We start from the raw sequence: 115,343 nt of genomic DNA, 5'->3' as shown, positions 1-115,343 counted from the left end.
GCACCGTGGACAGCCGGTGCGAGATGAGGATCACGGACGCGTCGCCCCGGTGGGCGGCGAGCCGGTCGAACACGTCGCGCTCGGTGCGCACGTCCAAATGGGCGGTCGGCTCGTCGAGCACGAGCAGGCGGGCGCCCGTGCGCACCGCGTAGAGGGCGCGGGCCAGGGCCACCTGCTGCCACTGGCCGCCGGACAGGTCGACGCCGCCCGTGCGGGTGCGGGCCAGCGGCGTGTGCCACCCGTCCGGCAGCCGCGACACCACCTCGTCGAGCCCGGCGTCGCGGGCCGCGCCCGCGACCGCGGCCAGGTCGGGTGCGACGGCCGCGTTGCCGAGTGCCACGTTCTCGGCCGCCGGCAGGTAATAGCGCACGAAGTCCTGGAACACCACGGACAGCCGCCCGCGCCACGCGGCCGGGCCCAGGTCGGCGATGTCGACCCCGTCGGCGGTGATCCGCCCGGCGGTCGGCTCGTACAGCCCGGCCAGCAGCTTGATCAGTGTTGATTTGCCGGCGCCGTTGGCCCCCACGACCGCGAGCAGCTCCCCCGGCCGCACCTCAAGGTCCAGATCATCGAGTACGCGCTGACCGCTGCCCGGATACGTGAACCCGACGCCGTCGAAGCGCACGAGCGGCGGGCCGCTGCCGGGCGTACAAGAGGGATTGTGTTCGCGGTGCGGCGCTTGGCCGAGTTCGTCGCGCAGGCGGTCGAACGCCCGCAGGCACGTGGTCGCGTTGATCGTGGCGGTGGGCGAATCGGCGAAGGCGTCGAAGAGGCCGGCGCCCGCGACCAGGGCGGCCGCCGCGACCGCGACCGGCGCGCCGCCCCGCGCCGCGTCCACCGCGACGACGAGGTAGACGACGCCCAGTGGGACGAGGACGAGCAGGAACTGGCGCCACTGGCGCGCGAGGATGCGCCGGTTCACCGGCCAGAGCGGATCGTAGGCCGCGCGCAGGTGGCCGTCGATGCGCTCCAGCGCCCAGTCGCCGAGCCCGAAGATCCGCACCTCCTTGCCCTCGGCGGGCGACACCAGCGCGTCGGACCAGACGTCGGCGCGCATGCTGGGCAGGGGCACGTGGCGCCAGACGCGCCGGCGCTGCCGGCCCTCGTCCCAGCGCAACTGGTGGACCACGACGGCCGCCGCGAGCAGTAGTGGGACGGCCCACCAGGCGTACGCGGCGAGGACCACGCCCGCCCCGGCCAGGGCCAGCGCCCGGCCGATCAGGTCGAGTTGGGCGAGCGCGCCCGCGCCGGGCGTGCCGTCCATGAAGCTCTCCGGATCGGCGCGGGCGGTGCGGATGAGCGCCTGGACGTCGGGGCGCTCCAGCGCGCCGATCGTGTCGCTGCCGGCGGCGAGCCGGGACAGCTCGGCCCGGTGCCGGCCGTCGACGCGTGCCGCGGCCAGGTAACCCAGCGGCTGGCGGGCGGCCGCCACGGCGTGCCCGGTGAGCACCGCCAACGCGTAGGCGGCCAGTGGCGCGACCGCCGACCCGCCGGTGACGAGGCGGTCGATGAGCCAGCCGACCGCGACGGCGGCGCTGGCCGGGACGGCGGCGCCGAGCACGGTAAGGACGATCAGCCCGGCCAGCAGGCCGGGGCCGACCCAGGTCAGTCTGAGCAGCAGCTCGGCGCGGTCACGCGCGAACGCGGACACGGCGGCGCCAGGCACCGTACGTGAGGACATTGCGAAACTCCCTGGTGACGTCCACTCGGGACGGTCATGACGAATCGCACGACCGGCGGCGCGGGTCGTGGGCGCGAGTCACCAGGGATCAGTACATGTAGGCATGTTCACGCGTCCGCCGCGGCACGGCAAGGCATTTACGGCGTGTGGTCGACCTGTGAAGGTAGCGGGCAGGTCGTGTGCGGGCGGCCCGTCGGGCGGGCCGGCGGCCCTACGGTCGAGGGTGTGCTGACAGTTGACGTGCTCGTGGTGGGGGCCGGCCTGGCCGGGTTGGAGACCGCCAGGCTGCTCGCGGCGCGCGATCTTCGCGTCCTCGTGGTGGACCGGCGGCGGACGTTGACGACCGGCATCCGAACGACCGGGATCTTCGTGCGGCGCACCCTTGAGGACTTCGACCTGCCCGGGCACCTGCTCGGTCCGGGCGTGCGCGACGTGGTGCTGTACCCGCCCTCGCGGCGCTCCCCGATCCGGCTCACCAGCGACCGCGACGAGTACCGGGTGGCCGACATGGCGGGCGTGTACGAGCACGCGCGCCGCGCGGCCGAGTCGGCCGGCGCGACCGTGCTGCTGGGCACCCGGTACGACGGCAGGTCCCGGGGCCTGGTGCGGCTGGCCGGTGCCGAGCCCGTGACGGCGCGGTTCATCGTCGGCGCGGACGGCGCCCGGTCACGGGTGGCGCGCGACCTGGGGCTCGACGTCAACCGGCGGCTGCTCGTCGGCGCGGAACTGGTCCACCCGATCGCGTCGGGCACGACGACGCCGGCGTTTCACTGCGTGCTGGACCCGCGCGTGGCCCCCGGGTACCTGGGGTGGGTCATCGACGACGGCGAGCACGCGCACGTCGGCGTCGCCGGGTACGCGCACGCCATGCGTACCGGGGTCCGGCACCTGCTGGACGAGTTCGCGGCCGACGCGCCGGGGCGGGCGGCCCCGACCGGACCTGTCGAGCGGCGCGGCGGGCCGATCCCGGTCGGCGGGGTGCTGCGCCGGCTGGCCTGCCCGGACGGGCTGCTCGTCGGCGACGCGGCCGGCGCGGTGTCGCCGCTGACGGCCGGCGGGCTCGACCCGTGCCTGCGCATGTCCGAGCTGGCCGCGACCGTGGCCGCGCGGTACCTGCGCACGGGCGACGAGCGGGTGCTGCGCGGGTACGACGGGAACGCTCTGCGGGCCAGGTTCCGGGCCAGGCTGGCGCTGCGCCGCGCGTTCGCGGGCATCCGGTCGCCCCTGGCCGCCGAGGCGGCCGTCGCCGCGCTGCGCGGGCGGGCCGGCCGGGCGATGGCGGCTCGCGTCCTGTTCGGCGACGGGTCGTTCCCCGACGTCGTACCGCAGTTCGCGCACGGGTGAGGCCGCGCTAGAACGGGAAGCGGCCCTGATGCCAGCGCCAGTGCCCGCCCGCCCGCAGGTGGTCGACGACCACCCGTTGGAGCGCCGTGCGGCGCGGCAACCGGTCGAGCGGCGTGCTCAGGCTGCGGAACACGAACCGCAGCACCTCGACGTCGCCGTCGATGCCCTCGGGCTCCTCGTAGGGTTCCAGCTCGAACCTGCGCTGGAAGCGCACGATGTTGGACTCCTCGGGCAGGTACTCCAGCAGCTGCGGATCGAGCAGCCACGAACCGCAGGAGAACGCCGTGTAGTGCTCGTCGGGAAAGTGGCGCGGGAAGAACGCGCGGGCCTGGTCGAGCGATGCGTCGACCGCCTCCGGGGTCAGCTGCCCGGAGTCCGGGATGTGCAGGCCGATGGCGCCCTCGCCGCGCTGGTGCTGCAACCGGCCCAGCTCGTAGAGGCTGCCGCGCGCGTGCAGGGTCAGCCAGCTCTGCATGACCGGCCAGCCCTCGCCGTTCATGCGCCGGTCGACCGCGAGGTTGCGGCCCAGGTCCGCGAGGGTCGCCCACGACACGGCCTCGTCGATGCCGTGGTCGCGGTGGTACGCCATGACGACGTCGACCAGGGCCAGGTACGCGTACACGTAGAGGTGCCGCCAGGCGGGACCCCGCTCGCGCGGCAGTTCCGGTCCGGGCGGCAGCCAGCCGTTGCCACCGAGGTCGGCGCGGACGAGGGCGATGGACCGGTCGAGCAGCCAGCGCAGCTCGTCAGACCACAGTGGAGAGTCCGGGTCGGGCCAGCCCGCCATGATCTCGGCGGCATCGTCGGGTGGCACGGCGAGCCGGTCCAGGATCGCCGGCGCGTCAGCCTTCGCGGGCAGCGGCGCCGACGGCAGGTCGCCGGCCAACCGGTGTACGCGTTCGACGTCCTCGACGGCTACGCCGAGCCGGGCCGCGAGATCCTCCACGGGCACGCCGGCGATTCTATCGGCGGGGTGACCGTCACCGCACCAGGCCGTGTTCATGGGCGAACACGACGATCTGGACCCGGTCGCGCAGCGCCAGCTTGCGCAGGATCGCACCCACATGGGTCTTGACCGTGGACTCGCTGGCGAAGACCGTGCCGGCGATCTCCGCGTTGGACAGGCCCCGGGCCACGGCGGTGAACACCTCCCGTTCCTTGTCGGTGAGCCCCAAAAACGCCGCGGGCGGCGGCGTCTCGGCCCGGAACTGCCGGTCCAGGAGGGTGGCCAGGTCCTGCGGGGCGAGCACGGCGTTGCCGCCGTGGACCGTACGGATCGCGTCGCGCAGCATCAGCGGCGTGGTGTCCTTGAGCAGGAAGCCGCTGGCGCCGTGGCGGATGGCGGTGGCCGCCCGGTCGTCCAGGTTGAAGGTCGTCAGCACGATCACCCGCACGGGCTTGGTCCGCCGGGCCGCCCGCTCGGGTGCGAAGATCTGCCGGGACGCCTCGACGCCGTCCATCTCCGGCATCCGGATGTCCATCAGGACGACGTCGGGTCGCAGGTCGTCGACCAGGCGGACGGCCGCCACGCCGTCGCCGGCCGCGCCGACCACGCGCATGCCCTCCTGCGCGTCGACGATGACCCGTACCCCTTCACGGAAGAGTTCCTGATCGTCGACGAGCAGGACGGTGATGTCGTCGCTCATCACGCGCCGTTCCGGACGGGCACGAACGCGGTGACGGTGAAACTGATGCCGGCGGTCTGCTCGCGGCGGCGCACGTCGAGGTGGCCGCCGATGGCCTCAAGCCGTCGCCGCATGCCGTCCAGGCCACGTCCGGCGCTGTCGTCACCGGCGGCGTCGGCCATGTTGGTCACTTCGATGCGCAGGGTGTCGGTGACGCCGCCGGCCGGTTGGGGTGGCGGCCAGTGCCGCTCGGCCGTGATCGGCTGGTCGCGCCGGCCGTGCTTGATGGCGTTGGTGAGCATCTCCTGGAAGACCCGGTAGGCGACCGCAGCCGCCTCCCGGGGCAGTGGGCGTGGGGTGCCCAGCTCGCTCGCGACGATCTCGTGTCCGCTGCCGCGCGCTCCGACGATCAGATCGTCGAGCCGGTCGGCGTCATCGCGCCCCGTGGTCGCGTCCTGGGTCGTGGAGAGCACCTGCCGGACATCCTGCAGGGAAGAGCGCGCCGTGGTGGCGATCGTCTGCATGGCCCTCTTCAGCTTCCCGGTGTCGTCCAGGTACTGCCCCGACTCGGCCTGCGCCAGGATCACCGCGAGGGAATGGCCGACGACGTCGTGGACGTCACGCGCCAGGCGGGTCTGCTGATCGCGCAGGTGCGCGACCTCGCGTGCATGCTCGGTCTCGCGCAGCGCCCCGGCCGCCGTCTCCTCCGCGGCCAGCATGGAGGCCCGCGAGGTGCTCGCCCGGTCGAGGGAGCGCATGACCAGACCCGCCGGCCAGGGGGCGGCGACGACCAGCAACCCGATCAGCGACAGGATCAGCGGCGTCGTCGACTCCGCGCGGAGCATGCCGCCCGGCCTGGCTCCGGTGAGGAGCAGGTAGAGGCTGAAAACCCGGCCCTCGTGCAGGACGAACGCCACGACCACGGCCAGCGGCACCGACAGCGCGCTGCTCACGACGGTCAGCGGGCGGCCCCACCGCGCGCCGCCGAAGAACACGGCCGTCAACGCGAACTCGCTCAACATGATCGGCGCGTGGGACAGCACATGGAACAGGCCCAGTGCCCAGACGAGCCCGAGCGCCGCGCCCGGCGCCCGCCGGCACATCCCGACCGCGCCCGCGACCACCAGCGCCTGCGCGAAGCCCGCGGCGTGGCCGCCGTCCGTCATCGCCCAGAACATGGCGGCCTCGGTGAAGCCGACGACGAGCACAACGAACGCCGCGATCGCCTCGGGCAACCATGGGCGCCAGCCCGTTTCGCTCATCGGATCGTCCAGGTGGGTGGGGGTATGTCCCCGCAAGGGAACCATCCAGAGGGCTTGACCTGCAAAGCGGGTGACGACCGCCACGCGGTCTCAGGCCGCCAGCGCATCGCGTACCAGCAGATCGAGCAGGACACCGAAGGACATTCCCGTCGCGGCGAACATTCTGGGCACCTGGGACTGCGAGGTGAAGCCGGGCGTCGTGTTCACCTCGTTGAGCACCGGCCCGTCGTCCGTGAGAAAGAAGTCGATCCGGGCGACCCCGGCGCACCCCAGCGCGTCGAACATGCTCACGGCGGCCTGCTCGACCCGCTTGCGGGCCACCTCGTCCAGCGGGGCCGGGAGGAGGAAGTCCGGGAAGCCGCCGTACTTGGCGGCGAGGTCGAAGATCTCCCCCTCGGGTACGACGATCTCCAACGCGGGCGCGACGACCCGCGATCCGTCGGGGCGGCCCAGGACCGCGACATCGATCTCCCGCCCCACCACCAGATCCTCTACGAGTACCCGGTGGTCGTGGGCGAACGCGGCGTCCAGGGCCGGGCCGAGCCCGGCCGCCTCGCGGACCAGGGTGACCCCGTGGCTGGACCCCGCGGCGACGGGCTTGACCACGACCGGATGCGTGAAGGCGCACGAGCCGGCCCCGCCGCGCGTGAGCAGGCGGCCGGGCGCCGTGGCGATGCCGACGGCGCTCGCGACCAGCTTGGTGACCCACTTGTCCATCGCGAGCGCGCCCGCGCCGAGCGATGAACCCACCCACGGCACTCCGGCGAGATCGCACAACGCCGCGAGGGTGCCGTCCTCGCCGTGCGGGCCGTGCAGCACCGGGAAGGCCACCGCGCAGGATCGCAGCACATGGACCGCCCCGACCAGACCGATCGGGCGGCCCTCGCGGTCGCGCCAGACGCCGGCGGGGTCGATGGTGAGGCGGACGGCGTCGTACCCGGACTCCTCCAGGCCTTCCGCCACCGCGGCGGCCGACGCCAGGGAGACGTCGTGTTCGCAGTTGCGGCCGCCGCCGATCACGGCGACGCGGATGCGGCTCATGAGGCACTCCTTCGGTGCAGCCGGGCACTGAGGCCGGTGACGATCTCGTGTTCGACGGTCTCCGCCCAGCCGGCCCACTGCGCCGCGGTCGGCTCGCCCCGGTCCCCCGGTCCGAAGACCGTCACCGGATCGCCGACGGATGCCGGTGAGCCAGGTCCAAGGTCGATGACGGTCATGTCCATGGAAATGCGGCCCACGACGGGGCGGCGGGTGCCGGCGACCCAGACCTCCGCGCGGCCGGAGGCGAGCCGGGGAAGCCCGTCGGCGTAGCCGACCGGGATCAGGCCCAGCCGGGTCGCCCGCCGGGCCGTCCAGGTGTGCCCGTAGCCCACGGCGGTACCGGCCGGCGCGTTGCGGACGCTCACCAGCGGGGCGGTGAGAGTCAGAGCGGGCCGCAGCCGAACCGTGCCGGACTCGTCGATGCCCACCAGGCCCGCGCCGACGCGGCTCATCGTGTGGTGCGACAGCGGATCGCTGAGCGTGGCGGCCGTCGCGGCGAGGTGATGGTCGGCCGGCCGCAGCCCGGCCGCCCGGGCCACCCGCAGGCCCCAGGCGAACCGGTCCCGGCCCCGCGCGTTGGCGGCGTGGCCGGGCCGGTCGGCGCAGGGCAGGTGACCCATGATCCCGACGACGCGGAGCTGACCGCGCCGCTCGGCCTCCCGGGCGGCGCGGCACAGGCTGTCCCATCGGGCGGGCTCGGCCCCGTCGCGTCCCATCCCGGTGTCCAACTGCAGGTGGACGCGCGCGCCGGGGGCGCTACGGGCGATCGCGTGCAGGTGGTCCAGCCCGGGCACGCCCAGCTCGATGTCCAGCCGGGCCGCCGCGGCGAAGTCCGCACCCAGCGGATTGAGCCAGCTCAGTACCCGCTGGGTCAGCCCCGCCGCGCGCAGCGGCCGGGCCTCGTCGATGCTGGTGACGCCCAGGCGGGTGGCGCCGCCGGCGAGCGCGGCGCGGGCGACCTCGACCTGGCCGTGGCCGAACCCGTCGGCTTTCACGACGGCCATCAACTCGCCGGGGATACGCGATCTGATGGTGCGCACGTTCGCGGTGACAGCGCCCAGGTCGACATGAAGGGTCGCCCGCGGGTGCGGCGCCACCGGAGCGCCGGGCCGTAACAGCAGCATGGTCATGGCACCACGGTGCCCGCGCGGTGCCGCCGGTGCCTCCGCCTGAGGTGCCGATCGCCGGTCCTCAGGACCCGGTCGTCAGCCCTCGGGGTGGAGGCCGCCACTGAAAGTCTGGGCGCCGCCGCCCTGGGAATCCCTACCATGGCCGCATGACAGCGGAGGCGGGCAGCCACGTACCGGTCACCCGGCAGCAGTGGGACGAGCACGTGGCGGACTGGTTCGAGCAGGACGCGCACGCCCGGTGGACCGCCGTCGAGCCGTACTGGGGAATGTGGCGCGTCCCGCAGTCGCGGCTGCCGGTCCTGCCGGCGCGGCTCGCCGGGTTGTCCGTGGTCGAGCTGGGCTGCGGCACCGGGTACGTGTCGGCGTGGCTGTCCCGTGGCGGCGCGCGGCCGGTCGGCGTGGACGTCTCGGCCCGGCAGCTGGGCACGGCGCGGCGCCTACAGGACGCGGTCGGCCCGCGCTTCCCGCTGCTGCTCGCCGACGCCGAGCGGGTGCCGCTGCGCGACGGCTGCGCCGACCTGGTGATCAGCGAGTACGGCGCGTCCGTGTGGTGCGACCCGTACCGGTGGATTCCGGAGGCCGCCCGGCTGCTGCGCCCCGGCGGGCGCCTAATCTTCATGGCACAGTCCACATTGGCGCGCCTGTGCGTGCCGGAGCAGGGGCCGGCGACCGATCGGCTGGTGCGCGACCTGTTCGGGCTGCACCGCGTGGTGCGCCGCGACGACGAGGGCGACGAGTACCAGCTCTTCTCCCTGCCGCACGGCGAATGGATCAGGCTGCTGACCCGATGCGGCCTGATCGTCGAGGACCTCATCGAGGTACAGGTGCCGCCGGACGCGACGAATACCGACTTTCCGCAACTGCCCGACGAGTGGGCGCGGCGCTGGCCGGCCGAGGAGGTCTGGTTCGCCCGCGCCGTCAGCTGAGGGCGTCAGCGAGGACGTTGGCGACGGCCGCGCGCATCGGGTCGGGGTTTGCCCAGCTCCAGTTGGGATGCGCCCGGTTGGTGAGCAGCACCAGGACCAGCTTGCGGCGCGGCTCGACGAGCAGCGACGTGCCGGTGAAGCCCGTGTGCCCGAACGTCGACGCGGCCGACAGCCGGCCCATGAACCACGGCTGGCGCAGCGTGACGCCCAGGCCGTGATCGGACGGGCGGCCCGGCCGGTCGGGGTCGATCGCGGGCAGGCCCTTGTTGTAGTTGGTGAGCATCGCCTTGACCGTGCCGGCCTTGAGCAGGCGACCGCCGCCGGACAGCAGTGCCTGGCCCACGGCCGCCACGTCGGCCGCGCTGGCGAACACCCCCGCGCTGCCGGCGACGCCGCCGAGCTGGTTGGTCACGTCGTCGTGCACCACGCCGCGCAGCAGGCCGCGCGACGAGCGGGCGTCCGTGGCGACGAGCCGGCCCGACTTCGCGCTGGCGCTGAGCCAGCCCAGCGGGTTGAACCCGGTGTCGCGCAGCCCGAGCGGGCCGGTGATGCCGGCCCGCAGCGCGGCGTCGAGGCCCTTGCCGGTGACCTTCTCGACCAGTTGGGCGGCCACGAGCAGGCCGGTGCTGGAGTACCGGAAGGTGTCGCCGGGCGTGGCGCCGGACAGCAGCGGGGTGGCGAGGACGGCCGCGCGCCGCGCGGACAGGCCGGACACCGTGGAGATCTTCGCGCCGACCGGCAGCCCGCTGGTGTGCGTGAGCAGCATCCGAACGGTGACCGCGGACTTCCCGGCGCCCGTGAAGCCCGGCAGGTAGTCCACGACGGGGGCGTCCAGGTCGACCTTGCCGCGCTCCACCTGCTGCAACAAGAGGATCGACGTGTACACCTTGGTGAGCGACGCCAGGTCGAAGATCGAGTCGGGCCGCATGGCGACCCGCTTCGCGTCCGGCAGCTCGACCGGCCCGGCCCCGTAGCGCAGCGCGTGCCCGACCGCCACATGCGCGGTGACCTTGCCGTTGACCATCACCAGCGCGACCGCTCCCGCGTACGTCGGGTGGTTGGGGTTCTCCGCGGTCGGCTTGAGGTAGCGCTGCAGGGTCGACGTCAACTTCGCCGTGTACGGGGCACCGGTCGGTGGCGGCCGTCGCGTGGCGCTGGGCGAAGGGGACGGGGACGGTGACCCGGACGGCCGGGCAACCGCCCCGGCGCCGGGCTCGGCGGTCGCCCCCGCGTCGCGCCACAGCGCGGTGGGTTCGTCTCGGGCGCACCCGGTGATGGCGGCCGCGGCGACGGCCGCGCCGGTGCCGAGGATGGCCCGTCGAGTCAGCGGCATAACACCGCATCGTGCCATGGACGCCCGCGCCAGCCCACCACGCGGATGCGGCAGCGCACCTTTGTGGACAGTTGGTGGAAGCACCGTTGCACCTTTTGGCCGGTGGCGAGACCTGTCGCGTTGGGGACGCAGCCGAAGCGGCACCGACCGGCCGCCATACGCTTCCATCGATACAGAGAGCGAGGCGGCCGTGCGCACCACCCGGTGGATCCTGACCTTCCTCGGCTACGCGTTCCTGGCCGCCGGCGCGGGCGCGGCGGTCTGGGTCCTCGTCGCGTCGGAGGCGCACCGGCTCAACGCCGCGATCACGGCCGCGACGTTCCTGGTCGTGGGCCTGGTCCTGGTGCGGACCGGGCGGTACGTGGCTGGCCTGGACACCTCCGCGCTGCTGCGCGACGGGTCACCGGGCACCGCGCGGGTGCTGACCGTGCGGGACACGGGTGTCGTCGTCAACGGCGTGAACCTCGTGGTGAACCTCGGCCTGCGCGTGAGCGTGACCGGCCGGCCGCCGTACGACGTGAGCGTCCGGCACGTGCTCGCGGGCCGTTCCGCGTGGGGTTCGATCCAACCCGGCGCGATCGTGCCGGTCCGCGTGGACCCCGCCGACCCGACGAAGGTGGCGATCGCCCCGGCCGGGCCCGTCACCGAGCCCGACACCGAGGTCACGGTCACCACCGTACGGCCGGACGACATCGTCGCGGGCGGGGTGGCCTCCTACGGCCAGCTCCTGTCGGTCGAGTTCGTCGGGCCCGACGCCGGTGAGCTGACCCCCGATCTGCCGGTCGACCACGCCGACGACCCGCTCGTGCGCGTCGGGTTCAGCTACGTCGGGCCGGGCGGCACGGAACTGCGCACGGAGGCGCTGACCCGCGTACCCGACGGGAAGGACCACGTCCTCGCCCCCGGCCGCGCGGTGCCGGTGTCGTACCTGCCGCACGATCCGCAGGCCGCGACCATCGACTGGGCGCGCGCCTAGACTGATCCGATCATGCGCACAACATCGCCGTCGAGCCCGGGTAGCTACCTCGCGGGGTAGCAGGCGCACGCGGCCGTCGCCGCCGCGAGGGTGGCCGGCGACGGGTCCTGCGCGGCCGAGCGCACATCGGCCAGGATCCGCGCCCGCTCGGCGCCGTTGATGTACCGGCCGCGGGTCACCACCGCGTTGACGCGGGCCGTGTTCCTGATGTCGGCGAGCGGGTCGGCGTCCAGGACGACGAAGTCGGCGGCCTTGCCGGGGGTGAGCGTGCCGTGCGTGCCGTCGATGCCCAGGCAGCGGGCCGCGTCGCGGGTGGCGGCCTGCAGCGCCCGCATCGGGCTCAACCCCGACCGTACGAGCAGGGCAAGCTCGTCGTGGAGGCTGAAGCCGGGGATCACGAAGGGGTTGTTGCAGTCCGTACCGGCGACGAGCGGCACGCCGGCCTCCTCCATGGCGCCGACGAGACTCATCAGCGAGTCGAGGAAGCGGGCCTGGACGACCGTCTGCTCCGGCGTCGTCGGCGCGAAGATGGCATGGCGCTGGCCCCACGGCACCCGGTACGCCTCCGGGATGTAGACCAGGTTGGGGTCGTCGTCGAACGTACCGAGCGGGCTGTTGACCATGCGCAGCACCGTGATCGTCGGCACCTGCCAGGTCTTGTTCCTGATCAGCAGCTTGAAGAACGCCTCGGCGGTCCGCCGGTCGTAGCTGAGGCTGGCCCGCCAGTCCAGCTCACGCATGAAGTAGTAGTAGGCGAACGGGTCGACCAGCGGCGTGGCGCCGATCAGGGCGTTGATGACGTCGCGCTCGCGCGACACGGCGACCGGGACGCCGAGCAGGTGCTCCACCGTGTGCTGCCCGGCGCGCGACGCGGTCTCGGCCGTCACCAGGTACGGGATGTGTCCGGCGAACGTGATGCGCTCGCGGCGCGCCGCGTCCACGACGTCCTGGTAGAGCTGGGGCGTCAGGTGCGAGTACACCTTGACGAACTCGCCGCCGTCGCGCTTGATCCGCCGTACGGCTTCGATGACCTCGGCGCGGTTGTTCACGATGATGTCGCCCGGGCCGAGGAAGGTGACCGGCCCGTCCACGATCGGCCCGGCCGCGACGACGCGCGGGCCGACCAGTTCGCCGCCCTCGATGCGCGCCCGCGTGGCCCGCACGGCCGGGCCGCCGCGCATCTCGCGCACGCCGGTCACCCCGTTGGCGATGTAGAGCGGCGGGAAGATCGCCTCGTCGACGATGTTGTGGGCGTGCATGTCCCACAGGCCGGGGATGACGTACCGGCCGCGCAGATCGACCGTCCGCACGCCGGCCGGGCGCGGGACGCCGGGGCCGTGGGCGACCGCGACGATCCGGTCGCCGACCACGACGATCGTGGCGTCACGCCGGGCGGGCGCCCCGGTGCCGTCGATGAGGGTGGCGTTGACATAGATCGTCGCACCGGCGGGCGCGGCGTTGGCCGTCCCCGGCAGCAGCATGGGCGCGATCGCCGCGGCCGTCACTCCGGCGCCGCTGACGGAAAGCCACCGAAGGAACTCGCGCCGGCTCACATCCACATCGGACACCGCGTCCTCCTCGCATCAGGTCGGCCGACCATAACGACGCGGGTGCCGCGCGCGAAACCGCCGACCGTCCACATGCGATTGACGGAGGCGCTCAAGAAACGAGACGAGGGCTGGGTACTCCCCCAGCCCTCGTGGTGCATCTATGCCTGTTGCCCGGAGGCCGGCTCAGATTCGGAGACCGTGGCCGGCTCGGTCGAGTGGGGAGCGCTGCCCTCGTCGGCGGGCTCGGAGGGCTCGGCCGTCTCGGTGGACTCAGCCGGCTCGGCTGAGGTGTCCGACTCGGCCTCCTCGGTGCCGGCGTCCTCGCCCTCTTCGCCCTCTTCGTCCTCCTCCTCTCCGTCGCTTTCTTCCTCACCTTCTTCGTCTTCTTCGTCTTCTTCGTCTTCTTCGTCCGCGCTGCCGGCGGTCTCGGGGCCGCTCCAGCTGAACTCGATCTCGACGGAGACCTCCGAACCGTCCCGCTCTATCTCCAGCTCGCACTCCACCGTGTCGGCGACCGCGACCCGGCCGCCCGCGCCGTAGAAGATGTGCCCGGTGGAGTCCAGCTGATCGGCGAGCTGCCGCAGCCAGGCCGCCAGATCGGCCCGGGACACGGTGCGCTCGTCCTCGTAAGTTGTCATGCCGGACATGTTCGCATCCCCGATCAAGGCGGTACGGCCGAGTGTGAGGAGCCTCCCGCCTGGGCGGACTCATCCGTTGACTGGTCCGCGACGGTGCGCGAGCCGTTCGACCTCGGCGAGGGAGGCGACGTCATCGCACTCCTCGGGCGTCAGCCTATTGATCAACGCCTTGGCGGCTTGGGCCTGCGCGGTGGTGGGCAGGTCGCCAGCGACGAGCGAGGGCAGGACCAGTTCGTAGCCCGCCCGGGCGCGGGGCGAGTACCGGTGGCGGGCACGGGCGACGGCGAAGGCGACCCGGATGGCGTGCTCGTTGCCGGCAGGCACGTCGGGCCGGTCGACTTCGCGGGCGGCGAAGCGCACGCCGTGGTAATAGCCGCACCGCCCGCAGCCCACAGGTCCCCGGGTCAACGTGGCGCCACACTCGGTGCACGTGAGCCGGTCCAGCGCCGCGTCCACGACGCGCCAGCCGTACCCGGTGGGATCATCCGCCACCAGCCAGGCCAGCGCCGTCTCGTCCGGCGTGCCGGGCGCGACGCCCGATGCGCCGAGCAGCTCGGCCCAGGCGTGGTCGAGTTCCGCTGTCAGTTCACCGATGACCTGCGCCAGGCGACTGTTGCGCCACCGCTGCCCGGCCATGGCGCCATCGTGCCACGGCAGGGGCACGCCTGACGACGGCGTGCGATGATGCCGCGATGACCGGCCGCGTCGCACTCACCGTGAGCGCCCTGGCGATCAACGTGACCGTCCCGGAAGACCTGCACTGGACGGACACCCGGCGCGGCGAGGAGTTCACTCTCACCACGGTCACCATCCGGCTCCTGCCCGACGGCCACCTCGCGGCCAAGGCGTACGGCCGGCCGACCGCCGGACTCGGTTAGGGAGCGAGCATGGACAAGGTCGACTACGACGCGCGCCTGCATGCCGTGTACCCGGCCGGCCGGCAGATGTCCCCGGACGCGCTGCGGGCGTGGATGGACGCGTTCGCCCGCCACGTGCCCGAGACCCGGCCGCTGGTCTGGCTTGACCTCGGCTCGGGCACCGGCCGGCTGACGCCCTCCCTGGCACGCACCTTCGGCGGCCCGGTCCACGGGATCGAGCCGTCCGACAGGATGCGCGCGCAGGCCCCCGCCCATCCCGCGGTCACGTACGCGGCCGGGTCGGCCGAGCACATCCCGTTGCCGGACGCATCGTGTGACGCGGCCCTGCTGTTCTTCGTCTGGCACCATGTGACCGATCGCGAGGCCGCCGCCCGGGAACTGCACCGGGTCGTCAAGCCGGGCGGCACGCTGTGCGTGCAGATGAACTTCTCCGACCGGATGCCCGACGTGTGGTGGTTTCGCGTCGTACCCGAATGGAAGGCGGCCGACCGGGCGCAGTTCCGCACGGAGGATGAGGTCAAGGGAGACTTCGCCGGGGCCGGGTGGACCTTCGCCGCCCGCGACGAGGTCACGTGGCGCCGCTCGGCGAGCCTGACCGAGGACTATGAACGGCTCAAGCTGCGCTCGGTGTCCGTGTTCGAGCTCATGAGCGCCGAGGTCGCCGAGGCGGGCTTCGCCAGAATCGAGCAGGCGCTGCCCTCGTTGGGCGACGGGCCGCAGTACGAGACCAACGACCTGCTCGTCTTCCGGCGCTAGCGTTCGCTCAACCGTCGCGGGACGCGGGCACGACCAGGCCGGTCGCGTACGCGCGAGGCGTAGCGCGGTCACGGCAGGGGCCACGCCTTGAGGAACGTCTCGGCGCCGCCGGTCATCCGCAGCACCGACAGGTCGCGTACGTTCACGTCGCCCGTGGCGGGGTCGATGCGTACGTCCTTGCCGAGCATGGCCTGGGCCGCGGGGACGCTCACGCCCGTACCCTCGAAGACCTGATCGCGGACGCCGCGCCGGGAGCCGTCGGAGCGGGCGACGGCGGCCAGGATCACCTGCAACGCCTGCACCCCGTAGAGGGCGTAGGCGCTCGCCGGCTCGGAGCCGTGCCGGGCCCGGTAGTCGGCGAGCAGCCGGGCCGCGGCGCCGCCCGCGGCCTTCATCTGCGCCAGGCCGAGGCCGCCGAAGGTGAGGTACGCGCCCTCGGCGGCCGGCAGGCGCTGGAAGTCGCGGAAGCCGAAGAAGCCGTCGGGCACGATGAGCGGCACGGCGCCGCTGTTGGGGCCCAGGACGGCGACCTTGTCCTTCACCAGCTGCCCGCCGTTGTTGTCGTAGATGCCGCTCAGGAAGACGCAGTCCGCGTCCGTGGCCTTCACCGCCTGGAACAGGGCCGTGTAGGTGGTGGCCCGCGCGTCCCACGCGCCCCGGTCGAGCACGGTGACGCCCTGCCGGGCGGCCTCCTCGGCGAACGCCTCGGCCACCCCCTGCCCGTACGTCTGGTTGTCGTGCAGGACCGCGCAGCGCCCGACCTTCAGGTCCCGGGCGGCGAACTGGGCGGCCGCGGCCCCCTGGTACTCGTCCGTGGTGATGACCCGCGCGTACCCACGCCGGCCCGTCGGGAAGTACTTCTCGGGTTCACCCTGCTCCCACGGCTTGGTCAGGCCCGGGTTGGTGTTGGAGTGCGACACCATGAGCATCGGGCCGGCCGGGTCCTGGTTGAGGGTGGGCAACTGCAGCTTCGTGCAGCCGGAGTTCGCCGCGCCCAGCACGGCGACCTCGTCGGTGGCGGCCACGTGGTCGGTGGCGTTGCGGACGCAGGTCGCGTCGTCCCAGCTGCCCTTCGTGGCCGTGGCGTTGTCGTACCGCCTGAGCTCGATCCGGTACGGGCCGGCCATGGCGCCGATCTCGTCGAGGTAGATGTCGGCCGCGTTGGCCACCGACTCGGACGTGTCGCTCGCGGCGCCCTGGAACGGCAGGTCGAGCGCGACGACCAGGGTCCTCCCGCCGGCCGGGCGGGCGCGGTCGTCCGTGGTGGCGCAGCCGGCCGCGGCGGTCAGCAGGACCGCCACGGCCGCCGTCAGAAGCCTCTTCACCCACCCATTGTCGGCCCGCATGGGCCCTGAGCTGCGCTTATCCGCGCGCTACACGTCGAGCAGTTCCGGGATGACCCGCTTGGCGAACAGGTCGATGCTGCCCCGGTCGTAGGCGGCGTCGAGGAAGTACGTGATGGCGTACGTCAGGCCTAGCGTGCGGCTGTGCCGCAGCCGCTCGACGATCTGCTCCGGGGTGCCGACCAGCGGGCCGGAGGCGTACTGCGCGCTCACGCGCTCCAGCTCCGCGGCCGGCAGGAGCGGCTCGAGGTGGGTGCGGACCCACGCCAGCTTGTCGGCCACGTCCTGCTCGGTCTCGCCGATGATGACATTGAAGTTGCCCGACCGGGTGATCGCGTCGAAGTCCGTGCCGACGTCCTTGCAGTGCTGGGCCAGGATCGCGGACTTGTGCGCGAAGGCCTCCGGGGTGGCGTCGAAGTTCGTGTACTGGGCGTACTTCGCGGCGATGCGCAGCGTCTTCTTCTCGCCGCCGCCGGCGATCCACAGCGGGAGGCCCCCCTCCTGCAACGGCCGCGGCTGCCCGATCGCCCCGTCGACCTGGTAGTACGTGCCGTCCAGGGTCGCCGTGCCGGTGCTCCACAGCTGCCGCATGATCTGCACGCCCTCGTCGAGCATGCCCAGCCGCTCGCCCGCGCTCGGGAAGCCGTACCCGTAGGCGCGCCACTCGTGCTCGTACCAGCCGCCGCCGATGCCCATCTCGACCCGGCCGCCGGAGATCACGTCGATGGAGGCGGCCACCTTCGCCAGGTAGGCCGGGTTGCGGTAGCCCATGCACGTGCACATCTGGCCGAGGCGGACCCGCTCGGTCACGGCGGCGAACGCGGCCATGAGCGTCCAGGCCTCGTGGGTGGCCTCGTCGGTCGGTACGGGGGTGGTGTGGAAGTGGTCGTAGACCCAGATCGACTCGAAGGGCCCGGCGTCCGCGGCGAGCGCGAGGTCACGCATCGTGGCCCACTGGTCGGCGGCGGGGACCCCGACAAGATCGAGACGCCATCCCTGGGGAACGAAAAGTCCAAATCGCATGGTCACATCCTATGGTGTGAGCTGTGCGAATGACTGCCGCTCAGGCGCGGGCCCGGTTCGCCGACGCGCGGGTGGCCCGGCTCGCCACGGCCGACGTCGCGGGCCGCCCACATCTCGTGCCGATCGTGTTCGCGCCGGTCGGCGACGACGGGCTGTGCTTCGCCGTCGACGGCAAGCCCAAGTCGGGCGCGCCGCTGCGGCGGCTGGCGAACATCGCGGCGAACCCGGCCGTCAGCGTGCTCGTCGACCACTACGACGACGATTGGGAGCGGCTGTGGTGGGCGCGCGCCGACGGGACGGCCCGCGTCATCGAGGCCGGGTCGGCGCGAGCGGCCGGGCCGCTGGCCGCGCTCGCGCGCCGGTACCCGCAGTACCAGCTGACCGCGCCGCCCGGGCCGGTCGTAGTCATCTCCGTACGCCGCTGGTCAGGCTGGTCGGCCGCGTGACAGGGGTCGCTGGCCCTGCACCAGGCGACGGGCACGTCCCCGCTGGCCGGATGCCTGCCGATGCTGGCCCAGGCGCCGGCCTTTCTGATCTGGTACCGCGTGTTCACCGCCCCCACCGTGGCGGGTGAGCCGAACGCGCTGCTGGCTCACGGGTTCTTCGGCGGGCCCCTGTCCACTCATCTGGTCGGCGGCGGGCACCCGTTCGTGTTCGTTGCGCTGTTGCTCATCGTGGTGGCGCTGGCCGTCGTGTCGCTGCGGCGGACGCGCCGGGTGGCAGCGATGACCGGCGCGCCGGAGCCGCCCGCGTTCGTGCTGGCGCTGCCGTTCCTCAGCGTCCTCAGTGCCCTCTTCCTGCCGCTGGCCGCCGTGCTGTACCTGGTCACGACGCTGGCGTGGAGCGCGGCCGAGAACGTGGTGCTGCGCCGCGGCCTGCCCGCCGGATGAGCTGGCGGGACGACCTGCCGCACGTCGGTTCCTTGGGTCAGCCGGGTCGGTCGGCGGCGAGCCAGCCGGCCACGGCCAGGTGTCGGCTCGCCGCGTCCGTGTACGCGGCGGCGGTGAGCCACGCGCGGGCGAGACGGTCGCCGTCGAGCGGGTCGAGCCGGCCGAACACGTCGCGGGTGCGGCCGGCGGCCGCCTCGTGCAGGGCGGCCAGGACCGCCGCGCCCGTCGCCAGCTGCGCGGCGCTCAGGCGCGCCGCGTCGGGCCCCGACGGGGTACGTACCGCGGCGCGGCCGCCGCTGACGGCGCGCTCGACCCGCATGCGCAGCAGGTGCAGCGCGGGCGGTGTCCCGATGGGCTGCGCGGATCCCGGCCCGGCGAGCGCGTCCGGGACGGAGTCGGCCGCCGAGCCGGGCAGGTCGGAGCGGTCCAGGGCGTCCACGGCGAGGTCGACGTGGCCGCCGAGGCGGTCCGGCAGCCAGTCGGCCGACAGCGCGAGCCCGTGCACGACCCGGGTACCCGCTATCCGGCCGATGAGCAGCCCTTCGTGGCCGGCGGCGGCGCGGGCGAGCTGGCGCAGGTTGGTGACCGTGGGCAGCGCCGGGTCGGCCAGCGCCGGGGCAACGGCGATCACGCCGGCGTCGGCGGTGGTGATGACGAGGCCGTCCCGCCCGACACCGAGGGTGCCGCGCAGGAACAGTAGGTCGTGCCCGGCGGGCCGGACGGGCGCGGGCAGGGCGAGCGCCGCGTCGTAGCGGGCCAGTTGCGCGGCGAGCGGTTCGCGCCACAGCCCGGCCAGCGGCTCGTCCGTCCACGCGCGGCCGTCGGCGCGCACGGCGCGCACCCGCGCCCCGCCGCTGAGCCGGCCGGAGGCGGACGCTTTCGCGCCCACGACAACGACCCCGGCCCGCCCGGCGTCGCGGTGGCTCAGCCGCACCTCGCCCAGGGTCACCGCACCGTTGGCTGCGCCGCGCGCCTCGGCCACGCCACCCGGCCGCACGCTGCTGACCATCCACAGACGACGGTCGTCGTCGCACAGGTACGTGACCGCGCCCGCGTACCCGGAGGTCGTCAGCACCGGCTCGGCGAACAGGCCGGACAGCCGCAGGCTGCCCAGGTCCTCGTACTCCCGCCGCGCCGTACCCCGGGCGGCCGCCAGGTCACCGGCGCCGGAGGTCAGCTGGTGGCACACGGTGAGCAGCTCGCGCAGGTCGTCGGTGAGGTCGGCGAGGCGGAAGCGGGCGTCCTCGGCGCGGGCCGCGCGCAACGACTCGACGACGCGTACCCCGGCGGCGGCGGCCCGGTGCAGCCCGACGCCGCGCGCCTCGTGCACGGCGCGCAGCAGCTGGGCCTGCGCGACCGCGCCCGAGCCGGGGATGCCGGACTCCAGCACGGGCACGGCCGCCCGCCACAGTCTGCCGGCGGCGGTGACCTGGGCGTCGTCGAGGACCACGGGCGCCGCAGCGGCCCCGTCGGCGGGGGTCCCGTCACCGAGCCCGGCCGCCGCGACCACGCCGGCACCGGTCGACCCGGCGTCCGTGGCGTCGCCGGCGAACAGCGGCGCGGCACTCAGCACCGGAGCGGCGCTCAGCACGGCCGTGCGGTGCAGGCATCGGGGCGCGAGCAGGCATGTGCAGGCCGCGTCGCCGGCCGCCCGGACGACGGCGGCGAGGGTCACGGTCGTCTGCTCGTCGACGGTCACGACGTACCCGCCGGTCCCGTCCGCCGCGACCGGCCAACCGGCCGCCTGGGTCACGAACTCGTCGAGGCGTTTGCGCAGCCGGCCGGGCAGCGAGTCGACAGCGTCGGCCAGGACGTCGGGCGCGACCTCCGGAAGGCTCACCGGTTCACCTGCTCCCCGACCCAGCGGGCGAGCTCCAACGGGCTCAGCGCGGCGACCGGCATGCCCGCCGCGACCAGCTGGGCGGCGACCGCGGTGCTGTACCGGGCGGCGCCCCGGTCGTCGAGGCTCGCGCAGCCGAGCAGCGCGCAGCCCGCCCCGACCAGCGTGCGCACCTCACTCACCAGGCCCGACAGCGGGTAGCCCTCCTCGAAGTCACTGATCACCACGACCATGGTGCGGCTGGGCACGGTCACGAGGTCGCGCGCGTACCGCAGCGCCTTCGCGATGTGCGTACCGCCGCCGACGCGCACCTCCAGCAGCAGGGCGAGCGGGTCGTCGACGCGCTCGGTGAGGTCGATGACCCCGTCGGAGAACGTCACGAAGTGCGTCTTCAACGCCGGCACCCCGGCGAGGATCGACGCGGTCAGCGCCGCCCACACGGTCGAGGGCTCCATCGAGCCGGACACGTCCGTGAGCACGATGAGCTGCCACTCGACGCCGCGCCGGCTGCGCGTGCGGAACACCGGCCGCTCCGGCAGCACCAGCAGCCGCCCCCGGTCGTCCGGGCGCGCGGTGTGCAGGTTGGCCCGGATCGTGCCGGGCAGGTCGAGCACGCCGGTGGGCCGGCGGGTGCGTCGAGGGCTGGCCAGCCCGGTCAGCGCCGGCCGCAGCTGCCGGGCGAGCTGCTCGGTGAGCGCCGCGACGAGCCGGGCGACGAGGGGCCGCAGCCGCGCGAGGTTCGCCTCGGACATCCCGCCGGCCAGCGACAGCACGGCGTGCAGCAACTCCACGGACGGCCGCACCGACTCCGGGTCGAGCGCCAGCGCGACATCGACCCGCCCGGCGGACGCGGCCCGGGCCAGCACCTCCTCGCGCACCCGCGCGCCGAACAGCGCCTCCAGCTCGTCGGCCCACTCGCGCACGGTCGGGAACCCGGCGCCGCGGCCGCCGCCCTGCCCGCCGCTGCCCGCGCCCTCCGCGCTGTAGGAGCCCTCACCGCGCCCGGCGCCGTACAGCTCATCCAACGCCGTGGCCAACCGCTGCCCGGCCGCCGGTAGCTCGTCACGACGCCGGCCGAGGACGAGCCGCCAGCGTTGCGCGGGCGGCACGGTCCGCGACGCGACCGCACGGTCCGCGTCGTCTTCCCCGGGTACGCCCGGCGAGCGCGCGTCGCCGGCCGGCTCGGACGCGACGGCGGTCGGCATCTCAGCCGTGGCCGGCGCGGCGGTCGGCATCGCGGCCGTGGCCGGCGCGGTGGCGGTCGTCATCGGCGTCGCGGCGAGGGCGGGCGCGCCCGCGCCGGTCCGGTCGAAGCCGAGGTCCGCGAGGGCGGCGCGGCCGGCCAGGTCGGCGGCGAGCCAGGCGGCCAGCGCGGCCGGGTCGTCCGGCAGGGCGTCGCGCAGGTCGAGGACGGGGCCGCCGGCCTGGTCGAGCCGGTCCGTGACCATGGTGAGCACCCGGTCGCGCGCGGCCGGGCTCAGCGCGTCGAACCCGCCGCGCAGGGCCGGCAGCCGGCGCAGGAAGTCGTCGTCGGGCAGTTCCTCGACTCGGTCGAGCAGCGGCGTGACGGTCGCGTCGCCCGCCTCCAGCAGCGGGCCGGCGACCGTGAGGGCGCCCTGCAGCCGGGCGGTCAGCCCGTCGGCGGGGGCGTCCACCCAGGACGCGAGCCGCAGCCCGTACTCCTCGGGTGTGTCCAGCTCCAGGAGCACCCGCACCGCGCCGGCGGCGGCCTGCATGAGCGGCGTACCGGTGGCCGCGATGCGGGCCAGGGCGTGGTCCAGGCGCAGCAGCCGGCCGGCCGCGCCGGCGCGGTCGACGAGGGCGAGCAGGGCGCGCGCGTCGGCGGGGTCGGTGGCGCCGGCCAGCCCGTCGACGGCGCGCACGGCGGCGGCGTACAGGTTCTCGACCAGGTCGTCGAGGCCCTCGGGCGGGGCGAGCCCGGGCACGTGGCCCGCCCTGACGCGCTCCACCAGGTCGACGCCGGCCACGATCTCCTCGAGGGTGCCGCCGTGGCACACGTGGGCGGCCACGTCGTCGAGGCGGGGCCGCACCGCGCGGGGCTCGGCCGCCGCCGCGGCCGCCGCGCCGCCGGCGAGCGCCTGCGCGGCGGTCGGGCCGCCCCCGGCGATCTCCCTGGCCCGCTGGGCGCGCAGCCGCCCGGCCGCGGCCTGGGCGAGGGTCACGCCGTGCAGGCCGGCGACCGTGATCGCCGCGTCCGTGGCGGGCGTCCAGTGCACCCGCCACGCGGTGCTCAGCGCGTCCGCGCCGCCGACGCCGACGACCTCCTCCGCCTTCGCGTACGGCACCTGGCACACGGCCAGCCGCCGCAGCGCGACCTCACGGCGCAGGTCCAGTGGGGAGCGCAGCGGGTCCAGCCGCACGGTCTGGGGTGCCGCGCCGGGCGCGGGCAGCCGCAGCCGGGTCAGCAGGTCGGTGACGGCGGGCAGCAGGCCGCTGGCCGGGGTACCGGGGGCCAGCCGCCCCCGGCGGTCGCCGACGAGGACGTCGCTCATGGCGCGGGCCACCGCCCGGCCCCGCCCGGTCGGCTCGCCCTGGGCGAGGGTGGTCTGCAGGGCCTCGACGAGTTCGCCCCGGCCGGGGGCGGGCAGGCCGCGCAGCCGGGCTAGGTCGGTGGCCAGGCGCGCCACCTCCCGCGACTCGGCGGGCCCGGCGGGGTGCCCGGCGTCGCGCAGCGCGGCGCTCACCCGTACGGCGAACGACGACGCGAGGGCCTCCACGCCGGCCGGTTCGGCGCCGCAGTCGAAGACGGACTGCTGCCAGTGCGGGTCGCGGATGCCGGCCGGGTACCCGGACCGGCTGTCGAGCAGTTCGAACGTGTACGGCACGAGCGAGGTGACCAGGTCGCGGGCGGCCGGGGGCGCCTCGGGCGCCGGGTCGGCCCCGGACAGCAGGGCCGGGGCGTGGAAGGCGCCGAGGACGACGGCGACCCGGCGCCCGGCGGCGGCCGCGACCCGCGCGCGCATCCACGCCTCCCGGGCGAGGTCGACGGGGTCCACGCCACCGCCGTTCTCGGCGTCGTGGCGCAGCGCCCACCCCACGGCCAGCGCGGCCCGGCGTACGGATTCGGGGCTGGACCCGGGGGCCGCGGCCTCCACCCACCGGTCCCACCGGTCCTCACCGTCGCGGCCGGTCAGCACCAGCCGGTCCGCGACCGGGGTCCCCCCGGGGCGGTCCACATCGGCATCGGTCTGCGCATCCGGCGTGCGGGCACGCCAGCCGGGATGGGTGAGGGGCAGGTCGCACGGGGCCACCTCGACGCCGGCCGCCGCCGCCCACCGGATGGCGGCCAGCTCCGGCGAGAAGTCCGCGAACGGGTAGAACCCGAGCGGGCCGTCGCCCTCGTCGTCGCCGGGCGCGCTGTCGTCGCCGGCCACGAGCCGGGCGCCCCGGCGCGGCGCGGTACGGGCCGCGCCGCGCGCCGCGGCGAGGGCGACCGGCGCGACCGTGTCCGGGTGGGCGAGCCAGGGCAGCCACTCCCCCAGCTCCTCGGGCAGCTCGATGAGTACCAGGTCGGGCCGGTACGCGTCGAGCAGCGCCGGCACGGCCGCCGCGACGACGGGCGAGTGGTGGCGCACCCCGATCAGGTACGGGGTCTCGCTCGCGGCGAGGGCCTCGACGGCGCCGGCCGGGTCAGTGCTGGAGGGCGTCACGCTGCTCCCACAGCTGCTGCCACATGCGCGCGCCACCGGTGGCGCGCCGGCGCAGCGGCCCGTCCCAGTACGCGAGCAGGCGCGCCTGGTCGCTCTCGTCGTCCTTGCGGACCACCCCGAGCAGGTGGCCGGGCAGCAGCGACAGCGGGTCGCGGCCGGGCAGGTACGCGGTCGCCAGCCCGATGGACGCCGCCACCGCGACCGCCTCGGCTGTACTCATCACAGTGGACGGTCGCTCGACCTGCCAGCCCTCGACGGAGCGGCCGGTACGCAGGTCGCGGAAGGCGGTCACCAGGGTCTCCAGCACCGCGTCGTCGACCTGGTACGCCGCGCCGACGCGCTCGACGGCGGCGCGCGCCTGCCGGCGTACCAGGTTGATCTCGGCATCGAGGTCCGCGATGGGTGGGACGACCTCGAAGTTGAACCGGCGCTTGAGCGCCGCGGACATCTCCGACACGCCCCGGTCGCGCAGGTTGGCCGTGGCGATCACGGTGAACCCCGGCGCGGCGTAGGCCACCGCGTCGTCGATGCCGGCCAGCTCCGGCATCGACATGCGCCGGTCGGACAGCACGGAGACGAGCGCGTCCTGCACCTCCGGCAGGCAGCGGGTGACCTCCTCGACGCGGGCGACCGCCCCGGCGGTCATGGCGGCCAGCACCGGCGAGGCGACCAGCGCGTCGCGGCTGGGACCCTTGGCCAGCAGCAGCGCGTAGTTCCAGCCGTAGCGCAGCTGGTCCTCGGTGGTGCCGGCGGTGCCCTGCACGGTGAGCCCGCTGGTGCCGCAGACGGCGGCGGCGAGCAGCTCGGACAGCATCGACTTGGCGGTGCCGGGCTCGCCGACGAGCAGCAGGCCGCGCTCGCCCGCGAGGGTCACCACGCACCGCTCGACGAGCGCGCGCTCGCCGACGAACTTCGGCTCGATGACCTTCTTCGTCTTGCCCGGTCCGTCGACCGGCCTGCCGCCGGAGCCGGCGATGAACGTGACCACGGCGCGCGGGGTGAGCCGCCAGGCGGGCGGGCGCGGCCCGGTGTCGGCCGCCGCGAGGAACTCCAGCTCCTCGGCGTACCGGTGCTCCGGCGGGTCGATCTGCCGTGCGGTCGTCGTCATCATTCCTCCGACAGGGAGTGGTAGCGCGGAAGGTCACCGGCGACGACCCGGGCCCAGCTGGCCCGGAACAGCTCCGGCACGGGGGTGGTGACGAGGACCCGCCCGTCGGGCAGACTACCGTCGGTGCCCAGGCTGGTCTTCCACGCCTCGACGGGCAGGTTGGGCGCGGTGAAGGCCAGCCAGCCGCCCGGCAGGAACACGCTGCGTCCAGCGCGTTCCCGCTTGGCCTCGACCACCAGGTCGGTGGCCGCCAGGGCCTTGCGAGCCGCCGTCAGCCGGGCCGTCTTCCACCCGTTCCACTCGGTGACCCGCCGGTCCGTCGGGTCGGGCAGAGCCAGCAACTGCAGGTAGTACGCGGCGGCGTCGGCGGGCAGGCCGTACTCGGCGGCGACGGCCTCGACCAGGTCGGGCACGCTGACGGTCGGGTCCTGGGCGAAGCGGCCGGCCGGCAGCGTCTCCGAGTCGATCGCGTCCATGAGGGCGGCCAGCCCGTCGCTGAGCAACAGCCGCAGGCTCGCGGCTATGTCATGTTCGACGAACGCCAGGGCGGGATCGTCCACTCCGGACAGTGCCGCCGGGCGCAGGCTGTAGAAGGCCGCGTCGTCGTCGTGCTCGCCCTCCACGAGCGCCGGCATGCCCGGCGGCACGCTCGCGCGCTCGAGGTACTCGGCGTCGAGGAGCAGCGCGTCGTTGCGTAGCCGCTCCCGCACCAGCCGGTACGCCGCGGGCAGCCCGGCGCGCACCGGGTCGCCCACCGGCAGCCGGTAGGCCAGCCAGGGCAGCGCGACGGCGGCGGCCACGAGGTGGTTCTCGTCGAACGGCGTACCGGACGGCGCGGTCGTCCTCGTGCCCCAGTCGTATGCCTCGGAGACCCCGTCGGTGTGCAGCCAGTCCCCCGGGGTGGGCCGGGCGAGAACGCGTACCGTCTGGCCGCCGCCGCGCGGCAGCATCCGGTCGGCCTCGGCGAGCAGATCGTCGGCGATGGGGGCGACGACGCCGAAGCGTTCGACCCAGCGCCGCGCGAGGCCGTCCGCGTCGGGCCCGTGGCGCCACAGGTCGGCCGGGTCTGCCGGCATGGCGGCGTCCAGCAGCGCCAGGCGGTCCGCGGCCGGCAGCTCGCGGAGCGTGTCGCGGGCCGCCCGCAAGGTGTCCGCCCGCAGGCCGAGCGTGGCCCGTTGCCCGGTAGTGAGGAAGTTGGCCTCCCACGAGGTCAGCCCCGGCAGGCCGGCGAGCAACAGGGCCGCCTCGGACCGGCTCATGCCGGTCGCCGCCACGACACGGTCGAACGACCCGGTCGCCAGCGGGGCCGCGCCCTCGCTCTCCAACAGCTCGATGGCGTCGGCCAACCGGGCCGGGTCACCCCAGCCGGTCAGCACCCGCGCCGACGTGACGAGAACCTGGTCCGGGATCCCGAACTCGCCCGTCGGGCTGAACTCGATCGCCACGCGCTCCCAGTCGCCGCGCTCGCGGTGGTACTGCTGCGGGCCGCGCAGGATGACCAACGTGGACGTGCCGGTGCGCAGGACCGCGCCGCCCTCGCGGTCAACCAGTGTCTCCGGGCACGTCACGGTCAGCACGCGCAGCCGCGGGTCGGCGCCGACGTGCCCGAAGCCCGCCAGCACGCGGAGCAGTTCCCGCAGCGCCGTGCGGTCGGTCTCGGAGGTGAGCGGCGACGCCGCCCGCACGACGAGGGCGCCCAGGTTCGGCAACGCGTACGCCCAGGCCGTCTCGGCTGCGGGCAGCTCGTCGGCCGTGCCCGATCCGGCCGACAGCAGGGCCGCGACGCTCGTGACCTGGTCGGCCATCGTGCCGGGCCCGGTGTGACCGGCGGTGTCGTCCGGCATCCCGAGGTCGACGACGACCCGGACCAGTTCCGCCTCGGACACCGCCGGGCGAGCCTTCGCCGTGGGGACCTGCGGCGTGGGCGGGTTAAGCCGCTCGGCCAGCAGGCCGGCGAGGTCACCCTGTAGCCGCCGGGTACGTTCCGCCATCGTCACCGACCAGGCGACCGCCTCCCGCAGCGTGGCGTCGGTGATCTCGCCCAGCAGCTCGCGCACGGCCCGGCGGGCCGCGTCGGGCACGTCCTTGGCGCTCGCCTGCGCGCAGGCGGCCAGCAGCCGGGCGGCCAGATCGCCGTCGGCGCAGCGCAGCGCCTTGGAGCCCGCCTCGTCGCGGGGCCGCAGAGGGTGCCAGAACACGGGAGCCGGCAGGCCGGGACCGGTCCGCCACCGGGTGACCGGCAGGCGCCCGTCGACGTCCCAGACGGTGACCAGCCCGCCCGCGTCCTCGTCGTCCGAGCCGTCGTAGGTCACCGGACGGACCGGGTCGTCGCCCGGCAGGCGCAGGGCTCCGGCGAGCCGCCCGTACCGGTCCGGGCCGTCGGCGGGCGCCCAACGCACGGTCCGGCCGTCGATGCCCGTGCCGGTGTACGCGCCGTCCGTGTGCCGGATCACCCGCCAGCCCACCAGGCCGTCACGCCATCCCAGCGGCGACGCGGCGAACGCCGCCGGTGCGGGCCGCAGATCGCTCCACTTTGGATGGAAGCTGTCGCCGGCCGCCAGCGCGACGTCGAAGAACGCCGGCACGCTCCACCGGCCGCCCGCGCCGGTCGCCGGGTCGAACTCCCGCCACTGTTCAGCGCCGTCCTGGTCGGGATGGTCCTCGAGGCGCCAGTAGGTCGAGCCGTCGCTGATGACCCGGGTGTGGTCCGGCTCGGCGGCGTCGCCCACCCGCAGCGGCCGATCGCCGCTCGTACGGCCGCCGCCGGGCAGCGGCAGGCCACCGTCGGACCACCACCGGTACCAGCCCCGGGTGCCGCCAAGGGCCTCGGTCGGGCGGCCGGACCAGTAGCAGCCCGTCGACCAGTCGATGCGCAGCTGCCCGTCGACGAACGCGCCGACGCGCGGGTCGTCGTACCTGTCGAAGGTGACGCCCTGCGGTGCGCGGAACGTGTGGTCCAGTTCGACGCCCTCAGGCCCGAGGACGACCGCCCGTGTCGGGCCGCTGAACACCAACTGTGGCCAGAACTCCAGCTCGGTGGCCTCGCCCACCTCCGTCGCGGTCGCCTCGTGCTCGGGCCAGCCCAGCTCGGCGATCAGGCCGCCGCGCAGCGACCGCGCCAGCGCCCCGGCCATGTCCGCCGACGCCAGCGCGGCGAACGTGTCGGGCGCGAGCGACAACCCGTCGTAGGTCCACAGACCAGCGGTCTCGTCGATGACGTCGGCGAGGACCAGCGAGGTGGGCTCCGGGCCGATGCGCTCGCCGATGGCGGCGAGCCACGAGTGGGCGGCCAGGCGCAGCCCGGCGGGCTCCAGTTTCCAGGTGGCGCGCTCGCGCAGCGCCTTCTGCCGGCGTTGGGCGGTCTCGTCGTCGCGCCGCAGGCCGAGGTGCTCGCGCAGACCGTTGACGAGGCGCGGCAGGAAGCGGGGGTCGCGGGCGATCGCGGTCAGGTCGCGACGGCTCCCGGCGGGCAGCGCGAGCCAGTCGCTGAGGTCGAACGCCCTGCGCGCGCCGGCCCGCTGCCCCGCCACGGGCACGCCGGCGGCGAGGCAGACGTCGAGCAGGTCCAACTCGGCGAACGCGGTGGAGCCGGCGCCCAGTCGCAGCTCGCCGTCGCTGGCCAGGAGGTCCTCGCGGATGGGGTCGATCAGCTCGGCGAACAGCGCGTTCCAGCGCGGCGCGGTCCCGCGGCGCCGCCAGCCGCTGGCCCGGTAGTCGATGAAGCGTTGCGCCCACGCGGCGACCCCGCCGACGGGCCGGGCCGGTTCGGGCGCGGTGGCCGGCGAGCGCAGCGCGTCCAGGGCGCCGGCCTCGTCCAGCAGTTCGAGCCACGCGTCCGTGTCCACCTCGGCGTAGCCGGGCGGGTCGGGCAGCAGGGCCAGCAGCCGGCCGCGCGTCGCCGGGTCGCGCCGGGCCAGCCGCAGCAATGCCGGGCGGTACGCCTTCCAGAAACCCTCATGCGACTTGGCCACCGCCGGATAGCCCAGCAGCTCGCCGATCACGGACTCGGCCTCCGCGTCCGGCGTGAGCCCAGCCGCCTTCGCCAGCCGCTTGAGGTCATCGGCCATCCCCACATACGGCGGCAGACCGCCCGCCACCCGCCGCACCGCCAGCGTCCGCACCAGCTCGTACGCCTCGACGGCGGGACGACGCTGAGCGACCTGGCGCGCGTACTCACTCAACGCCTTCGCCGTCAACGCACCAGCGAACGCGAACTCCAGATGCACATCACGCAACCGGTCCTCATCCACCGGCAAGCCGTGCACCTGCTCGGCCTGCCGCGCCGCGCTGAAACACGTACCCGCGCCCTTCGGGTTCTCCGCCGCCAAAAACGCCCGGCCCGCCTGCTCCCAGAACGTCGGCAGGAAGTGCGGCGCCGCGCGCCCGAGCCGGTCGGCGAGTTCGTCGTAGCTCTCCTTGGCGAGCCCGGGTCGGGACTTCGCCAGCGCGGCCAGCTTCTCCATGTCCTTGACCAGCGCGAGGGCGTGGCGGCCGTTGGCGGGATCGTTGACCAACGCCCACGCCGGGAAACCCAACGCCTGCCGGCGCCCGTGACCCACCGCGACCGGGGCCCCCACCATCCCGAAGCCGAGGTACTCCATGCTCAGGTCCTCGGCCTCACCCAGCGCACCCGGCACGAGACGCACGACCGTACGACCGTCGAGCACCGGGTGCGCGTAGGTCCGCGCGGTGATCGTGTCCACGGACCGGTCGGCCGGGGCCTCGCCCGGCAGGATCGCACCGGCCTCCCGCAATGCCTCGATGGTCATCGCGCCTCCGACAGGGACTGGTAGCGGGGCCGGTCGCCGGACGCGACCCGGGCCCACGCGGCCCGGAACAGTTGCGGCACCGGGGTGGTGACGAGAACCTGCCCGCCGGGCAGGCTGCCGTCGGCACCGAAGCCGGTCTTCCACGCCTCGATCGGCAGGTCGGGCGCCTTGAGCGGCAGCCACCCGCCGGGCAGGAACAGCGACCGTCCGGCCCGTTCCCGCTTGGCCTCGACCACGAGGTCGGTGGCGGTCAGGGCCTTGCGGGCGGCCGTCAGCCGGGCCGCCTTCCAGCCGTTCCACTCGACGACCCGCTTGTCGGTGGGGTCGGGCAGGGCGAGCAGTTGCAGGTAGTACGCCGCGGCGTCCGCGTCCAGCCCGTACTCGGCGGCGACCGCCTCGACGAGGTCGGGCACGGTCAGCGTCGGGTCGTGCGGGTAGCGCCCGGCCGGCAACGTCTCGGCCTCGATGGCGGCCATCGTGGCGGCGAACCGCTCGTCGAGCAGCAGGCGCAGGCTCCGGGTGACCCAGGAGTCCATGAACGCCAGCGCCGGATCGTCCGCGCCGGTCAACGCCGCGGGCCGCAGGTGGTAGCAGGAGTGGGTGTCCCACTGGCTGCCCTCGACCAGCGCCGGCATGCCGGGCGGAACCTGGCCGTGTTCGACGGACACCGCGCCGACGAGCAGCTTGTCGTTGCGCAGCCGTTCCCGGACCAGCCCGTACGCCGTGGGCAGCGCGGCCCGGATCGGGTCGCCGGCCGGCAACCGGTACGCCAGCCAGGGCAGCAGGATCGAGACCCCGGTGAGGTGCGACCCCTCGAACGGCTCCCCCTCGGCGGCCGTCGTGGTCACCCGCCACCCGTCCGCGGTGGACACGCCGTCGGTGTGCAGCCAGTCGTGCGGCAACGGCCGGACGAGCGTGCGGAGCGGGTTCGCGTCGTTGCTCATCAGGACCCGGCCGGCCGCGGCGAGCAGCTCGTCCGGGATCGGGATGACGGCGCCGAAGCGTTCGATCCACCGGCGGGCAAGCCCGTCGGCGTCGGGGCCGGCGCGCCACAGGTCCGCCGGGTCGGCCGGCATCGCGGCGTCGAGCAGCGCCAGCCGGTCGGGAGCGGGCATCTGCCGCAGGGCGGCGCGGGCGACGCGCAGCGTCTCCGACTTGTGCCCCAGCAGGGCCCGCTCCTGCGCGGTCAGGAAGTTCGCCTCGTACGACGTGAGCCTCGGCAGCGCGGCGAGCAGCAGGGCTGCCTCGGCGCGGCTGATGCCGGTCGCCGCGGCGACGGTGTCCTGGCCGGCGACGGGCAGCGGGGCGGCACCGTGGCGCTCCACCAGGTCGGCCGCCGTCGCGAGCCGGTCCGCGTCGCCCCAGCCGGTCAGCGGGTGCGCGGACGTCACGAAGACCCCGGCCGGCACCCGGAACTCGCCCGTGGCGCTGACCTCGATCGCGATGCGTTCCCAGGTGGTGCGGTCGCTGTAGTACTGGTGGGGCCCCCGCATGATCACGAAGGTGGAGGCACCGGTGTCCAGCACCGCGCCACCGCCGGAGTCGACGACCCCGTCCGCGCACCGGACCGTGAGTACGCGCAGCCGCGCGTCCGCGCCGGCCTGACGCAGTCCGCTCAGCTGGCGCAGCAGGGCCGCGAGGGCCGTCCGGTCGGCGTCGGAGGTGAACGGCGACGCGGCGCGCACGACCACCGCGCCGGGCCAGGGCAGCAGCCGCGCCCACGTCGGGTCGCCCACCGGCATGTCGGCCAGCGTCGCCTCCCCGCCGCTCACAAACGCGGTCGTCCAGGCGATCTGGTCCAGGGTCCCGGTGACGGACTGGCTGGCCGCGTACGCGTAGTTGCGGCGCCCGCCGTCGAGGTCGGCGACGACGCGTTGAATGTCCAGCTCGGACACGTGGGCCCCGGCTGACGGTGCGACCGACTCGGCCGCCGACGGGTCGTCGCGTTCCGCCAGGAGTCGCGCGACCTGTCGCTGCAGCCGGCGGGTCTGCTCCGCACCGGCCACCGACCACGCCACGGCCTCGGCCAGCCGCTCGTCCGTGATCTCCGCCAGCAGGTCCGCGACGGCCCCACGGGCGGCCGGCAACAGGTCGTCGGCCGCCGCGTCCGCGCAGGCGGCCAGCAGCCGACGGGCCTGGGCGGCGTCCACCGACCGCAGCGCCTTGGAGCCCGCCTCGTCGCGGGGCCGCAGCGCGTGCCAGAACGCGGGCTCCGGCAGGCCGGGGCCCGTCGACCAACGGGCTACCGGCTGGCGTCCCTCGGCGTCCCACAGCGTGACCGTCATCCCGGGCGCGACCCGGCCGAAGGTGCTCCCGTCGCCCTGGTACGTCACCGCGCGCGGCTGGTCGTCGCCGGGCAACCGGAAGGCACCCAGGAACGCGCCGTGGCCCTCCGGCTCGACGGGCGCCCACCGCACCGACCGGCCGTCGATGCCCGTGCCGGTGCAGGTGCCGTCCGCGTGCCGGATCAGCCGCCACCCGACGAGGCCGTCACGCCAGCCGGTCGGGGAGTTCACGAACGCCTCCGGCGCGGGACGCAGGAAGCTCGCGGCCACGTCCAGCACGTCGCCGTCGGCCAGCTCGACGTCGAAGAAGGCGGGCAGGCTGCGGCGCCCCGGCGTGCCGGTCGCCGGGTCGTACTCGCGCCACGCCGGGCCCTTGGCCGGGTCGTCCGGGCGTTCGTAGCGCCAGTACGCCGAGCCGTCGCTGATGACGCGGTGATCCTCCGGGTCGCCCGCATCCCCGACGTGCAGGGGCCGGCCACCGGTTGTCCGGCCGCCGCCGGGCAGCGGGAGGCCGCCGGACACTCGTGAGCTGTACCAGCCGCGCGTTTCGAGCACCTCGGTGGGCCGACCGGACCAGTAGCGACCCGTCGACCAGCTGACGCGCAGCTCGCCGTCGACCCACGCGTTGGCGCGCAGCCGGTCGTACGAGGAGAGCTTGACGCCCGCCGGGGTGCGGAACGCGTGCTCGAGCAGCACCCCGTCAGGTCCCAGCACGATCGCCCGGTCGGGGCCGTTGAGCACCAGGTCCGGCCACGCGTCGAGTTCCTGCGCCTGACCGAGCGCGGTGTAGGCCGCGTCGTGCTCGGGCCAGCCGAGCTCGGCGGGATGGCCGCCGCGCAACGACCGCGCCAGTGCCTCCGCGACATCGGCGCCGGCGAGCGCGCCGAAGACGTCCGGGTGCAGGGACACTCCGTCGTACGTCCACAGTGGTGCGACCTCGTCGAGCGCGTCGGCGAGGGTCGGTAGCGTCGGCGCCGCGCCGAGCTTCTCGCGCACGGTATCCAGCCACACCGTGGCTGCCGTGCGCAGGCCGGCCGGGGCCAGCCGCTGGGTGGCCCGCTGACGCCAGGCCTCCTGGCGGCGCCGGTCGCTGTCGCCGCCGCGCCGCCCGCCGAGGTTCTCGCGCAGGCCGGCGACGAGAAACGGCAGGAACCGCTCGTCGGCGGCGACCGCGGCCAGGTCACGGCGGGTCTCCTCCGAACCGCCGAGCCAGGCGTTGACGTTGAACCGGGCGCCCCGGCGCTGCCCCGCGGCCGCGGTCTTCAGCGGTACGCCGGCGGCCACGGCGATGTCGAGCAGGTCGAGGTCGGCGAACCAGTAGGAGTCCAGCCCCAGGCGCAGCTCGCCGCCGCTGGCCACGAGTTCGTCGCGGACGGTGCCGATCAGCTCGGCGAAAAGCGTGTTCCAGCGCGGGATCCGGCCGCCGCGGCGCCAGCCACGGTTGCGGTGGTCCACGAAGCGCTGCACCCAGCCGGCGACCCCGCCGACGGGCCGTGCCGGTTCGGGCGCGGTGGCCGGGGAACGCAGCGCGTCCAGGGCGCCGGCCTCGTCCAGCAATTGCAGCCAGGTGTCGGTGGCGTCCGCACCGTAGCCGGGCGGGTCGGGCAGCAGGGCCAACAGCCGGCCGCGCGTCGCCGGGTCGCGCCGGGCCAGCCGCAACAACGCCGGGCGGTACGCCTTCCAGAAACCCTCATGCGACTTGGCCACCGCCGGATAGCCCAGCAGCTCGCCGATCACGGTCTCGGCCTCCGCGTCCGGCGTGAGCCCAGCCGCCTTCGCCAGCCGCTTGAGGTCATCGGCCATCCCCACATACGGCGGCAGACCGCCCGCCACCCGCCGCACCGCCAGCGTCCGCACCAGCTCGTACGCCTCGACGGCGGGACGACGCTGAGCAACCTGGCGCGCGTACTCACTCAACGCCTTCGCCGTCAACGCACCAGCGAACGCAAACTCCAGATGCACATCACGCAACCGGTCCTCATCCACCGGTAGACCGTGCACCTGCTCGGCCTGCCGCGCCGCAGTGAAGCACGTACCCGCGGCCTTCGGGTTCTCGGCGGCGAGGAACGCCCGACCCACCTGCTCCCAGAACGTCGGCAGGAAATGCGGCGCCGCGCGCCCGAGCCGCTTGGCCAGCGCGTCGTAGCCGTCCTTCGCGTTGCCCGGCTTCGACTTCGCCACCCGGGCGAGCTTCTCCATGTCCTTGACCAACGCCAACGCGTGCCGCCCGTTGGCCGGATCGTTGACCAACGCCCACGCCGGGAACCCCAACGCCTCCCGACGCCCATGACCCACCACGACCGGCGCCGCCTCAGCGGCGAAGCCGAGGAACTCCATGCTCAGGTCCTCGGCCTCACCCAGCGCACCCGGCACCAGACGCACGACCGTACGACCGTCGAGCACCGGATGCCCGTAGGACCGCGCGGTGATCGTGTCCACGGACCGGTCCGGAGCGGCCTCCCCCGGCAGGATCGCACCGGCCTCCCGCAGCGCGTCGTCGCTCACTCGGACTCCTCCTTGACGACGCGGCCGGCGTACAGGGCGGCGGCCATGCGCATGCCCTCGGACCAGGCGATCGGACCGACCTCGGTCACCGGCACGGTCTCGCCCTGCGGGTTGGTGAACGACAGCTCGCCCGTCTCGGCCTCGTAGCTCGGGTCGTCGGCGCCGACCCACACGGTCGCCGTGACAGCTGTGCCGCCCTCCCAGACGCGGCAGGTGGCGTAACCGCCGCGGATCGGGTAGCCCAGCTTCGTCGCCCGGGCGGTCAGGTGGCGCAACTCCTCGAAGCGACCGCCGGAGAACTCGCCGAGGGCCCGCGACTGCTCGGCCTTGTCCTCGGGTTTGCGCCAGATCTCGCGGAACAGCTGCGTGGTGCCCTGCGCCACGCCCAGTTCGGCGGCGAACTCGCGCAGGTCGTCAAGGTCGGCCAGGCGCACGGGGTGCGGGATGGCGAACTGCGCGGCCGTCAGCCACACGGACTCGCCGTCGAGGTTCACCACGCCGACCCCGCGCGCGACGTCGGCCTCGCGCAGGAACCCGGCGTCGTCGAGGATCCAGTCGCCGGCCTCGTCGACGGGTACGACGACGGCGTCGGTGAGCGCGGCCCGCCACGCTTCGTCGGCCCAGACGCGGCCCAGCACCTGGGCGGGCACCGGCAGCGAACGGATCATCCAGCGCTCGACCTCGGCGCGGCAGCTCGTCTCGTGGCGGGCGAGCCACTCGGCGAGCTGGCGCAGCCCGACGACGACATCGTCGTCCTTGAGCGCCTTGGGCAGGCTCTTGAGTTGCTTGCCCTGACCCTTGCGGCACACCACCTTGCTGCCCTGCAACGACACCTCGTACCCGTCGGCGGTCGGCAACCACCCCATGCTCGTCCTCCCAGACACCCCGCTGCGGCGAAGCCCGGATTCTGCCATCGCCGGCTGACATTCACGCCTTCGCCGCGGGCTGCTATGGTCGGAGCTGTCACGAGTGCCAACGCGTAGCCCCGGCTTGTTGGCCGGCAACCCTCCTCCGCGGCGGGGTGCCCCGGGTGATGACACGGCCCGCCCCGACCGGGGCGGCGCAAGCGCGGACCCCTGCCGGGTCCCCGATGATCCCAGGGGGTCATGCCGTGACGGCACCATCGATCACACCCACCGCCCTGCTGTCCGTTGTCGGCACGGACGCGCGCGTGCCGCTCGTCGACGGCGGCGAGACGCGGTACACGAACCTCGACTACGCCGCGAGCGCGCCCGCCCTGGCCACCGTGGCCGAGCACGTGGGCGAGGTACTCGCCAGCTACGCGAGCGTCCACCGGGGCGCGGGGTACCTGTCCCGCGTGTGCACCGCGCTCTACGAGGACGCCCGCGCGGCCGTCACGTCCTTCGTCGGCGCCCGCGGCGACGACGTGGTCGTGTTCACCCGGCACACCACGGACGCGTTCGGCCTGCTCGCCTCGGCCACTCCGGGCGAGGCAGTGCTGCTCGACATCGAGCATCACGCCAACCTGCTGCCGTGGCAGCGCCGGGGCGACCGGGTGCTGGCCGCCCGCCCGACCCTGGCCGCCACGCTCGACGCGCTGGAGGCGGAGCTGCGCCGCCGCCCGGCCGCGCTCGTCACGGTCACTGGCGCCTCGAACGTCACCGGCGAACGCACGCCGCTGCCCACCATCGCCGACATCGCGCACCGGCACGGCGCCCGGCTCGCGGTCGACGGGGCCCAGCTCGCCCCGCACCGCCCGATCGACCTGGCCGGCACCGGCGTGGACTACCTGGCGTTCTCGGGCCACAAGCTCTACGCGCCGTACGGCGCTGGCGTGCTGGTGGGCCGTCGGGACTGGCTCGACGCGGCCGAGCCGTACCTGGCCGGCGGCGGCGCGGTGACGGACGTGACCGTCGCCGCCACGGCCTGGGCGCCGGCGCCGGCGCGGCACGAGGCCGGCACGCCGAACGTCGTGGGGGTCGCGGCCCTCGCCCGGGCCTGCCGGGAGCTGGCGGCACTGCCGGCCGGCGCGCTCGTGGACCACGAGCATCACCTGCGCGAACGGCTGGTCGACGGCCTCGCGGCGCTGGGCATCACGCCGCTGCGGCTGTGGCCCGACAGTCCCGGGGCCGTGGGCCTGGTGGCGTTCACTGTGGACGGTGTGCCCGCCGGCAAGGTGGCGGCCTACCTGTCGGCCGAGCACGGCATCGGCGTGCGCGACGGCCGGTTCTGCGCGCATCCCCTGCTGGACCGGCTCGGCGTGCCGGCGGCCGTGCGGGCGAGCTTCGGCGTCGGCAGCACCGTGGAGGACGTCGACCGCCTCCTGTCCGCGCTCGGCGCACTGTCCGCGCGGGGAACACAATGGGCGTACGCGCAGGACAGCGCGGGCTGGGCGCCCGTACCGGAGACCAGGCGGCTGCCCGACTGGCTCGGCGGCGCCCCGCTCTCCGGCGAGCAGCGGCCCTGTGACGGACCGGTGCCGGTCAGCCCGCCCGGTATCCCGTGAACCCGCTCGCGGTGGCCACGACGGCCACGGTGTCGAAGCCGGCACCGGCGGCCGCCGTGGCGCCCATCGTCGGGGCACGGTCGCTCGCCTTGCCGCGTGCGTCGCACACGCTCACGTGCGTGCCGCCCGCCCGCTCACGGACCGGCTTTCCGCGCACGTAGTACGGCTCCCGGTAATCGAAGGTGGCCCGCCTGGCGCACCAGAACGCCGCGTCGGCGGCCGGCACGACGCTCCTGCCGGTCGCCACGTCCAGCACGAGCGGCTCGGCGCCGCCCCGGATGAGGCGGGCCGTGGCGCCCGCGATGGCGGGCTTGGTGTCCCAGTCGATGAGCGCCTCGGTCCTGCCCGCCGGCACCTGCCACGTCGTATCGCCGGTCGCGATGTCGAAACCCTCGACGGTCACGTCGAGATCGGTGAAGGTCGCCCGCGCGGTGTCGTTGGCGTACTTCTCGGTGCCCCGGTAGCGGCAGCGCACGGGCAGACCGTCGTCCGCGGAGGCGGGGTCCTCGATGTAGAGGTGGCTACGGCAGAACAGGTCCGTGCCAGCGGAACGCCAGCGCACCGATCCGTCCGCTATCGAGAGCGCGGCCGTGGTGGCCCGATTGTCGAGGCTGGCCACGTAGCTGCCGTTGGGTAGTTTGCTGAGTTGTGGGTGCAGCGTGCCGACATAGACGTTCTGCTTCGGGTAGTGCTCGAAGTGCCAGCCGTAGTCCGTGCTGTAGCCGGTAGGGAACGCCGAGGAGAGGTTGATCTGCCAGACGAGCTTTCCGTCCCGGGACAGGGCGAGCTTCTCCGGGTCGCGACCACCGAGATCGAGTAGGCCGGCGTCGCCGACAAGGCGCGCCCCCGGCGGCGTGTCCGACTTCTCCGCGACGTAGCTGCCATCGGCAATGCGCAGCCGGTGCAACACGGCCCGCCCCCGGTAGTTCGACCGTGAGGTGGTGCAGACGTCGATGCCGTCCGAACAGTCCCCGGGCGGCGACGTCACCAACAAGGGCTTGGTGACAACGAGGTCCTCGCCCGTGCGCGGGTCCGCGACCACGATGCGGGTGTAGAGGTTGCCGGTCCGGTCGGGCCGCTGGTAGACGACCTTGTCCTGGATGAAGAAGGGCTGCACGGCGATGCCGGTCACGACCTCGCCGGGCGACGCCTCCTTGCGCCACAGCTCCTTGCCGGCCCGCGGGTCGATGCCGACGAGGTACAGCCGGCGGCTCTTCACGACGTACCCGACCGCGACACCGGCCACGTTGACCGGCTGGCCGATGGGCTTCACGTCCCGCAGCGTCCACGCGACCGACGCCGGCCGCTCGGACACCGGCGGCTGCGTCGCCGACGCGCTCGGGGTGGGCTTGTCGGGTTCTTCGCCGGTGCACGCCGTCACCAGCGCGCCGACCACGACCAATGCCGCGAGCTGGGCCCCCGCGGTCCGCCGACCAGCCATACAGACTCCCCGATACGTCCGTCCTGGCCACTCAGTGTCCCGCACCGGGCGGATTGCAGTGGTAACTATCGAGCCACGAAACCGCGCACGACATCATCCGTTAAGGACCGTTCGCTCCTGGTCGCGATCATGTAGTTGTCGCCATGATCTATGTTTCGTGGCCCAGCGAGCAGCGGGGCTACGCTCCGGTACATCAAACGGCGATCTTCCAGCAGTTCGCACCGCTAGACGCGGTGGCGGGCCACCAGGTCGCCGATCAGGGCGTCGAGCCTCGCGTCGACCTGCTGTCGGGCCGGGTCCCCGTCGTACCAGGCGACGATCTCCCGGGCGCCCCGCTCGAACGGCACGACCGCCCGGTAGTCCGGCACGACCGAACGCAGCTTGCTGTTGTCGAAGACCATGGAGTGCGCCTTGTCGCCGAGCAGGCCGGCGCCCCAGTCCGGGTCGGCCGCCGCGATCGCGTCGGACGGCACGTGCACGATGCGTGCCTCGACGCCCAGCGCCGCCGCCAAGGCCTGCGCGATCTGGTCCCACGTCAGCACGTCGTCCGAGGTGATCTGGAACGCGTCGCCGAGCGTACGCGGGTGGCCCAGCAGCGGCACGAACCCCTTCGCGAAGTCGGTGTGGTGGGTCAGCGTCCACAGCGACGTGCCGTCGCCGTGCACCACGATCTCCTTGCCGGCGCGCATCCGCGCCAGGGTCGTCCACCCGCCCTCCAGCGGGATCAACGTCTTGTCGTACGTGTGTGACGGGCGCACGATCGTGGCCGGGAAGCCCTCCTCGCGGTACGCGGCCGTCAGCAGGTCCTCGCAGGCGATCTTGTCCCGCGAGTACTGCCAGTAGGGGTTTCGCAACGGGGTGGACTCGGTGACGGGCAGCCGGGCGGGCGGCGTCTGGTAGGCCGACGCGGAGCTGATGAACACGTACTGGCGGGTGCGGCCCCGGAACAGCTCGATGTCCGTGCGCACGTGCTCGGGCGTGAACGCCACCCAGTCGACGACCGAGTCGAACTCCAGGTCGCCGAGCGCCGCGCGCACGGAGCCGGGGTCGCGGATGTCGGCACGCAGGATGATCGCCCCTTCGGGGAGCGGGCGGTGGGTGCTGGTGCCCCGGTTGAGGACGTACAGCTCGATGCCGCTGTCGACCGCCAGCAGCGAACACGCGGAGCTGATGATGCCGCTGCCGCCGATGAAGAGGACCTTGACTGCGCTCACTGCCACACGCTATCCCAGCGGCGTCCGGCCGGCTCGACGGCTGGTGGTACAACGACAGGATGCTCCAGCGGTTCGGATTGCGGGCGGCGAGCGCCGCCCTGGCTGCGGTGACGGTGTTGTCCGCCTGCGGCCGGCCCACCCCGCCGAAGCCGTCGCCGACGACGGCGCCGCGCCTGGACGGTGCGGCCGGCGTCGGCGGCGCCGGCGCCACCTCGGCCGCGATCCCGCCACGCTGCGCGGCCGGCAACCTCGCCATCGTCGCCCGCGACGCGGGCAGGTCCGGCGGCCAACACGGCGTGGTGCTCATCTTCACCAACGCGGGTGACGGGCCGTGCCGCTTCTACGGGTACCCGGGGGTCGCCGGGCTGGACGCCGCCGACAAGCAGATCACGCAGGCCCGGCGTGCCAAGAGCGGCCCGCTGGGCGGCCTGCCGGAGGACCGGCCCATCCCGCACATCGACGTGGCCGCCGGCCAGGCCGCCTCCGCGCTGCTGGAGGCGGCCGACGGCGCGTGCGAGCCCTTCGCCGGGCTGCTGGTCACCCCGCCCGACGAGACCCAGTCGTTCCGGATCGCCTGGCCCAGCAAGGGCTGTGCCGACCTGCAGGTCCACCCCATCGTCGCGGGCGTCACCGGCCAGTTCCACTGACCCGCCGGGCCGGAGCAGCGATCACGGATACCTGCGGGGGGCGTCCCAACCGTCCGGGAAGCACGGCGGCAGGTCCCATGACGGGTCCGGCCGGAAGTCGCAGAAGGTGCCGTCGAACGGGAACGCGCCGCGCTCGATGAGCGACACCACCCGCTCCCCCTCCAGCCGCACGGCGGCCTCGTCGTCGACCCAGTAGTGCTCCGGGAACGCCAGCCGCTCGGTGAACTCGTCCTCGTCCTTCCACTCCCAGGCACGGTCGGGATAGACGACGATGTCGAGATCGTGGTCGGTGGTGTCCACTCCCGACACGTCGGCGTCGGTCCACCACACGGGCGGGGTCTCCAGGTTCACGTACCAGCCGGTGAAGGCGCCGCGCGCGTCCCAGAACAGCCACACGGAGTGCGACCCGGACGGCGGGAAGTACATCAGGATGTCCGGGCCCCACCAGCGCCGCTCGGTGAGGCGGGTCGGCTGCTTGACCCACTCGGCGAACGGCATGTCGCGGATGCCGCGACCGTCGTGGGCCAGCCGGATCGCGGCGGGCACGCCGTTGGGCACCCACAGGCACCTGCCGCGCGCGTCGTTGACGACCACCCGGGCCGTGCGGGCGAAGACGAGCGTGTCGCGGGCGAAGAACCGGTGCACGACCGTGGCGCCGGCGGGCGGGGTGGACACCCCGGAATCCTAGCCAGCCTGAGGCGAGCCTCGCTCACCCGAAAGATCCAGTCGCGTTGTATCGCGTTTGCGGTTACGATGTATCGCGTCATGTCACATCCCTCCGCATGAAGCGAGGAAGCATGGGCTCCACCACCCCCGCGATCACGGCCGCCGGCCTGCGCAAGCGCTACGGCGACACGGTCGTCCTCGACGGCGTCGACCTCTCGATCGCGCCCGGCGAGGTCTTCGCGCTCCTGGGCCCGAACGGCGCCGGCAAGACCACGACCGTCCGGATCCTGTCCACGCTCATCCGGGCCGACGGCGGCACAGCCTCCGTCGGGGGCGCGGACCTGGCGCGCGACCCCGAGGCCGTCCGCCGGATGATCGGCGTCACCGGCCAGTTCTCCGCCATCGACGCCCTGTTCACCGGCGAGGAGAACCTGCTGATCATGGCTGACCTGTGCCACCTCGACCGGCGGGCCGGTCGGCGGCGCGCCGCCGAGCTGCTCGACCGGTTCGACCTGACGGACGCGGCCCGCAAGCCGGCCGTGACCTACTCGGGCGGCATGCGCCGCCGCCTCGACCTCGCCATGACCCTTGTCGGCCACCCTCGGGTGATCTTCCTGGACGAGCCGACCACGGGCCTGGACCCGCGCAGCCGGCGCACCATGTGGCAGATCATCCGCGAGCTCGTGTCGGGCGGCACCACGGTCTTCCTCACCACCCAGTACCTGGAGGAGGCCGACCAGCTCGCCGACCGGATCGCGGTGCTCGACCACGGCCGCATCGTCGCCGCGGGCACCCCGGCCGAGCTGAAACGCCTGGTCCCGGGCGGGCACCTGCGGCTGGTCTTCGCGTCAGCCGCCGACCTCGACACAGCAGCCCGCGCCTTCGACGGTGCGACGCGCGACGACGACGCGCTCGCCCTGCAGGTGCCCAGCGACGGCGGCGTGCGCTCGCTGCGCGCGGTGCTCGACCGCCTCGACGCGGCGTCCGTCGAGGTCGAGAGCCTCACCGTGCACAGCCCCGACCTCGACGACGTCTTCCTCGCCCTCACCGCCACGGAAAGGACCTCCGCGCGATGACCTACGCCGTCCGCGACTGCCTCACCATGCTGCGCCGCAACCTGCGCTGGGCACGCCGCTTCCCCGCCATGACGGCCGTACTGATCGGGCTGCCCGTCATCATCCTGCTGCTGTTCGTGTACGTGTTCGGCGGCACGATGGGCGCCGGCCTGGCCGGGGACCGGGGCGACTACGCCGACTACGTCACCCCCGGCATTCTCATGCTGGCCATCGCCGGTACGGCGCAGGGCACCGCGATCGCGGTGGCCACGGACATGAAGGAGGGCATCATCGCGCGGTACCGCACGATGGCGATCTTCCGCCCGTCCGTGCTCGCCGGACACGTCCTCGGCAGCCTCACCCAGACCATGGCGGGCCTGGCGGTCGTCATCGGCGTCGCGGTCGCGGTCGGCTTCCGGCCCACCGCCGGCGTCGTCGAATGGCTCGCCACGGCCGGCCTGCTCGCCCTCGTCGCCCTCGCCATGATCTGGCTGTCCGTCGGGCTCGGGCTGTGGGCCAAGACGGTCGAGTCGGCCAGCAACCTGCCCATGCCGCTGATGCTCCTGCCGTTTCTGGGCAGCGGCTTCGTGCCGACCGACTCGATGCCCGCCGTGGTGCGCTGGTTCGCCGAGAACCAGCCGTTCACGCCGATGATGGAGACCCTGCGCGGGTTGCTGCTCGGCACCGGCATCGGCAACGCGGGCCTGATCGCGGCCGCGTGGTGCGTCGCCATCACGCTGGTCGGCTACCGCTGGTCGGTACGCCTCTACAACCGCGACCCGGCCTGAGCCCATCGCCGCCCCCGACGGGGAACCCGTCGGGGGCGGGCGTCGTCCACAATGATGGACGACAGGGGAGGTCGGGGTGCGCGGGTTCGGATGGGTGCTGATCGCGGTCGGGGCGCTGTTGGGCGCCTGTACGCAGCCGGCCGAGCCCTCCGGCGCGATGCCGGAAGGCGGACCGCCGACGGGGACCATGGCCGTGGCAGGAAAGTGGTCGGGCTGCGCCAACGTGTGGCCCGATCCGCTCAAGGCCATGGGCGCCGAGGAACTCGACCTGCCCCGGCTCGGCGACGGATTCACGCCCGTGGCGGCCGTCGTCTGCACCACCGTTGTCGAGAAGCGCCCCGACGGCAGCGAGGCACTGATGGCGACCGAGCGCCGCGCCGAGGACATCGCCGCGCTGCTGGCCGCGTTGCGCCTGCCCGACGAGCCCTCCGGCACGGAGGGCGCCTGCACCTTGGACCTCCCGACGATCCCGTGGGTCGCGCTGGTGGACGCCGACAACCGGTGGGGGCGCCCCGGCGTGCCCGGCGACGCCTGCGGCAGCATCCGCATTGAGGTACGCGACGCGATCGCCGCCCTGCGACTCACCGAGGTGTCCAGGCGCTTCCTCCGCGAGCTGATGTCGTCGGGCGCGGCGGCCTCGGGCTGCTCGCCGAGCTGGGCCGACATGGTCTGGGCCGAGACGACGATGAACCCCGACCGGACCTGGGCGCCCACCCTCGGCAGCCAGTTCACCGACGACGACGAGATCCGCCTGTGCGTCTACGCCGTGCCGCCCGGCGAGCGTGGCAGCGCCAAGCCGGCCGGCGCATTCACCTCCGGCAAGGTCCTGACCGCCAAGCAATGGGCCCCGATCGCCGCCGCCCTGCGCGCCGCGCCGAAGGCAGGGGCGTGCTCGACCCCCGCCGAAAGGTTCGCCCTGCTGAGCCGCACCGACGACAAGCAGGGCGAGATCTACGTGGAGCTGACTGGCTGCCAGCGCATCATGACCACGCCGATCGATGGCCAGCCCTTCCTCGGCCAGGCCGACGCGGCCCTGATCGCCTTGCTCAAGGCGGCCGGCTGACCGCTACCCTCGGTGGCGTGACCACCGCACCCGCCGTCCGCGACTGGCTGCTCGCCGGCGATCCGGCCATCCAGTGGCAGGCCTTGGCCGACCTGACCGACGCCGGGTCGGACGAGGTCGCCGCGGCGCGGGCGCGCGTGGCGCACGAGGGCTGGGGTGCCGCGCTGTTGGCCCGGCAGGGCGCGGACGGGCTGTGGGACGGCGGCACGTTGTTCCCCGCCGGCTACTCCGGCGAGGAGGCGGGGCAGCCGTGGACCACCACGATGCACACCCTGCAGACGCTGCAGCTGTTCGGGCTCGACCCGGCGTCGGCGGCGGCACGCCGGGCGGTCGGGCTGGTGGCCGAGCACGCGCGGTGGGACCACGCCGGGCAGCGGTACTTCGACGGCGAGGTCGAACCTTGCATCAACGGCCGGACGGTCGAGACGGGCGTCTACTTCGGCATCGATGTGGCGTCGGTCGTGGCGCGGCTCCTTGACGAGCCCCTCGCCGACGGCGGCTGGAACTGCGAGGCGGAGAACGGATCGATGCGCTCGTCGTTCGACACGACCATCAACGTTCTCGACGGGCTGTTGGCGTACGAGCGCGCGACAGGCGGCGACGCGGCCGTGCGCGAGGCGCGCCGCGCCGGCGAGGAGTACCTGCTGGAGCGGCACCTGTTCCGGCGCGCCAGCACGGGCGAGATCGTCAAGCCGGAGTACCTGGACGCTGCCTTCCCTTACTACTGGCACTACGACGTGCTGCGGGGGCTCGACTACTTCCGGCGGGCCGGCGCCTCCGCCGACCCCCGCCTGGCCGAGGCGGTCGAGCTGCTGCGCGCCAAGCGGCGAGCCGACGGCACGTGGCCGCTCGACCGGGTCCACCCCGGTCGCGTCGCGTTCCACCTGGAGGCGGTGGGCCAGCCGAGCCGCTGGAACACCCTGCGGGCGCTGCGGGCGCTGGACTGGGCCGGGCGCTGACCCCCTTCGCTACCCTCACTGGCGTGACCGACCTTGTGCACCTCACCCCGGCCGGCAACGCGCGACGCGTCGTCCGCACCGGTCTGGCCGGCCGCAGCCCCGGCTGGTTCGGCGACCGGGGCGTGTACTGCATGCCGGTGCTGCCGTCGTTCACCCTGACCTACCAGTGGGTGCGCGAACTGCGCCGCTGGAAGCAGAGCACGCTGGTCGGCGTCCAGGTGCGGATCCCCGACGACGAGCCGGTCACGGTCGGTCGGTACGGCCAGGAGCCGACCCGGGTGTCGGCGGCCGAGGCCGCCGCGACCATCCGGGGCCTGGCCGACCCGCGCGGGTACGAGGTGTTCGTACCCCGCCCGGTCGCCGCCGCCGAGGTGCGCCGGGTACGCCGCGTCCCGCAGGGGATCGGGTGGCGCTACAAGCCCGACGCGCACGGGCTGCGCCCCTGCACGTGTCCCGCGTGCATCCAGTCGGGCACCCCCGGCGCGGCACAGCTGCGCCGGCGTTTTCCCTACGAGAACGCGCCGCGCACCAAGCCGGCCATCATGGCGGACCTACGCGCGGCCACCACCTCCGACGACATCGAATACGCCCTGTACGAGCTGGGCATGCGCCGGCGCGGAGGCGCCGAGGAGCTGGCCTTCCTCGCCGACCACCCGGATCCCGAGGTCCGCGAGGCTCTCGTGAGGACGCTGGCGCGCTACCGCGGCCGCGCGGCCCGGGAGCTGCTCGAACGCGTTCAGGGCGCCGCGCCGTCCAGGACGGGGATGAGGGACCGCTCCTCGTAGGTCAGGTGACTCTCCAGCTCCGCGGTGAGCCGGTCGACCTCGGCGAGCAGCGTCGCCCGGTCGGGGCCGGGGTCGGCGAGCACCCGGTCCAGACCCTCGACCAGGGCCGCGATCGCCTCGTGTTCCTCGCGCAAGCGCGCCAGCACGGGGGCGAGGTCGGGTCGCTGGTTGCCGATGCCGACGAACATCCCCCCGTCCTCCATCGTGTGGTGCTGCGTCAGGCCGCCGCACAGCGCCAGGCAGTTGACCCGCAACTGGGCGCCGACCGACGCGCCGGAGGCCGCCACCTCGGCGCGGATCAGCCGCAGTTCGCGGCGGAAGGTGTCGTGGATCGCGCTGAGTACGGTCCCGAACGAGGCGCCGGCTATCCGCGGAGGGCTGGGGAGCCGGGCGAGCGTGACCACGGGGATGACCCGCGCCGTCGCGGCCTGGTAGTCAGCCCAGCGTGCGTCGTGCTCGGCGATGCGGGCGAACACCTCGTCCCGCTCGTCGCCAGCGAGGACCTCCGCGCGGGCCTCGTAGGTGAACCCGCCGTTCTCGACCGTGACCGTGGGGTTGGCCAGCACGTTGTGGTACCAGGCCGGATGGCGCGGCGCGCCGGCCGCGGACGCCACGACGACGACGCGGTCCCCGGTGTGGGGCGTATACCGCAGCGGAACCGTGTGCGGCCGGCCGGACCGGGCGCCGGTCGTGGTCAGCAGGAGCAGTCGAGCGTCGGCGAATGGGCCGCTGAGCTGGCCCTTGTTGGCGCGGAATTCGTCGATGATGGACGCGTTGACGTCGTTGGGCACGGAACATCCCCTCCCCGTGGGTGTTCGCCATACGCTACCTGCCGTGCGGGCCAGTGCTTCGGCCTTCAGGTCGGGGGGGAAGGCCGGCGTTGGGAGGGCCGCCAAGGCCCGAGTAGTGCCTTAACCGGGACGGTTCTGCTGCTCGATGTACTGCTTGACGACGCTTAGCGGTGCGCCGCCGACGGAGCCTGCGAAGTACGAGCCGGACCAGAGTTTGTTGGCCTGGTAGTAGGGCGTGTCTCGTGGATCTGTGAGGCGTGAGGGTGTATCACATCTGTCGTGGTTGGACGGTTCGAGCTCACCGACGCCGAGTGGGAGTTGCTCAAGCCCTTGCTGCCTGGGGATCCGGCCCGTGGTGGCCGGTGGCGGGATCACCGCGCGACGATCTCCGGGGTTCTGTTCCGGGAGCGGACCGGGATTACGTGGCGGGATCTGCCTGCCCGGTTCGGGCCGTGAAAGACGGTCTATCAGCGCAAACGCCGGTGGGCGTTGGACGGGACCTGGGCGAAGATCTGCGAGGCGTTGCGCATCGACTGCGACCTTGAGGAGGGCGAGGACTGGACCTTGGGCGTGGACTCGACCGTGGTCCGGGCACACCAGCACGCTGCCGGTGCTCGTCATGAGCTGCCCAAGGAGCTGTCCGAGCAGGCCGGCGACGCTAAAAGGGGCGGCCGGTATCGGGCGTATCGGGTGATCGTGAAGCGCTCGGCCGGTCGAGGGGCGGGCTGAGTACGAAGCTGCACCTGGCCGCCGACCGCCGGTGCCGGCCGGTCAGCCGGGTCCTGACCGCCGGTCAGCGTCACGACAGTGTCGGGTTCGCCAAGGTCATGGACGGTGTGCGTATCCGCCATCGGGTGGGCCGGCCGCGTACCCGGCCGGGTCGGGTGCTGGCCGACAAGGCGTACACGAACCGCAAGATCCGTACTGAGCTGCGCCGCCGCCGGATCACGGCGGTGATCCCGGAGAAGAAGGACCAGATCGCCGCACGCAAGGCCAAGGGCAGCCGAGGCGGGCGGCCACCGGCGTTCGACCGTCAGTTGTACAAGCAGCGCAACGTCGTCGAACGAGCCATCAACAAGCTCAACAGTTCAGGGCGGTTGCCACCCGCTACGACAAGCGAGAGTTCATGTACCAGGCCGCCGTCGACGTCGCCACGATGAAGATCTGGCTACGCGACCTCACCCGAGATCCATAAGACACGCCCTAGTGCCGCATCAGGTCGGGGAACTCCTGGCGTAGGCGCCGCGAGGATACGCCCTTGAGTGAGTTGACCAGCCGGGCCACGGCCATCTTGGGCGGGTAGTTCACGAGCAGGTGGACGTGGTTGTTGGCGCCGTTGAACTCGACCAGTTCGGCCTTGAAGTGCGGGCAGACGTCGCGCATGACCTGTTCCATGCGGGTCAGGTGCCGGTCGGCGAATACCTTGTGCCGGAACTTCGTCACGAAAACCAAGTGGCGTGCATCGCGAAAACACAGTGTCTACCGTGCGGATACCTGCAAGTTCAGCCATAGACCAATATGGTATGGTGTGTCCCGTGCAGCTGCGGTACAACTTCCGCGTGTACCCCGACGCCGTCCAGCGCGAGGCGCTGGCCCGGTCGTTCGGGTGCGCGCGGGTGGTGTTCAACGACGGACTCAGGCTGCGTCAGCAGGCCCGGGAGGCGGGCGAGAAGTACATCTGCGACGCCGAACTGTCGCGCCGTCTGATCACCGAGGCGAAGACGACGCCGCAGCGGGCCTGGCTGGGCGAGGTGTCCGCCGTCGTCTTGCAACAGGCCCTGGCCGACCTGAACACCGCGTACCGCAACTTCTTCGCCTCGATCTCGGGTAAGCGCAGGGGCCGCAAGCTGGCCCCGCCCCGGTACCGGTCGCGCAAGGACAACCGGCAGGCCATCCGGTTCACCAAGAACGGCCGGTTCAAGGTCCTCGACAACGGACGGCTCAGGCTGCCGAAGATCGGCGACATCGCGGTCCGCTGGTCACGGACCCTGCCCTCGGACCCGTCGTCCGTGGCGATCATCAAGGATGCGGCGGGCCGGTACTTCGCCTCGTTCGTCGTCCAGACCACCGACGAGGCGTTGCCGCCGGTCGAGTCCGAGATCGGGATCGACCTTGGGTTGACCCACTTCGCGGTCATGTCCGATGGCACGAAGGTCACCGCGCCGAAGTTCCTGCGCCGCGCGGCCCGCAAACTCAAACGGCTGCAACAGGCACTCTCGCGCAAGCAGCGCGGCAGTCACAACCGCAAGAAAGCCGCCGTGAAGGTGGCCCGCGCTCACGCGCGGGTGGCCGACACCCGGCGGGACTGGCAGCACAAGCTGTCCACGACGTTGATCCGCGAGAACCAAGCGATCTATGTCGAGGACCTGTGCGTCGTCGGTCTCGGCCGCACACGGCTCGCGAAGAGCGTGCACGACGCCGGATGGTCGTCGTTCGTCGGAATGTTGGAGTACAAGGCCGCCCGGTACGGGCGGACCTTCGCCAAGATCGACCGGTTCGCGCCCACGTCGCAGACATGCTCGGCGTGTGGCCGTATCGACGGACCCAAGCCGCTGTCCGTCCGGTCATGGACGTGCCCCTGCGGGGCCGCCCACGACCGGGACATCAACGCGGCGATCAACGTGTTGGCCCAGGGACGCTGGGACAACTCAAACGCCTGTGGAACGCGGGTAGGACCGGCACTCGTGCCGGCACCGCGGCCGACCTCACGTCGAGAAGCAGGAATCCGCCCGCACGCCGCGTGTTCCACACGCAGCGTGGAGGCAATCCCCGTCCTTTAGGACGGAGAGATCGTCAAAGCCGCCCTACGTCAACAATCCGGATCGCGGCGGCGCCCAGCTCGTCGGAGGTGTCCAGGTCGATCTCGGCGGTGATGCCCCAGTCGTGGTCACCGGCCGGGTCGTCGAGGATCTGCCGGACCGTCCACATGTCCCGGCCGGCGTCGATGAGCAGCATCTTCGGGCCGCGCGCCGCGGCGCCCGTACCGATGTCGGTGTGGTCTTCGAAGTAAGGGGCGAGCGCCTGCGCCCAGGCCGCCGCGTCCCAACCCGACTCGGCGTCGAGTTCGCCTAACTCGTCCCAACGTCGCAGGGCCGCCAGGGTGACGCGACGGAACAGGGCGTTGCGCACCAGCACCCGGAACGCGCGGGTGTTGCCGCTGACCGCCGGCGGGCGCTCCTCGGCGACCGGCTCGTCGGTGGGGTTGCGCAGCTTCTCCCACTCGTCGATGAGGCTGGAGTCGACCTGGCGGACCAGCTCCCCCAGCCACTCGATGAGGTCGGCCAGTTCCTCGCTGCGGGCATCCGACGGCACGCTCTGGCGCAGCGCGCGGTAGGCGTCGGCGAGGTAGCGCAGCACCAGGCCCTCGGAGCGGGCCAGGCCGTAGAAGTTGACGTACTCGGTGAAGGTCATGGCCCGCTCGTACATGTCGCGGACCACCGACTTGGGCGAGAGCTGGTGGTCGGCCACCCACGGGTGCCCGGTGCGGTAGGTCTCGAACGCGGCGTCCAGCATGTCGGCCAGCGGCTTGGGCCAGGTGACGCTCTCCAGGAGGTCCATGCGGGCCTCGTACTCGATGCCGTCGGCCTTCATCTGGGCGACCGCCTCGCCCTTGGCCTTGAACTGCTGGGCGGACAGGACCTGCCGCGGGTCGTCCAGCGTCGCCTCGATGACGGAGACGACATCGAGGTGGTACGCGGGGTCGGCCGGGTCGAGCAGTTCCATGGCGGCGAGCGCGAACGGCGACAGCGGCTGGTTGAGCGCGAAGTCGAACTGCAGGTCGACCGTGAGCCGGACGGAGCGCCCTTCGGAGTCAGGCTCAGGCAGCCTCTCGATGACCCCACCGGCGAGCAGCGCGCGGTAGATGGCGATGGCGCGGCGGATGTGCCGGCGCTGCGCGGCGCGGTCCTCGTGGTTGTCCGTGAGCAACTGGCGCATCGCGGCGAACGCGTCGCCCGGCCGGCCGATGACGTTGAGCAGCATGGCGTGGCTGACATGGAACACGCTCGTCAGCGGCTCGGGCTCGGCCGTGGTGAGCCGGTCGAAGGTCGGCTGCCCCCAGCCGATCGACCCCTCGGGCGGCTTGCGGCGCACGACCTTGCGGCGCTTCTTCGGGTCGTCGCCGGCCTTGGCGAGGGCCTTCTCGTTCTCGATGACGTGCTCGGGCGCCTGCACGACGACCGTGCCGAGGGTGTCGAAGCCGGCCCGGCCGGCGCGGCCGGCGATCTGGTGGAACTCGCGCGCCTTGAGCAGCCGGGTCCGCTGTCCGTCGTACTTGGACAGTCCGGTGAACAGGACGGTGCGGATCGGCACGTTGATGCCCACGCCGAGGGTGTCCGTCCCGCAGATCACCTTGAGTAGCCCGGCCTGGGCGAGGGTCTCCACGAGCCGGCGGTACTTGGGCAGCATGCCGGCGTGGTGCACCCCGATGCCGTGACGTACGAGCCGCGACAACGTTTTGCCGAACCCGGCCGTGAACCGGAAGTTGCCGATCTTGGCGGCGATGGCGTCCTTCTCGGCGCGGGTGCACACGTTGACGCTCATCAGGGCCTGGGCGCGTTCCAGCGCCTCGGCCTGGGTGAAGTGCACCACGTACACGGGCGCCTGGTGGGTCTGCAGCAGCTCTTCGAGCGTTTCGTGCAGGGGCGTCATCGCGTACGTGAAGATCAACGGTACGGGACGCTCGGCGCTGGCGACGACGGCCGTGTTGCGGCCGGTGCGACGCGACAGGTCGTCGACGAACCGCGTGACGTCGCCCAGGGTGGCCGACATGAGGACGAACTGGGCCTGCGGCAGGGCGATGAGGGGCACCTGCCACGCCCAGCCCCGGTCGGGCTCGGCGTAGAAGTGGAACTCATCCATGATGACCTGGCCGACATCGGCGTCCGCCCCGCCGCGCAGCGCGATGTTGGCCAGGATCTCGGCCGTGCAGCAGATGATCGGCGCGTCCGCGTTGACGCTCGCGTCGCCGGTGAGCATGCCGACGTTCGCCGGTCCGAACACGTCACACAGCGCGAAGAACTTCTCCGACACGAGCGCTTTGATCGGCGCCGTGTAGTAGGAGCGCTGATTGTTCGCCAGGGCGGCGGCGTGCGCACCGAGCGCCACGAGACTCTTGCCCGACCCGGTCGGGGTGTTCAGGATCACGTTGGCGCCGGTCACGATCTCGATCAGCGCCTCCTCCTGGTGCGGATAGAGGCTGAGCCCCTGGCCGCTCGCCCACGTGGCGATGGCGTCGAAGAGGGCGTCGGGGCCGGCGTCGGCGCCGGGAAGCTGATCGGTGAGCGTCATGGCCGCTCCATCCTGCCCGCCCGGCGCGCCGATCACCAACCCCGCCCGCCGCTCACGTCCACCCGAGTCGCGGCGTGCGCGTCCACCGGCCGGACCGCCGGCCGGTGGACGCGGGAAATCAGCGACCGGCTATCACTCGATCATGGAATGGCGTCGTACCCGGACCCGATGCGGGTCCATCCGCTCTGGCAGATGACCGTGGAGGAGACCCCGCCGCCCGCGGTGCGCCAGGGACCGTAGCGCCACTCGGTGCGGTAACCGATAGCCGTGAAGCAATTGATCTTCGCGCGGAAGGTTGAGGGGGCGTGCCCTCCGCAGTACACCGTGACGGTTGCCGTTCCGGGCGTGCTCACCGTGCAAGGTCCGATCGAGGCCTGCGCCGGAGTGGCGACAAGCAGACTCGCGGCGATGCCGGCGATGGCCAGTAGGGAGACTCTGCGGGCGATTCGAAACATTCAAAATCCTTTCGGAAACGACTTCGAAAATCGAAAATTCGCCGCTCTATCTGCAGAAGAGTTCGATGCGCGACTATGTCATGCGCGAAATCACCACGTCAAGTAGCGCTTCACATTGACACGTCTTCGCAGCCGGAGACAGTCGGGGGCGCCACATTAGTCTGACCTCCGAAAAAAGTAAGGCTCATTCTGTGCGACTCAGTTCATCTCCTTTTCTCCCGACAGCGCCGCATCCGTGTTGAAGTTTCGGAGCGCGTCGAGTTTCCCCTCAGCGCTCTTCCGAAAACAATTCCTCCACCTACACCGGTCGCGACCGGTAAACCACATCGGCGGGGTACGCGTCACTTCGACGTACCCGTCCACTGTGGGTCCGGACGGGCGCCGTCCGGGGAAGGAGCGTCCATGCCTATGTCGTTGTCCCGGTTGACCGCCATGGCGGTCACGCTGACTGCCGTGCTCGTCGCGAGCGCGGCGCCGGCCCAGGCACAGGCCGTCGCGCCGACCGTGCTGCGCATGGTCGACCTGGGCACGTTGGGTGGCGAGAGCAGCTACGCCATCGCGATGAACGACCTCGGCGAGGTGGTCGGCAACAGCGCCACCGTCGACGGCAGCTGGCACGGGTTCGTCTGGCGCGAGGGAAGGATGACGGACCTGGGCGCGCTGGAGCCGGCCGACATCAACAACAAGGGTCAGATCGCCGGCCAGCTCGACGGGGTCGCGGTCGTCTGGACGGAGGGCCGGGTGACGACGATCGGCACCTTCGGCGGCACCTACAGCCGGCCGATCTCGATCAACGACAAGGGCCACGTCGTCGGCGTCGCGGCGACCGGGGACGGCAGCACCGTGCCCTTCCTGTGGCGCCACGGCACGCTGACCCGGCTGCCGCTCGACGACGTGTCCGACCTGAACGACAAGGGCGTCGTGTCGGGTGGTCGGCTGGTCGAGGGCGGTTTCCACGCGGGCACGTGGCGCGGCGGCGCCGTGACGGACCTGGGCGCCGGGGCGTTCAACCGCAGCAACACGTACGGGATCAACGAGAAGGGTTGGGTGATCGGCTGGGTCTTCTCGGCCGGGCAGCGCGAGCGCGGCGCCCTGTGGCGCGGTGGGGAGCTGACCGACGTCGGCACGCTCGGCGGCGACACCACCCACCTGATCGCGATCAACGACAGGGGCCGCGTCCTCGCCACGTCCCAGCTCGCGGACGGCGGCGTCCACCCGGCGTCCTGGTACCGCGGCGCGTGGACCGACCTGACGACCCGTGGCGTGAACTCGGAGGCGGACCTCGTCGACCTCAACGACAACGGCCAGATCGCCGGGGCGTACCGGCCGGTGTTCGGCATCTCCCACGCGATCATCTACACGTAGCGACGGACCGCGGCGGGAACGGGGGGACGTTCCCGCCGCGGCTTCAACGCCCCCACGGGACTCACGCGGCGCGCAGGCGGGCGGCGGTGTCGCGGAGCACCTCGTCCAGCGGGGTCGGGTGCAGGGCGAACGTCTGCGTGGTCTCCGTGGAGTCGATGACGAACGGGTCGGTGAACTGGTAGCGGGTCGTCTCCAGCTCGCGGACGAACCGGTCGAACAGGCCCACGGCGCGTACCGCCGCGTGCGGGATGGTGGCCAGCTTGGCGGCCGGGGCGCCGTTGGCGGTCACGAAGCGGTCGGCGAGCTGGCGGATCGTCATGGCCGGGTGGCTGGGGACCAGCCAGGCGCGGCCGAAGGACCGCTCGTCGGTGGCGACCGTCGCGAGGGTACGCGCCGCGTCGGTGGTCGAGGTGAAGCTGTGCGGCACGTCCAGCGGGGCCGGCGACCAGGCGCGCTTGCCGGCGAGCAGCCGGCCGCCGAGGGCGAAGCTGAAGATCGACTGCGCTTCGAGGTAGTCGCTGGCGCGGACCTCGACGGCCCGGATGCGGCCGGCCTCGTGCCACGCGAGGGCCTCGCGCCACATGTCGGCGCGCATGCGCAGCTTCGGGTGCGTCGCGGCGAGCGGGGTGTGCGCGGTCATGACCCCGCTGCCCGGGCCGTGCCCGTACAGGCAGCCCATGACGACCAGCGCGGCGCCGCTGCGCTCCGCGGCGGTGAGCAGCGACGCGGCCAGCGGCGGCCAGTCGGTGAGCCAGCGGTCGTAGGCCGGGTTGGCGCAGTTGTAGAGGGCGACCGCGCCCTCGGTGAGCGCGGCCAGCCGGTCGGCGTCCGTGGCGTCGGCGGCGACGCGTTCGATGGCCGGGTGCGCCGGGCCGGAGCCGCTGCGCGTGATGACGCGGACGCGGTCGCCGCGCTCGGCGAGCAGGCGGGCCGTGGTGGCGCCGACGGCGCCGGAGCCGACGATGACGTGCAGGTTCATGTGGTTCTCCCCAGTCGTGAGAGCAGTGCTCTCGTTCTGGAGCGATGATTACACAACGTCGGGCGGCTACGCAAGAGCACTGCTCTCGCATGTGTGCGACAATCTCCGCATGCCTGCTGGATCGATCCGCGCCCGGGTGCGCGCCGAGATGCTCGCCGAGATCAAGGCGGTGGCGCGCCGGCATCTGGCCACCGACGGCGCCAACCTGTCCCTGCGTGCCGTCGCCCGCGACATGGGCATGGTCTCCTCGGCGCTCTACCGCTACTACGCCAGCCGGGACGAGCTGCTCACCGCGCTGATCGTCGACGCGTACAACGCGCTCGGCGACGCCGTGGAGGGTGCCGACGCGGCCGTCACCGACCGGGGCGACGTGCGCGGGCGCTGGCTCGCCTGCTGCCACGCGGTGCGCGACTGGGCGCTGGCCGAGCCCGCCGAGTACGCGCTGATCTTCGGTAGCCCGGTGCCCGGCTACGCGGCGCCGACGGAGACCGTCCTCGCCGCCCGGCGCACGCCCCTCGCGCTGATCCGGGTCGCCATGGACGCCTCGGCGGCCGGCGGCCGGCCGCGCATCGGCGACGTGCCCGCCGCCGTCGCCCCCGACCTCGCCACCGTGCGGGACGCCCTCGGCGTCGAGCTACCCGACGACGTCCTGCTCGCCGGGTCGTACGCGTGGATCCATCTGTTCGGGGCCGTCAGCTTCGAACTGTTCGGACAGCTCAACAACACCATCACCGCGCGACGGGAGTACTTCGAGCATCAGATGACCGCGGTGGGTGAGCAGTTCCTCGGCGTCTGACGGGGCAGCCCGATGGGGCATCCACCGCCATAATGGTGCGGCTCGTGCCCCGACGGCGAAGGATTCCGATGGACACGGAGAAAAGCCCGGACCACGATGAGACACCCGCCGAGACCGGGAACGCCGCGAAACGGCCGCGCCGGTTCCGCAAGCTGGTGATTATCCTTGCCGTTCTGGCCAGCGTGCTCGGCATCGGAGCGGCGACCATCGGCTACTACATCTCCACTGTGCCCGTGCCCGAGACGCTGACGCTGCCAGAGGCGACGGTCGTCTACTACTCCGACGGCACGACGGAGATGGCGCGCCTCGGCGACCAGAACCGCACCGTCATCGACACGACGACACTGCCGCCGTACGTGGCATGGGCCGTCATGGCCGCGGAGGACCGCTCGTTCGAGACGAACCCGGGCGTGGACCTCGGCGACCTGGTGCGCGGCGCGGTCGGCGGCGCGGACGAGGACGGGGCCGCCACCATCACCATGCAGTACGCGCGCATGGCGGCGGACCTGAGCGACGGGAGCAGGCCCGATGTCGCGGTGATGGCGTGGAAGCTCGACGACCAGTACACCAAAGCCGAGATCATGGGCTTCTACCTGAACACGGTCTACTTCGGGCGCGGCGCGTACGGCATCGAGGCGGCCGCCCATGCGTACTTCAAGAAGCCGGCCACCTCGCTCAGCCTCGGCGAGGCCATGGTCCTGGCCGCTGTCATCAAGTCGCCGGGCGACTCCGCGTTCGACCCGTCGGTGAACCGGCGGGCCGCCCAGGACCGCTGGGCCTACATCCGCGACGGCCTTACCCACGCGATGAAGAAGCTTTCGGCCGACGAGGCCGCGGCGTTGACCTACCCCGAGACGTTCGTGAAGTGGTCGCCGAACATGCCCAGCAGCACGAGCCGGCTGGACCGGCCGACCGGCCTCGTCGTGCAGCAGGCGCTCAGCGAGCTGCGCCAGCTGCCGGAGTTTCGCGACAAGCCGGCCGACTATCTGCGCAACGGCGGACTCAAGATCGTCACGACGATCGACAAGGAGGCCGAGAGCCTCGCGATCGCCCTAGCCGACGAGACCGCCAACCGCTCGCACCTGGCCGGCAAGCCCAAGGGCCTGCGGGCCGCGCTCGTCGCGGTCGAGCCCGGCACCGGCCGGGTGCTCGCCTACTTCGGCGGCCATAGCGGCACGGGCGCCGACTACGCCGGCTGGTACTACGACGAGCACGGCACGCCGACCGGCTACGGCGCGCACCCGCCGGGCGCCACGTTCGCCATCTACGACGTGGCGGCCGCGCTGAAGGAGGGCATCTCGCTGAAGTCGTACTGGGACGCCAGCCGGGTCAAGGCGTTCCCCAGGAGCGGACGCACCGCCGACAGTCCGGTCCGGGAGAACGTCGCGGCGGACTGCCAGCCCACCTGCACGCTGCTGCAGGCGGCGCGGGCGGGGCTCACCGTCCCGCTGTTCGGCCTCACCGAACAGGTCGGCATGCCCAAGGTGCTCGACATGGCGCGGGCGGCCGGCGTGCGCGACATGTGGGCCCGGTCCGCCGGCGGGATCACGCGCGTCGACCTGCGCGCGGCGCCCGACCAGGCGGTCCTGGCCCAGTTCGGCACGGAGGTGGGCATCGGCCAGTACCCCGTCACGGTCGTCGACCAGGCCGGCGCCATGGCCACGTTCGCGGCCGGCGGCGTGCGCGCGCAGACGCACTTCGTCAAGGAGGTCACCAAGGCCGGTGCCACCGTGTACGCGGAGAAGCTGCCCACCGGTGCCACCGAGCGCGTCCTCAGCGCGGCGGCGGTGGCCGATCTCAGCCACACGTTCCAGCGGCGCCTGGCGGACGGGCAGGACGCCGCCGTGGTCAACGGCACCTGGCAGTACGCCGACAGCGCCACCGACATCGCGCACGCCTGGACGTTCGGTTACACCCGCAGGCTCGCCGTCGCGGTGTGGACCGGCAACCAGGCCCAGGAACGCCCGCTGCGCCTGGCCGACGGCCGGCGGATGACCGCCGACACGGTCGCGGGGCCGATCTTCCGCGACTTCACCGTCCAGGCCAGCAAGGCGCTGGGCCTCGCCCACGAGCCGTTCGGCCCGCCCGCCTTCCTGGGCGACGCGAGCGCCGGCAACGCGCCGCCGCCCCGCTAGCCGCGGCGGTCCGCCGACGGGTCGGCGGGCGGGGCACCTCGCCCCGCCCGCCGACGTCGGGTCAGTACACCTGGACGCCGTAGACGCTCAGCGGCTCGACGACGGGTTGGAAGAACGTGATGCCGCCCGACGAGCAGTTGCCGCTGCCGCCGGAGGTCAGCCCGTACGCGACGGTGCCCGAGTACAGCGGGCCGCCGCTGTCTCCGCCCTCGGCGCAGACCGTCGTGCGGATCATGCCGCTGACCGAGCCCTCCTGGTAGTTCACCGTCGTGTTGAGGGCCGTCACCCGGCCGGACCGGGTGCCGGTCGTGGAGCCCCGGCGGGTGACCGTCTGGTTCACCACCGGCGTACCCGCCGACGCGATGTCCTGCCCGCCCACGGTGCCGGGCGGGGTGCCGGTCGTGGTGTACCGGATGATCGCGTAGTCGTTGCCCGGGAAGCTGCTGCCCGCGCGGGTGCCCAGCACCTGCGTACGCGCCGAGTTGGCGTACCAGGTGGAGCCCAGGTTGCCGCAGTGCCCGGCCGTGAGGAAGTAGTACGTCGAGCCGGACCGCACGTTGAACCCGAGCGAGCAGCGGTAGCCGCCCGTGTAGATGGCGTCGCCGCCGCTCGCGGTGAGGGTGAACGCGGCGGAGACCCGCTCCACACGCACGGCGTCGCCCAACCGGGAGACCGCCGCGTTGAGCTTGGCCAGGTTCGCGCCGGTCACGCTCGGGTCGACCGAGACCAGGACCTGGTTGCTGACCGGGTCGACGGCCCACGCCGTACCCGGGATGCGCGCCGTGCGGCCCAGTTCGCCCATCGCGCTGTTGAGCTCGGCGGCCGAGCGGGCGACGACCCGCGGCGTGGCGCCCGCCGCGCGGACCGCCGTGGCGGCGGACGCGTCGGACACGTTCACCACCAGGGCGCCCGATCCGTCCAGATAGGACCCGGCTGTGCGGGCCCCGAGCGACCGCGCCAGTTCCGCGGCGACGGCCGCGGCGCGCGGTCCGGTGTCGGGCGCGTCGCCCGGGCCGACCGGCGCGGCGGCGGCCGTGGGGGCGTTGAACAGTGCGCCGATGAGTACGGCTGCGGCGCCCGCGGGCGCCCATCGAAGCAGCGCCGACCTTGTGAGTCTCACGCCGACCTCCCCAGAGAAACTGGGATACGGCCCCGGTTGGGCCGTATCTGGATAGGCCGGACGGATCCCCCGTGTGGATCTCAATCCATCGATGTCAGGCCATGCCGGGATCCTCCCAGTCGAAACATCGATGTACAACAATTACAAGGGAAAACCCTCATGCTCATACACGCACGAAACACACCTGGGCCCGCGCGGGGTCGAGGCCGCGCCACGACGGCCGACCGGATGAGGGTCACCTGCCGGCGACGGCCGCCTCGATCGCCTCGACCAGTTCGGGGGCGTCCGGCGTGACGCCCGGACGGAACCGGCGCACGGAGCCGTCGGGCGCCACGAGGAACTTCTCGAAGTTCCACTGCACGTCCCCGGCCTCGCCGTCCGCATCGGGCGTGGCGGTCAGGCGGGCGTACAGCTCGTGCCGGCCCGGCCCGTTGACGTCGACCTTCTCCGTGAGCGGGAACGTCACGCCGTAGTTGACCTGGCAGAACTGCTCGATCTCGTCGGCCGTGCCCGGCTCCTGGCCGGCGAACTGGTTGCACGGCACCCCGAGCACGACCAGTCCCCGGTCGGCGTACGTGTCCGCGAGCTTCTGCAGCCCCGCGTACTGCGGGGTGAGGCCGCACCTGGAGGCCACGTTGACCACGAGGACCGTCCTGCCCCGGTACTGCGAGAGGTCCGCCGGGCCGCCCCGCAGGGCGTCGATCGCCACGTCATAGATCGTCATGCCGGCCAGCCTACGTCGGCCGATGACGGGACAACGCGCAAGCGAAGGCAGACGATCTCGGTATCGTCGGTGACGGCCCGGCCCTCGACAGTGCGCCAGTAGCGCAGGTGGCCGGCGCGCCACTCCTCGATCGACGCGTGACCCTCCCCCTCGGCCCGGGCGAACTCCCACGGCACGTCGGCGAAGCGGACCTGGGTCACGTCGGTCACCTCCACCGTGGCCACGCGCGCGCCGGCGTCGTCGAGCAGGGCGAGCCGCTCCCCCACGTACTCCAGCGCCTCGCCCTCGTCGAGGTACTCGTCGAGCACGCCGGCGGTCGCCCGCTTGGCGCCCGACAGCACGAGCGCGTTCAGCCGCGCACGCATCTCCCCCGGGCTGCCCAGTTCCAGCGCCCGCAGGCCGTCAACCCGAGGCCACATGCGCCCAGGCTACGGGACCCGGCGGGGGTTGGCGGCGAGGATGTTGCAGAACAGGGCGCCCTGTTCGATCGCGTCGTCGAGGGCGACATGGCTGTGCGGCAGGTCGTCGAACCAGCTGCGCGGCATGGCGCGCTTGGTGGTCGCCCGGTAGTCCGTGCCCAGCACCGCCATCGCGTACGACTTGATGTCGAGCGCCGAGTGCGAGAACGGGCTGGAGCCGGCGAACCGGATCAGATACCAGTACACGAAGAGGAAGTCGAACGCGGCCGGGTAGCCGACGAACACCGGCCTGCCCGGCAGCTCAACAAGCCATGACCGGTACCGGACCATCGCGGTCTCGGGCGCCTGCTGGTCGGCACGGCACGCCGCCCAGGCCCGCGGCTGGGTCGCCCACCACGCCATGGTCTTCTCGTCGCCGCTCGCGCCCGGCAGGGTGGCGAGGTTGGCGCTGAACGTCCCCACCAGGTCCTTGCCCGCGGTATACGCCGCGGACGCGAAGCTCAGCATGGAGTTCGGCCCGGGTATGGGCCCGTCGGTCTCGACGTCCGTGCTGACGTAGATCTCCACGCCCGCACGCTACGCCACGGTGATGACGACCTTGCCCCTGGCGTGGCCGGCGCCCAGGTAGCGCAGGGCCTCGGGTACCTCGCCCAGCGGGTAGCTACGGTCGATGACGGTGCGCACGCGGCCCGTCGAGCACATTTCGACGAGCGGGGCAATGTGCTGCACGCCCAGCCGGACGACGAGCAGGCCGATCTTCTTGTCCCCGGCGCGGCCGACGAGCGGCCCGGCGAGGAGCACCCGCGCCAGTGTCCGCACCGACCCGCCGACGTAGAGGAACCGGCCGCCCGGCGCGAGCGCCCGCGCGTACGCCGCGGCGGGCCGGTAGGCGGCCAGGTCGAGGATCAGGTCGTACGTCTCGCCGCGCGCCGTGTAGTCCTCCCGGCGGTAGTCGATAACGTGGTCGGCGCCCAGGGAGCGCATGAAGTCGAGCTTCTCCGCGTTGTCCACGCCGGTGACCTCGGCGCCGGCCAGCTTCGCGAGCTGGATGGCGTACGAGCCGGAGCCGCCGCCCGCGCCGTTGATGAGTACCCGCTGGCCCGCCCGGGCCTGCCCCTTCTCCCGGATGCCGTCCAGCGCGACCGCGCCGGCCTGAGGCAGGGCGGCCGCCTCCACAAAGGACATGCCGGCCGGCACGGGAGCGAGGACCTTCGCCGGCACCCGCACGTACTCGGCGAAACCCCCCAGGTAGCTGAGGATGTCCGCGAAGACCGCGTCGCCCGGCTCGAACCCCGTCACGCCCGCGCCGGTCGACTCGACCGTGCCGGCGATGTCGGAGCCCAGCACGTGGCGGCGCGGCCGGAACACCCCGCCGAGGCGGGCGTACGCGGGCCGGCCGCGCAGGTTCTCCCAGTCGGACGCGTTGAGCGACACGGCGTGCACCTTCACCAGCACCTCGCCCGGGCGCGGCTCGGGCACCGGCAGGTCAACGAGCCGGAGCACGTCCGGTGAGCCGTACCGGGTGTAGGCGACCGCTCTCATGGCGTCCATCATTGGGCACCGCGGCAAACCGGCCCTACCCCGGCGCGGCGCCCTCACGCGCCAGCCGCGCCACGGCCGCGCGGGCGGCCTCCTCCGCGGCCTGCAACCGCTGGGCCGGCGGCAGGTTGGGGTCGACCGTCGCGGCGGCCTTCTCGGCCTCCGTCACCGCGCGGTCGAGCCACCGCCGCAGGCCACCCACGGCCTCGCCGGAGATCATGCCGGCGATCGGCGAGCCCGGGTTCACCGCGAGGGCGTCCACCTCCTCCGGCCAGGCCGACATCAGGTTCACCAGGCTCACGGTCACGTACGCGGCGTCGTCGCCCAGCTCCGCGCGCAGCCGCTCGCGCGAGGTGTACACGACCACGGACTGCCCGCCGTCCGGCGTGACCGAGCGCCACCAGCCGAACTCCGGGTCGGTCAGATCGGTGCTCGGCCCGCAGCCGGGCGCCATCGGCAGCGCGAGGTCCGCGTCGAGCAGCGCCTGGGCGTACCCGGCCTGGTCGCCGGCGTGCAGGGCGGCGCGCAGCCGGGCGTCGACCGGGAAGGCGAGCTGCTCGCCCCGCCGGGCCGCCTCGCGCACCATGTCGGCGTCGAGCAGCAGCGCCAGCGAGGTGCCCGGGTTGACCGCCAGCCACACCGCCGGGTCGGGCCACGCGTCCGCCAGGTCGGCGAACAGCGAGCTCCGGTGGGCGGCTTCGGTGCCCACGGTCGCGCGCAGCGCGGCCGCCGAGGTGAACGCGATGACGAAGGTGCGCCCGTCCGCCTGCCCGGTGGGCCACGCGGGCTCGGCGAGCCCGCCGGGCGGCTGCGGCAGCAGTAGCGCCGCGGAACCGAGGATCGCCTGGGCGTCGTCGCGGTCGGCGCGGTTCACCGCGTCGCGCAGCGCGCGCTCCAGGCTGTTGGTGGGCCGCCACTGCGGGACGGCGGTCACGTCCACGTGCCGTCTTCCCGCAGCCGGGCGGGCGCCCGACCGGTCAGCAACGCGTCCAGCGCCCCGTCGATCCCGTCGCCCAGCCACCACTCGGCCGTCGCGTCGATCACGAACACCCGGCCGTCCTCGTCGATCGCCAGGAGCCCGGCCCCGTCGTCGGTCACGCCGAGCGGAGTGACCTTGCGGCCGATCGCGGTGCCCAGCGCGGCCATCGTGCCCACGGTGTGCAGGGCGCGCGTGGGATCGATCACGTACCCGGTCGGCGCCACCTGATCCCCCGGGCCGGAGGCCTCGACCCGCGACCCGCCGTAGCGGGAAAACGCCGCGACCGCGGCCGGCACGACGTCGTGGCGGCGGCCGTCCGGCGCGGCGTACGACCCGAGCGCCAACCGCCACCGCTGGGCGAGGCCGGCCGCGGTGCCGCCGGCGGCCGCCAGGTCACGCACGGCGGCGACCGGCGTGCCGATGGCCTCGACGCCGAACCAGTCGAGCAGCGCGGCACACGAGCGGCACGACGGGCACGGCGTGCCGTGCACCGGGTCCCCGGGCTCGCGCACCCACACCACGCTCAGGGTGGCGCCCCACAGCTCGGCCCGCGCCGCGGACCCGGTCAGCGGGCCGGGCCGGTCGCGCTCGGCCAGGTGCAACCGGTCCGAGATGAGCACGGTCTCGGCGCACCAGCCGGCGAACCGCTCGCGCTGCGCCGCCGGCAGCTCGTGCAGGAAGCGGCGGACCACCGGATGCAGATCGGGTGCGGTGTCGCCGCGCACCGAGGTGTGCCGGAAGACCACACCGTCGATGAGCAAGGCGCCTGCGGTCAGGGGAAGACTTCGAGGTGCGTTCATCGCTCACCGACCATAGCGGCACACCACCCGGGCGGGCAGCCCCGGGCGGAAGCTGGCACCCTAGTGCGATGACGCGGACCCTTCTCGTGTCGCCGCTACAGCGCGGCGCGTACCGGTCGATCACCGACGCCCTCGCCGATCTGGCCGGCAGCACCGGCGAGGCCACCATCGAGGTCGCGCCCGGCACGTACACGGAGGCGCTGCTCGTCCAGGGCGTCAACGTGCGCCTGGTGGCCGCCGAGGGCCCGCAGACGGTCACGATCGACGCGACCGGCATCGAGTACTCCGCGATCCGGTGCCACGACGCGACGTTGACGCTGCAGAACCTCGTCCTGCGCTCCGGTGACTTCCCGACCGTGCACGCCACGATCAGCACGGTCGCCGTCGACAACTGCGTCCTGTCGGCCGGCCTCGCCGCGGGCCTGACCGTCACCGGAGGGTCCGTGCAGGCCCGCCGCTGCACCGTCACGGGCGCCGAGTGCGGCATCATCGTGGAGGACGCGTCCGGCTCGATCGACGAATGCACGATCGACGACATCGCCACGGACGGGCTCATCTGCCGCATCGGCGCCGACCCCGTGGTGCGCGCGTGTGTGATCTCCGGCTGCGGTGGCCGCGGCGTGTACGTCTACCAGTTCAGCCGGCCCACCATCGAGGGATGCGAGGTCAGTCGCACCGGCGACGCCGGCATCACGGTCGGGTACGAGAGCGCGCCCGTGATCCGTCGGACCTGGGTGCACGACACGGCCGGGGTGGGCATCGGGGTCGGTCGCGACTGCGGCGGCGAGGTCGTGCAGTGCCGGGTGGAGAACACCGCGCCGCCCGGCATCGATGTCGCCGACGGGGCCGACACGGTGGTGGCGGTGGCCGCCGCCGACAGCGCGCGGGTCGGCCCGGTCGGCGTGCCCGCGGGCGCGGGCGGCGCCGCCGGCGGCCAGGCCGACGAGAAGGCCGTCGACGCCCTGCTCGCCCAGCTGGATGCCCTGGTGGGCCTGGACGCGGTCAAGTCCGAGGTGCGCGACCTCATCGACGAGATCCAGGTGAACGAGTGGCGCCGCAGCGAGGGCCTGTCGGTCGGCGCGATGAGCCATCATCTGATCTTCGCGGGCGCGCCGGGCACCGGTAAGACGAGCGTGGCGCGGCTCTACGGCGCCATCCTGTCCGCCCTCGGCGTGCTGCCGCGGGACAACCTCCGCGAGGTCTCCCGCCGCGACCTCGTGGGCCAGTACATCGGCCACACGGCGGAGAAGACCGCCGAGGTGTTCGAGCAGGCCCGCGGCGGGGTGCTCTTCATCGACGAGGCCTACACGCTGGCGCGCGGCGGGGGCGGCACCGACTTCGGGCAGGAGGCCATCGACACGCTGGTCAAGCTCATGGAGGACCACCGCCACGAGGTCGCCGTCATCGTCGCCGGGTACACCCGCGAGATGGAGTCGTTCCTGGCGCTCAACCCCGGCCTGGCGTCCCGGTTCTCGCGCACGATCGAGTTCCCGAACTACACCCCCGACGAGCTGACCATGATCGTGGCGAAGATGGCCGGCGCGGACGACTACCTGCTCCCCCCGGAGCTGGAGCCCGCCCTGCTCGACCACTTCTCGCGGGTGGTACGCGACGAGAACTTCGGCAACGCCCGCGAGGCCCGCAAGCTGTTCGAGGCGATCCGGGCCGCGCAGGCCCGGCGCCTGCGCCGGCTCGACCGCCGGCCGACCGTCGACGAGCTGCGCACCCTGGCCCTGGCGGACCTCGCCAGCGTCCGGTAGGCCTACGGTCCGTCGGGTGCGTCCCCGTCCTCGGCCGCCCGGGCCGCGCGCCGGCGCCGGCGGCGCATCACGAGGAACGCCACGAGCGCCACGCTGCTGAGGCAGAACAGGCTGATGACGGCGATGAGGATCGCCTCGATCATCCTGTACTCGGCGTCCATCTCGAGCGCCGCCCGCTCCGTCCCGGTGGCCGGCTTACGGGTCGGCGTCGGCGGGGCGGACGCGGCGTAGTCGTGCGGCTGTCCGGTCACGGCGCGCATGAGGTTGAGCCGGCCCAGGCCGAACGTGTCGTCCGGGCCCTTCGGGCCGATGTCGTCGCCGGTCCAGGTCAGCTGCTTGATCTGGTCTCCCGGGCCCGCGTTCGGGTGGGCGGCCCGCACGAGGGCGAGCGCGCCGGAGACGATCGCGGTCGACGTGCTCGTGCCCGTGGCCTTGTCATAACCACCGTCCGGGTCGGGCACCATGATGTCCTTGCCGGGCGCGGCGATGTCGATGCCGAAGTCGCCCTCGTCCCCCACGGGCGTGCCGCGCACGGAAGTCACCGGCTTTCCGGCCTTGTCGTGGCCGGTGACGGCGATGGTCAGACCGACGTTGGCCGGCGCCTGGACCAGCACCGACGGGGAGTTGCCGACGCCAGCGACCACGAGGACTCCGGCTTGCAGGGCGTACCTGATCGCCGGCAGGTCGTCCGCCTCCCAGCCGCCAGCCAGCGAGACGTTGATGACGTCGGCGCCGTTGTCGACCGCCCAGCGGATCGCCGGGCCCACCGCGCCTTTCAGGCTCGACTTCTGCTTGGCGCTCCACACGTTGATGGGCAGGATCTTCGCCCTGGGGGCGATACCGAGGATGCCCTGGCTGCCGCCGGGACCGTGGCCGTGCCCGGCGATGAGGGTGGCGATGCCGGTGCCGTGGCCGTGACGGTCGCGCCGGCCCTTGTCCGGGCTGTCGGGGTCGGCCATGTCGTGTCCGGGCAGGACGTTGCCGGCGAGGTCGGGGTGGTTGGCGTTGACGCCGGAGTCGATCACCGCGACGGTGATGCCCTCCCCCTGGGTTACCTTGTGCACCTCGCTGACCTGGAGCGGCTTCAGGTACCACTGACCGTCGCGGGCCTGGTCGGCGCGCACTGCCGCAGCGTGAGCGGGCGCGGCGTGAGCGGGCGCGGCGGCCACGCCGGTGGCCGCCGCGACGCCGAGTGCCAGGCCGGCCGCGAGCAACCGGATCCTTGCCGGGCGAGGAGCCGTGCGGGTCCTCGGGTGGTGCAACCTCACGGTGTGCGGCCGATCGTCGGACCGGACGGGTTGGGCCGCGGGGTCTCCGGCGGAGTGTCCACCACGGCCGGACCGGCCTGGTTGACGTCCCACAACCCCTCGTCCTCCACGCGGTCGCCGCCCAGCGCGCGCTCCTCCGCTCGCTTCGACCGGCGCTGGGTCCCCGGGCCGTGGAGGCCCGCCTCGGGCTGCGGCCCGCGCCGCCCGCCGAGCTGCGGCTTGGCACCGGAGGTCGGCTCCGGCGCCGCGCCGGGCTGGCCCACGCGCCCGGTCGGCGGCTTCTGGGGTGGGGTACGGCCGGTCAACCCGCGCGTCGGCGCGCCGCCGGGCGGCGTCGTCGCGCCCGCACCGCGCGGCGGGGTCGCTCCTCGCCGGCCCGACAGCGGAGACGAGCCGCGGCCCGGCGTCTCGTTCGGCAGCGCCGGCGTGCCGCCCGGACGTGCCGTGGTCGGGGTGCCGCGCCGGCCCGTCAGCTTCGGCGGGGTCGGGCGGGCGGGACTCTGCTGGCCAGGGTGCTGCGTGCCGTCCGGCAGGCGCGGCGTGGCGCCGCCGTTGCGCGGCGACGCCCCGCGCAGGTTCGGCGTTCGGGGCGTGCCCGGGGCTCCCGGGGTTCCCGTGCGCGGAGACTGCCCGGGCAGGGTCGGGCGCCCCGGCGCGCGGGGCGTGCCCGGGGGCAGTCCCGGATTGCGACCGCCGCCGCCCGGCAGGCCGGGGGTCCGCCCGGGCCCGCTGTTGGGCGGCGTGGGCAGGCCCGGTCGCGTGGGTGTCACCGGCAGCCCGCCCGGAGGCAGGCCGGGGGGCAACGGGCCGGGAGGCAACGAGCCGGGAGGTGGCCCGACCGTGGGCGGTTGCGGCACGACCGGCGCCACGGGAAGTGGCGGCGCGGTGGGCAGGCCGGCCAGTTCGGGACCGGGGGGCGGGGTCGGCACGTCCGGGAACGGCAGGGTCGGCGGGTTGATGACCGGCACGTTCGGCGCCCCGGGAGCGCCCGGCGGCCGGCCGCCGCCGCCACCTTCGTAGACGAAGTCCCTGGCCACCGTCGGGCCCCGGTACGACGTGCCGCGGTCAACCGCCATGGACTCGTCGACGTACACGTCGGCGAGCGCCTTCATGTACTCGATCGCCTTCGGCGTGTGCTTGTCGCGCACCTCATTGAAGGAGAGCGGATCCTCCTTGAAGCCGTGCACGATCGAGCTCCACACACTGTCGCTTCGCTCGTACTCGCGCTTCTGGTTCTCGGACGCCTCCTCCGTCGTGTACGTCTGCCACAGGTCACGCATCTTCTCCTGAGTGGTGGCGATCGTGTCGGCCACCCGGTTCAGCGAGGCCTTGTTGGCGTCGGCCGTCGCACGCCACTCGTCGATCGAGTAGATGGCCGCGCCGATCCGCCGCAGGAACTCCTCGCCGGCCGGGCTCTTCCAGACCGCCTGCAGGGCGACCGCGTGCCGTTCGAGGTCGGCTCTGGTCGACTCCAGGAGCACGGAGATGCGTCGCCACATCTCGGCGACGCCGCGGGCCTCCTCGTCGCTCTCGTTCTGGATCGCCGCCCACAGGGTGAGGATGTTGACCTCGTCCTTGGAGTCCCATCTGGTCGGCGCGAACTCCGGCATCTCGTACGCGCGGGCGTAGTCCATGTACTGCTGGACGTAGGACGGTAGCGTGGGCGGCTGATAGCCGAAAGTGTTCCCCGACATGGGCGCTCCTCGTCCTCGGCTATCAGCGGTCCGGCCGCGGCACGTCGGCCACGTCCTCGTTCATCTTCTCGTCGTCGGCGCCGATGACGTACTGGCCGGCGGCCCCCGGCGCGATGATCTCCCCGGATCCGGGCGCGTGCGGGGTCGGCACATAGGCCGGGATGTCGGGCGGATCCTCGTCGTACGGCACGTCGGAACCGGCCGCGGTCGTCGTGGTCGGCTGCTCGTCGGCCTTGGGCGGGGACGGCGTGAACGCGTTGTAGACGTCGTCGACGTTCGCCTGGCTCTCCGCGTCGCCGTTGAGGTACTCGACCGCGACGCCCGCGGAGGCCTTGGACAGGGCGGCCAGACCCCGGACCACGTCATTGATCATCGCCATGGCGGCCCGCACCTGGTTGTCGTGCATGCCGCGGAAGTACGCGCCCTCCTTGACGACGCCGCCGCCGAACGCCGGTTTCACCTTCATCATCGGTGTCACGCCTTCGCCGAGGCTCTTCGCGAAGTCCTCCTGCACGGTGATCACACGATTGGCGAAATCAAGAACGCCATTGATGTCGACGTCGACCGTCTTGTGTAACCATGCGTCAGCCACTGAACACCCCCGACCCTGTCACCACAGAACAGTTATTCGGCTCGCAGCGTACATAATCTCGGCAAGACATCTCTATCGCTGGATTATTCCGGCGGCGCGAGCCACGCCAGCTGCACCAGTCGCGCGCCCTCGCGCCGGGTGACGAGCCAACCGCGACCGGGCGGCTGCGGACCGGGCTTGACATTGCCGAGGAGAATGCCTTCGTTCTTGTCGCCGGCCATGACGATGCCCGATGATCCGAGCTCGCGCAACCGCATGATCACCGGGTCGTAGAGGGCCCGGCTGGCGCCGCCGCTGCGCCGCGTCACGATGAGGTGCAGTCCGATGTCGCGGGCCTGGCCGAGGAACTCGACGAGCGGCGTCAGCGGGTTCGTGCCGCCCGCCGCGACGAGGTCGTAGTCGTCGACCAGCACGTACAGGTCGGGGCCCTTCCACCAGCTGCGGTCGCGCAACTGCTCGGCGGTCACGTCCGGGCCGGGCAGCCGCGACCGCATGACGCCCGCGACCTCCCGGATGATGTTCTCCGTGACCGGGGCCGACGTGCCGTAGCCGATCTGGTGGTCGGTCGTCACCGCCCCGAGCAGGCTGCGCCGGTAGTCGACCGTGATGATCCGCGCCTCGGTCAGCGAGTACCTGTCCGTGATGGCCCGGGCCACCGAGCGCAGGAAGGTGCTCTTGCCGCACTCGGAGTCACCGAAGACCAGCGCGTGCGGGTCGGTGGCGAAGTCGAGCCAGACCGGCGCGAGGTCCAGCTCGGCGATGCCGATCGGCACGCCGGAACGCTCGGCCCTCACCGGCAGGTTCGCGTACGGCAGGGTCGTGGGCAGCAGGCGTACGGGCGGCGCGCCCGGGCCGGTCCAGAACTTGCTGACGTCCGTGGCCAGGGAGGACAGTGACGCCGCCAGGTCCTCCTCGCTGTTGAGCCCGTCGACGCGCGGCAGCGCGGTGAGGAACTGCAGCTTCTCGGCGGTGATGCCCCGGCCGGGTGCCTTGCGCGGCACGTTGTGCGCGGCGCGACGGTCCAGCGCCGAGCCCGCGGGATCACCCAGGCGCAGTTCCAGCCGGGTGCCGAACGAGTCGCGCACCGCCGGCCGCAGGTCCATCCACTGGGCGGCGCTCACCACGACGTGCACGCCGAACGACAGGCCGCGCGTCACGATCTCGGTCAGGTGACTCTCGAGGTCCTCGAAGTCGCTGCGGATGGTCGTCCAGCCGTCGACGATGAGGAACACGTCGCCGAACGGGTCGTCGGCGAACTCCCCCGCGTTGCGCCGGCGCCGGTACGACGCCATCGAGTCGATGCCGTGGTCGGCGAAGCGCCGCTCCCGCTCGGTGAGCAGCTGGCGCAGCTCCGCGATGGTACGCCGGACGAGTCCCGGGTCCAGCCGGGTGGCCACCGAGCCGACGTGCGGCAGCTGCCGTACGGCCGACAGCGACCCGCCGCCGAAGTCGAGGCAGTAGACCTGCACCTCGCGGGGCGTGTGGGTGAGCGCGAGCCCGACGACGAGCGTACGCATGAAGGTGCTCTTGCCGCTCTGCGGCCCGCCGACCACGACGGCGTGACCGCCGGCGCCGGCGAGGTCGAGCCACAGGCCGTCGCGGCGCTGCTCGAGCGGCTTGTCGACCACGCCCACGGGCACCCGCAGGGCGCCGTGCAGCTCGCCCGCCGAGACGGTCACGCCGCGGGCCGGGTCGCTGATCAGCGGGGGCAGCACGTCATTGAGCGGGACGGCCTCCTTGAGCGGCGCCAGCCACACCTGGTGGGCCGGCATGCCCTGGCCGATGAGCCGCGCCACGATCACGTCGAGCAGGCTCTCGCCCTCCGGCGTCTCCTCCGGCTCCGGCTGCTCGGGCTTGTCCGCGGCCGGCTGGGCCGGCAGCGGCACGTACGCCGTGGTGTATTCCTCGATGTGCACCTCGTCGCCGGCGACCGCGCTGATCAGCGGGGTGTGCGCCCGCTGGTAGCGGCCCGACACGTACGCCGCCCGGAACCTGATCATCGGTTCCGTACCGAAGCGCAGGTAGCCGTGGCCGGGCGAGCGGGGCAGCTCGTAGGCCGCGATGTCGCCGAGGACGACCCGGCTCTCCATCGCGGAGAAGGTCCGCAGGCCGATCCGGTACGACAGGTGGGTGTCGAGCCCGCGCAGCCGGCCCTCCTCCAGTCGCTGGCTGGCGAGCAGCAGGTGGATGCCGAGCGAGCGGCCCACCCGGCCGATCTGGACGAACATGTCGATGAAGTCCGGCTTGGCGGTCAGCAGCTCGGAGAACTCGTCACAGATGATGAGCAGGCTGGGCAGCGGGTCGAGCGGGGCACCCGCCGTGCGGGCCCGCTCGTAGTCGCGGGCGGACGCGTAGTTGCCGGCCCGGCGCAGCAGCTCCTGGCGCCGGATCAGCTCGCCGTTGATGGCGTCCGTCATGCGGTCGACGAGCGCGAGCTCGTCGCTCAGGTTGGTGATCAGCGCGCTGGTGTGCGGCAGCTTGTCGAGGCGGGCGAAGGACGCGCCACCCTTGAAGTCGACGAGCACGAAGTTGAGCACCTCGGAGCTGTGCGTCGCGGCCAGGGCGAGCACGAGCGTGCGCAGCAGCTCCGACTTGCCGGAACCGGTGGCGCCGATGAGCAGGCCGTGCGGGCCCATGCCGTCCTGCGCCGACTCCTTGAGGTCCAGCTCCACCGGGGTGCCGTCCTGCGCCAGGCCGATCGGCACGCGCAGCCGGTCGCGGTTGGGGCGCGGCGCCCACATCCGGGCCAGCTCGAAGGTCTCGGGGTCGCCCAGCTCCAGCAGTTCCGCGAAGCCCATGTCGCGGCTGGCCACGGCGTTGTCACCCCGCGCGACCAGGGAGGGCCGCATCGGCGCCAGGCCCATGGCCAGCGTCTCCATCTCGGCCTGGCTCAGGGCGTCCGGACGGCCGAGCACGTTGCGGCCCTCGTAGGTGATCGCGTGGAGCTGGCCGTCCTCGGCGATCTCCAGCACGAGGGTGGACCGGTCCAGGACGCGCGGCGGCGTGCCGTCGAGGTCGAGGACGGTGACCCCCTCCATGCCCCCGTCCGTCATCAGGTGGTCCGAGCCGGCCGTGTCGCCGCCGTCGGCGACCACGACCAGGTGCGGGTGGCTGGTGGCGGCGCTGGGACCGAACCGGGGACGCCCGGCGAGCACGTCCTCCAGCATCGCCTCCAGGCCGGTCAGGGTGGTCGCGACCAGGCGCAGCTCGCCGACGGCGTCGACCTTCGTCGGGTGCAGGCCGTGCGGCAGCCATTTCACCCATTCCCACGCGGGCCGGCGCTCAGGGGCGGCGCACACCGCGACGAGGACGTCGTCGGGCGCGTGGAACGCGCTGACCTGCGCCAACACCGCGCGGGCGAGGTCCGCCACGCGGTCGCGGTCACCGCGCACGTACACCCGGCTGAACCCGTCGAGCGCCATGATGAGCGGGAGGTCGTCCACGTTGGTGTACGCGGTGAGGAACCGGCGCAGCGCCAGTGCGCACATCGGCTCCAGGTCCTCCAGCGGCTTGGACTGCGGCGGCACGAGCGGCGTCGCCAGCTCGGCCTGCCCAAGCCCGATGCGGACCGTGAGGAAGTCGCCGTCGCCCGACCGGCGCTCCCACACCCGCGGGCTCTCCGCGACCGTCCACAGGGCCTGCGGGTGCGGGTGGCGGTAGAGCAGGGTGCGCCGTTGCGCCTTCGCGGCGGTCTGCGCCCGCCGCCGCTGCTGGGCGAGGTGCCGCAGGTACTCCTGTCGCGCCTGCAGCATCTCCTGCTTGCTCGCGCCGCCCGCGTGCTGCCCGAACTGTGACGCAAGCATGCCGATGGTGGACAGCCCGAACAGACCACCGGTTATGTACGCGAAAGTGCCGCCCCGCTGGCCGGCGAACATGAGCGCCATGGCGACCGACCCGGCCAGCATCGGCAGCATCATCATCATCTGGCCCCAGGCCCGACCGGTCGGCTTGGGGAGTTCCGGCGGAGACTCGAGAAGGATCTCTCCACTGGGGTACGGCGGCTCCGGGCGACGCTGCGGTCGCTTCACGATCACCGTCGTCATGCGGCTGGCTCCCCTTCTGATGGCGCGGTTGCTAGCGTGGCGGACTGCGGAACCGTCTTCGGAGATTGAGAGACGAGGCAATCCATGGTCACCCAAGCTGGTACCGGTCTGGCGCGAGTCGTCATCATCGCACCGTCGAGGCGGTTCGCGGTGGCCCTGCCGGAGCATGTGCCGGTCGCTACCCTACTGCCCGGCGTCGTGCGGCAGGCGGGCGAACAGGCCGAACCGGAGCAGCCCGACAGTCCAATGTGGGCACTGGGCGGCTGGGTGCTGCGGCGCGCCGACGGTGCCCTGCTCGATCCGACCCGCACCCTGTCCGCGCTCGAACTGCGCCACGGGGAGACACTGCACCTGGTCCCCCGCTCCGCCGACTGGCCCGAGCCGGAGTACGACGACGTCGTGGAGGCCATCGCGGCCGGGGCCCGGGCGCACGGGACGCCGTGGAGCGGCCTGGCGACGCGGCGGGCCGGCCTGGTGGGCGCGGCCGTGGCGCTCCTGCTCGCGCTCGGTCTCATCCTGCGGGCCGAGTCGCTGTCGGTCGGCGCCGTGGTGGCCATCGTCATGGGGGTGGTGCTGCTGATCCTCGGCACCGTGCTGGCCCGGGCGGTCGGCGACTCGGTGGCCGGCGCGGTGTCCGGCGCCATCGGCGTGCCGTACCTGTTCGTCGGCGGCCTGCTGACGCTCGCGGGTGCCGGGGACGGGCTGGGCGACCTGGGCGCCCCGCACCTGCTGGTCGCCGGCACGGCCGCGCTCGTGGGCGCCGCGATCGGGCAGGTCGGCATCTCCGACGGCGGGGGCGTGTTCATCGCGGGCATCGTCGGTGGCGCCGCGACGGCCGCGGGGGCCGCGCTCGGCCTCACCTCCCTGGACGGCACGCAGAGCGCCGCGGTGGTGCTGACCGTGCTCGTCCTCATGCACCCGGCACTGCCGCTCCTTTCCGTACGGGCCGGCAAGGTCCCCATTCCGACCATTCCGCAGACCGTCGAGGACCTGCTCCGCGACGAGGCGCCGCCCCCGGCGGACTCGGTGTTCGCCGCCGCCCGTCGCGGCCACGTGATCCTGACCGGCCTGGTGCTGGGCGTGAGCCTGGCGTCGGCCGTGTGTCTCGCCCTCACCGCGCGGGCGGGCGGCGTGGCCGCGCCGCTGCTGTCCGCGATCGCCGTGGCGGCGCTGCTGCTGCGTACGCGCGCCTGGCGCACCGTGCAGATGCGGGTACCGATGCTGGTCGCCGGTGGGTTCGGGGCCGCGCTGCTGTTCGCGAACGTGGCCGGCCGCATGCCGGACCTGTACCTGCTCGGCGTCATCATCCCGGGCCTGCTGATCGCGGCCGGCCTGATCGCCGCGGCCGCGCTGGTGTTCAGCCGTCGCGGCGGGTCGCCCTACCCCGGCCGGATCGCGGACGTGCTGGACGTCGTGCTCGTGCTTGCGATCGGGCCGGTGGCGCTCGCCGTCCTCGGCCTCTACGGCACGATGCTCGACATCAAGCTGTAGGGGTCCAGCGGCCGGCGTCGTCGACCGCCGGCCGCTCGCCCCCGCGGGTGACCCACGTCAACGCCTCGTCGACCGTGTCGCCGAGGAACAGATCGGCCACGGGGTGCAGCTGGAACATCCGGCCGCGCTCGTCGACCACCAGGTGGCTGGGGCCGTCCTCGTTGCTGCCGACCGGGAACACGCGCGCGCCGATGATGCCGGCGAACTCGCGGATCTCCGGCGTGGTGGGGGCGTGCCTGGCCGGGTAGAAGTGACTGGCGAACCCGCCGCCCGGCTTGCCCGTCGGGCCGCGCTGCGCGACCGTCAACCCGCCGAACTCGGTGAGCACGCGCCGGGCCGCGTCGAACAGCGGCAGTTCGCGGTCGATGCCGGTGCGCTGCAGCCAGCCGTCGACCGCCACGCTGACGTCGCGGCCGGGTCGCCAGCCGGCCGCCGCGAGGTCGTCGTACACGTCGGCGGGGAACCGCTCGCGGGCCTCGTGGAACGTGCGGTACATGTCGGCGACGAACCGGGGCGGCCGCGACGGCCAGGTGCTCAGGTCGCCGGTGCTCCGGTCGACCACCACCCGGGTGCCGCCCTCGATCGTCGGTCCCGCACCGGTGCCGGGCGGCGGGCTGACCTCCCACACCACGAAGCCGAGGTCGAACTCGTGCACCCCGATGTTCGCGTCGCCGACGACCCGATCGTGATCGGCCCACCAGTCACGTACCCGGTTTACCGCGTCCTCGCGGGTCACCATGCCGAACCTCCTGCCGTACGGTGCGAGCTGCCAGCCGCCGCTATCGTAATGCCGGCGCACCCGGCCGACGGGGTCAGGAAGAGGGAGGGTCCGTGCCGTCACGGCGAGATCAAGTTCAGTCGTACCAGTTCGCCGTGCAACGAGCGGTCTCCGCGATGGTCGCGGGCGAGGCGGACCCGCTGCGGTCGCCGCTTCGCCGGCTGGTCGGCGCGGCCTTCGGCAGCATCATGGTCGGCGTGATCGCGCTCGCGGCCGTCGGCCTGTTCGGCCTGGTCACCGGGCGCACGGGCGCGGGCTGGCGCGACGGCGGTTCGGTGATCCTCGAGCGGGAGTCCGGCGCGGCGTACGTGCTGCGCGACGGCGTCCTCGTACCCACGGCGAACTTCACCTCGGCCCTGCTGCTACAGCAGTCGCCGAGCACGGTCACGGTGCCGCGCAAGCAGCTGGCCGGCCAGCCCCGCGCGCCCATGGTCGGCATCCCCAACGCGCCCGAGTCGCTGCCCGACCCCACCCGCCTGCTCACCGGGCCGTGGTCGCTGTGCACCGCGGGGGCGCGCACGGCCAGCGGCGGTCAGAGCGCGACCACAGCGCTGTTCGTCGGCACGGCCGCGCCGGGTGGGCGGGTCCTGAGCGACCAGGAGGCGCTGCTGGTCAAGCTGCCCGGCGGGGACACCCTCTACCTCGTCTGGCACGGCTACCGGTACCGCATCAACTCGGCGGACGTCGTGCTGGAGGCGCTCGCGCTGACCCAGCAGCCGCAGGTCGCGGTGGGCGGGTCGTGGCTGAACGCGCTGCCGGAAGGCACAGCCATCGCGCCGCTCACCCAGGACGGCCGCGGCGAGCCGTTCCGGGCGCTGCCGGACATGCCGGACGCGCGGGTGGGTCAGATCCTGGTCGTGGAGACCGCCGACAAGAAGCAGTACTACCTCGTGGGACGCGAACGGCTGCGGCCGATCACGCCCGTGGAGGCCGCCGTCGCGCTGGCCGACCCGCAGACCCGCAGGGCGTACTCGAACAACGCGCCGCAGGCGCGGGAGCTGGCCGCGGGCGCGGCGCTCGCCGCGCCGCGCGCGGAGGCTCCCGCGGCGTCGGCGGAACGTCCCCCGGACACACCGCCGCGCATCGCGCGCCTCTCCGGCACCGAGGCGACCATGTGCGCGACGTTCGCCGGCAACGAGAGCGTCGCCCGGGTCTTCGTGGACGCGGAGCCGTTCACGGGGCAGGGCGTGCCCACGGAGCGACGCACGCAGCGCGGGGCCTCGCTGGTCGACCGCGTGGTGGTGGCACCCGGTCACGGCGCGGTCGTGGCCGCCCAGTCGTCGCCGAGCGCGCAGCTCGGGACGCTCTTCCTGGTCACCGACCTCGGCGTGCGGTACCCGCTGTCCTCGCCGGACGTGTTGCGCATGCTGGGTTACCCGGATGCCGAGCCGGTGCGACTGCCGGCCGGTCTGGTGGCCCGGTTGCCGGAAGGCCCGGAACTCGATCCGGAGGCGGCGGCGGAGCCGGTACAGCCGATCGACTGAGCCGCCTGCGATCGGCCTGGCCGGCGTGCGGGTGGTCCACAATGCGCGCTTACGCTACGGTCGCATCGACGGTGACATCGGCCGGTGTCACCGAGATGCCTGAGCACGTGTGGCCAGGGCAGCGGAAGCGGGGTGACTGAAGCAGATGTCAGGGATGCGTACCGACACCGGTCTTATGATCAAGACCGAGCAGGATGTCGATGCCGTCGCCGATCGTCTCACCAGCATGTTGAACACACTGATGGACCGGCTCTCGCCGCTCCAGCAGTACTGGGTCGGCGCTGGTGGGTCGTCCTTCCAGGAGGTCCGGACGCGGTTCGACGGGGACATGGCGCGCCTCAACGCCGCGCTGCGGGCGATCGCCGAGGCGGTCGGCTCCTCCGGTCGCGACTACGACGTGTCCGACGAGGAGATGCGCTCGGAGATGCAGAACGCCGGCGCCACCGCCGGGCAGATCACCCAGGCGTTGACGCTCGGCTGACCAGCCGGACCACTTTGAAGGGGACAGGACATGGCACAGGGCGACCTTGTCGTCAACTTCGCCGCGCTGCACGCCGCGGCCCAGGACATCGGCTCCACCGTGTCGAACATGAACAGCGAGCTTGACGGGCTCAAGCAGAGCCTGCAGCCGATCGTCTCGACGTGGGACGGTGACGCCAAGACCGCGTTCGCCGCGAAGCAGGCGCAGTGGGACTCGGCCGCGAGCGACATCAACCTGCTGCTGACGCAGATCCAGACGGCCGTCACCCGCTCCGCTGAGACCATGGAGGCCCGCGAGCGCGCCAACATGCAGCGCTTCGAGTAGGCATTCCGGCGAAGGCCCCGCGTTCCGACAGGTACGCGGGGCCTTGTTCTCATTCGGGTCGTGACGCGCGGGTCGGCCGCCAGCGCAACCGCCGGCCGCCGCGGATCAGCCAGGCGCTGAAGGCCAGCGCGGTGACCAGCGCCAGACCCAGCCCGCCGATGAGCAGCGAGACGTGGCCCAGCCGCTGCCAGTGCTCGGTGCGCGCCTGCCTGACGGGGTCGACCTGATTCACGGAGGCGCCGGGAAGCGTGGCCGCCTGGCCGCCGAACAGCGCTTCCTCCGTCACCGCCCGGTACGGGTCCACGATGCCCGCGCCGAAGCCGGGGCCGTTGCGCGCCGGGGTGGCCGTGGCGATGATGCGGTTGACGACCTCCGGCCCGCTCAGCTGCGGGCGCGCCGACCGGACGAGCGCCACGGTCGCCGCGACGAACGGGGCCGCGTAGCTCGTGCCACTCACCTCGATATGCCCGCTGCCGGGCGTGGCCGCGAGGACCTTGCCGCCGGGGGCGACGATGTCGACGTACGCACCGACCTGCGACTCCGGCAGGCGGGTGCCGTCCTCGTTGATGGCGCCGACGCCCAGCACCCCGGGGTAGGCCGCCGGATAGACCGGCGGGTCCACGGTCGTGTCGCCGGCGTTCGTCGGGTGCCCGTTGCCGGCCGCGGCGACCACGACGACGTCGGCCTTGATGGCGTCCTCGATGGCCGCGCGGACCCGCGGGTCGTCCTGGCGCATCACGAGTGAGATGTTGATGACACGGGCCCGGCTCGCGGCGGTGCGGATGGCCGTCGCGAACGCCGTCACGTCGGCCGCCTGACCCGCGCCGTCCGGTCCCCGGTCGGTGACCCGGACGGGCAGCACGCGCGCCTGCGGGGCCAGGCCCTGGAAGCCCACGTCCGCCATGCGCGAAGCGTTGATGATGCTGGCCACCGAGGTGCCGTGCGGCACGCAGCTCGTGGGTGGCGCGCCGAGGTAGTTGACCAGGGCCGAGACCCTCCCCCGCAGCTGCGGATGGCTCGTGTCGACGGCCGAGTCGAGGACGGCGACGGTCACTCCGTCGCCAGTGGACAGTGGCCACACCCGCTCCGGCGCCAGCATCCGCTGCGCCCAGGGCACCTCGCGTACCACGCGCGCGGGCTCGCATCCAGCCGCGTGGGCGGGCTGTGCGGGTAGCGCCACCGTCACCGCGAGCACGCCCACGGTCGCGGCTATCCCGCCCGTGCGCAGCAGCCGTCGCCCAGTCACGCCCACCGTCCGTTCACCGCGAATGTCGCCGGTGCATGCTACTCCGGCCATGCGGGCGTGGCGGGGTCGCGCGTGGCAATCGATGTCCGTAAGGTGGTCGAGCAACGACATTCACGTCGTCGACGACCTGGGGGAAACGTCACCGTGGACAACGCGGCGCTTCGAGCGCGCACCGACGAGCTGCTTGTCGAACTCGACTCGTTGCGCAAGGGCCTCGGCGACCTTCAGCAGACGCTGATGGCGGTGTCCGCGACGGTCACCTCGGACGATGGCCTGGTCAAGGCGACGGTCGGGCCTCGGGGCCAGCTGATGTCGCTGGAGTTGGACCCGCGCCTCTACCGCCGTCCCGACTCCAAGCAGTTGGCCGCCACCATCACCAGGACGGTGCAGGCCGCCGCGGCCAAGGCGCAGGAGCAGGTGACGGCGGCCCTCAAGCCGTTCATGCCGGAGGCCGACATCGCCAGCCACCTCAACATGGACTTCGCCGGCCCGATGCGACGGATGGACCACGAGCTCGCGGAGGTGGACCGCCCATGACGAAGCCGGAGATGACGTTCGTCAACCCGGCCGTCGCGGTCGAGGCGGCCGGTCGGCTGGGTTCCATCGGCGCGGAGCTGGTCAACCGGTGGGCGGAGCTGGAGGGCCGGATCACGGCCCTGCACGCGGCGTCACCGTGGGGCGGTGACGAGGTCGGCACGATGTTCAGCGAGAACTACCTGCCGCCTGAGGAGGACAAGGGCGCGTCCGGCGTCGTGAAGGGCATCGGTTCGCTCGCCAACGCCCTCAAGGAGCTGGGCCCACAGGTGATCCTCGCGGTTCAGGGCTCGGTTGCCACCGACGAGGAGGCCGGCAACTCCATGCGGCCCGCGTAGCTATCCCGGTTTGTCGGAAGGCGGATTCAGGTGGCGGTCTGGCGACCGGATTTTGGCGAGCACAACTGGGTGTGGGACGCCATCTGCCTCGTGGCCGGCGGCTCGGCCTGGCCGGAAGGTGACGAGGACAAGCTCCGCGAGCTGAGCGAGGCCTGGCGCGACACGGCCGCGCTCATCTCCGACATGCTCGGTGAGGCCGACCCCGCCGCGATCGACATGCTGGGCGCGTACGGTGGCGGCGCGGGCAGCGCGCTGAACGAGTTCTGGACCGAACTCGCCGTCGGCCCGGGCACGGGCTTCCCCGTGGTGCACAGCGCCACGTACGAGTTGGCCAACGGTGTCGACGCGATCGCGCAGGAGATCGAGTACGAGAAGCTCATCGTCCTGTTCAGCGTCATCATCGCGGTCATCTCGATCATCATCGCCATCATCATGGCGTTCTTCACGGCCGGCGGCTCCAGCGCGGCCGTGCCCGGCATCATCGCCACCGCGCGTCAGGTGGTCATCAAGGCGCTGCAACGGTTGCTCACGGCCGCCGAGAAGCAGCTGCTCAAGGAGGCCCTCAAGCGGTCGCTGACGCGCCTGCTCAAGATGGCCGCGCTGAGCATCGGCCAGCAGATGCTGCCGGAGCTGCTCGCGCAGGGCTACCAGATCAACCAGGGCACCCGCGACGAATGGGACGTCGACCGGATCAAGATGACCGCCCTGTCCGCGGCGATCGCCGTGCCGCTGGGCTTCATCCCGTATGCCGGGGCCAAGCCGGGGCAGAGCTGGTTCGTCAACCGCGGCCGCGACATGGCCTCCAACCTGCTCGCCGACTCGGGCGCGAGCTTCCTCGGCACGGGCCTCTACACCGGACAGTGGCAGGTCCCGACCGCCGGCCAGCTCCTCAACTCGGCGGTGTTCGGCACCGTGATGGGCATGGCCACGGACGGCGGCCGCGCCCTCGGCACCAACCTGCGCGACCTCGGTGGGACCCGCATCACCACCACCAACCTGCCCCCGGGGCCGACCTCGTCGGACCCCACGCAGAACAACAACACCGACAACGGACCGGTGCTCGGCGACCCCGACCTCGACCTCGACGTCGACCTCCCGCCCGGCGACAACACCTCGTACACGGGCCCGGTCACGACGTCCACCGGCCCGATCACGGCGGGCCTCACGGGCGACGGCCCCGGCCCCACCACCACGACGCTCGCCTCGGGGCCGACCACGAGCGGACCCAGCGGTGCCACCACCCTCCTGCCCCCGCCCGCCGACCTGCGCCCCGCGGGCAGCGACAACAGCCCGCCGACGACCCACACGCCAGTCTCGTCCACCACGGCGGCGCCGACCACGACAGCACCGGCGGGCCCGCCGGTGGGCGGCCCGCCGACGGGCTCGTCACCGACCGGGCCAGGCGGCGGCTCAGGCGGTGGGCCCGGCGGCGGCCCGGGCGGCCCCCACGGGCCGGGCGGCCCCAACGGCCCGGGCGGCCCCAACGGTCCGGCGAGCGGCAACACGGGCGCGGACACCGGCGGTCAGCCGACCGGAACGAACGGCACGCAGGCCGGCTCGGGGTCGCACCCGCCGCTCCCCCCGCCGGGCGCGCAGCCCATGCCGTCCGCACCCGTCGCCGACACGCCCACGACCAGCACCGGCGCCACGACAGCCCCCGGCGGTCCCGGCCGGGGCGACACGCCGCTGATCGGCATGCCACCGGCGACCACCGCGACACCCGTCGCCACCGGACCGGTCACGACGCCGGGTGTCAGCACGCCACACGGCGCCACGCCGCCGGCCACCCCGCCGCCGCTGGGCCCGCAGGCCACGACGGCCCCGCCCACCGCCACGCCACCGACGACAACCCCGCCGGCGACCCCACAGCCGACCGGGCCGCAGACGACGGCCCCGCAGACCGGCACGCCGACGACGAACACCGCGCCGGGAACGCGGGGCGACGCGCCGCCGATCGGCAGACCGGCCGACCCGCGCTCGGGACCGGCCCTACCGCCACCCGTCACCGGACCGGTCCACACCCCGCCCGCCAGCACGACGCCGACCGCCGGTGGGGCGCCGGGCGGGACGCCGGCGACCATCGGTGCGCCGCCGGCACACCACGGCGTACCCGTGGGCGCCACGCCGGCCGGGCCGGTTCCGGGCGGCGTCACCGCGCCGGACGGGCCGGCTGGCCCGCACGGACCCGGTGCCCCCCATGACCCCACCGGGCCCGGCGGGCACGACCTCGGCGGTCCGCCTCCGCCCGACGGCGGCTCCGGACCCGGTACGGGCGACGGCCCGCCCGTGCACCGGTCCGAGGGCCCGACCGCGAACGACTCCCACGCGTACGAGTCGCCGCCGGTCAGGTTCGACGCCGACCCGGCGACCCCCGAGGGACGCCGGGCGCTGATGGACGCGTCGGCGGAGCTCGCCGACGCCGTCCGCGACCTCGCCAAGGAACAGAGCCTCGGCCCGCGCCAGACGCCCCAGATGGCCGGCGCGATGATGTCCCCCGACGGCAGCGTGCACTCGCACACCAGCATGCGACCCGACCGCGGCGTGACGCCGCACCAGTACCCCGAGCCGCATCGCATGGCGCAGCAGGTGCTCGACCAGATCGCGGCGGACGCGGCCGCCCAGGGCGACCGCGTGCCCACCTGGCACGGCCACTGCGCCGAGGTCGCTCTCGTCTCCGACCGGCTCTACGCCCTGGAGGACGCGTGGCGGGCGGCCGGCGAGCCCGGCACGTTCGAGTCGTACGCGATGGACAACATCGGCGGCAGCGTCATCTCCACACACCGCATCGGCGACCTGACGATCGGCGACACGACGTACCCGCACGGCGAGCTGACCCCGCCGTGCACAAGCTGCGGGCCCTTCCTCGACGCGTTCGATGTCGGCCACGTCACCGACCCGCCCACCGGCGGCGGCACCCACCCGACGACCCCGCCGGCCGGCCCGCCCCCGGGCCCGCCGACCCACACCACACCGGACGCCGGAGACGGGACCGCGCCCCGGCTGACGGGCGAACTCGGCGCTGTCGGGCCGGGTCACCCCATCGACCCGACCCGGCCCTACGGCGTCTCCGACGGACTGCTCCCGCCCGACCCCGCCGACCAGGCGACCCTGGAAGGCCTGGTGCCGCGCGATGACAACGGTGCGCCGCGGGTGCACCCGGACCTCACCGACGGCACCTGGTTCGACCGGGTCAACGACGGCGGCCTGCAGGAACCCGGCCGGGCGAACAACTGCGTCGACTGCTCCCTGTCGTTCACGGCCACCTGGTACGGGGACCCGACGGTCTCCGCGCCCACCGCCGACCCCACCTCGGGCGGCGAGGGCGGCGGCCCGAGCCGCATCGAGCAGGTCCTCGACGCCCCGTTCGTCCACATGGGAGCGGACGCGAGCGCGCTCGGCCCGATCGCCGACCAGTTGCTGCAGGCGGGCCCCGGCTCGGCCGCGGTGGTCGCCAACTTCTGGTCCGCCGACGCGGGCGGTGGCGGCCACGCCTGGAACATGGTCAACCAGGACGGCACGATCCTGTACGTCGACTCGCAGGACGGCTCGGTCAGCGCCACCCCGCCGACCTGGGCCGCCGACTTCGACGGCGTGTGGGCGATCACGCTCGACCCGACCGGCCGCCCGTACGTGGCGCCGACGACGGCCACGACCATCACCCCGACGGCACACAGCACGACCGCCGGGACCACGACCACGGCGGACACGACGACCCGGCCGGACCCCACCACCCCGCCGCCGGACCCGACCACCGAGCCGGTCGATACCACACCGGATGCCACTGTTCCGGTCGACGCCGAGTCGGACACGGCTATTCCGGTCGACACGGTGACCGACCCGGCCTTGCCGACTGACGAGACGCCGGTTCCGACGCACGACGACCTGGACCAGCCGTTCTCGCTGATCCGGGACGCGCTGATGAGTGACGGCGACAGCCTCACCGTCAAGCCCGACGACGCTCGACACACGGACCCGCCCGTCCGGCAGGACGCGGCCGTGGAGGCTCCGCGGACGGAGCAGGCGGACGCGGCCATACCGGTTCCGCGGGAACCGGACGCGGACGCCCCGACGACCGCGCACGTCGACTCGGAACAGCCCGACGCCGAGCCGCCGGTCGCGGCGGACCACGACGCGGACGCACCGCAGCCGGAGCAGTCCGACGCTCCCCCGGCCGAGGACGCGGAGCTCACCCCGGACGTCGAGCCGGACCGACCGCCGGTGGCACCTGCCGTCGGTCCGTTCGCCGGGCCGGACCCGGCGCCGCCGCTGGCCGACACCCGCGTCGAGGGCCCGGGCGAACTCGCCCCGGTCGAGGACCCGCGGTTCCAGCAGGATGTCGCGGACAGCCTCCTCAGGCCGGACGGCAGCTTCGAGACCGGTGCCGATCCCTCGACGCATCCCTACGGCCAGCTCGTCAACGACGGCGGCGTCAACGTCCCCGGCCGCAGCAACAATTGCCTGGACTGCTCGCTGTCCGCGCTGTCGAGCTTCTACGGTCGACCCGAGGTCTCCGCGCCCCGCTGGCCGGACGTCCATCCGGACGGCACCCCCGACCGCACCTCCGGGGAGACGGGCGGAATCAACCGGGCGACGACCTGGCTCAGTGGGGACTGGGAGTCGGCGGGCAACCTGCCCGGCGGCTACCCCGAGCGCAATGCCCGCGTGGCCGACCAGTACGCCGCCCTGCACGACTCGATCAACCAGGCCGGGCCGGGCTCGGCCGCGCTGGTGGTGGTCGAATGGGTCCAGTTCGACATGACGACCGGCAACCCGGTGCACGACCAGAACGGGCAGGTGGTCGGCCAGGGCGGTCACGCGTTCGTGGTGGTCCACCCACACGACGGGCAGGGGCCCGTCTGGTGGGACCCGCAATCCGGCGACACCTGGTCGCAGCCGCCCGCCGACTACGTCGCGGGTACCCACACGATCTGGTCCATGCCGGTGGAGGGAAACTTTGGACATGACTCTGACGGAAGCGGAGGCGCGACAGTTGATCACCCGGCTGGCGGGCTCCAGCCGACCGATCACGCTGCATCCCTTCGAGTTCGGATGGGCGGCGACGCTGACGCTCTCGCCGGAGGACATAGCGCTGGGCAAGCACATCGGCCAGGGGATGTACATCATCGACCAGACGGGAGTGGTGACCGTCCAGCGCAGCCTTCCCGTCCCGCTGATCATTCGCCGGTACACGGAGGCGAGGCGGCAGGGGCAGATCACGGGTTGGCAGATCTGGCCCGAGTCGCAGACGACCAATCCGTAACCCACGGCGAGGGCACACCGCCCGTACCCGATGAGGGTTTCGCCGATCGCGGTGCGCCAGCGGACGACGTGGCCTGGTCCGGCGAAGGGCGGACGCTGACCGGCGAGCAGAACGCCGCCGCCGACGCGTTCCTGGCCCACGCGTACGCCGCGGAGGGGCAGATCACGCCGCGGATGCGGGAGCTGGCCCACGACCTGGGCGGGGAACTCTACGGCGAGGAGAACGCGCGCAAGGGGGAGGACTCGTTCAAGCGAAAGCTCGCCGACGAGATCTCCCTGGACCGGCGGCTGCCGCTCAGCGACCACCTCGCCAACATGAAGGACGCGGTGCGCTACACGATCGCGTTCGACACGGAAAGCTACGCCGCCGGTGCCCAGCGGACCGTGGACCACCTGCTGTCGGCCCGGGACGAGCATGGCCGGCCCGCGTACGAGCCGGTCAAGTTCAAGAACTTCTGGCAGAACTCCGAGGGTTACGTCGGCATCAACAGCTTCTGGCGTGACAACGCGACCGGCCAGATCTTCGAGCTGCAGATCCACACGCCGGACAGCTTCGCCACGAAGACGCGCACGCACGACCTCTACGGCATCGCCCGCACGACCGACGACCCGCTCCTGAGGCAGGACAGCGAGGACGCCGCCAACGCCCAGTTCGCCGAGGTGTCCCGGCCCGACGGTGCCGACCGCATCGGTGTCCCGGCGGACGCGTGGCCCCCGGCCCGGACCGCGCCGGCCGAGCAGGCGACCGTGCCGCGCCCGGAGGGCGAGCCGCCCACCAGCGGCACCCCGCCCGACTACGCGGACCGCGCCGGGCACCCCGACACCGACGTCACCGACGCCGACGTCACGGACGCCGCGGCCCGGCCCGACGCGACCCCGCCGTACCCGTTCGTGGACACCGCCGAGGCGGTCCGGCTCGTGCGCGACAACCTGCACGACACCCCCGCCGGGTACGCGTTCTATCCGCCCGGCGACCGGCTGGTGTCGTTCGCGCAGGCGGTGCCGGCCCGGCCCGGGGTCGTCACGTTCGACCTGCACGGCTCCCCGGACGGCTTCCACATCGACGGGCGGGTGCTGACGGGCGAGCAGTTCGCCCACGCGATCGACGTGATGCGCCAGGAAGGCCGCATCCACCTCGGCGACGGCGACCACGTCCGCCTGATGGCCTGCGACGTCGCCCGCGGCGACGACTCCCCGGCCGCCCGGTTCGCCCGGGAGTCCGGCATGGAGGTCACCGCGCCGACGGAGCGCGTGTGGACGAACCTGCGGGGCGAGGAGCGGGTCTCCTCCGCTGAGCTACGCGACGGCCGGTGGGTGCCCACCGAACCGGACAACGGCCGCTGGCGCACCTTCGACGCCGACGGCCAGGAGCTGTCGGCGCCGCCCACCGGGCCCGGCACGGCGCCGGACGGCCCCGAGGCCGCCCGGTCCGGCACGGACGACGTGCCCGACCAGCCCGCCGGGGACGACCCGCGCGGCCCGGTGCTCACCCCGGACGTGCTCGTCAGCGAGTACGGCATGCCGGTACGCAACCAGGAGGCGTTCCAGGCGTACGCGGAGCAGCACGGCTTCGTCATCGACGTACGCCCGACGAACGCGGCGGCGGTGCGCTGGCTCGACGAGGGCGCCATGCCGAAGCCGCTGGACATCAAGGCCAAGACGATCGACGAGCGCGACGTGCTGCTCGGCGCGCCGGCCGACATGGTCGGCCTGGTCGGGTACTTCGTGCCGGAGCTGCCGCCGCGACCCGACGGCATGTCCGACGAGCAGTGGAGTTCGGTCCAGAAGCGCTACGCCCAGCGGCTGAACGAGTTCGGCGAGCTCTCCGCGACGATGGCCCGGCTGGAGGCGAGTGGCCGGTTCGCCGTCTCGGACGGCGTGGTCTACGCCCGCGACGAGGCGGGTGGCCTGCGCCCGATCACCGGCGACCACGACATGTTCGACATCCGTCGCACGGACGGGTCCCGGCTGGGCCCGGACGAGTACAACGACGTGGTCGCCGAGCTGCGCGAGCAGGGCATCGGCGTGCAGCACGGCGCCCACATGTACTGGCAGCCGCAGAGCGACTTCGAACGCCAGATCCACGCGGACATCGCCGCGAAGCACCAGCCCGGCGGCGAGGAGGGCCTGATCCGCTTCGCGCCGGGCGAGCCGCCGCGCCTGGTCGACGCCTCCACCCCGGTCCACCAGGAGCAGGCGTCCGCCCCGCCGCGCGACCGGGACGACTCCCCACCCGGCGGGGACGAGTACCAGTCCCGGTCGGGCACGGACCCGCCCGCGGACGGTCCGGTCACGGCCGGCCGGGCGGCGCTGGACGACCTCGCCGCCCAGGCGAGCCGTCCCGGCGCCGACGAGGGCAGCACGGGCCGGGCCCGCGCGGAGGCGTACGTCGCCGCCGACCGGCACGGCCTGCTCGGCGACGACCCGGCCGCCGTCCAGCGCCGGGCCGCGCTGGGTGACCAGGTCCCCGAGGCGACCCGGCGGCTGCTGGACACCCCGCCGACCGACGCCGACCGGGCGCGCATGGACCGGCTGCAGGCGCGCGACGCCTTCGACCGCGCCGGGGCCCCCGTCGACCAGGCCGTACGCGGCGCCGACAGCCTGCGTGCCCTGCTCGAATCGGGCGTGCAGCCCCACGAGATCGCCCGCCACGCCGACCCGGAGACCCTGCGGCGACTGTTCGACCTGTCGGAGGCCCAGGCCCACGACCTGGGCACGCTGCTGAGTGACCCCCGGGTCGAGGGGATGCTGCACGACAGCTGGGGCAGCCCGCCGTACGACCCGCCGATCCTGGCCGAGTCCGTCCTGACCAGGCTGGGCGAGCACCCCGACGTGGTCCGGATGATGCTCGACGTCCCGGAGCTGGGTAACGCGTTGACGGCACGCCCCCTGACGCTGTGTCACCTGGCCGACCACCAGCAGGCGATCGACACCTTGCGGGAGGTCGCCGACGACATCCAGCGCCGCGGCCCACAGGCGGTCCTCGACGAGACGACGCCCCTGCGCGACATCGAGCTGTCCGAAGGGCAGCAACGCATCGTCGACGCGGCCCGGCCGGCGGAGGTCATCGAGAGCCAGTCCGGCTTCGATCAGCAGCGCAGGGGCGACGCCGGGTACCGCGCGGAATACGTGGACTCGCTGTACGTGCAGGCGGCACAGGCCCAGGCGGAGCTGACCGCGATGGCGGAAGCGATCGCCGGGGATGCCGGCGAGCCGGCCAGCCGCACGGAACCCAAGAACCGCCAACGGGCCGAAGACAAGATCGCCAAGTACGGCAACGACGCCTCACTTCTGACCGATCTCGCCGGCGCTAGGATCACGTATGACAGCCTGGCCGACCTCTACCGAGGGCTGGAGCAGGTGGTCAACCATCCAGGGGTTACCATCGTCAACCTCGACGACCGGTTCGTGAACCCCGCGGTCACCGGCTATCGGGACATTCAGATGAGCGTTCAGATGTCCAACGGGCACATCGCCGAGCTGCGGCTCCACCTCAGGGCCATCGACGAGGTCGCACACTGGGAGCACGCCCTGTACGAGGTCAGCCGTGACATCAGGGCCCTCAGCGAGGGTCGCCATGCCACGCCCACCGAGGAGGCCCTGAGGCACGGCCTGAGGCAACGGGTACGCGCGCTGTTCTGGGAGGCTCTCCAGCCCGCGTTGAGCGAGGAACGGCGATGACCGAAACCTTCCCCACGCCGATGTACTTCAGGTACTACAAGCTGCCCGCCAAGATCGTGCGTGAGGCTGAGGGCCTGATGACGTACCGGATCAACGTGGACACCGGTGGGTGGCGGAAGGCCAACGACGTCCTCGACGAGCTTCTTTTCGCCATGGGCGGCGAAACGGGCCAGGTCACCCGCGACGAGTTCGTCCAGCAGGTGGAGTGGGCGCGGGCGCGTTACCTGGCGGGCGACGGGCCGGTCTTCGCGCTCTACGACACGATCCGGGCGATCGAGGAGGCGGCCGCGGCGCAGCGCCGGCCGCTCAACCCCACCGAGAAGGCCCTCGTCGCCGGTACGCGCCGGCGCACGTACGCGATGTTCGAGGCCGAGCTGGCCCGCCAGGGTGACCCCGGAGCAGATCTTGAGGCCGCCCGGGAGGGCGGCTGGACCGGCGGCGAGTCGCCCAGCGTGCGCGCGGAGATCCTCGGCGAGGGTGAGCGCCTGCGCGCCGACATCGCGGCGGCCGCGCGGGGCGGGAGCGCCGACCGGGAGGCCGTGAACGCGGCCCGGGAACGGCTGCGCCAGGTGCGGGCCCGCTACCGCGACTGGCTGCCGCGGGTGCCGGTGTCACGGTGCCCGGACACCGGCGAGATCGTCGAGTGGCCGCTCGACAATGTCGACTTCGACGGCTGGTTCTGGGAGTACCACAACCCGACCCGGGTCACGCCCAAGCTACCGGCCAGCTGGCGGGCCATGACCGGCGCGGTGCGCCTGGCCGACGCCGTCGCGGACGCCCCGTTCATCGCCAAGCCGGGACCCGAGGTGCCCTACGTGCTGCCCCGGATCCTCAACAGGCCCGACGCCCGGGCGGTGCTCGCCCAGGTCCCCATCGGGCCGCACACCGGCTGGGCCATCACCTACCACGCGCCGCGGCGCCTCGGCGTTTCGCTCGCCAACACGTGGGGCGCCAACAACTATCCCGTGTACGACGACGACGGTACGTGGCTGGGCTGGGACGAGGTACCCGAGTGGCCCGCCGACAACGACTACGACCTGCGCCCGTGGGTACTGGCCGGCAAGCTGCTGTGGATCGCCCCCGGCGACGAGACGATGACCCTGCGCCAGGGCGTCGACGGCTGCCCGTACCTGGAAATGTCCGGCCGGCACGAGTACGGCATCGTCGAGCACGGCGAGGTGCGCTACCCTCCGCTGCCGCCCAACCTGTCCCCCTCGCCATGGAACGGGTGACGACATGAGCCCCTTCCGGGTCACCCCGGTCTTCGACGCGGTCGACGGCGACGGACCCTACTTCTCGCCGGACCGGCGCCGGGTGCTCGACGGCGCCGAGCGGGCCCGGCTGGTGTCGTACCTGACGGACGCGCCGCTGGTGGTGCGGGCGCACGGGCTGGAGCCCGACCCGCTGGACCCGTCGGCCGGGCGGGTCGTCCCGATCGGGTTCCAGACCGACGGCGTGTGGATCTGGCAGGAGGCCGCCGCCTACTACCTGCGCCGCTACGGCATCGCGCCGGAGGACGACCTCGTCGCGCACATCGAGGCGGCCGGCTACTCGGCGCCCACGCAGCTGCCCCGGGAGGTGCTCGACGCCGCCGCCGACGCCGCCCTCGGGCCGGCCGGGCCGGCACCGTCGGACGTGCGGCGCGACCTGCGCTACTTCGCGAACGTGACGTCGGGGCGCCCGGCCGACGACCCGGGCGGGCTGCTGCGGCAGTGGCATCAGACCTGGCACACCGGCGACGACGTGCGCGTCGACCAGATCTGCGACCCCGGCCTGCGGTGGCGCAGCACGGGCGCGTTCGTCGCCAACGCGCGCAACGGCGAGCACGACTTCGTGGAGATCCCGCAGCGCCTCGCGGCCCGCGTCCTCGACCGCTGGTGGGCCGAGGAGCACACGGACGTGCGCTAGCCCGCCGACCGGGAGCCCGTGACCCAACAGTGATCATCGTCATTCCACTGCGGGCAACGCGCCGCGCCGCGCACTGATACCGTCCGGTCCGTCCTAGTAGGAACGTTCGGAGGTTATTGTGCGTTCAATTCGGTTTATCGCGGCCGGTTTCGCCCTCGCCACGGTCGCCGCCACGGCGGCGTGTGGCGGCACCGATACGAAGGCGGCCTGCGACGCCATCCAGGCCGAGATGAAGAACGTCACGTCGACGACCATGCAGCAGATCAGCGACCCGCAGGCGATGGCGAAGACCTACACCGACGGCGCCGCGAAGATCCGCGAGGAGGGCAAGAAGGGCGGCGGCGACGTCGAGAGCGCCGCGAACGACATCGCGACCGCGATGGAGAACCTGGGCAAGCACGTGGCCGCCGGCAGCACCCAGCAGCCCGACACGGCGCCGCTGACCAACGCCGGGGTCAAGCTCCAGAAGGCGTGCACCTGAGCCACCGCGGCTGACGCCGGCCGGCCCGGGGCCCGATCCCGTCGACGCGTCCCCGGCCGGCCGGCCCACCGCTACACCCGCATAGGCCATGGCCGATCGGCCCCTTGTTGAGGCGCCCGACGCCGCGCGAGAGTGCACACTGTGAAGTTCAGGGCGCTCACCGTTACGGTCGGGACGACAGTGGCGACGCTCTGGCGGGCCGTCCGGCACCGGCGGCCACCAACGCGCGCGCTCCGGCCCGTACTCGCCGGGGTGGTCGTGGTGGCACTCGCGCTCGTGGCGCTCGGAGACCAACCCGCGCGCGGACCGGCCCGCGCCGTGCCGCCGGTGACCAACCGTTTGCTCGAGCCGCCCGTGCCGGCGCCGGGCCCCCACCCGGCGCGCGGGTTCACGGTCATCGCGGCCGGCGACATCCTGCTCCACGATGGACTGTGGGCGCAGGCCAGACGGGGCGACGGCTACGACTTCGGTCCGCTGTTCGCCCACCTCAGAGACGACATCCGCGACGCCGACCTGGCCATCTGCCACCTGGAGACGCCCGTCGGCCGGCCCGGCGGGCCGTTCTCCGGATTTCCGCTGTTCAACGTGCCGCCACAGGTGGCCGGGACGCTCGCGGACGTCGGCTACGACACCTGCTCCACCGCCTCCAACCACTCGCTCGACCAGGGCGAGGACGGCATCGACCGGACGCTGGACGCGCTCGACGCCGCGGGCGTCAACCACACCGGTACGGCCCGCGACAAGGCCGAGGCGAGGCGACTCAACCTGCTGACGGTCAACGGGATCGTGGTCGCGCACCTGTCCTACACGTTCTCGTTCAACGGTCTCAGCCGCCCGGCCGGCCGCCATTGGCGCGCGAACTACCTGACCAGGTCGGCCACGGCGGTCCTCGCCGAGGCACGCCGCGCCCGCGCCGCCGGCGCGCGGTTCACGATCGTGAGCCTGCACTGGGGCACCGAGTACCAGCACGACCCGGACGACTTCCAGCGCGCCGTGGCCGACCGGCTGCTCGCGTCGGCCGATGTGGACCTCATCGTCGGCCACCACGCGCACGTCGTGCAGCCGCTGCAACGCCTGCACGGCAAGTGGGTCGCCTACGGCATGGGCAACGAGGTGGCCTGGCAGCACCAGGCCCAGGACACCCGCGACGGCATCATGCCGGTGTTCACCGTGACGCAGACGCGGCCCGGCGAGTACCGGGTCACCCGCGTCGAGGTGATCCCGATCCACATGTGGCTCGACGGCGGCCGCGCGGTGGCCCTGAGCGTGCCGGCGTGCCTGGGCGACAAGGGCCTGTCCGCGGCGGTGCGCCGATCGTGCCGGGCCTCGCTCAGACGGACGCAACCGGTGCTCTTCCGGCTCGGCGCCAGGAAGGCCGGACTGGTGGTGCGTACGCGCTAGGCGGGCGCCCGCGCGTCGTCGTGCCCTGGCACAATGCGCTGGTGCACGGTGGGGGATCACGGGTGGAGCTGTCTGTCGGGTTCGTCCGGACCAGGGCGAAGCGCGTCACCATCGTGTCGGTCCTGGGCACCATGCTCGTCGTGGTCGGCTGCTGTGCCGGCGGCCTGCTCGCCATGATGCTGTCCGCACTGATCAGCCCGTCCGTCGACGGCAACTCGCCCGCGCGCCTCGCCGCCGGCGGCGTGCTGGTCGCCGTACTGCTGGGGACCATGCCCGCCCTGCAGATCGCCTGGATCGTCCGGCTGGCCGCGTGGCTGGACAACACCCGCCTCACGGTCCGCGGCCTGGGTACCCGCGCGGTCGAACTGCGCACCGCCCACTCCGTGCGACTGGACACGGTGCCGGAGCGCGGTGCGCCCGGCCTGCTGTCCCCCATGCTCACGGTCGCCGGCCCGGAAGGGACCGTCAGCGTGCGGCTGCGCAGCCGCGACGGGGCGCTGATCCCGCCGCACGAGATGACCGCGCTCGCCGACGCGCTGTCGACGGCGGCCAGCCCCGGCGCGGCCGAGGCCGCCGCCTGGCTGCGGTCCATGGCGGCGGACCCGCGCACGAAGCTCATGTAGCGGGCACGGCCGCGACGCTCAGCAGGCGCGCCCGTTGATGGTGCAGGCCTTGAGCGGCTTCGGCTTCTTGGCCACCACCACGCGGAACCGCACCTGCCCGTGGGCGGGAACCACGTCCGTCGTCGCGTCCGGCGTGAAGGTCACCGTGTTGCCCTTTCTCGTCCACGTGACGCCGGTCGCGGAGACGACGTCCAGCGCCGGCGCCTGCACGGTCATGACCCAGTCCGCACTCGGCACGCCGCCCGGATTCGTGACCGTCACCACGTACGCCGACTCGTCCACCAGCGTCACGTAGCTGGCGGTGAGCGGGGCCGCGACGGCCGGGGGCGAGGGCGGGGCGCTCGGCGGGTCCACCGGTCCCGCGGAGGTCGGCGCGGCCGACGGTTGGGCGGCGGAACCGCGCGGCGCACCGGCCGCGGTCCTGTCCGGCGTGGTCGCGTTGTGCGGCGACCCGACCGATGTGCGCAGCGGACCAGTGCTCTCCGACCCGACCTGATTCCCGGTCGCCGGGTTGTCCCACCGGCCCGGATCGGTCGTCGACGCGCCCGGCTTCGACAGCCACGTGAGAAAACCAGCCACGACAGCGGCGAGAACGACCGCGAGGGTCGCGTTGCTCACCAGCGACCGGCCCCCGCCCAGCAGGACGCCCGCACGGCCCCGCCGGTCGGCGCCGGTCGCGGCGGGCGGCGCCGGCGCGGCCGGTGCCGCGAGCGCGACCGCCGGCTCGGGTGCCGCCGGGGGCGGGCCGTCCAGGGCGCCCAGCACGTCGCGCAGCCGCTGACCGAACACGTGCTCGTACGTGCGTTGCAGCGTGTCGCGCCGCTGTTGGCCCGCCACCCCCAGCAGGCCGGTCTGTGTCACCTCCAGCACGGTCCCGTCCGGCACCGGCCGCAGCTGCCACGTCATGCCCAGGTGCGCCTCGTCGGTGCGCCAGATCATCGCCAGCCGTTCGCCCGGCGCGAGGTCCACGATCGCGCCGTCAATCAGCTCGTCGATGCCGGCCAGTTCCATCGCCCGCAGCCGGAACCGCTGTCCCGGCCGCGGCACCAGATCGTTCTCCACCAGCCAGAGGGCGAGAATGTGCGACTCCGTCAGGGCCCGCCACACCAACGCCGGTGGATGCGGAAAGGAGAACTCCAAGCGCAACTGCGACACGCAGCGACCCTACGGCCAAACCGGTCACCACGCCTCCCTCCGGACGCACTTTTCGGCGGGACTTTCCCGGTCGCTAGGCTGCGGCCGTGACGCTGACCGTGCCGCCCGGGGACTTCGCCGCGTACCTGTTCGACTGCGACGGGACCCTCGTCGACTCCATGCCGCTGCACTACGCGGCCTGGTGCCAGACCCTGGACGCGTGGGGCTGCGTCTTCCCGGAGGACCTGTTCTACGCCTGGGGCGGCCGCCCCGTGGCGGAGATCATCGCCTCGCTCAACGAGCAGCAGTCCCTGGCCATGCCGGTCGACGAGGTCGGCCGCCTGAAAGAGGAGCGCTACCAGGAGCTGCTGCCGAAGCTCACCGCCATCGCCGAGGTCGTGGAGCACGTCGACGAGGCGTACGGCCGCGTTCCGCTGGCCGTGGTGTCCGGCAGCACGCGCGAGTCGGTGACCGCGTCGCTGGACGCCCTCGGGTTGCTGGACCGGTTCGACGCCCTGGTGTGCGCTGGGGACTATGCGAACGCCAAGCCGCACCCGGAGGCGTTCCTGCTCGGTGCGCGCCTGCTGGGGGTGCCGGCACAGGACTGCCTCGTCTTCGAGGACACCGACATGGGCGTCGCCGCCGCCACGGCCGCGGGGATGGCCGCGGTCCGCGTTCCCCCGCCCTGGGCACGATAACGACCACCATCTTTCTTCACCGGTACTGACTGTTTAGCTCCGTAGGGCCGCCTCACGGTGCCCGATTTGTGCCATAAATCGCTTACTTGGTAACGAATTAATCACGAGCGTTCCCCACAGCCGGCCTTGAATTTACATTCCTAGTGTAAATATCTCGTCGCGGACCGGCCGGAGGTGAAGGCGTGACTGAGGCGTCAGGCGCGGGTGGGCTGCGGTTACGCGACGTGCAGGTCCGCTTCGACGGGCTGGTCGCGTTGGACGGCGTCGACCTCGACGTGGCGCCCGGACAGGTGGTCGGGGTCATCGGGCCGAACGGGGCCGGCAAGACCACCTTGTTCAACGTCATCTGCGGGTTGCAGCGGCCACAGCGCGGCACGCTCACCTTCGAGGACCGGCCCCTGCGACCCCGGCCACACCGCCTGACCCGCCTCGGCATCGCCCGCACGCTGCAGGGCGTCGGTCTGTTCGGCGGCCTGTCCGTACTGGACAACGTCGTGACGGGCGCGAGCGTCACCGCGCGCACGAGCGTCGCCGCCGCCCTGTTCGGCCTGCCGCGCGCCGGTCGCGAGGAGCGACAGTTGCGGGAGGCCGCCCGCGCGCTGCTCGACGAGCTCGACATCGCCGGGTACGCGCACGCGCTGCCGGCCACGCTGCCGTACGCGGTGGGCAAGCGGGTCGCACTCGCCCGCGCCCTCGTCAGCCGCCCCCGGCTCCTGCTGCTCGACGAGCCCGCCGGCGGGCTGAGCCAGGCGGAGGTCGAGGAGCTGGCCGGCCTCATCACGGCGCTCCCCCAGCGCGACGGGTGCGCCGTCCTGCTCGTGGAGCACCACATGGACCTGGTCATGAAGGTCTGCGACCGGGTCACCGTGCTCGACTTCGGCCGCGTCATCGCCTCCGGCCAGCCCGGCGACATCGCCCATGACCCGGCCGTCATCGAGGCCTACCTCGGCGAGGCGGTGACGACATGACCGACGCGCTCCTCACGGTCGAAGGCCTCGTCGCCGGGTACGGCGCCGCGCCGGTGCTGCACGACGTCGACCTCGTCGTGCCGGCCGGGCAGATCACGGCCGTGCTGGGCGCCAACGGCGCCGGCAAGACGACCCTCCTGCGGACCCTGTCCGGGCTGCTCACCCCGGCGAACGGGCGGGTGTCGCTCGACGGCGAGCAGCTCACCAACGTCGCACCGCACCAACTCGTCCGGCGCGGGCTCGTCCACGTGCCCGAGGGCCGCGGGGTTATCGGCGAGCTGACGGTCGCGGAGAACCTGCGGCTGGGCGCGGTCTGGCGCCGGGACCGGGCGGGCGAGGCGCGCGGCCTCGCCGACGTGTACGACACCTTTCCCGAGCTGGCCCGCCGGCGGCGGCACGCGGCGCATCAGCTCTCCGGCGGCGAGCGGCAGATGCTCGCGCTCGGCCGGGCGCTCATGGCCCGCCCCCGGCTGCTGCTGCTCGACGAGCCGTCGCTGGGCCTGGCGCCCCGCATCACCGCGCAGGTGATGGCGCTGCTGCGCCAGTGGCGTGACGAGACCGGGCTCGCGGTGCTGCTGGTCGAGCAGAACGTACGCAGCGCGCTGTCGGTCGCCGACACCGCGACCGTCATGTCCCTGGGCCGGGTCGTCGTGGCCGCGCCGGCCGCCCAGCTGCGCGACGACGACGCCCTTCGCCACACGTACCTGGGATTCTGAGGGAGGGACGTGGACCGCTTCGTGTTCCTCACCGTCGACGGCCTGGCCCGCGGCGCGGTACTGGCGGTGTTTGCGCTGGCCCTGGTGCTGATCTGGCGGGCGGCGCGGATCGTCAACTTCGCCCAGGGCGCGATGGCGGTCGCCACCGCGTACGCGGCCGCGTCGATCACGGACGCGACGGGCTCCTACTGGCTCGGCTTCGCCGGGGCCCTGGCCGGCGGCCTGCTGCTCGGGGTCGCGGTGGAGCGCGGCGTCATGCGGCTGGTCCACGCGGGCAACCAGCTCAGCCCGGTCATCGTGGCGCTCGGCCTGGTACTGCTCATCCAGGCCGTCCTGGGCATGATCTACGGCAACGAGTACCGGCCGATCGGCGCGCCGGTGGGCCGGACCGCGTACGTGGTCGGCGGCGTGCCGACCGTGTCGCCGTTCGACTTGTTCGTGTTCGGCACGGTCGCCGCGCTCGTCGGGCTGCTGGCCCTGCTGTTCACCCGCACGGACCTCGGCCTGAAAATGCGCGCCGCCGCGTTCGCCCCCGAGGTGTCGCGCCTGCTCGGCGTCAACGTGGCCGGCATGCTCACGGTCGGCTGGGCGCTCGCCTCGGCCGCCGGCACGCTGGCCGCGCTGCTCAGCATCCCGACCGGGCTGGGCCTGCACCCGACCGCGATGGACCTGGTCTTCGTCTCGGCGTTCACCGCGGCGATCATCGGCGGCCTCGACAGCCCGCCCGGCGCGGTCATCGGCGGTCTCGGCGTCGGCCTGCTGCTGTCCTACGTCACCGGGTACCTCGGCGGCGAGCTGGCCTCCGTCGCGGTGACGACGCTGCTCGTGGTGGTCCTCCTGGTGCGCCCCGACGGCCTGATCGCGACGACGAAGGCGAGGCGCGCATGACCCGCCGGTGGATCATCTACGCGGCCACCGCCCTCGCCCTGTACGCGCTGGCCACCACCCTGGAGCCGTTCCGGGCCTACCAGCTGGCCACGGCCGCCGCGTACTTCTGCGCCGCCGCCGGGCTGACCGTCCTCACCGGACTGTCGGGGCAGTTGTCGCTGGGGCACGGGGCGTTCATGGCGATCGGCGCGTACACCGTGGCGCTCACCCAGAACGGGCTGGCCGACGCGGGCGCCACCGGAGCCTGGCTCCTCGGGATCTCGCTGCTGGCGGCCGTGCTCGTCAACGTGGTCGCCGGCGCGGTGATCGGGCTGGCCGGGGCCCGGCTGCACGGGCCCTATCTCGCGGGCGCGACGCTCGCCATCGCGGTCGCGGTGCCCTCCGTCCCGGTCATCTTCCGCGAGTCGCTCGGCGGCGAGCAGGGCCTGCCGGTCTACGCCGAGCCGGCGCCGGTGGACGTCCCGTACGAGCGGTGGCAGGCGTGGATCGCCGTCACCGGGGCGCTGATCGTCGCCGCCGGGCTCGCAAACCTGCTGCGCAGCCGGTACGGGCGGGAACTGCGCGCCGTACGCGACGACGAGGTGGCGGCCCGGCTGGCCGGCGTGCCGGTAGCGCGCGTGCGGGTGCAGGCGTTCGTGGTGAGCGCCGCCGGCGCCGGGCTCGGCGGCGGGCTGCTCGCGTTCCTGGCGCAGAGCGTGTCCCCGGGCGCGTTCCCGCTGACGCTGTCGCTGTTCCTGCTGATGGCGATCGTCATCGGCGGCCTCGGCAGCCTGGCGGGGGCGGCGTGGGGCGCGGCGCTGCTCGTCGTCCTGCCGGACCTCGCCCACGAGATCACCGCCTCCCTGTCGCTGTCCCCGGCGACCGAGCAACGGCTGGCCGGCAACCTGCCGCTGGCCATCTTCGGCCTCGTCCTCATCGTCACCATGATCGTCGCTCCGGGCGGCGTCCAGGGCGCGCTCACGCGCGTCGTGCGACGCCGGCGCACCACCGCACCACCGTCCTGATTCCCCCTCCACCCCTCGAAAGGCCGGTGTCCGCTCATGTCCCACCACCCGCGACGCACCGTCGCGTTCGCCGCAGCACTCGTGCTGGCGGCCACCACCGTCGTCGCCTGCGGCGACAACGACAGCAAGGCGGCCGTCCCCGGCGTCACCGACACCGAGATCATCGTCGGTACGCACACGCCCTTGACCGGCCCGGCCGCTGCCGGGTACTCCGAGATCGCCCCGGCCGCGAAGGCGTACTTCGACTACGTCAACGCCAACGGCGGCGTGCACGGTCGCAAGATCACCTACAAGATCATGGATGACGGGTACAACCCGGCGAACACCCAGCAGGTCGTGCGCCAGCTCGTCCTGCAGGACAAGGTGTTCGCCATCCTCAACGGGCTCGGCACGCCGACCCACTCGAACGTGCTGGACTTCCTCAACACCAACAAGGTGCCCGACCTGTTCGTCGCGTCCGGCAGCCTGAGCTGGAACCAGCCCACCAAGTATCCGCTGACGTTCGGCTTCAACACGGACTACACCGTTGAGGGCAAGATCCTCGGTACGTACGTGAAGCAGAACTTCGCCGGCAAGAAGACGTGCTTCCTCGGCCAGGACGACGACTTCGGCCGCGACAGCCTCGTGGGCGTGAAGAAGGCCCTCGGCACGGTCGCCGCCGAGCAGAAGTACACCGTGACGAACACGAACGTCGGCCCGCAGATCGGCGCGTTCAAGGCGGCCGGCTGCGAGGTCGTGATCCTCGCGACCGTGCCGGGCTTCACGGCGCTGTCGATCGGCACGGCGGCGCGGCTCGCGTTCAAGCCGCAGTGGGTGGTCTCCAACGTCGGCTCCGACTACCCGACCGTGGCCGCGCTGCTCAAGGAGGCCGCCCCGCTCGCGGAGGGCATGGTCGGCATCTCGCCGCTGCCCGCGGTCTCGGACGCCGCTGACCCGTGGACGGCGCTGTTCAAGAAGGTCCACGACGCGCACGCACCGAACACCCCGTTCACCGGCAACACCGTCTACGGCATGTCGATGGCGTACCTGTTCGTGCAGGTGCTGCAGGCGGCCGGCAAGGACCTGACCCGCGAGGGCCTCGTCGCCGCGCTGAAGAAGGGCGGCTTCACCGGGCCCGGCTACGCGCCCCTGCGCTACGCGGAAGGGAACCATTCCGGGTACGGCGGGGGAAGGCTGACCCGCGTCGCGAGCGGCGTGCAGGGATTCTTCGGCCCGGTGTACGAGACCGACCCGGCCGACGCGCCGGTCGCCGAGTACGCCCAGCAGCGCCCCGCGCCGCCCACCAGCGGCATTCCGGGGTAACCGGCTCGGCTGGGGCCGGTGGCGACCCCGCCGGCCCCAGCCGACTCCAGCTAGTGTCCGCACTGTAAGAGCACCGGCCTCCGCGGAGGAGAAGCAGCATGCGCCTGACCGGCAGGGTCGCCATCGTCACCGGGGCGAGCCGGGGCATTGGCCTCGGCATCGCCGAACGACTCATCGCCGAGGGAGCCCGGGTGTGCCTCACCGCGCGCGGCGCGGACGGGCTGGCCGACGCGGTCGCCACGCTCGGCGGCCCGGAGGTCGCCATGGCCGTGGCGGGCAAGGCGGACGACCCCGCCCACCGCGCCGAGGTCGTCCGCCGGGTCACCGACGAGTTCGGCCCGGTGGACATCCTGGTCAACAACACCGGCACCAACCCGACGTTCGGCCCGCTCGTCGACCTGGATCTCGGCGCCGCCCGCAAGATCATGGAAGTGAACGTGGTGAGCGCGCTGGGCTGGGTGCAGGAGGTCTGCGCCGCCGGGCTCGTCGACCGGGGCGGCTCGATCGTGTCCGTGACGTCGGTCGCCGGCATCGTGCCGCCGCCGGGCATCTCGTTCTACGGGGTCAGTAAGGCGGCGCTGGCCCACCTGACCGCGTGCCTGGCAGTGGAACTCGGCCCGACCGTGCGCGTCAACGCGGTCGCCCCGGCCGTCGTGAAGACCCGCTTCGCCACGGCCCTGTACGAAGGGCGCGAGGAGCAGGTCGCGGCGGCGTACCCGCTGCGCCGCCTCGGCGAGCCCGCCGACATCGCGGGTGCGGTGGCGTACCTGGTCAGCGACGACGCCTCCTGGGTGACCGGCCAGACCCTGGTCGTGGACGGCGGCGTGACCCTGGCGCGGGGCGGCGCGTGAGCGGGTCCGGACCGCCGGTTGGCCGCCGCCCTGCCCGGTGCACCTATGTCCCCGAGGCGGCAGTGCAGTTTTGTGGACACGCTGTGGACCCGGTGTGGACGTCGTGTAGCAACACGTCCGCGAAACACCTGTGGCCGGACCGGGCCGCCCGATGAACGGAGCGGAGGTGACAGCATGAGCGAGCGCCCGCGAGCGAATCATCAGCTCAGGTTGACCTCATGCCGGCGCCGCAGCGAAGCGGAGGTGACGGCATGAGCGAGCGCCCGCGAGCGAATCATCAGCTCAGGTTGACCTCATGCCGGCGCCGCAGCGGAGCGGAGGTGACGGCATGAGCCCGGCCGGGTTGCAGTTGCGGGACTCCGTCGCCGTGGTGACCGGGGGCGGGTCGGGGATCGGGGCCGCGCTGGCCCGACAGTTCGCCGCCGCGGGGGCGCGGGTCGTCGTCAACGACCTCGACGCCGGGTCCGCCGCCCTGGTGGCCGACGACATCGGCGGGGTGGCGTTCCCCGGCGACGTGTCCGACGCGCGCATGGTCGCTGACCTGGTGGCGTTCGCGTGGGACCGGTTCGACGCGCTGGACATCTTCTGCGCCAACGCGGGCGTGGCCACGTCCGGCACGCCGGCCGCCCCGGACGAGGTGTGGGACCTCGCCTGGCAGGTCAACGTCATGGCGCACGTCCGCGCGGCGCGGGCGCTGCTGCCGCGCTGGCTCGCCGACGGGCAGGGCCGCTTCGTCGCGACCGTCTCGGCCGCGGGCCTGCTCACCCTGCTGGGCAAGGCACCGTACGCGGTGAGCAAGCACGCCGCGCTCGCCTTCGCCGAGTGGCTGCGCGCCACGTACGAGCACCGGGGCATCACCGTGCAGGCGCTGTGCCCGCAGGGGGTGCGTACCCCGATGCTGGAGCAGGCCGACGCGGCCAGCGGCGCGCTGCTCGGCGACGAGGCGATCTCCCCCGAGCGGGTCGCCGAGTGCGTGGTCGAGGCGATGGCCGACGACCGGTTCCTGATCCTGCCGCACCCGCAGGTCGCCGGGTACTACGCGCGCCGGGCCACCGACCCGGACCGCTGGCTGCGCGGCATGAACCGCACCCAGCAGGAGCTGGAGCGCGCGGGGCTCGCGGCCGGGCGGGCGTTGCTGCCGTGACCGCGCCGAACCCGCCCGGGCTCGACCTGACCCGGCTCGCCGGCTACCTCAACGCCACCGTGCCCGGTCTCCTCACCGGCGACCTGACCGGCGAGGTGATCGCCGGGGGCCGGTCCAACCTGACCTATGCCGTCACGGACGGCGCGAGCCGGTGGGTGCTGCGCCGGCCGCCGCTGGGCCACGTGCTCGCCACGGCGCACGACATGAGCCGGGAGTACCGGGTGATGGGCGCGCTGGGCCCGACCGGCTTCCCCGTGCCGCCGATGGTCCACCTGTGCGCCGACCCGGAGGTGCTGGGTGCGCCGTTCTACCTGATGGGGTATGTCGACGGCGAGGTGCTGCGCAGCACCGCCGCGCTCGCCCGGCTCGGCCCGGACGGGGTGCTCTCGCGCGTACTCGAGATTGTGCGAACCCTCGCGGACCTGCACCGGATCGACCCGGCCGAGGTCGGCCTGGCCGGCTTCGGCCGGCCGGACGGCTACAACGAGCGGCAGGTGCGCACGTGGACCCGGCAGCTGGCCGCCTCGCGCAGCCGTGACCTGCCCGGCGCCGACGAGCTGGCCGCGCGGCTCGCGCAGACCGTGCCGGCCACGTCGGCGGCGGCCGTCGTGCACGGCGACTTCCGGGTCGACAACGTCATCTTCGCGGGCGAGCGGATCGCGGCCGTGCTCGACTGGGAGATGTCCACGCTCGGCGACCCGCTCGCGGACGTGGCGCTCATGCTGACCTACGCGACGCACCCGGCGCCCGCGCCCGACGGCGGCCCGGACCGGGCGCCGTCCGACGCGCCCGGCTACCCGGACGTGGCGACCATGGTGGCCCACTACGCCGAGCGGTCCGGGCGCGACGTGGGCAACCTGCGCTGGTACCGGGCGTTCGCGGCATTCAAGCTGGCCGCGATCCTCGAGGGCGTGCACTACCGGTACACGCGGGGGCTGACCGTCGGCGAGGGGTTCGAAACGATCGGTGCCCGCGTGGTGCCGCTGATCACGCAGGGCCGCCGGATCCTGGAGGGTGACTGATGGACTTCGCGTTCGACAACGTGACCGAGGACTACCGGGCGCGGCTGCTCGCCTTCATGGACGCGCACGTGCGGCCCGCCGAGGCGGTCGCCGAGGAGCAGGTCCGCCAGGCGCCCGACTCGTGGTCGTACCCGCCGGTCCTGCGGGAGTTGCAGGCCGCGGCGCGCGCCGCCGGCCTGTGGAACCTCTTCCTGCCCGGCGAGTACGGGGCGGGGCTGACCAACCTGCGGTACGCGCCGCTCGCGGAGATCACCGGGCACAGCCCGGTGCTGGGGCCGGCCGCGCTCAACTGCGCCGCCCCGGACACCGGCAACATGGAGCTGCTGGCCCTGTTCGGCACCGACGAGCAGCGCGAACGGTGGCTGAAGCCGCTGCTGGCCGGCGAGATCCGCTCGGCGTTCGCGATGACCGAGCCGGACGTGGCGTCATCGGACGCGACGAACATCGCGACCCGGATCGTGCGGGACGGCGACTCGTACGTCATCAACGGGCGTAAGTGGTTCACGTCCGGGGCGATGAACCCGGCGTGCGAGATCCTCATCGTGATGGGCAAGACCGACCCGTCCGCGCCCCGGCACCTGCAACAGAGCCAGATCCTCGTGCCGCGCGACACCCCCGGCGTCGTCATCCGGCGGGGCATGACCGTGTTCGGGTTCGACGACCGCGACCACGGCGGCCACGCCGAGATCGACTTCGTGGACGTACGGGTGCCGGCGACCAACCTGCTCGGCGAGGAAGGCGGCGGCTTCGCGATGTCGCAGGCGCGCCTGGGTCCGGGCCGCATCCACCACTGCATGCGCCTGATCGGCATGGCGGAGCGCGCGCTGGAACTGATGTGCCGGCGGGTGGCGTCCCGGGTCGCGTTCGGCCGGCCGCTCGCCGAGCAGGGCGTCATCCAGGACTGGATCGCCGAGTCGCGGGTACGCATCGAGCAGGCGCGGCTGCTCGTGCTGAAGACCGCCTGGCTCATGGACACGGTCGGCAACCAGGGCGCGCACACCGAGATCCAGGCCATCAAGGTCGTCACGCCCGAGATGGCCCAATGGGTCATCGACCGGGCCATCCAGGCGCACGGCGGGGCGGGCGTCAGCCAGGACACGCCCCTGGCGAAGCTGTGGGCGGCGGCCCGGTCGCTACGCTTGGCCGACGGGCCGGACGAGGTGCACCGGCGGTCGTTGGCGCGCCGCGAGTTGCGCCGCTACGAAGGGGCACGACCATGACCGCCGAGACCCGGACCGACGGCCGTACGGCGCGCGCGGAACGCACCCGGGCGGCGATCGTCGACGCGCACGTGGCGCTGATCAACGAGGGTGACCTGTCCCCGTCCGGCGAGCGCATCGCCGAGCGGGCGGGCATCTCGCTGCGCACCCTGTGGACCAACTACAAGGACATGGAGACCCTGTTCAAGGCCAGCGGCGAACGGATCCTGGCCGATCAGCTGGCGATGTGGACGCCGGTCGACGCGACCCTGCCGCTGCACCGGCGCATCGACGCGTACTGCCGGCAGCGGGCCCGGCTGTTGCAGGCGATCGCCCCGGCGGCGCGGGCCGCCGCGATGCGCGAGCCGGTGTCCCCACAGCTGCAACGCAACCGCCGCGAGCACACCGCCCGCGTCGTCGCCGAGGTCGAGCAGCTCTTCGCAGGCGAGCTGGAGATGGCCGGCGAGTCCCGCGCGGAGCTGACGCACACCGTGGTGGCCGCGTCCATGTTCCCCGCGTGGTCCATGTTCGTTGACGGCCTGGGCCTCGACGCGGAGGGGGCCCGGGCGGCGATGACCCGTACGGTCACGTCGCTGTTCGCCAGCGCCCTGGCCGCCTCCGCCGCCTGACGTCTGCCAGCCGCCCAAGTCCACGGTCGCATAAACGAACGACGCGTACGCCGAGGCGTTCCACGCCGTCCCGTGCTGACCGTCTCCTACGGACGAGCACCAAAGCGGTAGTCGAGGGGAAGCTTCACCGGTCCGCCGACGTAAGCGTCGAGTTCACCCGGCTCGAACCGGCACATGTTGATGACATACCAGAATTCGCCGTTCGGCGTTCCTTCCAACTTGTAGCGGAGGTTGTCGCCGAAGGCCGCCCACCCGCCATCGGCAAGTGCAATCGTGGCGAACAACTGCGCGCCGGTATGCGCGTCCCACACCCGCACCACCCGATCACCGCCACCAGTGGCCAGGCGGCTGCCGTCGGGGGAGAACACCACCGACCTTACCCGGTCGGTGTGGCGGGTTAGGGCACGTACCAGGGTGCCGGTGTGCACGTCCCACACCCGCACCACCTGATCAGCGCCGCCGGAGGCGAGGCGGGTGCCGTCGGGGGAGAACGCCACTGACCTCACCCGGTCGGTGTGGCCGGTCAGGGGACGTATCAGGGTGCCGGTATACAGGTCCCACACCCGCACCACCCCATCGTCGCCACCAGAGGCGAGGCGGGTACCGTCCGGGGAAAACACCACCGACAACACCCCACGAGTGTGGCCGGTCAGGTCACGTATCAGGGCGCCGGTGTGCACGTCCCACACCCGCACCACCCCATCATCGCCACCAGAGGCCAAGCGGGTACCGTCCGGGGAAAACACCACCGACAACACCCCACGAGTGTGGCCGGTCAGGTCACGTATCAGGGCGCCGGTGTGCACGTCCCACACCCGCACCACCTGATCAGCGCCGCCGGAGGCGAGGCGGGTGCCGTCGGGGGAGAACGCCACTGACCTCACCCGGTCGGTGTGGCCGGTCAGGGGACGTATCAGGGTGCCGGTATACAGGTCCCACACCCGCACCACCCCATCGTCGCCACCAGAGGCGAGGCGGGTACCGTCCGGGGAAAACACCACCGACAACACCCCACGAGTGTGGCCGGTCAGGTCACGTATCAGGGCGCCGGTATGCGCGTCCCACACCCGCACCACCCCATCATCGCCGCCAGAGGCCAAGCGGGTACCGTCCCGGGAGAACACCACCGGCCACACCCCACGGGTGTGGCCGGGTAGGTCACCCACCAGGGCGCCGGTGTGTGCGTCCCACACCCGCACCACTCCATCATCGCCGCCAGAAGCCAGGCAGGTGCCGTCGGGGGAGAACACCACCGACCACACCCCACGAGTGTGGCCGGTCAGGTCACGCACCGGGGTGCCGGTGTGCACGTCCCACACCCGCACCACCCCATTACCGCCACCAGAGGCGAGGCGGGTACCGTCCGGGGAAAACACCACCGACAACACCCCACCGGCGTGGCCGGTCAGGTCACGTACCAGGGCGCCGGTAAGCACGTCCCACACCCACACCACCCCATCATCGCCACCAGAGGCCAAGCGGGTACCGTCCGGGAAGAACACCACCGACCTCACCCCACGGGTGTGGCCGGTCAGGTCACGCACCGGGGTGCCGGTGTGCGCGTTCCACACCCGCACCACCCCACCAGCGCCACCAGAGGCCAGGAGGATGCCGTCCGGGGAGAACGCCACTGACCTCACCCAGTCGATGTGGCCGGTCAGGTCACGTATCAGGGCGCCCGTGTGTGCGTCCCACACCCGCACTACCCCATCATCGCCACCAGAGGCCAGGCGGGTACCGTCCGGGGAAAACACCACCGACAACACCCCACCGGCGTGGCCGGTCAGGTCACGTACCAGGGCGCCGGTATGCGCGTCCCACACCCGCACCACCCCATCATCGCCACCAGAGGCGAGGCGGGTACCGTCCGGGGAAAACACCACCGACAACACCCCACCGGCGTGGCCGGTCAGGTCACGTACCAGGGCGCCGGTATGCGCGTCCCACACCCGCACCACCCCATCAGCGCACGCTGCAGCGAGAAGCTCCCCACGATCGTCAAACGCGATCGAGAGAATCGATTCAGTACCACTGGCCAGCTGAAGGCTCAGGCCGGACGAGACGGCGAACGCCGCACCTCGGGTGTCCGCGTCAAGAAGTCCGCCTTCCGTTGCGACAGCGTTGACCAGCGCCGCTCGTCGCAGGCGGGCTCCTTCCAGGTTCGCTCCCGTCAGCTGAGCACCGATGAGCCGGGCGCCAGTCAGGTCTGCCAACGTCACGTCGGCGTAGCGAAGGTTGGCCCCGTTAAGGTCCGCGTGGCGCAAGGTCGCGGTGTTGAGTTGGGCATCGCTCAGGTCCGCGCCGGTCAGCCGCGCGTCCGTGAGGTCGGCACCGCTGAGGTCTGCCCGCCGTAGATCCCGCCCGGAAAGATCCCGGCCACGCAGGTCTTCGCGGGTCAGGTGCAACGGTGCGACGACCTCGATGCCGAGCCGCTGCTGACAGAGGAGCGCGTTGGTCCGCATACCATCCTCCGCGCCGGGACTGGTGAGCGTCTCCGACACCCACGCGCTGAGCGCCGTTCGACCGATCAACCCATCGAGGAAGTCCACCATCAGCTCGGAGAACTCCAGCGAAAGGTCCGCCGGTCGGGCGTCGCCCGCCCGGAGGGCGTCGGCGATGCGCTGGCAGACCAGCCACTCCATCACCGAGCGGTGGACGAACGTGAACTGTCCGTCTCCGTCGCGGACGAGCAGGCTGCGCGCGCCGACGAGGTGGGCGGTCTCGTCAATGGTCCAGCCGGCGCCGGGTGGCTGGTGTACCGCGTCGGTCATCCTGCCCAGCGCGGCGGCGGAGTCGCCCAGGTCGCTGAGCGCCAACGCCTCCTGACCGGTGTGCCACAGGCGGCCGGCGAGGTCGGTCACGGCCGCCCACAGGTCCTCCTTGCCGAGGCCGCCGGACTCCTTGACCTGGGAGTGTTCGTAGTCCAGCCACTGCCCGAGCAGTTCCCGGTACAAGATGGCCGCGGTGACCTTGCCGTCGCGGCGATGCGCCTGCGCCAGGCGTTGCTCCTCGATGTCGGCGATGAACGACAGCATGCGGGGGTTCTCGGCGAGGGAGCTGAGGTCGCGGACCTGCACCAGCAGGTTGAACCGGCGAGCGGCTTTTCCCTTGTCGCCGAGTTGTCGAAGCAGAAAGCGCATGATCTGGCCCTCGTCGAAACCGACCAGCTTGATCAGACGCAGTTGCGCCGCTCTGGCGAGGTTCGCTTCCAGGGCCGTGACCGCCACCTCACGGTCGCTAATGAAATGATGATCACGACTGGTCAGAATGACCTTGGCGCGGCCGGACGCGGCCTGCACGAGGGCGCGCAGGTGCTCGGCCGCGCGGTCGTAGGTCACCCGCATGGCGAGTTCGTCGAAGCCGTCGAAGAACAGCGCGATGCGGCCCTCGGCCAGCAGATAGCGAAACCGATCAAGGTCGACCCGGTTCTCCCCGCCGGCGACGAGCTGCGCGGCGACCAGCTGGTCGAGCGTGTGCGTCTTCTCCAGGTCGCGCAGGTGAATCACCACCGGCACGGCCCGATCGCCGTCCCGGTGCATGCGGCGGGCCAGCTCCCGCATGAGGAACGTCTTACCGTGGCCGAAGGGTCCGAGCACCACGATGAGGTGCCCGTCAGCGTCGGTGATCCATTCTCGGAGCCGTTCGAGCACATCCTCACGCGGTTCCACGGTTCGTGGCTGACCGTCGCGACCCAGTTCGAGGTACCGCTGTGGCACGTAAATGTCCGAAGGGTACCGGAGGTCACGTTCCGACTCGGCCACCTGCCGTTGGGCGAACGGTCGCAGGTCGTAGACGAGCTGGAAGTCATCGAAGTGGACGAGGGCGACCCGCCGGGGCGGCGACCCGGCCCACTCGCGTAGATCGCTGCCGATGAGTGGGCCGTCATAGACGATGGTCGCGGACAGAGCGTTGGTGTCGGTCCGGTAGACCGAGGCGACGTTCGTCGCGAAAGACTCGATGTCGTCCCGCGTGACGCCACCAGGCATCACGGCGATCGGGAACTGCTCCACCCCCGCGCTGCCCGGAACAGAGACGCGAAGGTAACGGATGGGAGGGTCGCCTCGGACGACCTCGTTCACCACGGCACCCGGCCATCGCAACGTGACGATCTTTTCCGTGCGTGCCGCCAGGTCGCCACGTTGTTCGACCGTACGATCGGGTTTTTTGTTGATAGCGGGGAGTCGATGGGGCTGCGACTCCGTTCGCAACGGCCCGAGGTCGACCGGTACGTCGCACCACCACGAGTTGCCGTCCGCGCTGATGTCGTTGTCGCCGCCGAACTTGCGCGTCCTCGGATTGAACTGTCGGCCATAGACGCGCACCCCGGCGGCGGTGAACCGCAGCAGTTGGTAGCTGGCCGGCCCGCCGGCCCCGATAGCGGGTGTGGCTGCGATGCCGATGCGGGCGATCCTGCCGCCGCCCGCCTGGGCGTGCAGCACGGCGTGCAGGTGCGGGGCGAGGAGGTGACCGAACCGGTCGGCGTCCTGCAGTCCGCCGTCCGGGGTGGGGCCGTGATGGATCACTCCGATACGGAGCCATCCTCGCCGTGTGGCGTCCGCCATCCGGTTCGAGAACCACGTCAACTGGGCCTCGCCGGCGGCGCCGTAGTCGTCATCGGGCAGATGGCTCTGCGCCATGGTGGAGTTGATCCCGGCGACGGCCACGCCCAGCTCGGGCAGCTCCGCCCAATGCCACGGCTCGTCTTTGGCGAAAGCGGTCCCGTGCAACTCGCCGTACATGCCGGCGAACGGCCCCCACTTCGGCCAGTACGGCGCCACCGCCTGGTGCCCGTGAGCCTCCTCCGTCAGAACGTGGGCCTGGCACAGCTTGAGGTTGACATCCGAGCGCCCCGGCACCACCACGATCCGGTCGTGGCCCAGCCTGAGCCCGGCGGCCAGGTCGGTGAGGAAAGCCCGGGCCTGTTCGAACTCCTCCCGCCGGGCGGTGCTCGTCACGTTGCCGGTCACGACGATCAGATCGGGCCACGGGACGGGCCGCTCGGGCAGGCCGGCGACATCGTCGAGAAGTCGGGCCTGCATGGTGTCCCGGCGCCGGTCGGCGTCAGTGAGACCTACCGTCCCGAACCCGTGATCGGCACCGAACCGCAGGTCGCTCAGGTGCATGATGGTCAATTGAGTCGGGTCGCGGGGCTCGGCCGGCCGGCGCGCCACGGGAGGCGGCGCTGCCAGCGCCGGCCAGGCCTCCCGGATGAGATCAACCGCCAGCACGTACGCATTGTTCGCACCGTCGTCCAGGTTGGACGCGTGCAGAACGCCGACGACGTGGCCGGTGTCGCGCCGCCATGCCGGCCCGCCGCTGAACCCCTTCACGACGCGGAAGACGCCCCGCAAATCCTGGTCGATCTGCAGCCGCGCGCGGTCGACCCAGCCCATGAGTTCCCCTTGCACGTGGCCCGGGAGCGAGCTGTCAGGCGTGGGGCCGAACATCTGCACAGGGCCGGTGGGGTCGCCGGCGTGCGGGGAAAGAATCACGACGCCGGGCGGCACGTCCGCGTCGAGCGCCAATGCCGCGACGTCGTTCAGGTCGAACCGACCGCCACCGCCCGGCAGCCACGATGTCACGTTCGCCGACCGTCGCGGGGACGTCTCGGCGAACAGGAACTCGACGACCAGCGGCGGCCACCCGTCGGTGGGCGGCGCGGGCTCCTTCACCTTGCGGTTCAGGGCGGCGTTGACCACGTGTGCGCACGTCACCATCTGGCGCGGCCCGACGGCGAAGGCCAGTCCGACCGGCTTGCCGTCGCGCAGCACGCGCGCGATCGACCGCTCCGGCCGCGCGTCAGGTGGCATTCGGCTTGCGCCACGTCGCGGTGACGGTGAAGGTCGACTCGGCGCTGCCCTTGGCGAAGAAGAGGCCCGTCTCGCCACCGATCGTCAGGCCCAGTTCCATGGAGATCTCGTCCGGCGCGTGCTCGTCGGCCCGAAGTTTGGTGATGACCTGGCGTACGGCGGGCAGCACGTGGTCGAGTGAGGACGCCAGCGAGTACGTCGCCGTGCCGATCTGGCGGCCGTTGTCGGCGGTCAACTCGACCGAATCCTCTACCACGTCACGTCGTTCCACCTCGACCTCGACGAACTCGGTGTGGGTGTCGTCAACGGGGACCTTGAGCAGGACCGTGTTCGTCGCCATGGACTCAGAGGTATCAGGTCCCCGCGAAGGTTTGGCATCAGCTAATGGGATGTTGTGGATTGATACCCGGTTGTCCGATTGGCTGATGCGGATCGCCGAAGGCGGCTGATAGTTCTGAGGCGATGGGACCGGAACAGGGGATCGCGCACGTGCTGCGCGATGACGGGCGTGCGATCGGGCTGGCGTTCGTCGTCGCCCAGGGCCGCCTGGTGACGTGCGCGCACGTGGTCAACGCCGCGCTGCGGCGCGACCCCCGTGACCCCTCGCGCCCGCCCGCAACGACCACCCTCAGCCTGCGGTTCCCGTTCGGCTCCCGTACCGCCGCGCCGCCGACGTATCCGGTCACGGTGGTGGGTTGGTTGCCCGGCGGCGGTGGCGAGTTTGATGTCGTCGACATCGCGGTTCTCGGCACGGATGACACTGTTCCCGCCACACCGCTGCGGCTGGCCGAACCGGCGGCGGTGCGGAGCGGACCCGTGCAGATGTGGGGACCGTCCTCGGACCGCAAGCTCGGCGTGCATGTGGGCGGCCAACTCATGGGCAACGCCGACGCCACCCGCATGCACGTGGACCAGGAGCTCCGGGGCCGGTTCCGGGTCGTCAAAGGCTTCAGCGGCGGTCCGGTGTGGCAACGGGACACGGGCCTGGTGGTCGGCGTCCTCCAGGCGGCCAGCGTCGAGGACGACGCATCCGACGCGTACGCCCTTGGTGTTGATCTTGTTGTTGAGGCGATGCCGGCGGCGCCGCCAGCATCGGCGGGGCTGACAGCGTCGGCGGGGCTGACCGTGCTGCACGTCTCCAACATGCAGTTCGGGGCGCATCACCGGTTCGGAAAAGACGGCATGACCGAGGCCGACCGCCGCCATGACACGCTCGCCGCCCGGCTGCTCGACGACCTGGACTGGCTGCGCCGCGAGCACCGGCTGGCACCGGACCTCGTGGTCGTCGCCGGTGATCTCGCGGAGTGGGCGATGCCCGCCGAGTACGAGGCGGTGTACGAGTTCCTGACCGCGCTGCGCGACGGGTTGGGCCTGCCCACCGAGCGGATCGTGATCGTGCCCGGCAACCACGACGTCAACCGGAAGAAGTGCCAGGCGTACTTCCTGGACCGGGAGGCCGACGGCGAGCGGCCGGTGGCACCGTACTGGCCCAAGTGGGAGGCGTACGCCGCGCTGCACAAGCGGTTCTACGGCACGGAGTTGCCCGTTGACGAGCCGTGGCTGCACGTCGAGTTCCCGCAGTTGCGCGTCGCCGTGGCCGGCCTCAACTCCACCATGGCGGAGAGCCATCGCCCGGAAGACCACTACGGGTGGCTCGGCGAGGAGCAGCTGCGTTACTTCGCCACGCGGATGCGCGACGCCGGAGCGAACGCGTTGCTGCGCATCGGGGTGCTGCATCACAACCCGGTACGCGGCTCAGGCGACGACGACGCGCACCTGCGCGACGCCGACCGGTTCGGCGAGATCCTCGGCGACCGACTGGATCTGGTGCTGCACGGGCACACCCACGACGCGCGAGTGCTCCACTTCGGCCGCACCGCACTGCCCGTACTCGGCGCGGGTAGCGCCGGCGTGGCCGCCGCCGAGCGCCCCCCGGAGGTGCCCAACCAGTACCAGATCGTGCACATCACACCGGCCGGCACCCGCATCGGGGCCCGCCAGTACCACCCCGGCCGGCGGAAGTGGATCGGCGACACGAGCATCAGCGACGACGGTGACACCTGGTGGCGCGACCTCACCTCGCCTCGCCTCAACCCTCGACCCGATCCGTACCCGCTGCACCGTCCGAAGCGCGAGGAACGCGTTGTCGCTCGCGAGCCGGACTTCGGCGAACGCGCGCCGGGGACGCTGCGGGAGCGGGTGCGGGAAGTGTGCCACCTCCGCGAACCTACGGCCGTGATCACCGAGGTGGCCGACTACCTGCGGGTGTCGGTGAACCGGGCGCTGTCCCCGGACGGGCCGGCGGTGATCGAGTCCTACCCGATCGGCGTGTGCGAGACGACAGCCACCCGCGCCGACGTGGAGCGCTTCGCCGAGCAGGTGCGCGAACGCTTCCGGTCCGCCGGGGTCGGTCTCGGTGCCAAGCTCGTGTACGGCGGGCCGCCGGCCGAGTCGGGCCTGCGTGAGCTGGCGTCGATGCGGGGCGTGGAGCTGGTGAGCTTCGCCGGGTACCAACTCGGCTACGACCTTCGCCCGTACGCACAACGCCAGGCGCGTGCGCTGGCGCAGGACCGCAACTACCCGCCCGACCAGTACGTGCCGCAGCGCTACGTCGAGATCGGCGGGACGGGCGCCGCCGAGGCGCGGGAGGACGTCCTCGAACGACTCCGGTACTGGCTGGCCGACCCCGATGGCCACCTGATCGCGTTGCTGGGGCCGTTCGGCCACGGGAAGACGTTCCTGCTGCGCGAGTTGGCCCGGCGCATGCACGAAGAGGACCATCCAGCGGTCCCGCTGCTGATCCACCTGCGCGATCTGGAGAAGACGCAACAGCTCGACCAGTTGGCCGCGTCGCAGCTTGCCGCGGGTGGCGAACGCCGCATCGACCTGGCGATGTTCAACTACCTGCTGCGCGAGGGCCGCATCGCGCTGCTCTTCGACGGGTTCGACGAACTCGCCGTGCGCGTGCGCTACGACCGGGCCACCGAGCACCTGAACACGATCGTGCGGGCCGCCGCCGGCCGGGCCAAGGTCGTTTTCACCAGCCGCGACCACTACTTCCTCGCCGACGGCGACGTACTCAACGCCATGGGCGACCGGCTGGCCACCGTGGCCGGGCGGCGTCTGGTGAAGCTGCTGCCGTTCTCCGACGACCAGGTCGAGAGCTTCCTGACCAAACGGATGGGCAGCGAAACCTCCGCCCGCGAACGCATGGAGTTGCTGAGGGGCGTACGAGACCTGCTCGGACTGTCGCGCAACCCCCGCATGCTCACCTTCATCGCGGGCATCACCCGTGACCGCCTGCTGGCCGCCCGCGACGCGGTGACCGGCGAGATAACCGCGGCGGCCCTGTACCGCCAACTGCTGAAGCAGTGGCTGACGTTCGAACAGCACCGAATCGCCCGCGACGGCACCCAACCGCCGAGCATCGAGCAATTGTGGACGGCAGTCACGCTGCTCGCCGTCCGGCTGTGGCTGTCCGGCGAGCCCAGCCTCGGCGTCGAGGACCTCGGCCACGCGGCCGATGCCCTCACGGTCCTGACCGACACGGAGGAGACCCCCGGCCCTCAGGCGGTGGATCGGTCCACCGCATCCCATCTGCTCGGGTCGGCCACCCTACTCGTCCGTGACGGCGACGCACGCTTCGCGTTCGTGCACCGCTCGGTGATGGAGTGGCTGGTCGCGAATGAGATCGCGACCGCGCTGGCGCGCCGCGACGGAGAGCTTCCGCCCGCGCTCACCCGGGACATGTCCCCGTTGATGACGGAGTTCCTCTGCGGGCTCGACGCCGACGCGGCACTCGACTGGGCGACAGGCGTCGTCGCGCAGACACCCTCTACGAATGCCGCGACGCAGAACGCCCTCGGCGTGCTTGCCAGGCTCGGCGTCGAGCCGCGTACCCCGGCCCGGCTGGCGGGCCAGGACCTGCGCGGGCACGACTTCACCGGGCAGGACCTGCGCGAGGCCGATTTCGCCGGAGCAGATCTCACCGAGGCACGGTTGGTCCGGGCAAAACTGGGCGGAGCTGATCTCACCGGCGCGGTGCTGGCCCGCGCACGGCTCGACGAAGCGGACCTTTCCTCCGCGAAGCTTGAGCGAGCAGACCTGGCCGGAGCAAGCCTGCTCGACGCGGACCTCTTCGGTGCCGACCTTACGAGCGCCGACCTCCGTAGGGTCGCTCTGCTCGGTGCCCGCCTTCCCCGCGAGGGCATACCGACGTCTGCGATGCTGACCGGTGCGGCTGTCGGCCCGTCCGATGGGTACACCGAGCAGTTCGCCCCTCCACCGGCGTCAACGCACTCTGTGGCGTTCTCTCCAGATGGCTCCCTTCTCGCGGCCGGTGGCGATGATGGGGTGGTGCGGGTGTGGGACGCGCACACCGGCACCCTGATACGTGACCTGACCGGCCACACCGGTGGGGTGTGGTCGGTGGTGTTCTCCCCCGACGGCACCCACCTCGCCACTGGCGGCGATGATCGGGTCGTGCACGTGTGGGACGCGCACACCGGCACCCTGATACGTGACCTGACCGGCCACACCGGCCGGGTGTGGTCGGTGGTGTTCTCCCCCGACGGCACCCACCTGGCCACTGGTGGCGGTGATCGGGTGCAGATGTGGGACGTGCACACCGGCGCTCTGGTGCGTGCCCTGACCGGCCACACCGGGCGGGTGTTGTCGGTGGTGTTCTCCCCGGACGGCACCCACCTGGCCACTGGTGGCGATGATCGGGTCGTGCGGGTGTGGGACGCGCACACCGGCACCCTGGTGCGTGCCCTGACCGGCCACACCGGTGGGGTGTTGTCGGTGATGTTCTCCCCCGACGGCACCCACCTGGCCTCCGGTGGCGTTGATGAGGTGGTGCGGGTGTGGGACGCGCACACCCGCACCCTGATACGTGACCTGACCGGCCACACCGGCCGGGTGTTGTCGGTGATGTTCTCCCCCGACGGCACCCACCTCGCCACTGGTGGCGATGATCGGGTCGTGCGGGTGTGGGACGCGCACACCGGCACCCTGATACGTGACCTGAAGGGTCACACCGGCCGGGTGTTGTCGGTGGTGTTCTCCCCGGACGGCACCCGCCTGGCCTCTGGTGGCGTTGATGAGGTGGTGCGGGTGTGGGACGCGCATACCGGTGCTCTGGTGCGTGATCTGACCGGCCACCCCGGCGGGGTGTGGTCGGTGGTGTTCTCCCCCGACGGCACCCGCCTGGCCTCGGGTGGCGAGGATGGGGTGGTGCGGGTGTGGGACGCGCACACCGGTGCTCTGGTGCGTGACCTGACCCGCCACTCCGACTGGGTGTTGTCGGTGGTGTTCTCCCCCGACGGCACCCACCTGGCCTCGGGTGGCGAGGATGGTGTGGTGCGGGTGTGGGACGCGCACACCGGCACCCTGATACGTGACCTGACCGGCCACATCGACTGGGTGTTGTCGGTGATGTTCTCCCCCGACGGCACCCACCTGGCCTCCGGTGGCGGTGATCGGGTGGTGCGGGTGTGGGACGCGCACACCGGCACCCTGATACGTGACCTGACCGGCCACA

84 protein-coding genes, 3 pseudogenes and 1 riboswitch (1 of these 88 running past the window's edge) are annotated in these 115,343 nt (G+C 72.9%); of the genes and pseudogenes, 45 read left to right on the top strand and 42 right to left on the bottom strand.

The window, feature by feature from the left end; genetic code table 11:
* Positions 1-1,681: the 5' portion of an ABC transporter ATP-binding protein gene (locus ABD191_RS05430; protein ID WP_344077483.1), read on the bottom strand. Its footprint begins 167 nt before the window's first position; the window shows 1,681 of its 1,848 coding nt (coding positions 1-1,681); its start codon is at positions 1,679-1,681; its stop codon lies beyond the left edge, outside the window.
* Between the two features lie 225 nt (positions 1,682-1,906).
* Between ABD191_RS05430 and ABD191_RS05425 the strand changes: the two genes are divergently transcribed.
* Positions 1,907-3,025 carry an FAD-dependent oxidoreductase gene (locus tag ABD191_RS05425; protein WP_344077481.1) on the top strand — a complete coding sequence of 373 codons (1,119 nt, stop codon included), beginning with the start codon at positions 1,907-1,909 and terminating at the stop codon, positions 3,023-3,025.
* Positions 3,026-3,032: 7 nt separating this feature from the next.
* Here the strand turns inward: ABD191_RS05425 and ABD191_RS05420 are convergent, their stop codons facing one another.
* The 5 genes from ABD191_RS05420 to alr all read right to left on the bottom strand — a co-directional run bounded on the left by ABD191_RS05420 (position 3,033) and on the right by alr (position 8,083).
* Positions 3,033-3,977, bottom strand: coding sequence for an acyltransferase domain-containing protein (locus ABD191_RS05420; RefSeq protein ID WP_344077480.1), 945 nt, complete (start codon positions 3,975-3,977; stop codon positions 3,033-3,035).
* A gap of 28 nt (positions 3,978-4,005) precedes the next feature.
* Positions 4,006-4,671, bottom strand: a complete 666-nt coding sequence (locus tag ABD191_RS05415) for a response regulator (protein WP_344077479.1) — start codon at positions 4,669-4,671, stop codon at positions 4,006-4,008.
* Entirely contained in the window at positions 4,671-5,912 is a 1,242-nt protein-coding gene (locus tag ABD191_RS05410; protein WP_344077478.1) for a sensor histidine kinase, read from the bottom strand. Before ABD191_RS05410 ends, ABD191_RS05415 begins: the two co-directional genes overlap by 1 nt.
* Before the next feature lie 90 nt (positions 5,913-6,002).
* Positions 6,003-6,953: a D-alanine--D-alanine ligase family protein gene (locus ABD191_RS05405; protein ID WP_344077477.1), complete on the bottom strand. Its 951-nt coding sequence runs from the start codon at positions 6,951-6,953 to the stop codon at positions 6,003-6,005.
* Positions 6,950-8,083: an alanine racemase gene (alr, locus tag ABD191_RS05400; RefSeq protein ID WP_344077475.1), complete on the bottom strand. Its 1,134-nt coding sequence runs from the start codon at positions 8,081-8,083 to the stop codon at positions 6,950-6,952. Before alr ends, ABD191_RS05405 begins: the two co-directional genes overlap by 4 nt.
* A 146-nt stretch (positions 8,084-8,229) precedes the next feature.
* Here alr and ABD191_RS05395 point away from each other — a divergent pair, with 146 nt between their 5' ends.
* Positions 8,230-9,009, top strand: coding sequence for a class I SAM-dependent methyltransferase (locus ABD191_RS05395; RefSeq protein ID WP_344077473.1), 780 nt, complete (start codon positions 8,230-8,232; stop codon positions 9,007-9,009).
* Here ABD191_RS05395 and ABD191_RS05390 read toward each other — a convergent pair.
* Positions 9,002-10,342 carry a serine hydrolase domain-containing protein gene (locus ABD191_RS05390; RefSeq protein WP_344077471.1) on the bottom strand — a complete coding sequence of 447 codons (1,341 nt, stop codon included), beginning with the start codon at positions 10,340-10,342 and terminating at the stop codon, positions 9,002-9,004. The two genes, ABD191_RS05395 and ABD191_RS05390, sit on opposite strands and share 8 nt — an antisense overlap.
* A gap of 190 nt (positions 10,343-10,532) precedes the next feature.
* Here ABD191_RS05390 and ABD191_RS05385 point away from each other — a divergent pair, with 190 nt between their 5' ends.
* Positions 10,533-11,318: a hypothetical protein gene (locus tag ABD191_RS05385; protein WP_344077469.1), complete on the top strand. Its 786-nt coding sequence runs from the start codon at positions 10,533-10,535 to the stop codon at positions 11,316-11,318.
* A 44-nt stretch (positions 11,319-11,362) separates the two neighbouring features.
* On the opposite strand, the gene ABD191_RS05380 is transcribed toward ABD191_RS05385, so the two are convergent.
* The 3 genes from ABD191_RS05380 to ABD191_RS05370 form a co-directional block, all read right to left on the bottom strand.
* On the bottom strand, positions 11,363-12,886 hold the full coding sequence (locus ABD191_RS05380; protein WP_344077467.1) for an amidohydrolase family protein: 1,524 nt from the start codon (positions 12,884-12,886) through the stop codon (positions 11,363-11,365).
* A gap of 140 nt (positions 12,887-13,026) precedes the next feature.
* Complete coding sequence (locus tag ABD191_RS05375; RefSeq protein ID WP_344077465.1) at positions 13,027-13,506, bottom strand: amphi-Trp domain-containing protein; 480 nt, start codon at positions 13,504-13,506, stop codon at positions 13,027-13,029.
* 69 nt (positions 13,507-13,575) lie between these two features.
* Positions 13,576-14,142 (bottom strand): hypothetical protein, encoded by a 567-nt coding sequence (locus ABD191_RS05370; RefSeq protein WP_344077463.1) that lies wholly within the window; start codon positions 14,140-14,142, stop codon positions 13,576-13,578.
* A 56-nt stretch (positions 14,143-14,198) separates the two neighbouring features.
* Between ABD191_RS05370 and ABD191_RS05365 the strand changes: the two genes are divergently transcribed.
* Both ABD191_RS05365 and ABD191_RS05360 read left to right on the top strand, forming a co-directional pair.
* Positions 14,199-14,384 carry a hypothetical protein gene (locus ABD191_RS05365; RefSeq protein ID WP_344077461.1) on the top strand — a complete coding sequence of 62 codons (186 nt, stop codon included), beginning with the start codon at positions 14,199-14,201 and terminating at the stop codon, positions 14,382-14,384.
* Between the two features lie 9 nt (positions 14,385-14,393).
* A complete protein-coding gene (locus tag ABD191_RS05360) occupies positions 14,394-15,140 on the top strand; it encodes a class I SAM-dependent methyltransferase (protein WP_344077459.1) in 747 nt (248 codons plus the stop codon).
* 68 nt (positions 15,141-15,208) lie between these two features.
* On the opposite strand, the gene ABD191_RS05355 is transcribed toward ABD191_RS05360, so the two are convergent.
* On the bottom strand, positions 15,209-16,465 hold the full coding sequence (locus tag ABD191_RS05355; RefSeq protein ID WP_344077457.1) for a branched-chain amino acid ABC transporter substrate-binding protein: 1,257 nt from the start codon (positions 16,463-16,465) through the stop codon (positions 15,209-15,211).
* 48 nt (positions 16,466-16,513) lie between these two features.
* Positions 16,514-17,506: an LLM class F420-dependent oxidoreductase gene (locus ABD191_RS05350; RefSeq protein ID WP_344077455.1), complete on the bottom strand. Its 993-nt coding sequence runs from the start codon at positions 17,504-17,506 to the stop codon at positions 16,514-16,516.
* A 29-nt stretch (positions 17,507-17,535) separates the two neighbouring features.
* Here ABD191_RS05350 and ABD191_RS05345 point away from each other — a divergent pair, with 29 nt between their 5' ends.
* Positions 17,536-17,952 (top strand): TIGR03668 family PPOX class F420-dependent oxidoreductase, encoded by a 417-nt coding sequence (locus ABD191_RS05345; protein ID WP_344077453.1) that lies wholly within the window; start codon positions 17,536-17,538, stop codon positions 17,950-17,952.
* A 9-nt stretch (positions 17,953-17,961) separates the two neighbouring features.
* Positions 17,962-18,396, top strand: coding sequence for a YidC/Oxa1 family membrane protein insertase (locus ABD191_RS05340; protein ID WP_344077860.1), 435 nt, complete (start codon positions 17,962-17,964; stop codon positions 18,394-18,396).
* 37 nt (positions 18,397-18,433) lie between these two features.
* Here ABD191_RS05340 and ABD191_RS05335 read toward each other — a convergent pair whose 3' ends face one another.
* From ABD191_RS05335 to ABD191_RS05310, 6 genes are read right to left on the bottom strand one after another with little or no spacing between them, the layout of a single operon-like run.
* The gene (locus tag ABD191_RS05335) at positions 18,434-20,236 is read right to left on the bottom strand and encodes a hypothetical protein (protein ID WP_344077451.1); all 1,803 of its coding nucleotides are present in this window, start codon (positions 20,234-20,236) and stop codon (positions 18,434-18,436) included.
* Positions 20,233-23,907, bottom strand: coding sequence for a DUF5682 family protein (locus ABD191_RS05330; RefSeq protein WP_344077449.1), 3,675 nt, complete (start codon positions 23,905-23,907; stop codon positions 20,233-20,235). The genes ABD191_RS05335 and ABD191_RS05330 overlap by 4 nt, the downstream gene beginning before the upstream one ends.
* The gene (locus tag ABD191_RS05325; RefSeq protein ID WP_344077447.1) at positions 23,888-25,015 is read right to left on the bottom strand and encodes an ATP-binding protein; all 1,128 of its coding nucleotides are present in this window, start codon (positions 25,013-25,015) and stop codon (positions 23,888-23,890) included. The genes ABD191_RS05330 and ABD191_RS05325 overlap by 20 nt, the downstream gene beginning before the upstream one ends.
* The gene (locus ABD191_RS05320; RefSeq protein WP_344077446.1) at positions 25,015-29,784 is read right to left on the bottom strand and encodes a hypothetical protein; all 4,770 of its coding nucleotides are present in this window, start codon (positions 29,782-29,784) and stop codon (positions 25,015-25,017) included. The genes ABD191_RS05325 and ABD191_RS05320 overlap by 1 nt, the downstream gene beginning before the upstream one ends.
* A complete protein-coding gene (locus tag ABD191_RS05315) occupies positions 29,781-34,574 on the bottom strand; it encodes a hypothetical protein (protein WP_344077444.1) in 4,794 nt (1,597 codons plus the stop codon). The genes ABD191_RS05320 and ABD191_RS05315 overlap by 4 nt, the downstream gene beginning before the upstream one ends.
* On the bottom strand, positions 34,571-35,440 hold the full coding sequence (locus tag ABD191_RS05310) for a DUF4132 domain-containing protein (protein ID WP_344077442.1): 870 nt from the start codon (positions 35,438-35,440) through the stop codon (positions 34,571-34,573). The genes ABD191_RS05315 and ABD191_RS05310 overlap by 4 nt, the downstream gene beginning before the upstream one ends.
* A 95-nt stretch (positions 35,441-35,535) precedes the next feature.
* A riboswitch (SAM riboswitch) is annotated at positions 35,536-35,649 on the top strand.
* Positions 35,650-35,664: 15 nt separating this feature from the next.
* Between ABD191_RS05310 and ABD191_RS05305 the strand changes: the two genes are divergently transcribed.
* Positions 35,665-37,041, top strand: coding sequence for an aminotransferase class V-fold PLP-dependent enzyme (locus tag ABD191_RS05305; RefSeq protein WP_425560654.1), 1,377 nt, complete (start codon positions 35,665-35,667; stop codon positions 37,039-37,041).
* Here ABD191_RS05305 and ABD191_RS05300 read toward each other — a convergent pair.
* Both ABD191_RS05300 and ABD191_RS05295 read right to left on the bottom strand, forming a co-directional pair.
* Positions 37,019-38,482 carry an outer membrane protein assembly factor BamB family protein gene (locus ABD191_RS05300; RefSeq protein WP_344077437.1) on the bottom strand — a complete coding sequence of 488 codons (1,464 nt, stop codon included), beginning with the start codon at positions 38,480-38,482 and terminating at the stop codon, positions 37,019-37,021. The two genes, ABD191_RS05305 and ABD191_RS05300, sit on opposite strands and share 23 nt — an antisense overlap.
* Before the next feature lie 224 nt (positions 38,483-38,706).
* The gene (locus ABD191_RS05295; RefSeq protein ID WP_344077435.1) at positions 38,707-39,696 is read right to left on the bottom strand and encodes an NAD-dependent epimerase/dehydratase family protein; all 990 of its coding nucleotides are present in this window, start codon (positions 39,694-39,696) and stop codon (positions 38,707-38,709) included.
* A gap of 59 nt (positions 39,697-39,755) precedes the next feature.
* Here ABD191_RS05295 and ABD191_RS05290 point away from each other — a divergent pair, with 59 nt between their 5' ends.
* On the top strand, positions 39,756-40,343 hold the full coding sequence (locus tag ABD191_RS05290; protein WP_344077433.1) for a DUF4232 domain-containing protein: 588 nt from the start codon (positions 39,756-39,758) through the stop codon (positions 40,341-40,343).
* Positions 40,344-40,364: 21 nt separating this feature from the next.
* Here ABD191_RS05290 and ABD191_RS05285 read toward each other — a convergent pair whose 3' ends face one another.
* Positions 40,365-41,018: a ribonuclease FAU-1 family protein gene (locus ABD191_RS05285; protein WP_344077431.1), complete on the bottom strand. Its 654-nt coding sequence runs from the start codon at positions 41,016-41,018 to the stop codon at positions 40,365-40,367.
* Positions 41,019-41,140: 122 nt separating this feature from the next.
* Between ABD191_RS05285 and ABD191_RS05280 the strand changes: the two genes are divergently transcribed.
* The 5 genes from ABD191_RS05280 (at position 41,141) to ABD191_RS05260 (ending at position 45,659) form a co-directional block, all read left to right on the top strand.
* Complete coding sequence (locus tag ABD191_RS05280) at positions 41,141-42,085, top strand: ATP-binding cassette domain-containing protein (protein ID WP_344077429.1); 945 nt, start codon at positions 41,141-41,143, stop codon at positions 42,083-42,085.
* The gene (locus tag ABD191_RS05275; RefSeq protein ID WP_344077427.1) at positions 42,082-42,852 is read left to right on the top strand and encodes an ABC transporter permease; all 771 of its coding nucleotides are present in this window, start codon (positions 42,082-42,084) and stop codon (positions 42,850-42,852) included. The genes ABD191_RS05280 and ABD191_RS05275 overlap by 4 nt, the downstream gene beginning before the upstream one ends.
* A gap of 76 nt (positions 42,853-42,928) precedes the next feature.
* Positions 42,929-43,915: a hypothetical protein gene (locus ABD191_RS05270; RefSeq protein ID WP_344077425.1), complete on the top strand. Its 987-nt coding sequence runs from the start codon at positions 42,929-42,931 to the stop codon at positions 43,913-43,915.
* A gap of 17 nt (positions 43,916-43,932) precedes the next feature.
* Positions 43,933-44,874 (top strand): hypothetical protein, encoded by a 942-nt coding sequence (locus tag ABD191_RS05265; protein WP_344077423.1) that lies wholly within the window; start codon positions 43,933-43,935, stop codon positions 44,872-44,874.
* A gap of 23 nt (positions 44,875-44,897) precedes the next feature.
* On the top strand, positions 44,898-45,659 hold the full coding sequence (locus tag ABD191_RS05260) for a HEAT repeat domain-containing protein (protein WP_344077421.1): 762 nt from the start codon (positions 44,898-44,900) through the stop codon (positions 45,657-45,659).
* Here ABD191_RS05260 and ABD191_RS05255 read toward each other — a convergent pair.
* Positions 45,611-46,450 (bottom strand): nitroreductase/quinone reductase family protein, encoded by an 840-nt coding sequence (locus ABD191_RS05255; RefSeq protein WP_344077419.1) that lies wholly within the window; start codon positions 46,448-46,450, stop codon positions 45,611-45,613. The two genes, ABD191_RS05260 and ABD191_RS05255, sit on opposite strands and share 49 nt — an antisense overlap.
* A gap of 120 nt (positions 46,451-46,570) precedes the next feature.
* Positions 46,571-46,678 (bottom strand): annotated as a pseudogene (locus ABD191_RS29205) (transposase); the annotation flags it as partial.
* Between the two features lie 51 nt (positions 46,679-46,729).
* On the opposite strand from ABD191_RS29205, the pseudogene ABD191_RS05245 reads away from it, so the two are divergent.
* Positions 46,730-47,645: pseudogene (locus tag ABD191_RS05245) on the top strand (IS5 family transposase).
* A 23-nt stretch (positions 47,646-47,668) separates the two neighbouring features.
* Here ABD191_RS05245 and tnpA read toward each other — a convergent pair.
* Positions 47,669-47,913, bottom strand: a pseudogene (gene tnpA, locus ABD191_RS05240) (IS200/IS605 family transposase); the annotation flags it as partial.
* A gap of 72 nt (positions 47,914-47,985) precedes the next feature.
* Between tnpA and ABD191_RS05235 the strand changes: the two are divergent.
* A complete protein-coding gene (locus ABD191_RS05235) occupies positions 47,986-49,230 on the top strand; it encodes an RNA-guided endonuclease InsQ/TnpB family protein (RefSeq protein WP_344077414.1) in 1,245 nt (414 codons plus the stop codon).
* A 13-nt stretch (positions 49,231-49,243) separates the two neighbouring features.
* Here the strand turns inward: ABD191_RS05235 and ABD191_RS05230 are convergent, their stop codons facing one another.
* Positions 49,244-51,739 carry a DEAD/DEAH box helicase gene (locus ABD191_RS05230; RefSeq protein ID WP_344077412.1) on the bottom strand — a complete coding sequence of 832 codons (2,496 nt, stop codon included), beginning with the start codon at positions 51,737-51,739 and terminating at the stop codon, positions 49,244-49,246.
* Positions 51,740-52,006: 267 nt separating this feature from the next.
* Here ABD191_RS05230 and ABD191_RS05225 point away from each other — a divergent pair, with 267 nt between their 5' ends.
* Positions 52,007-52,300, top strand: coding sequence for a hypothetical protein (locus ABD191_RS05225; RefSeq protein WP_344077409.1), 294 nt, complete (start codon positions 52,007-52,009; stop codon positions 52,298-52,300).
* 296 nt (positions 52,301-52,596) lie between these two features.
* Positions 52,597-53,559, top strand: coding sequence for a hypothetical protein (locus ABD191_RS05220; protein WP_344077407.1), 963 nt, complete (start codon positions 52,597-52,599; stop codon positions 53,557-53,559).
* A gap of 61 nt (positions 53,560-53,620) precedes the next feature.
* On the opposite strand, the gene ABD191_RS05215 is transcribed toward ABD191_RS05220, so the two are convergent.
* Entirely contained in the window at positions 53,621-54,538 is a 918-nt protein-coding gene (locus tag ABD191_RS05215; RefSeq protein WP_344077405.1) for an NAD-dependent epimerase/dehydratase family protein, read from the bottom strand.
* A 109-nt stretch (positions 54,539-54,647) separates the two neighbouring features.
* On the opposite strand from ABD191_RS05215, the gene ABD191_RS05210 reads away from it, so the two are divergent.
* Positions 54,648-55,334, top strand: coding sequence for a TetR/AcrR family transcriptional regulator (locus ABD191_RS05210; protein WP_344077403.1), 687 nt, complete (start codon positions 54,648-54,650; stop codon positions 55,332-55,334).
* A gap of 68 nt (positions 55,335-55,402) precedes the next feature.
* On the top strand, positions 55,403-57,469 hold the full coding sequence (locus tag ABD191_RS05205) for a transglycosylase domain-containing protein (protein WP_344077401.1): 2,067 nt from the start codon (positions 55,403-55,405) through the stop codon (positions 57,467-57,469).
* 61 nt (positions 57,470-57,530) lie between these two features.
* Here ABD191_RS05205 and ABD191_RS05200 read toward each other — a convergent pair whose 3' ends face one another.
* The 7 genes from ABD191_RS05200 to ABD191_RS05170 all read right to left on the bottom strand — a co-directional run bounded on the left by ABD191_RS05200 (position 57,531) and on the right by ABD191_RS05170 (position 63,050).
* On the bottom strand, positions 57,531-58,589 hold the full coding sequence (locus ABD191_RS05200) for a S1 family peptidase (RefSeq protein ID WP_344077399.1): 1,059 nt from the start codon (positions 58,587-58,589) through the stop codon (positions 57,531-57,533).
* Positions 58,590-58,824: 235 nt separating this feature from the next.
* Entirely contained in the window at positions 58,825-59,313 is a 489-nt protein-coding gene (locus ABD191_RS05195; protein ID WP_344077397.1) for a glutathione peroxidase, read from the bottom strand.
* Positions 59,310-59,732, bottom strand: coding sequence for an ASCH domain-containing protein (locus tag ABD191_RS05190; protein ID WP_344077395.1), 423 nt, complete (start codon positions 59,730-59,732; stop codon positions 59,310-59,312). The genes ABD191_RS05195 and ABD191_RS05190 overlap by 4 nt, the downstream gene beginning before the upstream one ends.
* Positions 59,733-59,741: 9 nt before the next feature.
* Positions 59,742-60,299, bottom strand: coding sequence for a 3'-5' exonuclease family protein (locus tag ABD191_RS05185; RefSeq protein ID WP_344077393.1), 558 nt, complete (start codon positions 60,297-60,299; stop codon positions 59,742-59,744).
* 9 nt (positions 60,300-60,308) lie between these two features.
* Complete coding sequence (locus ABD191_RS05180; RefSeq protein WP_344077391.1) at positions 60,309-61,274, bottom strand: NAD(P)-dependent alcohol dehydrogenase; 966 nt, start codon at positions 61,272-61,274, stop codon at positions 60,309-60,311.
* Between the two features lie 34 nt (positions 61,275-61,308).
* Entirely contained in the window at positions 61,309-62,211 is a 903-nt protein-coding gene (locus ABD191_RS05175) for an SseB family protein (RefSeq protein WP_344077389.1), read from the bottom strand.
* Complete coding sequence (locus ABD191_RS05170) at positions 62,202-63,050, bottom strand: SUKH-3 domain-containing protein (protein ID WP_344077387.1); 849 nt, start codon at positions 63,048-63,050, stop codon at positions 62,202-62,204. Before ABD191_RS05170 ends, ABD191_RS05175 begins: the two co-directional genes overlap by 10 nt.
* 68 nt (positions 63,051-63,118) lie before the next feature.
* On the opposite strand from ABD191_RS05170, the gene ABD191_RS05165 reads away from it, so the two are divergent.
* The gene (locus tag ABD191_RS05165) at positions 63,119-64,810 is read left to right on the top strand and encodes a right-handed parallel beta-helix repeat-containing protein (protein ID WP_344077384.1); all 1,692 of its coding nucleotides are present in this window, start codon (positions 63,119-63,121) and stop codon (positions 64,808-64,810) included.
* 2 nt (positions 64,811-64,812) lie between these two features.
* Here the strand turns inward: ABD191_RS05165 and ABD191_RS05160 are convergent, their stop codons facing one another.
* From ABD191_RS05160 to eccCa, 4 genes are all read right to left on the bottom strand, one after another.
* Positions 64,813-66,024: a S8 family serine peptidase gene (locus ABD191_RS05160; protein ID WP_344077382.1), complete on the bottom strand. Its 1,212-nt coding sequence runs from the start codon at positions 66,022-66,024 to the stop codon at positions 64,813-64,815.
* A 50-nt stretch (positions 66,025-66,074) separates the two neighbouring features.
* Entirely contained in the window at positions 66,075-67,772 is a 1,698-nt protein-coding gene (locus tag ABD191_RS05155) for a hypothetical protein (protein WP_344077380.1), read from the bottom strand.
* 22 nt (positions 67,773-67,794) lie between these two features.
* Positions 67,795-68,364, bottom strand: a complete 570-nt coding sequence (locus tag ABD191_RS05150; protein ID WP_344077378.1) for a hypothetical protein — start codon at positions 68,362-68,364, stop codon at positions 67,795-67,797.
* A gap of 83 nt (positions 68,365-68,447) precedes the next feature.
* Positions 68,448-72,407 carry a type VII secretion protein EccCa gene (eccCa, locus tag ABD191_RS05145; RefSeq protein ID WP_344077376.1) on the bottom strand — a complete coding sequence of 1,320 codons (3,960 nt, stop codon included), beginning with the start codon at positions 72,405-72,407 and terminating at the stop codon, positions 68,448-68,450.
* 84 nt (positions 72,408-72,491) lie between these two features.
* Between eccCa and eccD the strand changes: the two genes are divergently transcribed.
* Positions 72,492-73,898: a type VII secretion integral membrane protein EccD gene (eccD, locus tag ABD191_RS05140; protein WP_344077374.1), complete on the top strand. Its 1,407-nt coding sequence runs from the start codon at positions 72,492-72,494 to the stop codon at positions 73,896-73,898.
* On the opposite strand, the gene ABD191_RS05135 is transcribed toward eccD, so the two are convergent.
* Positions 73,888-74,637, bottom strand: coding sequence for an SUKH-3 domain-containing protein (locus tag ABD191_RS05135; protein ID WP_344077372.1), 750 nt, complete (start codon positions 74,635-74,637; stop codon positions 73,888-73,890). The two genes, eccD and ABD191_RS05135, sit on opposite strands and share 11 nt — an antisense overlap.
* A gap of 92 nt (positions 74,638-74,729) precedes the next feature.
* Between ABD191_RS05135 and eccB the strand changes: the two genes are divergently transcribed.
* From eccB to ABD191_RS05120, 3 genes are all read left to right on the top strand, one after another.
* Positions 74,730-76,160, top strand: a complete 1,431-nt coding sequence (gene eccB, locus ABD191_RS05130) for a type VII secretion protein EccB (protein ID WP_344077370.1) — start codon at positions 74,730-74,732, stop codon at positions 76,158-76,160.
* Positions 76,161-76,314: 154 nt separating this feature from the next.
* Complete coding sequence (locus ABD191_RS05125; protein WP_344077368.1) at positions 76,315-76,641, top strand: WXG100 family type VII secretion target; 327 nt, start codon at positions 76,315-76,317, stop codon at positions 76,639-76,641.
* A gap of 30 nt (positions 76,642-76,671) precedes the next feature.
* On the top strand, positions 76,672-76,965 hold the full coding sequence (locus ABD191_RS05120) for a WXG100 family type VII secretion target (protein WP_344077366.1): 294 nt from the start codon (positions 76,672-76,674) through the stop codon (positions 76,963-76,965).
* Positions 76,966-77,014: 49 nt separating this feature from the next.
* Here the strand turns inward: ABD191_RS05120 and ABD191_RS05115 are convergent, their stop codons facing one another.
* Complete coding sequence (locus tag ABD191_RS05115) at positions 77,015-78,211, bottom strand: S8 family serine peptidase (protein WP_344077364.1); 1,197 nt, start codon at positions 78,209-78,211, stop codon at positions 77,015-77,017.
* Between the two features lie 144 nt (positions 78,212-78,355).
* Here ABD191_RS05115 and ABD191_RS05110 point away from each other — a divergent pair, with 144 nt between their 5' ends.
* The 8 genes from ABD191_RS05110 (at position 78,356) to ABD191_RS05075 (ending at position 92,436) form a co-directional block, all read left to right on the top strand.
* Positions 78,356-78,748: a YbaB/EbfC family nucleoid-associated protein gene (locus ABD191_RS05110; protein ID WP_344077362.1), complete on the top strand. Its 393-nt coding sequence runs from the start codon at positions 78,356-78,358 to the stop codon at positions 78,746-78,748.
* On the top strand, positions 78,745-79,083 hold the full coding sequence (locus ABD191_RS05105) for a hypothetical protein (RefSeq protein ID WP_344077360.1): 339 nt from the start codon (positions 78,745-78,747) through the stop codon (positions 79,081-79,083). Before ABD191_RS05110 ends, ABD191_RS05105 begins: the two co-directional genes overlap by 4 nt.
* Positions 79,084-79,113: 30 nt before the next feature.
* On the top strand, positions 79,114-88,023 hold the full coding sequence (locus tag ABD191_RS05100) for a toxin glutamine deamidase domain-containing protein (protein ID WP_344077356.1): 8,910 nt from the start codon (positions 79,114-79,116) through the stop codon (positions 88,021-88,023).
* Positions 88,020-89,255, top strand: a complete 1,236-nt coding sequence (locus tag ABD191_RS05095; protein ID WP_344077354.1) for a hypothetical protein — start codon at positions 88,020-88,022, stop codon at positions 89,253-89,255. Before ABD191_RS05100 ends, ABD191_RS05095 begins: the two co-directional genes overlap by 4 nt.
* Before the next feature lie 4 nt (positions 89,256-89,259).
* Positions 89,260-89,931 carry a hypothetical protein gene (locus ABD191_RS05090; RefSeq protein WP_344077352.1) on the top strand — a complete coding sequence of 224 codons (672 nt, stop codon included), beginning with the start codon at positions 89,260-89,262 and terminating at the stop codon, positions 89,929-89,931.
* Positions 89,932-90,049: 118 nt separating this feature from the next.
* Positions 90,050-90,412, top strand: a complete 363-nt coding sequence (locus ABD191_RS05085) for a hypothetical protein (RefSeq protein WP_344077350.1) — start codon at positions 90,050-90,052, stop codon at positions 90,410-90,412.
* A 141-nt stretch (positions 90,413-90,553) separates the two neighbouring features.
* Positions 90,554-91,813, top strand: a complete 1,260-nt coding sequence (locus ABD191_RS05080; RefSeq protein ID WP_344077348.1) for a CapA family protein — start codon at positions 90,554-90,556, stop codon at positions 91,811-91,813.
* A gap of 62 nt (positions 91,814-91,875) precedes the next feature.
* On the top strand, positions 91,876-92,436 hold the full coding sequence (locus ABD191_RS05075) for a hypothetical protein (RefSeq protein WP_344077346.1): 561 nt from the start codon (positions 91,876-91,878) through the stop codon (positions 92,434-92,436).
* Between the two features lie 18 nt (positions 92,437-92,454).
* On the opposite strand, the gene ABD191_RS05070 is transcribed toward ABD191_RS05075, so the two are convergent.
* Positions 92,455-93,591, bottom strand: a complete 1,137-nt coding sequence (locus tag ABD191_RS05070; RefSeq protein ID WP_344077343.1) for an SRPBCC domain-containing protein — start codon at positions 93,589-93,591, stop codon at positions 92,455-92,457.
* Positions 93,592-93,677: 86 nt separating this feature from the next.
* On the opposite strand from ABD191_RS05070, the gene ABD191_RS05065 reads away from it, so the two are divergent.
* From ABD191_RS05065 to ABD191_RS05015, 11 genes are all read left to right on the top strand, one after another.
* Entirely contained in the window at positions 93,678-94,268 is a 591-nt protein-coding gene (locus ABD191_RS05065) for an HAD family hydrolase (RefSeq protein ID WP_344077340.1), read from the top strand.
* A gap of 182 nt (positions 94,269-94,450) precedes the next feature.
* Entirely contained in the window at positions 94,451-95,236 is a 786-nt protein-coding gene (locus ABD191_RS05060) for an ABC transporter ATP-binding protein (protein ID WP_344077338.1), read from the top strand.
* Positions 95,233-95,952: an ABC transporter ATP-binding protein gene (locus ABD191_RS05055; RefSeq protein WP_344077336.1), complete on the top strand. Its 720-nt coding sequence runs from the start codon at positions 95,233-95,235 to the stop codon at positions 95,950-95,952. Before ABD191_RS05060 ends, ABD191_RS05055 begins: the two co-directional genes overlap by 4 nt.
* A 9-nt stretch (positions 95,953-95,961) precedes the next feature.
* Positions 95,962-96,840 (top strand): branched-chain amino acid ABC transporter permease, encoded by an 879-nt coding sequence (locus ABD191_RS05050; protein ID WP_344077334.1) that lies wholly within the window; start codon positions 95,962-95,964, stop codon positions 96,838-96,840.
* A complete protein-coding gene (locus ABD191_RS05045; RefSeq protein ID WP_344077332.1) occupies positions 96,837-97,844 on the top strand; it encodes a branched-chain amino acid ABC transporter permease in 1,008 nt (335 codons plus the stop codon). The genes ABD191_RS05050 and ABD191_RS05045 overlap by 4 nt, the downstream gene beginning before the upstream one ends.
* Before the next feature lie 36 nt (positions 97,845-97,880).
* Complete coding sequence (locus ABD191_RS05040; protein ID WP_344077330.1) at positions 97,881-99,146, top strand: ABC transporter substrate-binding protein; 1,266 nt, start codon at positions 97,881-97,883, stop codon at positions 99,144-99,146.
* A 98-nt stretch (positions 99,147-99,244) separates the two neighbouring features.
* On the top strand, positions 99,245-99,997 hold the full coding sequence (locus ABD191_RS05035) for an SDR family oxidoreductase (protein ID WP_344077328.1): 753 nt from the start codon (positions 99,245-99,247) through the stop codon (positions 99,995-99,997).
* A gap of 343 nt (positions 99,998-100,340) precedes the next feature.
* Complete coding sequence (locus tag ABD191_RS05030) at positions 100,341-101,141, top strand: SDR family oxidoreductase (protein WP_344077858.1); 801 nt, start codon at positions 100,341-100,343, stop codon at positions 101,139-101,141.
* Positions 101,138-102,163: a phosphotransferase family protein gene (locus tag ABD191_RS05025; protein WP_344077326.1), complete on the top strand. Its 1,026-nt coding sequence runs from the start codon at positions 101,138-101,140 to the stop codon at positions 102,161-102,163. Before ABD191_RS05030 ends, ABD191_RS05025 begins: the two co-directional genes overlap by 4 nt.
* Positions 102,163-103,383: an acyl-CoA dehydrogenase family protein gene (locus ABD191_RS05020; protein WP_344077324.1), complete on the top strand. Its 1,221-nt coding sequence runs from the start codon at positions 102,163-102,165 to the stop codon at positions 103,381-103,383. The genes ABD191_RS05025 and ABD191_RS05020 overlap by 1 nt, the downstream gene beginning before the upstream one ends.
* Entirely contained in the window at positions 103,380-103,991 is a 612-nt protein-coding gene (locus ABD191_RS05015; RefSeq protein ID WP_344077322.1) for a TetR/AcrR family transcriptional regulator, read from the top strand. The genes ABD191_RS05020 and ABD191_RS05015 overlap by 4 nt, the downstream gene beginning before the upstream one ends.
* A gap of 86 nt (positions 103,992-104,077) precedes the next feature.
* Here the strand turns inward: ABD191_RS05015 and ABD191_RS05010 are convergent, their stop codons facing one another.
* Both ABD191_RS05010 and ABD191_RS05005 read right to left on the bottom strand, forming a co-directional pair.
* Positions 104,078-109,801, bottom strand: a complete 5,724-nt coding sequence (locus tag ABD191_RS05010) for a pentapeptide repeat-containing protein (protein ID WP_344077320.1) — start codon at positions 109,799-109,801, stop codon at positions 104,078-104,080.
* Positions 109,791-110,141 carry a CU044_2847 family protein gene (locus tag ABD191_RS05005; protein ID WP_344077318.1) on the bottom strand — a complete coding sequence of 117 codons (351 nt, stop codon included), beginning with the start codon at positions 110,139-110,141 and terminating at the stop codon, positions 109,791-109,793. The genes ABD191_RS05010 and ABD191_RS05005 overlap by 11 nt, the downstream gene beginning before the upstream one ends.
* 122 nt (positions 110,142-110,263) lie before the next feature.
* On the opposite strand from ABD191_RS05005, the gene ABD191_RS05000 reads away from it, so the two are divergent.
* On the top strand, positions 110,264-115,343 hold a 5,080-nt coding region (locus ABD191_RS05000), incomplete at its 3' end, for a pentapeptide repeat-containing protein (protein WP_344077316.1).

The sequence above is a fragment of the Luedemannella helvata genome, assembly GCF_039528415.1.
Classification (GTDB): domain Bacteria; phylum Actinomycetota; class Actinomycetes; order Mycobacteriales; family Micromonosporaceae; genus Luedemannella; species Luedemannella helvata.
The sequence above is the reverse complement of the archived record's forward strand: the minus strand, read 5'-3'. Positions and strand labels throughout refer to the sequence as shown.

Bases quoted from the DNA above. Each gene is read 5' to 3' on its own strand.
- ABD191_RS05415 (WP_344077479.1), bottom strand. From the start codon at position 4,671: ATGAGCGACGACATCACCGTCCTGCTCGTCGACGATCAGGAACTCTTC.
- ABD191_RS05410 (WP_344077478.1), bottom strand. From the start codon at position 5,912: ATGAGCGAAACGGGCTGGCGCCCATGGTTGCCCGAGGCGATCGCGGCG.
- ABD191_RS05405 (WP_344077477.1), bottom strand. From the start codon at position 6,953: ATGAGCCGCATCCGCGTCGCCGTGATCGGCGGCGGCCGCAACTGCGAA.
- alr (WP_344077475.1), bottom strand. From the start codon at position 8,083: ATGACCATGCTGCTGTTACGGCCCGGCGCTCCGGTGGCGCCGCACCCG.
- ABD191_RS05395 (WP_344077473.1), top strand. From the start codon at position 8,230: ATGACAGCGGAGGCGGGCAGCCACGTACCGGTCACCCGGCAGCAGTGG.
- ABD191_RS05390 (WP_344077471.1), bottom strand. From the start codon at position 10,342: ATGCCGCTGACTCGACGGGCCATCCTCGGCACCGGCGCGGCCGTCGCC.
- ABD191_RS05375 (WP_344077465.1), bottom strand. From the start codon at position 13,506: ATGACAACTTACGAGGACGAGCGCACCGTGTCCCGGGCCGATCTGGCG.
- ABD191_RS05370 (WP_344077463.1), bottom strand. From the start codon at position 14,142: ATGGCCGGGCAGCGGTGGCGCAACAGTCGCCTGGCGCAGGTCATCGGT.
- ABD191_RS05365 (WP_344077461.1), top strand. From the start codon at position 14,199: ATGACCGGCCGCGTCGCACTCACCGTGAGCGCCCTGGCGATCAACGTG.
- ABD191_RS05360 (WP_344077459.1), top strand. From the start codon at position 14,394: ATGGACAAGGTCGACTACGACGCGCGCCTGCATGCCGTGTACCCGGCC.
- ABD191_RS05350 (WP_344077455.1), bottom strand. From the start codon at position 17,506: ATGCGATTTGGACTTTTCGTTCCCCAGGGATGGCGTCTCGATCTTGTC.
- ABD191_RS05345 (WP_344077453.1), top strand. From the start codon at position 17,536: ATGACTGCCGCTCAGGCGCGGGCCCGGTTCGCCGACGCGCGGGTGGCC.
- ABD191_RS05325 (WP_344077447.1), bottom strand. From the start codon at position 25,015: ATGACGACGACCGCACGGCAGATCGACCCGCCGGAGCACCGGTACGCC.
- ABD191_RS05320 (WP_344077446.1), bottom strand. From the start codon at position 29,784: ATGACCATCGAGGCATTGCGGGAGGCCGGTGCGATCCTGCCGGGCGAG.
- ABD191_RS05310 (WP_344077442.1), bottom strand. From the start codon at position 35,440: ATGGGGTGGTTGCCGACCGCCGACGGGTACGAGGTGTCGTTGCAGGGC.
- ABD191_RS05305 (WP_425560654.1), top strand. From the start codon at position 35,665: ATGATCCCAGGGGGTCATGCCGTGACGGCACCATCGATCACACCCACC.
- ABD191_RS05300 (WP_344077437.1), bottom strand. From the start codon at position 38,482: ATGGCTGGTCGGCGGACCGCGGGGGCCCAGCTCGCGGCATTGGTCGTG.
- ABD191_RS05290 (WP_344077433.1), top strand. From the start codon at position 39,756: ATGCTCCAGCGGTTCGGATTGCGGGCGGCGAGCGCCGCCCTGGCTGCG.
- ABD191_RS05280 (WP_344077429.1), top strand. From the start codon at position 41,141: ATGGGCTCCACCACCCCCGCGATCACGGCCGCCGGCCTGCGCAAGCGC.
- ABD191_RS05275 (WP_344077427.1), top strand. From the start codon at position 42,082: ATGACCTACGCCGTCCGCGACTGCCTCACCATGCTGCGCCGCAACCTG.
- ABD191_RS05230 (WP_344077412.1), bottom strand. From the start codon at position 51,739: ATGACGCTCACCGATCAGCTTCCCGGCGCCGACGCCGGCCCCGACGCC.
- ABD191_RS05220 (WP_344077407.1), top strand. From the start codon at position 52,597: ATGCCTATGTCGTTGTCCCGGTTGACCGCCATGGCGGTCACGCTGACT.
- ABD191_RS05215 (WP_344077405.1), bottom strand. From the start codon at position 54,538: ATGAACCTGCACGTCATCGTCGGCTCCGGCGCCGTCGGCGCCACCACG.
- ABD191_RS05210 (WP_344077403.1), top strand. From the start codon at position 54,648: ATGCCTGCTGGATCGATCCGCGCCCGGGTGCGCGCCGAGATGCTCGCC.
- ABD191_RS05205 (WP_344077401.1), top strand. From the start codon at position 55,403: ATGGACACGGAGAAAAGCCCGGACCACGATGAGACACCCGCCGAGACC.
- ABD191_RS05195 (WP_344077397.1), bottom strand. From the start codon at position 59,313: ATGACGATCTATGACGTGGCGATCGACGCCCTGCGGGGCGGCCCGGCG.
- ABD191_RS05190 (WP_344077395.1), bottom strand. From the start codon at position 59,732: ATGTGGCCTCGGGTTGACGGCCTGCGGGCGCTGGAACTGGGCAGCCCG.
- ABD191_RS05180 (WP_344077391.1), bottom strand. From the start codon at position 61,274: ATGAGAGCGGTCGCCTACACCCGGTACGGCTCACCGGACGTGCTCCGG.
- ABD191_RS05170 (WP_344077387.1), bottom strand. From the start codon at position 63,050: ATGAACGCACCTCGAAGTCTTCCCCTGACCGCAGGCGCCTTGCTCATC.
- ABD191_RS05165 (WP_344077384.1), top strand. From the start codon at position 63,119: ATGACGCGGACCCTTCTCGTGTCGCCGCTACAGCGCGGCGCGTACCGG.
- ABD191_RS05155 (WP_344077380.1), bottom strand. From the start codon at position 67,772: ATGTCGGGGAACACTTTCGGCTATCAGCCGCCCACGCTACCGTCCTAC.
- eccCa (WP_344077376.1), bottom strand. From the start codon at position 72,407: ATGACGACGGTGATCGTGAAGCGACCGCAGCGTCGCCCGGAGCCGCCG.
- eccD (WP_344077374.1), top strand. From the start codon at position 72,492: ATGGTCACCCAAGCTGGTACCGGTCTGGCGCGAGTCGTCATCATCGCA.
- ABD191_RS05135 (WP_344077372.1), bottom strand. From the start codon at position 74,637: ATGGTGACCCGCGAGGACGCGGTAAACCGGGTACGTGACTGGTGGGCC.
- ABD191_RS05125 (WP_344077368.1), top strand. From the start codon at position 76,315: ATGCGTACCGACACCGGTCTTATGATCAAGACCGAGCAGGATGTCGAT.
- ABD191_RS05120 (WP_344077366.1), top strand. From the start codon at position 76,672: ATGGCACAGGGCGACCTTGTCGTCAACTTCGCCGCGCTGCACGCCGCG.
- ABD191_RS05105 (WP_344077360.1), top strand. From the start codon at position 78,745: ATGACGAAGCCGGAGATGACGTTCGTCAACCCGGCCGTCGCGGTCGAG.
- ABD191_RS05095 (WP_344077354.1), top strand. From the start codon at position 88,020: ATGACCGAAACCTTCCCCACGCCGATGTACTTCAGGTACTACAAGCTG.
- ABD191_RS05090 (WP_344077352.1), top strand. From the start codon at position 89,260: ATGAGCCCCTTCCGGGTCACCCCGGTCTTCGACGCGGTCGACGGCGAC.
- ABD191_RS05055 (WP_344077336.1), top strand. From the start codon at position 95,233: ATGACCGACGCGCTCCTCACGGTCGAAGGCCTCGTCGCCGGGTACGGC.
- ABD191_RS05045 (WP_344077332.1), top strand. From the start codon at position 96,837: ATGACCCGCCGGTGGATCATCTACGCGGCCACCGCCCTCGCCCTGTAC.
- ABD191_RS05040 (WP_344077330.1), top strand. From the start codon at position 97,881: ATGTCCCACCACCCGCGACGCACCGTCGCGTTCGCCGCAGCACTCGTG.
- ABD191_RS05035 (WP_344077328.1), top strand. From the start codon at position 99,245: ATGCGCCTGACCGGCAGGGTCGCCATCGTCACCGGGGCGAGCCGGGGC.
- ABD191_RS05020 (WP_344077324.1), top strand. From the start codon at position 102,163: ATGGACTTCGCGTTCGACAACGTGACCGAGGACTACCGGGCGCGGCTG.
- ABD191_RS05015 (WP_344077322.1), top strand. From the start codon at position 103,380: ATGACCGCCGAGACCCGGACCGACGGCCGTACGGCGCGCGCGGAACGC.
- ABD191_RS05010 (WP_344077320.1), bottom strand. From the start codon at position 109,801: ATGCCACCTGACGCGCGGCCGGAGCGGTCGATCGCGCGCGTGCTGCGC.
- ABD191_RS05005 (WP_344077318.1), bottom strand. From the start codon at position 110,141: ATGGCGACGAACACGGTCCTGCTCAAGGTCCCCGTTGACGACACCCAC.